General features: G+C 63.0%; 85 protein-coding genes and 1 pseudogene (1 of these 86 only partly in view). 64 read left to right on the top strand and 22 right to left on the bottom strand.

Annotated elements, in window-relative coordinates; translation table 11 throughout:
• The first annotated feature begins 255 nt into the window (after nt 1–255).
• The 6 genes from xerD to ACF8E5_RS16530 all read left to right on the top strand — a co-directional run bounded on the left by xerD (nt 256) and on the right by ACF8E5_RS16530 (nt 5,999).
• Nucleotides 256–1,152: a site-specific tyrosine recombinase XerD gene (xerD, locus tag ACF8E5_RS16555; protein ID WP_196121691.1), complete on the top strand. Its 897-nt coding sequence runs from the start codon at nt 256–258 to the stop codon at nt 1,150–1,152.
• A 154-nt stretch (nt 1,153–1,306) separates the two neighbouring features.
• Complete coding sequence (locus ACF8E5_RS16550) at nt 1,307–2,050, top strand: thioredoxin fold domain-containing protein (RefSeq protein WP_027913823.1); 744 nt, start codon at nt 1,307–1,309, stop codon at nt 2,048–2,050.
• Between the two features lie 83 nt (nt 2,051–2,133).
• Nucleotides 2,134–3,438, top strand: coding sequence for a homoserine dehydrogenase (locus ACF8E5_RS16545; RefSeq protein WP_392475548.1), 1,305 nt, complete (start codon nt 2,134–2,136; stop codon nt 3,436–3,438).
• Between the two features lie 245 nt (nt 3,439–3,683).
• The gene (gene thrC / locus ACF8E5_RS16540) at nt 3,684–5,093 is read left to right on the top strand and encodes a threonine synthase (protein WP_058603765.1); all 1,410 of its coding nucleotides are present in this window, start codon (nt 3,684–3,686) and stop codon (nt 5,091–5,093) included.
• Between the two features lie 126 nt (nt 5,094–5,219).
• Nucleotides 5,220–5,639, top strand: a complete 420-nt coding sequence (locus ACF8E5_RS16535) for a histidine kinase (protein ID WP_392475547.1) — start codon at nt 5,220–5,222, stop codon at nt 5,637–5,639.
• A 78-nt stretch (nt 5,640–5,717) separates the two neighbouring features.
• A complete protein-coding gene (locus ACF8E5_RS16530) occupies nt 5,718–5,999 on the top strand; it encodes a DUF3509 domain-containing protein (protein ID WP_023534040.1) in 282 nt (93 codons plus the stop codon).
• Nucleotides 6,000–6,125: 126 nt separating this feature from the next.
• Here ACF8E5_RS16530 and ACF8E5_RS16525 read toward each other — a convergent pair whose 3' ends face one another.
• Both ACF8E5_RS16525 and ACF8E5_RS16520 read right to left on the bottom strand, forming a co-directional pair.
• Nucleotides 6,126–7,082: a TIGR02285 family protein gene (locus ACF8E5_RS16525; RefSeq protein ID WP_392475546.1), complete on the bottom strand. Its 957-nt coding sequence runs from the start codon at nt 7,080–7,082 to the stop codon at nt 6,126–6,128.
• 8 nt (nt 7,083–7,090) lie between these two features.
• Nucleotides 7,091–8,290, bottom strand: coding sequence for a CaiB/BaiF CoA-transferase family protein (locus ACF8E5_RS16520; protein ID WP_197843869.1), 1,200 nt, complete (start codon nt 8,288–8,290; stop codon nt 7,091–7,093).
• Nucleotides 8,291–8,420: 130 nt separating this feature from the next.
• Between ACF8E5_RS16520 and ACF8E5_RS16515 the strand changes: the two genes are divergently transcribed.
• The 18 genes from ACF8E5_RS16515 to ACF8E5_RS16430 all read left to right on the top strand — a co-directional run bounded on the left by ACF8E5_RS16515 (nt 8,421) and on the right by ACF8E5_RS16430 (nt 28,341).
• Nucleotides 8,421–8,963 carry a YaeQ family protein gene (locus tag ACF8E5_RS16515; RefSeq protein WP_023534041.1) on the top strand — a complete coding sequence of 181 codons (543 nt, stop codon included), beginning with the start codon at nt 8,421–8,423 and terminating at the stop codon, nt 8,961–8,963.
• Nucleotides 8,964–8,971: 8 nt separating this feature from the next.
• Nucleotides 8,972–10,681 (top strand): single-stranded-DNA-specific exonuclease RecJ, encoded by a 1,710-nt coding sequence (recJ, locus tag ACF8E5_RS16510; protein ID WP_058639559.1) that lies wholly within the window; start codon nt 8,972–8,974, stop codon nt 10,679–10,681.
• Between the two features lie 226 nt (nt 10,682–10,907).
• Nucleotides 10,908–12,014: an NADH:flavin oxidoreductase/NADH oxidase gene (locus tag ACF8E5_RS16505; RefSeq protein WP_392475545.1), complete on the top strand. Its 1,107-nt coding sequence runs from the start codon at nt 10,908–10,910 to the stop codon at nt 12,012–12,014.
• Nucleotides 12,015–12,164: 150 nt separating this feature from the next.
• Nucleotides 12,165–12,848 (top strand): tellurite resistance TerB family protein, encoded by a 684-nt coding sequence (locus ACF8E5_RS16500; RefSeq protein WP_182139128.1) that lies wholly within the window; start codon nt 12,165–12,167, stop codon nt 12,846–12,848.
• 142 nt (nt 12,849–12,990) lie between these two features.
• The gene (locus ACF8E5_RS16495) at nt 12,991–14,613 is read left to right on the top strand and encodes a methyl-accepting chemotaxis protein (protein ID WP_058639557.1); all 1,623 of its coding nucleotides are present in this window, start codon (nt 12,991–12,993) and stop codon (nt 14,611–14,613) included.
• A gap of 5 nt (nt 14,614–14,618) precedes the next feature.
• Nucleotides 14,619–15,125: a chemotaxis protein CheW gene (locus ACF8E5_RS16490; protein WP_058603759.1), complete on the top strand. Its 507-nt coding sequence runs from the start codon at nt 14,619–14,621 to the stop codon at nt 15,123–15,125.
• The gene (locus ACF8E5_RS16485) at nt 15,122–16,387 is read left to right on the top strand and encodes a protein-glutamate O-methyltransferase CheR (protein ID WP_058639556.1); all 1,266 of its coding nucleotides are present in this window, start codon (nt 15,122–15,124) and stop codon (nt 16,385–16,387) included. Before ACF8E5_RS16490 ends, ACF8E5_RS16485 begins: the two co-directional genes overlap by 4 nt.
• Nucleotides 16,384–17,052: a chemotaxis protein CheW gene (locus tag ACF8E5_RS16480; RefSeq protein ID WP_392475544.1), complete on the top strand. Its 669-nt coding sequence runs from the start codon at nt 16,384–16,386 to the stop codon at nt 17,050–17,052. Before ACF8E5_RS16485 ends, ACF8E5_RS16480 begins: the two co-directional genes overlap by 4 nt.
• Nucleotides 17,049–19,352 (top strand): hybrid sensor histidine kinase/response regulator, encoded by a 2,304-nt coding sequence (locus ACF8E5_RS16475; RefSeq protein WP_196185604.1) that lies wholly within the window; start codon nt 17,049–17,051, stop codon nt 19,350–19,352. The genes ACF8E5_RS16480 and ACF8E5_RS16475 overlap by 4 nt, the downstream gene beginning before the upstream one ends.
• A complete protein-coding gene (locus ACF8E5_RS16470) occupies nt 19,349–20,362 on the top strand; it encodes a chemotaxis response regulator protein-glutamate methylesterase (RefSeq protein WP_078479002.1) in 1,014 nt (337 codons plus the stop codon). The genes ACF8E5_RS16475 and ACF8E5_RS16470 overlap by 4 nt, the downstream gene beginning before the upstream one ends.
• Nucleotides 20,363–20,413: 51 nt before the next feature.
• The gene (locus ACF8E5_RS16465; protein ID WP_058639552.1) at nt 20,414–21,418 is read left to right on the top strand and encodes a PleD family two-component system response regulator; all 1,005 of its coding nucleotides are present in this window, start codon (nt 20,414–20,416) and stop codon (nt 21,416–21,418) included.
• A gap of 142 nt (nt 21,419–21,560) precedes the next feature.
• Nucleotides 21,561–22,656, top strand: a protein-coding gene (gene prfB / locus ACF8E5_RS16460) for a peptide chain release factor 2 (RefSeq protein WP_100852119.1) whose coding sequence is annotated in 2 segments (ribosomal slippage) — nt 21,561–21,632 and nt 21,634–22,656 — 1,095 coding nt in all. Because the reading frame shifts where the segments join, the coding sequence is not laid out codon by codon here.
• 92 nt (nt 22,657–22,748) lie between these two features.
• Complete coding sequence (gene lysS / locus ACF8E5_RS16455) at nt 22,749–24,251, top strand: lysine--tRNA ligase (RefSeq protein ID WP_058639551.1); 1,503 nt, start codon at nt 22,749–22,751, stop codon at nt 24,249–24,251.
• A gap of 189 nt (nt 24,252–24,440) precedes the next feature.
• A complete protein-coding gene (locus ACF8E5_RS16450) occupies nt 24,441–25,145 on the top strand; it encodes a TetR/AcrR family transcriptional regulator (RefSeq protein WP_058639564.1) in 705 nt (234 codons plus the stop codon).
• A 28-nt stretch (nt 25,146–25,173) separates the two neighbouring features.
• Nucleotides 25,174–25,722: a hypothetical protein gene (locus tag ACF8E5_RS16445; protein WP_058639550.1), complete on the top strand. Its 549-nt coding sequence runs from the start codon at nt 25,174–25,176 to the stop codon at nt 25,720–25,722.
• Between the two features lie 123 nt (nt 25,723–25,845).
• On the top strand, nt 25,846–27,123 hold the full coding sequence (locus tag ACF8E5_RS16440) for a flavohemoglobin expression-modulating QEGLA motif protein (RefSeq protein WP_196185605.1): 1,278 nt from the start codon (nt 25,846–25,848) through the stop codon (nt 27,121–27,123).
• Complete coding sequence (locus ACF8E5_RS16435; RefSeq protein WP_058639548.1) at nt 27,095–28,018, top strand: alpha/beta hydrolase; 924 nt, start codon at nt 27,095–27,097, stop codon at nt 28,016–28,018. The genes ACF8E5_RS16440 and ACF8E5_RS16435 overlap by 29 nt, the downstream gene beginning before the upstream one ends.
• Entirely contained in the window at nt 28,015–28,341 is a 327-nt protein-coding gene (locus ACF8E5_RS16430; protein ID WP_058639547.1) for a hypothetical protein, read from the top strand. Before ACF8E5_RS16435 ends, ACF8E5_RS16430 begins: the two co-directional genes overlap by 4 nt.
• A gap of 87 nt (nt 28,342–28,428) precedes the next feature.
• Here the strand turns inward: ACF8E5_RS16430 and ACF8E5_RS16425 are convergent, their stop codons facing one another.
• The 3 genes from ACF8E5_RS16425 to ACF8E5_RS16415 form a co-directional block, all read right to left on the bottom strand.
• A complete protein-coding gene (locus ACF8E5_RS16425) occupies nt 28,429–29,211 on the bottom strand; it encodes an OmpA family protein (RefSeq protein ID WP_058639546.1) in 783 nt (260 codons plus the stop codon).
• A 50-nt stretch (nt 29,212–29,261) separates the two neighbouring features.
• Complete coding sequence (locus ACF8E5_RS16420; RefSeq protein ID WP_023534068.1) at nt 29,262–29,675, bottom strand: DUF4398 domain-containing protein; 414 nt, start codon at nt 29,673–29,675, stop codon at nt 29,262–29,264.
• A 279-nt stretch (nt 29,676–29,954) separates the two neighbouring features.
• A complete protein-coding gene (locus ACF8E5_RS16415) occupies nt 29,955–30,296 on the bottom strand; it encodes a pilin assembly protein (protein WP_392475543.1) in 342 nt (113 codons plus the stop codon).
• A gap of 197 nt (nt 30,297–30,493) precedes the next feature.
• Between ACF8E5_RS16415 and ppc the strand changes: the two genes are divergently transcribed.
• From ppc to ACF8E5_RS16380, 7 genes and pseudogenes are all read left to right on the top strand, one after another.
• Nucleotides 30,494–33,121 (top strand): phosphoenolpyruvate carboxylase, encoded by a 2,628-nt coding sequence (ppc, locus tag ACF8E5_RS16410; protein WP_392475542.1) that lies wholly within the window; start codon nt 30,494–30,496, stop codon nt 33,119–33,121.
• Nucleotides 33,122–33,377: 256 nt separating this feature from the next.
• Nucleotides 33,378–34,028, top strand: a complete 651-nt coding sequence (adk, locus tag ACF8E5_RS16405; protein ID WP_078478997.1) for an adenylate kinase — start codon at nt 33,378–33,380, stop codon at nt 34,026–34,028.
• 166 nt (nt 34,029–34,194) lie between these two features.
• A complete protein-coding gene (gene tsaB / locus ACF8E5_RS16400) occupies nt 34,195–34,869 on the top strand; it encodes a tRNA (adenosine(37)-N6)-threonylcarbamoyltransferase complex dimerization subunit type 1 TsaB (protein WP_058639543.1) in 675 nt (224 codons plus the stop codon).
• Nucleotides 34,870–34,999: 130 nt separating this feature from the next.
• On the top strand, nt 35,000–35,290 hold the full coding sequence (locus ACF8E5_RS16395) for a hypothetical protein (protein WP_058639542.1): 291 nt from the start codon (nt 35,000–35,002) through the stop codon (nt 35,288–35,290).
• Nucleotides 35,291–35,293: 3 nt separating this feature from the next.
• A complete protein-coding gene (locus ACF8E5_RS16390) occupies nt 35,294–36,163 on the top strand; it encodes a DUF72 domain-containing protein (protein WP_392475541.1) in 870 nt (289 codons plus the stop codon).
• Between the two features lie 29 nt (nt 36,164–36,192).
• A pseudogene (locus ACF8E5_RS16385) lies at nt 36,193–37,025 on the top strand (oxaloacetate decarboxylase).
• Complete coding sequence (locus tag ACF8E5_RS16380) at nt 37,022–37,711, top strand: extensin family protein (RefSeq protein ID WP_058639539.1); 690 nt, start codon at nt 37,022–37,024, stop codon at nt 37,709–37,711. The pseudogene ACF8E5_RS16385 and the gene ACF8E5_RS16380 overlap by 4 nt, the downstream one beginning before the upstream one ends.
• Nucleotides 37,712–37,713: 2 nt before the next feature.
• Here the strand turns inward: ACF8E5_RS16380 and ACF8E5_RS16375 are convergent, their stop codons facing one another.
• Nucleotides 37,714–38,334 carry a hypothetical protein gene (locus ACF8E5_RS16375; protein WP_058603739.1) on the bottom strand — a complete coding sequence of 207 codons (621 nt, stop codon included), beginning with the start codon at nt 38,332–38,334 and terminating at the stop codon, nt 37,714–37,716.
• A gap of 102 nt (nt 38,335–38,436) precedes the next feature.
• On the opposite strand from ACF8E5_RS16375, the gene ACF8E5_RS16370 reads away from it, so the two are divergent.
• Nucleotides 38,437–39,213, top strand: coding sequence for a class I SAM-dependent methyltransferase (locus ACF8E5_RS16370; protein WP_058639538.1), 777 nt, complete (start codon nt 38,437–38,439; stop codon nt 39,211–39,213).
• A 24-nt stretch (nt 39,214–39,237) separates the two neighbouring features.
• Here ACF8E5_RS16370 and ACF8E5_RS16365 read toward each other — a convergent pair whose 3' ends face one another.
• Nucleotides 39,238–40,152: an RHS repeat-associated core domain-containing protein gene (locus ACF8E5_RS16365; RefSeq protein WP_078478996.1), complete on the bottom strand. Its 915-nt coding sequence runs from the start codon at nt 40,150–40,152 to the stop codon at nt 39,238–39,240.
• Nucleotides 40,153–40,408: 256 nt separating this feature from the next.
• On the bottom strand, nt 40,409–41,050 hold the full coding sequence (locus ACF8E5_RS16360) for a TetR/AcrR family transcriptional regulator C-terminal domain-containing protein (protein WP_392475540.1): 642 nt from the start codon (nt 41,048–41,050) through the stop codon (nt 40,409–40,411).
• Nucleotides 41,051–41,222: 172 nt separating this feature from the next.
• On the opposite strand from ACF8E5_RS16360, the gene ACF8E5_RS16355 reads away from it, so the two are divergent.
• Together ACF8E5_RS16355 and ACF8E5_RS16350 are read left to right on the top strand one after the other, a co-directional pair.
• Entirely contained in the window at nt 41,223–42,320 is a 1,098-nt protein-coding gene (locus tag ACF8E5_RS16355) for an efflux RND transporter periplasmic adaptor subunit (RefSeq protein ID WP_392475539.1), read from the top strand.
• Nucleotides 42,321–42,326: 6 nt separating this feature from the next.
• Nucleotides 42,327–45,395: an efflux RND transporter permease subunit gene (locus ACF8E5_RS16350; RefSeq protein ID WP_392475538.1), complete on the top strand. Its 3,069-nt coding sequence runs from the start codon at nt 42,327–42,329 to the stop codon at nt 45,393–45,395.
• Between the two features lie 62 nt (nt 45,396–45,457).
• Here ACF8E5_RS16350 and ACF8E5_RS16345 read toward each other — a convergent pair whose 3' ends face one another.
• Nucleotides 45,458–46,144 carry a DUF4197 domain-containing protein gene (locus ACF8E5_RS16345; RefSeq protein ID WP_058639534.1) on the bottom strand — a complete coding sequence of 229 codons (687 nt, stop codon included), beginning with the start codon at nt 46,142–46,144 and terminating at the stop codon, nt 45,458–45,460.
• A gap of 28 nt (nt 46,145–46,172) precedes the next feature.
• Entirely contained in the window at nt 46,173–48,659 is a 2,487-nt protein-coding gene (plsB, locus tag ACF8E5_RS16340) for a glycerol-3-phosphate 1-O-acyltransferase PlsB (protein ID WP_078478993.1), read from the bottom strand.
• Nucleotides 48,660–48,904: 245 nt separating this feature from the next.
• Here plsB and ACF8E5_RS16335 point away from each other — a divergent pair, with 245 nt between their 5' ends.
• Entirely contained in the window at nt 48,905–49,114 is a 210-nt protein-coding gene (locus tag ACF8E5_RS16335; RefSeq protein WP_023534051.1) for a cold-shock protein, read from the top strand.
• Between the two features lie 60 nt (nt 49,115–49,174).
• On the opposite strand, the gene ACF8E5_RS16330 is transcribed toward ACF8E5_RS16335, so the two are convergent.
• From ACF8E5_RS16330 to ACF8E5_RS16315, 4 genes are all read right to left on the bottom strand, one after another.
• Nucleotides 49,175–49,555 (bottom strand): hypothetical protein, encoded by a 381-nt coding sequence (locus ACF8E5_RS16330; protein ID WP_196185615.1) that lies wholly within the window; start codon nt 49,553–49,555, stop codon nt 49,175–49,177.
• 17 nt (nt 49,556–49,572) lie between these two features.
• Nucleotides 49,573–50,385 (bottom strand): putative RNA methyltransferase, encoded by an 813-nt coding sequence (locus ACF8E5_RS16325; RefSeq protein ID WP_145256205.1) that lies wholly within the window; start codon nt 50,383–50,385, stop codon nt 49,573–49,575.
• On the bottom strand, nt 50,385–51,536 hold the full coding sequence (dapE, locus tag ACF8E5_RS16320; protein ID WP_058603731.1) for a succinyl-diaminopimelate desuccinylase: 1,152 nt from the start codon (nt 51,534–51,536) through the stop codon (nt 50,385–50,387). The genes ACF8E5_RS16325 and dapE overlap by 1 nt, the downstream gene beginning before the upstream one ends.
• A 189-nt stretch (nt 51,537–51,725) precedes the next feature.
• On the bottom strand, nt 51,726–54,323 hold the full coding sequence (locus ACF8E5_RS16315; RefSeq protein ID WP_058639530.1) for a glycosyltransferase: 2,598 nt from the start codon (nt 54,321–54,323) through the stop codon (nt 51,726–51,728).
• Nucleotides 54,324–54,441: 118 nt separating this feature from the next.
• On the opposite strand from ACF8E5_RS16315, the gene tcdA reads away from it, so the two are divergent.
• Nucleotides 54,442–55,251, top strand: a complete 810-nt coding sequence (gene tcdA, locus ACF8E5_RS16310) for a tRNA cyclic N6-threonylcarbamoyladenosine(37) synthase TcdA (protein ID WP_058639529.1) — start codon at nt 54,442–54,444, stop codon at nt 55,249–55,251.
• Between the two features lie 13 nt (nt 55,252–55,264).
• On the opposite strand, the gene ACF8E5_RS16305 is transcribed toward tcdA, so the two are convergent.
• The 4 genes from ACF8E5_RS16305 to ACF8E5_RS16290 all read right to left on the bottom strand — a co-directional run bounded on the left by ACF8E5_RS16305 (nt 55,265) and on the right by ACF8E5_RS16290 (nt 58,372).
• Nucleotides 55,265–55,675, bottom strand: coding sequence for a SufE family protein (locus tag ACF8E5_RS16305; protein WP_058639528.1), 411 nt, complete (start codon nt 55,673–55,675; stop codon nt 55,265–55,267).
• A complete protein-coding gene (locus ACF8E5_RS16300; RefSeq protein ID WP_196185616.1) occupies nt 55,672–56,877 on the bottom strand; it encodes an aminotransferase class V-fold PLP-dependent enzyme in 1,206 nt (401 codons plus the stop codon). The genes ACF8E5_RS16305 and ACF8E5_RS16300 overlap by 4 nt, the downstream gene beginning before the upstream one ends.
• Before the next feature lie 81 nt (nt 56,878–56,958).
• On the bottom strand, nt 56,959–57,993 hold the full coding sequence (gene dapD, locus ACF8E5_RS16295) for a 2,3,4,5-tetrahydropyridine-2,6-dicarboxylate N-succinyltransferase (RefSeq protein ID WP_078478990.1): 1,035 nt from the start codon (nt 57,991–57,993) through the stop codon (nt 56,959–56,961).
• A gap of 31 nt (nt 57,994–58,024) precedes the next feature.
• Nucleotides 58,025–58,372: an ArsC family reductase gene (locus ACF8E5_RS16290; RefSeq protein ID WP_167339266.1), complete on the bottom strand. Its 348-nt coding sequence runs from the start codon at nt 58,370–58,372 to the stop codon at nt 58,025–58,027.
• Nucleotides 58,373–58,734: 362 nt separating this feature from the next.
• Between ACF8E5_RS16290 and ACF8E5_RS16285 the strand changes: the two genes are divergently transcribed.
• Nucleotides 58,735–60,381 carry a Na+/H+ antiporter gene (locus ACF8E5_RS16285; protein WP_078478989.1) on the top strand — a complete coding sequence of 549 codons (1,647 nt, stop codon included), beginning with the start codon at nt 58,735–58,737 and terminating at the stop codon, nt 60,379–60,381.
• A gap of 25 nt (nt 60,382–60,406) precedes the next feature.
• Here ACF8E5_RS16285 and dapC read toward each other — a convergent pair whose 3' ends face one another.
• Genes dapC through map form a run of 3 tightly spaced genes read right to left on the bottom strand, consistent with a single transcriptional unit; the run spans nt 60,407 to nt 65,151 of the window.
• On the bottom strand, nt 60,407–61,603 hold the full coding sequence (dapC, locus tag ACF8E5_RS16280; protein ID WP_392475537.1) for a succinyldiaminopimelate transaminase: 1,197 nt from the start codon (nt 61,601–61,603) through the stop codon (nt 60,407–60,409).
• Nucleotides 61,604–61,630: 27 nt separating this feature from the next.
• Entirely contained in the window at nt 61,631–64,330 is a 2,700-nt protein-coding gene (locus ACF8E5_RS16275; RefSeq protein WP_392475536.1) for a [protein-PII] uridylyltransferase, read from the bottom strand.
• A 38-nt stretch (nt 64,331–64,368) separates the two neighbouring features.
• Nucleotides 64,369–65,151, bottom strand: coding sequence for a type I methionyl aminopeptidase (gene map / locus ACF8E5_RS16270; RefSeq protein WP_182138999.1), 783 nt, complete (start codon nt 65,149–65,151; stop codon nt 64,369–64,371).
• Nucleotides 65,152–65,499: 348 nt separating this feature from the next.
• On the opposite strand from map, the gene rpsB reads away from it, so the two are divergent.
• The 23 genes from rpsB to ispD all read left to right on the top strand — a co-directional run bounded on the left by rpsB (nt 65,500) and on the right by ispD (nt 91,537).
• Nucleotides 65,500–66,237 (top strand): 30S ribosomal protein S2, encoded by a 738-nt coding sequence (gene rpsB, locus ACF8E5_RS16265; protein ID WP_003252287.1) that lies wholly within the window; start codon nt 65,500–65,502, stop codon nt 66,235–66,237.
• Nucleotides 66,238–66,419: 182 nt separating this feature from the next.
• Nucleotides 66,420–67,283 carry a translation elongation factor Ts gene (tsf, locus tag ACF8E5_RS16260; RefSeq protein ID WP_058603722.1) on the top strand — a complete coding sequence of 288 codons (864 nt, stop codon included), beginning with the start codon at nt 66,420–66,422 and terminating at the stop codon, nt 67,281–67,283.
• Nucleotides 67,284–67,463: 180 nt separating this feature from the next.
• A complete protein-coding gene (pyrH, locus tag ACF8E5_RS16255) occupies nt 67,464–68,207 on the top strand; it encodes a UMP kinase (protein WP_023534028.1) in 744 nt (247 codons plus the stop codon).
• Nucleotides 68,204–68,761, top strand: a complete 558-nt coding sequence (frr, locus tag ACF8E5_RS16250; RefSeq protein WP_058639521.1) for a ribosome recycling factor — start codon at nt 68,204–68,206, stop codon at nt 68,759–68,761. The genes pyrH and frr overlap by 4 nt, the downstream gene beginning before the upstream one ends.
• A 16-nt stretch (nt 68,762–68,777) precedes the next feature.
• Complete coding sequence (gene uppS, locus ACF8E5_RS16245; RefSeq protein WP_027913873.1) at nt 68,778–69,533, top strand: polyprenyl diphosphate synthase; 756 nt, start codon at nt 68,778–68,780, stop codon at nt 69,531–69,533.
• The gene (locus tag ACF8E5_RS16240) at nt 69,533–70,348 is read left to right on the top strand and encodes a phosphatidate cytidylyltransferase (RefSeq protein ID WP_058603721.1); all 816 of its coding nucleotides are present in this window, start codon (nt 69,533–69,535) and stop codon (nt 70,346–70,348) included. Before uppS ends, ACF8E5_RS16240 begins: the two co-directional genes overlap by 1 nt.
• Entirely contained in the window at nt 70,345–71,535 is a 1,191-nt protein-coding gene (gene ispC, locus ACF8E5_RS16235; RefSeq protein WP_392475535.1) for a 1-deoxy-D-xylulose-5-phosphate reductoisomerase, read from the top strand. Before ACF8E5_RS16240 ends, ispC begins: the two co-directional genes overlap by 4 nt.
• A 67-nt stretch (nt 71,536–71,602) precedes the next feature.
• A complete protein-coding gene (rseP, locus tag ACF8E5_RS16230; RefSeq protein WP_392475534.1) occupies nt 71,603–72,955 on the top strand; it encodes an RIP metalloprotease RseP in 1,353 nt (450 codons plus the stop codon).
• A gap of 74 nt (nt 72,956–73,029) precedes the next feature.
• Nucleotides 73,030–75,393, top strand: a complete 2,364-nt coding sequence (gene bamA / locus ACF8E5_RS16225; protein ID WP_196185621.1) for an outer membrane protein assembly factor BamA — start codon at nt 73,030–73,032, stop codon at nt 75,391–75,393.
• 44 nt (nt 75,394–75,437) lie between these two features.
• Complete coding sequence (locus ACF8E5_RS16220) at nt 75,438–75,941, top strand: OmpH family outer membrane protein (RefSeq protein ID WP_023534153.1); 504 nt, start codon at nt 75,438–75,440, stop codon at nt 75,939–75,941.
• Nucleotide 75,942: 1 nt separating this feature from the next.
• Entirely contained in the window at nt 75,943–76,998 is a 1,056-nt protein-coding gene (gene lpxD / locus ACF8E5_RS16215; protein WP_058639517.1) for a UDP-3-O-(3-hydroxymyristoyl)glucosamine N-acyltransferase, read from the top strand.
• 113 nt (nt 76,999–77,111) lie between these two features.
• On the top strand, nt 77,112–77,552 hold the full coding sequence (gene fabZ, locus ACF8E5_RS16210; protein WP_023534097.1) for a 3-hydroxyacyl-ACP dehydratase FabZ: 441 nt from the start codon (nt 77,112–77,114) through the stop codon (nt 77,550–77,552).
• Complete coding sequence (gene lpxA, locus ACF8E5_RS16205) at nt 77,549–78,325, top strand: acyl-ACP--UDP-N-acetylglucosamine O-acyltransferase (RefSeq protein ID WP_027913879.1); 777 nt, start codon at nt 77,549–77,551, stop codon at nt 78,323–78,325. The genes fabZ and lpxA overlap by 4 nt, the downstream gene beginning before the upstream one ends.
• Nucleotide 78,326: 1 nt before the next feature.
• Nucleotides 78,327–79,454: a lipid-A-disaccharide synthase gene (lpxB, locus tag ACF8E5_RS16200; RefSeq protein WP_392475533.1), complete on the top strand. Its 1,128-nt coding sequence runs from the start codon at nt 78,327–78,329 to the stop codon at nt 79,452–79,454.
• Between the two features lies 1 nt (nt 79,455).
• Complete coding sequence (rnhB, locus tag ACF8E5_RS16195; protein WP_058639515.1) at nt 79,456–80,079, top strand: ribonuclease HII; 624 nt, start codon at nt 79,456–79,458, stop codon at nt 80,077–80,079.
• 174 nt (nt 80,080–80,253) lie between these two features.
• Complete coding sequence (gene dnaE / locus ACF8E5_RS16190) at nt 80,254–83,778, top strand: DNA polymerase III subunit alpha (RefSeq protein ID WP_392475532.1); 3,525 nt, start codon at nt 80,254–80,256, stop codon at nt 83,776–83,778.
• 106 nt (nt 83,779–83,884) lie between these two features.
• A complete protein-coding gene (locus tag ACF8E5_RS16185) occupies nt 83,885–84,832 on the top strand; it encodes an acetyl-CoA carboxylase carboxyltransferase subunit alpha (RefSeq protein WP_058605311.1) in 948 nt (315 codons plus the stop codon).
• Nucleotides 84,833–84,919: 87 nt separating this feature from the next.
• Complete coding sequence (gene tilS, locus ACF8E5_RS16180; RefSeq protein ID WP_197843882.1) at nt 84,920–86,203, top strand: tRNA lysidine(34) synthetase TilS; 1,284 nt, start codon at nt 84,920–84,922, stop codon at nt 86,201–86,203.
• Between the two features lie 270 nt (nt 86,204–86,473).
• Nucleotides 86,474–88,102 (top strand): CTP synthase, encoded by a 1,629-nt coding sequence (locus tag ACF8E5_RS16175; RefSeq protein ID WP_058605313.1) that lies wholly within the window; start codon nt 86,474–86,476, stop codon nt 88,100–88,102.
• 3 nt (nt 88,103–88,105) lie between these two features.
• Entirely contained in the window at nt 88,106–88,951 is an 846-nt protein-coding gene (gene kdsA, locus ACF8E5_RS16170; RefSeq protein ID WP_058639512.1) for a 3-deoxy-8-phosphooctulonate synthase, read from the top strand.
• Between the two features lie 152 nt (nt 88,952–89,103).
• On the top strand, nt 89,104–90,393 hold the full coding sequence (gene eno, locus ACF8E5_RS16165; protein ID WP_058605315.1) for a phosphopyruvate hydratase: 1,290 nt from the start codon (nt 89,104–89,106) through the stop codon (nt 90,391–90,393).
• A 158-nt stretch (nt 90,394–90,551) separates the two neighbouring features.
• Nucleotides 90,552–90,833, top strand: coding sequence for a cell division protein FtsB (ftsB, locus tag ACF8E5_RS16160; protein WP_023534037.1), 282 nt, complete (start codon nt 90,552–90,554; stop codon nt 90,831–90,833).
• Complete coding sequence (ispD, locus tag ACF8E5_RS16155) at nt 90,830–91,537, top strand: 2-C-methyl-D-erythritol 4-phosphate cytidylyltransferase (protein WP_196125257.1); 708 nt, start codon at nt 90,830–90,832, stop codon at nt 91,535–91,537. Before ftsB ends, ispD begins: the two co-directional genes overlap by 4 nt.
• 68 nt (nt 91,538–91,605) lie before the next feature.
• Here the strand turns inward: ispD and ACF8E5_RS16150 are convergent, their stop codons facing one another.
• Nucleotides 91,606–92,499: a LysR substrate-binding domain-containing protein gene (locus ACF8E5_RS16150; protein ID WP_078478980.1), complete on the bottom strand. Its 894-nt coding sequence runs from the start codon at nt 92,497–92,499 to the stop codon at nt 91,606–91,608.
• A gap of 107 nt (nt 92,500–92,606) precedes the next feature.
• On the opposite strand from ACF8E5_RS16150, the gene ACF8E5_RS16145 reads away from it, so the two are divergent.
• From ACF8E5_RS16145 to truD, 4 genes are all read left to right on the top strand, one after another.
• Nucleotides 92,607–93,719, top strand: a complete 1,113-nt coding sequence (locus ACF8E5_RS16145; RefSeq protein WP_023534027.1) for an S-(hydroxymethyl)glutathione dehydrogenase/class III alcohol dehydrogenase — start codon at nt 92,607–92,609, stop codon at nt 93,717–93,719.
• A gap of 8 nt (nt 93,720–93,727) precedes the next feature.
• Nucleotides 93,728–94,582: an S-formylglutathione hydrolase gene (fghA, locus tag ACF8E5_RS16140; RefSeq protein WP_058639509.1), complete on the top strand. Its 855-nt coding sequence runs from the start codon at nt 93,728–93,730 to the stop codon at nt 94,580–94,582.
• 96 nt (nt 94,583–94,678) lie between these two features.
• Nucleotides 94,679–95,152, top strand: coding sequence for a 2-C-methyl-D-erythritol 2,4-cyclodiphosphate synthase (gene ispF, locus ACF8E5_RS16135; protein WP_058605320.1), 474 nt, complete (start codon nt 94,679–94,681; stop codon nt 95,150–95,152).
• A protein-coding gene (gene truD, locus ACF8E5_RS16130) for a tRNA pseudouridine(13) synthase TruD (RefSeq protein ID WP_058639508.1) crosses the window boundary here: on the top strand, nt 95,149–95,240 show its 5' portion. It continues 967 nt past the right edge of the window; the window shows 92 of its 1,059 coding nt (coding positions 1–92); the start codon lies at nt 95,149–95,151; the stop codon falls past the right edge of the window. Before ispF ends, truD begins: the two co-directional genes overlap by 4 nt.

The raw sequence follows: 95,240 nt of genomic DNA, 5'->3' as shown, positions 1-95,240 counted from the left end.
GGCGGAAAGGTGACTGTGCGCCACCCTCGCCAATGAATACCAACTAGCCATCTGCGCCCCCGCCCAGGCGTTCAAACGATCAGGTGCTCAGCCGATCACAGCGAATACCTGAACTCACCACCCAGCCCTTCACCGCCGCGGCCCATAAAAACTCACGAGCCTCGATAAGCAATCCAGGGTAGCCCACCCAGCTACAGACAACCCGCCAACCGCTATGAAACACTACGCCCCCCAAAGCCGCCAACAGCTCCCAGCATGCCCGCCCTGGACCACCCGCTCATCGACCAATTCCTGGACGCCCTGTGGCTCGAAAAGGGATTGTCCGACAATACCCGCACCTCATATCGCAGCGACCTGGCCCTGTTCAACGGCTGGCTCCAAGCCCGCTCGGTCAACCTCCCAGACGCCGGCCGCGAACTGATTCTCGACCACCTGGCCTGGCGCCTGGACCAGGGCTACAAGCCGCGCTCGACCGCGCGATTCCTGTCCGGGCTACGCGGTTTCTTCCGCTACCTGCTGCGCGAAAAGCTCATTGCCATCGACCCGACACTCCAGGTGGACATGCCCCAACTGGGCAAGCCGCTACCCAAATCGCTGTCCGAGGCCGACGTGGAAGCCTTGTTGCAAGCCCCGGAGCTTGGCGAGGCTATCGGCCAGCGTGACCGCGCCATGCTCGAAGTACTGTATGCCTGCGGCCTGCGCGTGACCGAGCTGGTCAGCCTCACGCTCGATCAGGTCAATCTGCGCCAAGGCGTACTCAGGGTGATGGGCAAAGGGAGCAAGGAGCGGCTGGTGCCCATGGGCGAGGAGGCGGTGGTGTGGCTGGAGCGCTACCTGCGTAACGGCCGTGCCGAGTTGCTCAACGGCCGCCCCAGTGACGTGCTGTTCCCCAGCCTGCGCGGCGAGCAGATGACGCGGCAGACCTTCTGGCACCGCATCAAGCACCATGCCCAGGTGGCGGGCATCGACAAAGCCTTGTCGCCGCATACCCTGCGACACGCGTTCGCCACGCACCTGCTCAACCACGGTGCGGACCTTCGCGTGGTGCAGCTGTTGCTGGGCCACAGCGACTTGTCGACCACGCAGATCTACACCCACGTGGCAAAAGCACGGTTGCAGCAACTGCACGCCGAGCACCATCCGCGCGGATGAATGTTTTTCATGTTCGGCCAACCGACAGTCTGCGGCGGCTTCAAGCCAGGCGTGATGTGGTAGGCTTGGGCGGTTAGCACCAAGGGCCGCCCAGTCACCTCGTCGTTTTGCTCAGGTGACGCTCTGCGGCCCCTGTCCGCCCTCAGGAGTATCCATGCGCGTGACCCCGTTTTTCGCCGCCGCCGCCTTGGCGCTGGCCAGCACCTTTGCCGTGGCTGCGGCGCCCGATACACCCGTCGGCGCAGAGCAGGCCATTCGCAAGTCATTGCAGAACCTGTCCCTGGAAGTGCCCGTTGAAAGCGTGGCCAGCAGCCCGGTCAGCGGCCTGTACGAAGTCAAGCTGCAAGGCGGGCGCGTGCTGTACGCCAGCGCCGATGGCCAGTTCGTGATGCAGGGTTATCTGTTCCAGATCCAGGACGGCAAGCCCGTCAACCTGACCGAGAAAGCCGAGCGCCTGGGCATTGCCAAGCTCATCAACGGCATTCCGGCAGGTGAGATGGTGGTGTATCCGGCCAAGGGCGAAACCAAGTCCCACATCACCGTCTTTACCGACACCACGTGCCCGTACTGCCACAAGCTGCATGCCGAAGTACCCGAACTCAACCGCCGCGGTATCGAAGTGCGTTACGTCGCCTTCCCACGCCAAGGCCTGGGCTCGGCCGGCGACCAGCAATTGCAGGCGGTGTGGTGCTCCAGCGACCGCCGCAAGGCCATGGACAAAATGGTCGAGGGTGATGAAATCAAGGCAGCCAAGTGCACCAACCCGGTCAGCAAGCAGTTCCAGTTGGGGCAGTCGATCGGCGTCAACGGTACGCCGGCCATCGTGCTCGAAAACGGCCAGGTGATTCCGGGTTACCAGCCTGCACCGCAGGTCGCCAAGCTGGCGCTTGCCAAGTAATACAGTTCAATACGCCGTCGTCATGGGGTGACGGCATGTTTCACGGTCGGCAAAGGTGTCGGCCGTTCAATGGGGAGTTCACAGTGAAACCGGTCAAAGTAGGCATCTGTGGGTTGGGGACCGTCGGTGGCGGAACCTTCAATGTACTTCAGCGCAACGCCGAGGAGATTGCCCGCCGTGCCGGGCGCGGTATTGAAGTGGCCCAGATCGCCATGCGCTCGCAGAACCCGAACTGCCAGATTACCGGTACCCCCATTACCGCTGATGTGTTCGAAGTCGCGAGCAACCCCGAGATCGATATCGTCATCGAGCTCATTGGCGGCTACACCGTAGCCCGCGACCTGGTGCTCAAGGCCATCGAAAACGGCAAGCACGTGGTCACCGCCAACAAGGCGTTGATCGCCGTGCATGGCAACGAAATCTTCGCCAGAGCCCGTGAAAAGGGCGTGATCGTCGCCTTCGAAGCGGCGGTGGCCGGTGGCATTCCGGTGATCAAGGCCATTCGCGAGGGCCTGTCGGCTAACCGTATCAACTGGCTGGCCGGGATCATCAACGGTACTGGCAACTTCATCCTCACCGAAATGCGCGAGAAAGGTCGCGCCTTCCCGGATGTGCTGGCCGAAGCCCAGGCGCTTGGCTACGCCGAGGCCGATCCGACGTTCGACGTCGAGGGCATCGACGCGGCGCACAAGCTGACCATCCTGGCGTCGATCGCGTTCGGCATTCCGCTGCAATTCGACAAGGCCTATACCGAAGGCATCACGCAGCTGACCACGGCCGACGTGAACTACGCCGAAGCCTTGGGCTACCGCATCAAGCACCTGGGCATGGCACGCCGTACCGCCGAAGGTATCGAATTGCGCGTGCACCCGACGCTGATTCCGGCTGACCGCCTGATTGCCAACGTCAATGGGGTGATGAATGCCGTGATGGTCAACGGCGACGCCGCCGGCTCGACGTTGTACTACGGCGCAGGCGCAGGAATGGAACCGACCGCTTCCTCGGTGGTAGGCGACCTGGTGGATGTGGTCCGTGCCATGACCTCTGACCCGGAAAACCGTGTGCCCCATTTGGCGTTCCAGCCCGATTCGCTGTCGGCGCACCCGATCCTGCCAATCGAAGCCTGCGAGAGCGCTTATTACCTGCGTATCCAGGCCAAGGACCACCCAGGTGTGCTGGCCCAGGTGGCGAGTATTCTGTCCGAGCGCGGCATCAACATCGAATCGATCATGCAAAAGGAAGCCGAAGAGCAAGACGGCCTGGTGCCGATGATCCTGTTGACCCACCGCGTGGTGGAGCAGGGCATCAACGACGCCATCGTCGCCCTCGAGGCCCTGAAGGATGTGGTGGGCCAGGTCGTGCGCATTCGCGTCGAGCAGCTCAACTAGGGTTGGCCTGAACAGCCTTGTGACGAGCGTCCGGCAAGGCTGTTTGCGTACCTGCGTGACCAAGTACCAGGGCTTGTTGCACAGAGGCCCAGCGACACCCTCGACGCTGCAGCTAGATGCAGCGTAGGGGCTTTAGAACACCCTACAGTCACGGCAAGCCAAGGCGTGCCGCCCAGGTTCGAGGCCACCGGCCCTTTCCTGCTGCGGGCAAACGAGGCTTGCCGCTCAAACCAAAGGTTTGTCCCATGCGCTATATCAGTACCCGCGGCCAGGCACCGGCCCTGAACTTCGAAGACGTATTGCTCGCCGGCCTGGCTACCGACGGTGGCCTGTACGTCCCGGAAAACCTGCCACGTTTCACCCAGGAAGAAATCGCATCCTGGGCGGGCCTGCCGTACCACGAGCTGGCATTCCGAGTCATGCGCCCGTTCGTCGAGGGCAGTATCGCCGATGCCGACTTCAAGAAGATCCTCGAAGAAACCTACGGCGAATTCGCCCACGCTGCCGTTGCCCCGCTGCGTCAGCTCGACAGTAACGAGTGGGTGCTTGAGCTGTTCCACGGGCCGACCCTGGCATTCAAGGATTTCGCCCTGCAACTGCTTGGTCGCTTGCTCGACCATGTGCTGGTCAAGCGCAACGAGCGCGTGGTGATCATCGGTGCCACCAGCGGCGACACCGGCTCCGCCGCCATCGAGGGCTGCCGTCGGTGCGACAACGTCGACATCTTTATCCTGCACCCGCACCAGCGGGTCTCGGAAGTGCAGCGTCGGCAGATGACGACGATCTTCGGCGAGAACATCCACAACATCGCCATCGAAGGCAACTTCGATGACTGCCAGGAAATGGTCAAGGCGAGCTTCGCCGACCAGTCGTTCCTCAAGGGCACCCGCCTGGTGGCCGTCAACTCGATCAACTGGGCGCGGATCATGGCCCAGATCGTCTACTACTTCCATGCCGCCCTGCAGTTGGGCGGCCCGGCCCGTTCGGTGGCCTTCTCGGTGCCAACCGGCAACTTCGGCGATATCTTCGCAGGCTACCTGGCACGCAACATGGGCCTGCCGATCAGCCAACTGGTGGTGGCCACCAACCGCAACGACATCCTGCACCGCTTCATGAGCGGCAACCAGTACGTCAAGGAGCAGTTGCACGCCACCCTGTCGCCGTCGATGGACATCATGGTCTCGTCCAACTTCGAGCGTCTGCTGTTCGATCTGCACGGTCGCAACGGTGCATCGATCGCCGAGTTGATGGCCAACTTCCGCCAGGGCGGCGGCTTTAGCGTCGAACAGGACCGCTGGACCGAGGCACGCAAGCTCTTCGATTCGTTGGCCGTCACCGATGAACAGACCTGCCAGACCATCGCCGAGGTGTTTGAGGCGACCGGCGAGGTGCTGGACCCGCACACGGCCATCGGCGTCAAAGCCGGTCGCGAGTGCCGCCGTAGCCTGGATACGCCCATGGTCGTGCTGGGTACCGCACACCCGGTCAAGTTCCCTGAAGCGGTCGAGCAGGCGGGCGTTGGCAAGGCGCTTGAATTGCCCGTGCACATGAGCGACCTGTTCAGCCGCGAAGAGCGTTGCACCGTATTGCCCAATGACCTCAAGGCAGTACAAAGCTTCGTCAGCCAGCACGGCAATCGCGGCAAGCCGCTCTGACCTTGCAGGCTCCGGGTCGGACCGATCCGGAGCCTCAGCGGTTTCAATGGTTTAATTCAGACAAATCCTATTCTGGCCGATCGTCTTCGCGCCTAGATTAGCCGGTCCTCCCAGCAGGAGCGGCTCATGCAACAGCCTCATGTACTGATTCATCACGTGCGCCCGTCCCACCAGATCCTTCTGCACCAGGCCCTCAATGCCCAGGGCGTGTTCCAGGTGCGGATCTGTCAGGACAAGGCCGAGCTCGATGCATGCCTTTCGAGCGCATTCTCCCCGGATTTATTGATCTTCGACCATGCTATGCCCACCCGCACGGGGACTGCGATGCTCAAGCGGTTACCGCCCACCTGCCCGGTGCTGTTCGTAGGCCAGGCAGGCGCCCGGCGGCGCAACCTGGCTGAACAGGCCCGCAGTTTCGGCTTGCACGTCATCGCGGAGTTGCCATGGCCACTGTCTTCCCCAGCCCTGCAAAGGGCGTTGCAAACACTGCCCAGCCCGTCCGAACGTGAAAGGTCGCAGCCCATGGAAGCGCTGACGGCGCATTGAACAGCATGGAGGGTTAGAACTTTCCGCTTCGCTTGCAGGTCTGCTCCTTACAACTCATCAAGCAAGCGAGTAATCCGGATGGAACGAATCTGCAGACTGCTCAACCAAGCCCTCACCCCTTACCAGGCGCACTTGGGCCTGGCCGATAGCCACGGTAACCGGCAGTTGACCGTCCACGACCACCTGGCCAGGGTGGTATTGCAACGCACGGTCAGCGAGCGTCAATTGCAGGAGCAACGCCTGCTGGTGGATATGGTCGATGGTCTGCACCGTGATCTGCAGATCGCTGAAGGGCGGCTGCAGCCTTGCGTGATTGCTGCGTTGCAGCAGCGTCAGCAACCTCAGGGAACCTTTGCCTGAGCGAGTCATCAGATTGATCAGTACAGCCGGCCACTGCTTTGCTCCCGCATGGCCACTGCTGTCGCTGGAAGCCCAAGGGCTTTCGCTTGACCCCGGACGTTCTTCCCCAGCGTCCGGGGTTTCTTTTTATCTGGGTTGGGGGTTTGGAAGGTCGATCGACCCAGCGGCGTGGCGCTCGTCCTGTTCAGGGCGTTCGGGGTGTGCCGCCGCGTGGTCGTTGAAGAAGGCTCGGCTGTGTTCGAGGTAGTCCGCCCGCTGGGCGGGGTCGAGCCAATGCGCATAGAGTTTTGGTAGCACCGTCTGGCGCAGCTGGGTCAAGACCTGATCGATGTGGGCCATGGCGGCTTGTCCCTGCGGGCTGGCCGAGCAGCCCACATGCAGGAATTGGTAGGGTTTCACACCCTGAACCGGGTGAAATTGGTAGTCATCCGGCGATCCGCCTTGTTGCTGGATCAGATAGCGAACTTCCGGCCAGTAGCCGAGCACCAGGCGCAGTCGGCCCAAGCGTTGCATCTGCAGCAGGTTGGCGGTGGCCTGGGTGCCGTAGTGTCGGCTGACGGCGGCATCTGGCAAGTTGCTCAGCGTATCGTCGATCACAGCCCCATAGCTGCGCTCTGCCACTACACCGAGGCGTAGCGATGGGTCGCTCAGCAGGCCTTGAAGATCGACCTCATCACCGTCGAGGTGGGGCGCCACCAAGGCGTGGTTCTGCTTGCGCACGACCAGTCCGCTGGTTTGCACGCCCAGCAACGGGATGGAAAAGCGTATATAGCGGGCGCGCTCGGCGGTCCATAGCAGCATCGGGTCACAGGTAAGGCTGCTGCTGCCCTGCAGCATCTGCAAGCCACGCGCACGATTGACCCGCACGATGCTGTGCGCATATTCGGGCATCTGCTGGATCAACTGCGGTAACAGCTGGTCGATCACCCCATGACCTTTTTCCGGGCCGTCGGATACGCTGAACGGTGGCAGATCACGCACCAGCCACAGCAGTCGCTCCTGAGCGCTTGAGGGCACGCTGAGCAGTGCAGCCAGTACGGCGCCTGTCCATGCCAACCTGGCGGGGCGCAGGCAATGGCACATCGACAGGCTCAGACAGCGCCCGCCTGGCGCAGGGCAGCGATGGCGGCCGCATCATAGCCCAGCTGGCCCAGCAGCTCGTCGGTGTGTTCGCCCAGTGCCGGCCCGACCCAGTCGGCAGAGCCCGGGGTGCCGGACAGCTTGGGGACGATGCCCGGCATGCGGAACGCCTTGCCATCGGGCAGGCGCGCCTGCAGGAACATCTCGCGCGCCAGGTACTGAGGGTCGCTGAACATGTCTTCAGCCGAGTAGATGCGGCTGGCCGGCACCTGGGCTGCGGTCAGGGCCTGCATCAGCTGTTCCAGCGGCAATCCGTTGGCCCAGCGATCGATGACCCCGTACAGCTCATCGCGGCGCAGGTCTCGCCCGTCATTGGTGGCCAGGCTCGAATCCTCGGCCAGGTCGCTACGGCCGAGAGCCACCATCAGACGCTTGAAGATCGCATCGCCATTGGCGCCGATCTGCACATGCTTGCCGTCCGCGCTGGTATGGATGGAGGAGGGCGTGATGCCCGGCATGATATTGCCCGTGCGCTCGCGGATGAAACCGAAGACGTCGAACTCCGGCACCATGCTCTCCATCATGGCGAAGATGGCCTCGTACAGCGCCACGTCGACCACCTGGCCAAGCCCCCCGTTGACCTCGCGATGACGCAGGGCCATCAGTGCGCCGATCACCGCCCACAACGCTGCAATGGAGTCGCCGATGGAAATACCGGTGCGCACGGGCGGGCGATCCTCGAACCCCGTGATGTAGCGCAAACCACCCATGGACTCGCCCACTGCGCCGAAGCCCGGCTGCTCCTTCATCGGCCCGGTCTGACCGAAGCCTGATAGACGCACCATGACCAGCCGCGGGTTGAGCGCATGCAGCACGTCCCAGCCAAAGCCAAGCTTTTCAAGCACGCCCGGACGGAAGTTTTCGATCAGGATATCCGCCTCGGCAAGCAGCTTGCGCAGGACCTCGCGCCCGTCGGGGTGCTTGAGATTGAGGGTAAGCGAGCGCTTGTTGCGCGCCTGCACGAACCACCACAGCGAGGTGCCCTCGTAAAGTTTGCGCCACTTGCGCAACGGGTCGCCGCCGTCGGGCGATTCCACCTTGACCACCTCGGCGCCGAATTCGGCGCAGATGCGCGCCGCGAATGGCCCGGCGATCAAGGTGCCGAGCTCGACCACTTTAAGGCCGGCGAGGGGTTTGCTTGACGTCGACATGGGGCATCCGTGGCAGCTGAAGAGCGGTGTTTTTATCACAGCTGCGATGCGGCAGATACTGCCGCGGCGCAACCGGGGACTGGATCGGTTAGACTGTGCGACTTTTCTTCAGGCAAGAAGCACCCCGACCATGGCCCAGCCGTCCACCACCTACAAATTCGAACTGAACCTGACCGACCTCGACCGCAATGTGTACGAGAACGTCAAGCAGACCATCGCGCGGCACCCTTCGGAAACCGAGGAGCGTATGGCGGTTCGTCTGTTGGCCTATGCGCTGTGGTACAACGAAAACCTGACATTCGGTCGGGGCCTGTCGGACGTCGATGAGCCGGCGCTGTGGGAAAAAAGCCTGGACGACCGTGTGCTGCATTGGATCGAAGTAGGCCAGCCAGATGCCGATCGCCTGACCTGGTGCTCGCGCCGTACCGAACGCACCAGCCTGCTGGCCTACGGTAGCCTGCGGGTGTGGGAAGGCAAGGTGGTGAGCGCGGTGAAGAACCTCAAGAACCTCAGCATCGCGGCCGTGCCCCAGGAGGTGCTCGAAACCCTGGCCACCGACATGCCCCGCAGCATCAAATGGGATGTGATGATCAGCGAAGGCACGGTGTTCGTGACCGATGACCGTGGCCAGCACGAAGTGCAATTGCAGTGGCTGCTGGGGGAGCGCGGCTGAACCTTCCCATGCGTATCGAACCCCGCCCGCTGCCCCCGACCCTGCCGTTTCTTGGCAACCTGCCACCCTTGCTGACTCGCCTGTACGCCGCCCGTGGCGTGCAAAGCGAGGCCGAACTGGACAAAAGCCTGGCGCGCCTGCTGCCCTACCAGCAGCTCAAAGGCATCGACGCGGGCGTCGACCTGCTGCTGCAGGCCATCGACCAAGGCCAGCGCATTCTGATCGTCGGTGACTTCGATGCCGATGGCGCCACGGCCAGTACCGTCGGCGTGCTGGGTTTGCGCCTGCTCGGTGCGGCCCACGTGGACTACCTGGTGCCCAACCGCTTCGAGTACGGATACGGCCTCACGCCGGAAATCGTCGAAGTGGCATTGCAGCGCCAACCACAGCTGCTGGTCACGGTAGACAACGGGATCTCCAGCGTCGACGGCGTCGCGGCGGCGAAGGCGGCTGGCCTCAAGGTGCTGGTGACCGACCACCACCTGCCCGGCGAGGCGCTGCCGGACGCCGATGCCATCATCAACCCCAACCAGCCAGGCTGCCCGTTTCCGAGCAAGTCGCTGGCAGGGGTCGGGGTGATTTTCTACGTCCTCATGGCCCTGCGCGCGCGCTTGCGCAGCCTGGGCCGCTACGACACCCAGCCGCAGCCGAACATTGGTGAACTGCTGGACCTGGTTGCCCTGGGCAGTGTTGCCGACGTGGTGCCGCTGGACGCCAACAATCGCATCCTGGTGCATCAGGGTCTGGAGCGCATTCGTGCCGGACGCGCCCGGCCTGGCCTCAAGGCGATTCTGGAGGTGGCCAAGCGCGACCACCGGCGCATCACCTCCACCGACCTGGGTTTCATTCTGGGCCCGCGGTTGAACGCCGCAGGGCGCCTGGACGACATGAGCCTGGGTATCGAGTGCCTGCTCTGCGAGGATCCTGCCCTGGCGTTGGACATGGCCCAGCAATTGGACGGCCTGAACCAGGACCGCAAGTCTATCGAGCAGGGCATGCAGCGCGAGGCGCTGGCCCAGTTGCGGGACTTGCCGGTCGAGTCGATGCCCTATGGGCTGTGCCTGTTCGATGCAGAGTGGCACCAGGGCGTCATTGGCATCCTCGCCTCTCGCCTCAAGGAACGCTATCACCGCCCGACCATCGCCTTCGCCGATGCCGGCGACGGCATGCTCAAGGGCTCTGCGCGCTCAGTGCCGGGGTTTCACATCCGCGATGCGCTCGATGCGGTGGCCGCGCGCCATCCACAGCTAATCAGCAAGTTCGGTGGCCATGCCATGGCGGCAGGGCTGTCCTTGCCCGAAGCCAACTACCCCGCGTTCGCCGAGGCTTTCGACCAGGAGGTGCGCCGCCAGCTGTGCGAGGACGACCTCACCGGGCGGCTGCTGTCCGATGGTAGCCTGGCGGTGGAAGAATTCCACCTGGACCTGGCCAAGGCGCTGCGCCAAGCCGGGCCTTGGGGGCAGCATTTTCCGGAGCCGCTGTTCCACGGCGTGTTCCAGCTGGTCGAACAACGCGTGGTGGGTGAGCGTCATTTGAAAGTCGTGCTCAAGAGTGAGTGCGGCACGGTGCGCCTGGACGGCATCGCCTTCGGTATCGACCGCGAGGTTTGGCCCAACCCGACCGTGCGCTGGGTGGAGCTGGCCTACAAGCTGGATGTGAACGAGTTTCGCGGCAATGAAAGCGTGCAACTGATGATCGCCCACATGGAGCCGCGCTGAGCCAGGAGCTGTGTGAAAAAAATTCGAAAAGAGGTCAGGCTGTATTCAACGCAGCCTCACCGCGTATCAAGGCTTTTTACGCAACGCCCAGGGCATCGCGGCCAAACCCCATGGAACCTTCCCCCTACCTAATCTGGTCTAGTCTGAACACAGACCGGTACCGGGCCAGGGATGCGTGGTTGACTGCCCGGGCCGGATCACTTTGCAGCCATTGGGAGGTGCCCTCATGAGCATGCTGCTCGAGCCTTACACCCTGCGTCAGCTGACCCTGCCGAACCGCATCGCCGTATCACCGATGTGCCAGTATTCCTCGGTCGATGGCCTGGCCAACGACTGGCACCTCGTGCATCTGGGCAGCCGTGCCGTCGGCGGGGCGGGCCTGGTCGTCACCGAGGCCGTGGCAGTCACGACCGACGGTCGTATCACCGCTGAAGACCTTGGTCTGTGGGACGACGCGCAGATCGCCCCCTTGCAGCGCATCACCCGTTTCATCACCGCCCAAGGGTCAATCCCGGGTATCCAGCTCGCCCATGCCGGGCGCAAGGCCAGTACCTACCGCCCGTGGCTAGGCAAGCATGGCAGCGTCACGTTGGAGGAGGGCGGCTGGCAGCCGGTGGGGCCGTCGAAGATCGCGTTCGATCCTGAACACACCGTGCCCAGTGAGCTGACCCATGCGCAGATCCAGGAAGTAGTGCAGGCCTTTGTCGCCTCGGCCAAGCGCGCGCTGGAGGCGGGTTTCAAAGTGGTCGAAGTGCACGCGGCCCACGGTTACCTGCTGCACCAGTTCCTGTCGCCGCTTAGCAATCAGCGTCAGGATGAATACGGCAGCTGTTTCGACAACCGCATCCGCCTGACCTTGCAGGTGGTCGAAGCGGTTCGTGCGGTCTGGCCGGCCGAGTTGCCATTGTTCGTGCGGGTGTCGGCCACCGACTGGGTCGAAGATGGTTGGAACCCGGACGAAACCGTCGAGCTGGCCCGACGCCTGCGTATGCTTGGGGTGGACCTGATCGATGTGTCTTCGGGCGGCACGTCCAGCAATGCCGAGATCCCGACCGGCCCTGGCTACCAGACCCGCTTTGCCGAGCGCGTGCGCAAGGAGTCGGAAATGGCCACGGGCACCGTGGGCATGATCACCGAGCCGGCCCAGGCCGAGCATATTCTGCGCACAGGCCAGGCCGACCTGATTTTCCTGGCCCGGGAGCTGCTGCGCGACCCGTACTGGCCGCTGCATGCAGACGACGACCTGGGCGGCCACCAGGCCACCTGGCCGGCGCAATATCAGCGGGCCACCAGCCGGTCGAGCCCCATTCACGAATCGGACCTGCGCGACTAAGCGGCCCCTGATGCCGGCGGCGGGCTTCTAGGCACCGGCAAGCCGCCGCCGGCCTGCGACGATGCAACATCTGGAAGCAAATCCTCTGTGGCGTGATGTGGGGCAAGTCTTACTCTGGCTGCTGACTTCCCTGATGTGGAGATGCGCATGATGAATACCCGGGGTTTGCTTGATCAATTGCTCAAATCCGGCCAGCAGCTGCTAGAGAAGCAGGCGGGCGGGGCCAAGACGGGTACAGGCGCCGGCGGGCTCGGCGGGTTGCTGTCAGGCGCAGGTGGCGGCCTGCTTGGCGGCGGTGCGCTGGGTGTATTGCTCGGCAGCAAGAAAGCCCGCAAGTTTGGCGGCAAGGCGCTCACCTACGGGGGCCTTGCCGCGCTTGGCGTGCTTGCCTACAAGGCCTATGGCAACTGGCAGGCGCAGCAGGCCAACCAACAGGCCCCTACACCAGAGCCGCAGACGGTGGACCGCGTACCTGCGGCCCAGGTGGAGCAGCACAGCCAGGCGGTGCTGCGCGCACTGGTCGCTGCGGCCAAGGCGGACGGTCATGTGGATGAGCGCGAGCGTGCGCTGATCGAGGGTGAGTTCACCCGCCTGGACGGTGACCGTGAAGTGCAGCAGTGGCTGCATGCGGAGCTCGACAAGCCGCTGGACCCGGCCGAGGTGGCCCGGGCCGCCCAGACGCCGGAAATCGCTGCCGAGATGTACCTGGCCAGCGTGATGATGGTCGACCAGGAAAACTACATGGAGCGTGCTTACCTGGACGAACTGGCGCGCCAGCTGGGGTTGGCCCAAGGGTTGCGCGAGGAGCTGGAAAAGCAGGCGCGGCAGGGATAAGCCGCGCGTGCAGCTTGGCCCAATCGGGAGGATCACTGCGGTGGCGGGGCGTTCTGTCAGAATTTGACGCGCAATTCTGTAGGACGCCTGGGCTATACTTCGGCGATTTTTCCTGCTCGTAGTGAATCCCTGAGGGCTGAATGTGAAGAACTGGACGTTGCGCCAACGGATCCTGGCAAGTTTCGCCGTGATCATCGCCATCATGCTGCTGATGATCGTGGCGGCCTATTCACGCCTGGTGACCATCGAATCTGCCGAGCAGGAAGTTGGGGCCGACAGCATTCCGGGGGTCTACTACAGCTCGATGATCCGCAGCGCATGGGTGGACAGTTACGTCACCAGCCAGCAGTTGGTCGGGCTTTCTGACCGGCGCGAGATCAGCTCAGCCGACATCGAACTCTTCAAGAGTTTCGAAGACCGGCTCAAGCAACACATGGCCAGTTACCAGACCACCATTCGCGATGGCGAGGACCAGGCCCGCTTCGACGCCTTCGTGAAGCTCGAACAAGCCTACATGCAGAACGTCAATCAGGTGCTCGATGCGTATCGAGAACGCAATTATGCCGAAGCCCAGCGCTTGATCGCCCAAGTGCTGACCCCCACCTGGGTCGAAGGGCGCAAGCACCTGAACGAGGTGATCGAACAGAATCGCTTGGCCGCCGACGCCGCCACCCGGGAAATCGTCAGCGCGGTGAACACGGCCAAGGGCAGCATGGTCGTGTCGCTGTTGCTGGCCATCGTGGCTGCCGGTATCTGTGGCCTGCTACTGCTGCGCGCCATTACCTCGCCCATGAGCCTCATCGTGACTGCGCTGGACAGGCTTCGCTCGGGTGACCTGAGCATGCGCCTGAACCTGGACCGCCAGGACGAGTTCGGTGCGGTTCAGGGCGGTTTCAATGAAATGGCCGAGGCCCTGGCCAATCTTGTGGCACAGGCGCAGCGCTCGTCGGTGCAGGTCACCACCTCGGTGACAGAAATCGCGGCCACCTCCAAGCAGCAGCAGGCTACCGCCACCGAGACGGCTGCGACCACGACCGAAATCGGTGCCACGTCGCGTGAAATCGCCGCCACGTCCCGCGACCTGGTGCGCACCATGACCGAAGTCACCTCGGCCGCCGATCAGGCGTCGAGCCTGGCCGGCTCCGGCCAGCAGGGGCTGGCGCGCATGGAAGAAACCATGCACCAGGTCATGGGTGCGGCCGACCTGGTCAACGCCAAGCTGGGCATTCTCAACGAGAAGGCCAGCAACATTACCCAGATGGTCGTCACCATCGTCAAGGTGGCCGACCAGACCAACCTGCTGTCGCTCAACGCGGCGATCGAAGCCGAGAAGGCCGGGGAATATGGCCGCGGTTTCGCCGTAGTGGCCACCGAAGTGCGCCGCCTGGCCGACCAGACGGCGGTGGCGACCTATGACATCGAGCAGATGGTGCGTGAGATCCAGTCGGCCGTGTCGGCCGGGGTCATGGGCATGGACAAGTTTTCCGAAGAGGTGCGCCGCGGCATGTTCGAGGTTCAGCAGGTCGGTGAGCAACTGAGCCAGATCATCCATCAGGTCCAGGCACTGGCGCCGCGGGTACTGATGGTCAACGAGGGCATGCAGGCCCAGGCCACCGGGGCCGAGCAGATCAACCAGGCGCTGGCGCAACTGAGCGACGCCAGTACCCAGACTGTAGAGTCGCTGCGCCAGGCCAGTTTTGCCATCGACGAGCTGAGCCAGGTCGCCGCCGGCCTGCGCGGCGGCGTGTCGCGCTTCAAAGTCTGAAGACGATGATCGACATGCAACCGCGCGCCGTGCCGGCAGGCCACGACAACGGCGCGCTGTACCTGCAGTTTCACCTGGGTGACCAGCGTTTTGCCCTGTCCGTGCAGGAGGTAATCAAGGTGCTGCCCCGTCAGCCTCTCAAGCCAGTGCTGCAAGCGCCGCATTGGGTGGCGGGCATTCTTGCCCACCGTGGCCAGTTGGTGCCGGTGGTGGACTTGGCTGCCTTGTGCATAGGGCGGCCGGCGCTGCAACGTACCAGTACCCGCCTGGTGCTGGTGCGCTATCGCAGCGCACTGCAACTGGGCCTGATTCTGGAGCACGCCACCGAAACCCTGCGCTGCCGTGCTGATGAATTCAAACCCTATGGCGTGGACAATGACCCCGCACCTTACCTGGGGCCGGTCCGCCAGGATGCCCAGGGGCTGGTGCAGCGCATCGAGGTCGACCAGGTGCTGCCCGAGGCCGTGCACCGTGTGCTGTACCCTGACGCACAGGGCGGGACCTGCGCATGAACGAGCGGCATTTCTTTCATTTTCTGCGTGAGCGCATAGGTTTGGACGTCGAGTCGGTGGGCGCATCGATGGTCGAGCGTGCCCTGCGTCAGCGCAGCGCGGCGCTGGGTGCCAGCGGTCTGGACGACTACTGGCTGCGCCTGCAGCAATCGCCGGCCGAGCAACAGGCGCTGATCGAAGCGGTCATCGTGCCGGAGACATGGTTCTTCCGCTACCGCGAGTCCTTCACTGCCCTGGCAAGCCTTGCGCACAAACGCCTGGCCGAATTGGCCGCCGCTCGCCCTCTGCGCTTGCTCAGCCTGCCTTGTTCGACAGGGGAAGAGCCCTATTCGCTGGCGATGGCGCTGCTCGATGCCGGCATCGCCCCGGCATCCTTCCTGATCGACGGTATGGACATCAGCCCTGCCTCTGTGGCCAAGGCCAGCCAGGGTCTTTACGGGCGCAACGCGTTTCGTGGCGACGACCTGGGTTTTCGCGAACGGTACTTCGATGCCATCGACGAGGGCCATCGTGTGCATGACCGTGTGCGCCAGCAAGTGACCCTGCACGTCGGCAATGTCCTTGATCCGGCATTGGCCAGCCGGGAGGGCCTCTACGACTTCGTGTTCTGCCGCAACCTGCTGATTTATTTCGATGTACCCACCCAGCAACGGGTGTTCGAAACCCTCAAGCGCCTGCTTCACCCCCAAGGCGTGCTGTTCATCGGGCCCGCCGAAGGCAGCCTGCTGGCTCGCCTTGGTATGCGTCCGGTGGGCATTGCCCAGTCTTTTGCCTATGTGCGCCAAGACGATATGGCTCAGCAACGACCGGCGCCGGCCGTGCCGATTCAACGCGAACCCATCAAGCCGTTGACCGGCTACCGGCCGACCAATGTCCCCCTGCCACGCATGCGCGGGTCTCTTGGGCCTGTGCCTGACCGGCAGGCCGTCGAAGCTACCGGGCTCGGTGCCCGCGAATTGCTGGCAAGCATTGCCGAGCATGCCAATGCCGGCAACAGCCAGCAGGCGCGTGATGCCTGCCAGCGTTACCTGCGCCAGTACCCCCCGTCGGCCCAGGTGTACTATTGGTTGGGTCTGCTCAGCGACACCGAAGGTGATTTGCAACAAGCGCAGGTTCACTACCGCAAGGCGCTGTACCTTGAGCCGCAGCACCCCGAAGCGCTCGTTCACCTGGCCGCGCTCTTGCAGGCCCAGGGTGACCAGGCCGGGGCCCAGCGTCTGCAAAGCCGTGCCATGCGTGCGGGTCGGGAGGCCGACCGATGAACGATGAGGCTGTGACCGACCTGCTCGCCGAAACCGATGTGCGCATCGATGACTGCTGGAATCGCATCGGCGTGCATGGCAACAAGCAATGCCCGCTGCTTGAGCGTCATGTCCATTGTCGCAACTGCGAGGTGTACGCCGCCGCGGCCACGCGTCTGCTGGACCGCTACGCACTGGTGCAGGACACCGACGCACAGCCGGACCTGGAAGCGGTCGAGCAGGCCTGTACAGGGCGCTCGATGCTGTTGTTCCGCCTGGGGGAGGAGTGGCTGGCGTTGCCTACGGCATGCCTGGCCGAAATCGCGCCCTTGCAGGCCGTGCATTCGCTACCCCATCAGCGCTCGCGCGTGCTGTTGGGCGTTGCCAATGTGCGGGGTGCCCTGGTGCCGTGCCTGTCGTTGCAGGAGCTGCTGGGTACCCCTGGCGGTGCGACTGAACAGCGCAACAATCGGGGCTTGCCACGCATGCTGATCCTGGCAGCCGAGGGTGGCCCGGTGGTCATGGCCGTCGAGGAAATCGATGGTATCCACCGGCTTGATCGGCCCACGGACCTTGCTCACGACGCCATGCGCTTCACGGCAGCGGTGCTGCAATGGCGCGGGCGCAGCGTGCGTGTGCTGGATGAGCAACAGCTGTTGTCTGCCGTACAGCGGAGCCTGCCATGACCCCTGAGCAAATGCGCGACGCCTCGTTGCTCGAACTGTTCAGCCTTGAAGCCGAGGCCCAGACGCAGGTACTCAGCGCCGGGCTTCTGGCCCTGGAGCGCAACCCTACCCAGGCCGACCAGCTGGAAGCCTGCATGCGCGCAGCCCATTCCCTTAAAGGGGCTGCACGCATCGTTGGCGTGGATGCCGGTGTCAGCGTTGCGCACGTGATGGAGGACTGCCTGGTGGCGGCCCAGGAAGGCCGCCTGCGCCTGAGCGCTGAGCACATCGACGCGCTGCTGCAGGGCACCGACCTGTTGATGCGCATTGCAACGCCCAGCGACACAGCCGCCCAGGACGATGTGCCTGGCTTCCTGGTGCTGATGGCCGCCGTATTGGAGCCCGGGAGGCAGGGCGCTGCACCTGCCGCCCCCGCGCAGGCCCGTCCACCGATGGCGCCACCGCCGGTTGCGAGCCAGACACCGACCGCGCCGCCTGCACCGGCGTCTGAGCCGCCCGCCGATGCCGAGCCTGCGCCACGTCGCAAGGCCGGCAAGCGCACGGTCGAAGGGGGCGAGCGGGTACTGCGAGTGACCGCCGACAGGCTCAACAGCCTGCTCGACCTGTCCAGCAAGTCCCTGGTTGAAACCCAGCGTCTCAAGCCCTACCTGGCCACCTTGCAGCGCCTCAAGCGCATGCATGGCCAGGGCATGCAGGCGCTCGATGGCTTGCGCCTGCAACTCGAAGACAGCGGCCAGGGGAACGAGGTACTCGAAGCCTTGGCCCAGACTCAACGCTTGTTGGCCGAGACCCAGCAGATCCTGCGTCAGCAAGCGGCCGATCTGGACGAATTCGGCTGGCAGGCCAGCCAGCGCGCGCAACTGCTCTACGACACCGCCCTGGCCTGCCGCATGCGCCCGTTTGCCGATGTGCTGGCCGGGCAGAGCCGCATGGTGCGCGACCTGGGGCGCGCCCTGGGCAAACCGGTGCGCCTGGTCATCGAAGGCGAGAAAACCCAGGTCGATCGTGACGTGCTGGAAAAGCTCGAGGCTCCGCTGACCCACTTGCTGCGTAACGCGGTCGATCATGGCATCGAACTGCCAGACAGGCGGCTGTTGGCGGGCAAGCCCGAAGAGGGGCTGATCCGCCTGCGCGTCTCGCACCATGCCGGGATGCTGAGCCTTGAGCTGATGGACGACGGTGCCGGTGTGGACCTGGATCGCCTGCGTGCCAGCATTGTCGAGCGTGCCCTGTCTCCAGCCGAAACCGTCGCGCGCATGAGTGACGATGAATTGCTCACGTTCCTCTTCCTGCCAGGCTTCAGCCTGCGGGACACGGTGACCGAAGTGTCCGGGCGGGGTGTAGGGCTTGACGCCGTGCAGCACATGATTCGCGAATTGCGCGGGGCGATCGAACTGACCCAGACGCCCGGGCTGGGGTGCCGCTTCCACCTGCAGGTACCGCAGACCTTGTCGGTCGTGCGCAGCCTGGTCGTGGAAGTCGGCGGGGAAGCCTATGCCTTCCCCCTGGCGCATATCGAACACACCCTGGCGGTGGATGCCAACGACATCGTGCAGATTGAAGGGCGGCAGCATTTCTGGCATGACGGCCAGCACATCGGTCTCGTAGCGGCCAGCCAGTTGCTGCACCGGCCGGCCGGGCAAACCGACCAGGACAGCCTGCGGGTCGTGGTCATCCGCGAGCGCGAGCGCTTGTACGGCGTGGCCGTCGAGCGCCTGATCGGTGAGCGGGTGCTGGTGGTGATGCCGCTCGATCCGCGTCTGGGCAAAGTGCAGGACATTTCTTCAGGGGCGCTGCTGGACGACGGTTCGGTGGTGCTGATCGTCGATGTGGAGGACATTCTGCGCTCGGTCGACAAACTGCTCAGCACCGGCACGCTCGAGCGCGTCGAGCGCGGCGGTGCCGGCGTCTCTGGTCTGGCGCGCAAACGCGTACTGGTCGTCGACGACTCGCTGACGGTGCGCGAGCTGCAGCGCAAGCTGCTGGGCAATCGCGGCTACGACGTCGCAGTGGCGGTCGATGGCATGGATGGCTGGAATGCCCTGCGCGGCGACGATTTCGACTTGCTGATCACCGACATCGACATGCCGCGCATGGACGGCATTGAATTGGTCACCCTGGTGCGCCGTGACCAGCGCCTGCAATCGCTGCCTGTCATGGTGGTTTCCTACAAGGATCGGGAGGAAGACCGACGGCGTGGCCTGGATGCCGGGGCCGACTACTATTTGGCTAAAGCCAGTTTCCACGACGATGCGTTGCTCGATGCTGTAGTCGAACTGATCGGAGGTGCTCACGGATGAAGATCGCCATCGTCAATGACATGCCCTTGGCAGTGGAGGCCTTGCGACGCGCCGTCGCGCTGGAACCTGCCCATGAAGTGGTGTGGGTAGCCAGCAACGGTGCCGAAGCCGTGCAACGCTGCCAGGAACAGCAGCCGGACCTGATCCTGATGGACTTGATCATGCCGGTGATGGATGGCGTGGAAGCGACTCGCCGGATCATGGCCGATACCCCGTGCGCCATCGTCATCGTCACGGTCGATCGCAAGCAGAATGTGCACCGGGTATTCGAAGCCATGGGGCATGGCGCACTGGATGTGGTCGATACACCGACGCTGGGCGCTGGCGACGCCCGTGAAGCCGCCGCGCCATTGCTGCGCAAGATTCTCAACATCAGCTGGCTGATTGGCCAGCAGCGCCCGCCGACGCCTAGGCCGGTTGCCGCACCGCTGCGTGAAGCAAGCCAGCGACGAGGGTTGGTGGCTATCGGTTCATCAGCAGGTGGCCCGGCGGCCCTGGAGGTACTGCTCAAAGGGGTGCCAGCAGGGTTTCCGGCCGCGATCGTGCTGGTTCAGCATGTGGATCAGGTCTTTGCCGCCGGCATGGCCGAATGGCTCAGCAGTGCAGCCGGGCTGCCAGTGCGCCTGGCACGCGAAGGGGAGCCACCGCAACCTGGCCAGGTGCTGTTGGCCGGAACCAACCACCATCTGCGTCTGCTACAGAACGGGCAACTGGCCTACACTGCCGAACCGGTCAATGAAATCTACCGCCCTTCGATCGACGTCTTCTTCGAAAGCGTGGTGCGCTACTGGTCAGGCGAGGCAGTGGGGGTGCTGCTCACCGGCATGGGGCGCGACGGAGCACAGGGGCTCAAGATGATGCGCCAACGGGGTTTTCTGACCATTGCCCAGGACCAGGCCAGCAGTGCTGTCTATGGCATGCCCAAGGCTGCTGCGGCGATCGATGCCGCAGTGGAAATCCGCCCGCTTGAAGGCATAGCCGGGCGTCTGACGGAAGTTTTTGCACAATGACGAAGTGTAACGAATCATGCCGCCTGGCCGGCCGTGTTCAGGTGACCAGCCATGAATGAGCTCCCCATCGAAGGGTTCGCCGCCGCCGATGAAAACTCGGCGATGGTGCTGCTGGTAGACGATCAGGCCATGATCGGCGAAGCCGTGCGGCGGGGCCTGGCCGATGAAGACAACATCGATTTTCATTTTTGCGCCGACCCGCACCAAGCGGTGCAGCAGGCCATGCGCATCAAGCCCACGGTAATTCTGCAGGACCTGATCATGCCTGGGCTCGATGGCCTGACGCTGGTGCGTGAGTACCGCAGCAACCCGGCCACCCAGGACATCCCGATCATCGTGCTGTCGACCAAGGAAGACCCGCTGGTCAAGCGCGCCGCGTTCGCGGCCGGGGCCAACGATTACCTGGTCAAACTGCCCGATACCATCGAGCTGGTGGCGCGCATTCGCTATCACTCGCGCTCCTACCTCACCTTGCTGCAGCGCGACGAGGCTTACCGCGCCCTGCGTGTCAGCCAGCAGCAGTTGCTCGATTCGAACCTGATGCTGCAACGGCTGATGAACTCCGATGGCTTGACGGGGCTGTCCAATCGACGCCATTTCGATGAGTACCTGGAGCTTGAGTGGCGACGGGCGATGCGCGAGCAGCAACAGTTGTCGTTGTTGATGATCGACGTCGATTATTTCAAGGCCTACAACGATACCTTTGGCCACCTGGCCGGAGACGAAGCGCTGCGGCGCGTGGCAGAGGCCATCCGTGGGTCGTGCTCGCGGCCCAGCGACCTTCCGGCCCGCTATGGCGGCGAGGAGTTTGCCCTGGTGTTGCCCAACACCTCCCCAGGTGGCGCCAGGCTGGTCGCCGAGAAACTGCGCCAGAGCGTGCTGGGCCTGGCGATCGAGCACATGGCACCGTCTGCCGGGTCGCACCTGACCGTCAGCGTGGGCTTGGCCACGCAGGTTCCGCCCATCGGCAGCCACTGCCGGCAATTGATCTCGGCGGCGGACAAGGGGCTGTACCAGGCCAAGAACGGTGGCCGCAACCAAGTGGGTGTCGCCTAGCAAGCCGGGGCAGGGGTGCACCTTTCTCGGCTGGCTGCACCCGGCGTCTGGTCGTCGACGACTGTCAGGCGGGTCTGCCGCCACGCGGCCGACTCGGTTATACTCGCAGGCTTTTCACCGAATTCGCACGAGTAGCCTGCCCATGGAAATCCAACCGATCCTGAACACCATCAAGGACCTCTCCGACCGCTCCCAGTCCATTCGGGGGTATCTTTGACTACGATCTCAAGCATGACCGCCTGATCGAAGTCAATCGCGAGCTGGAAGACCCCAACGTCTGGAACAAGCCTGAGTACGCCCAGGCCCTGGGCCGTGAGCGGTCCATGCTGGCGCAGGTCGTCGAGACCCTGGACAAACTGTCCAACGGGTTGGCTGACTGCAAGGACCTGCTGGACATGGCCGTCGAAGAGGGCGACGAAGGCGCTGTCGGCGACGTCGTGACCGAACTGCAAGGCCTGGAAGAACACCTGGCCCAGCTCGAGTTCCGTCGCATGTTCAGCGGCGAGATGGACATGAACAACGCCTACCTCGACATCCAGGCCGGCTCCGGCGGGACCGAGGCGCAGGACTGGGCCAACATCCTGTTGCGCATGTACCTGCGCTGGGCCGACAAGCGTGGCTTCGACGCTACCATCATCGAACTCTCCGAGGGCGAGGTGGCTGGCATCAAGGGCGCCACCGTGCACATCAAGGGCGAGTACGCCTTCGGCTGGCTGCGCACCGAGATCGGCGTGCACCGCCTGGTGCGCAAGAGCCCGTTCGACTCTGGTGCCCGCCGCCACACCTCGTTCTCGGCCGTGTTCGTCTCGCCCGAAATCGACGACAAGGTCGAAATCGAGATCAACCCATCGGACTTGCGCATCGATACCTACCGCTCCTCGGGCGCCGGTGGCCAGCACGTCAACACCACCGACTCGGCAGTGCGTATCACCCACGTGCCGACCAACACCGTGGTGGCGTGCCAGAACGAACGCTCCCAGCATGCCAACAAGGACACCGCCATGAAAATGCTGCGGGCCAAGTTGTACGAGCTGGAGATGCAGAAACGCAATGCGGCCTCGCAGGCGCTGGAAGACAGCAAATCGGACATTGGCTGGGGCCACCAGATCCGCTCCTACGTGCTGGACGACTCGCGCATCAAGGACCTGCGTACCGGCGTGGAACGCAGCGATTGCCAGAAAGTGCTGGACGGTGACCTTGACCAGTACCTGGAAGCGAGCCTCAAGCAGGGGCTGTAAGCCACACCCTATCGCCGCGCCACCGGCCCCTTGCCGGTAGCGCGCGCCCTGCCCGCCAAGGGCAACGAATACCTGATGGAAACAAAGACGACATGAGCGACCTGAAGACCGAATCGCAAGACCTGCAACAGGAAGAGAACGCCCTGATCGCCCTGCGCAAGGAAAAGCTTGCCGCAGAACGCGCCAAGGGCAATGCCTTCCCCAACGACTTCCGTCGCGACAGCTACTGCAACGACCTGCAGAAACAGTACGCGGACAAGACCAAGGAAGAGCTGGAAGCAGCCGCGATCCCGGTCAAGGTAGCGGGCCGTATCATGCTCAACCGTGGCTCGTTCATGGTCATCCAGGACATGACCGGCCGTATCCAGGTCTATGTCAACCGCAAGACCCTGCCCGAAGAAACCCTGGCTGCGGTCAAGACCTGGGACCTGGGCGACATCATCAGCGCCGAGGGCACCCTGGCCCGCTCGGGCAAGGGTGACCTGTACGTCGAGATGACCCAGGTGCGCCTGCTGACCAAGTCGCTGCGCCCGCTGCCCGACAAGCACCACGGCCTGACCGACACCGAGCAGCGCTACCGCCAGCGCTACGTCGACCTGATGGTCAACGAAGAAACACGCCACACCTTCCGCGTGCGCTCGCAGGTCATCTCGCACATTCGCAAGTTCCTCATCGAACGCGACTTCCTCGAAGTCGAGACGCCGATGTTGCAGACCATCCCGGGCGGCGCAGCGGCCAAGCCGTTCGAAACCCACCACAACGCCCTGGACATGGCCATGTTCCTGCGTATCGCGCCTGAGCTGTACCTCAAGCGTCTGGTCGTCGGTGGCTTCGAGAAGGTCTTCGAAATCAACCGCAACTTCCGCAACGAAGGGGTTTCGACGCGCCACAACCCTGAGTTCACCATGCTTGAGTTCTACCAGGCCTACGCCGACTACCGCGACAACATGGACCTCACCGAGGAACTGTTCCGCGAGCTGGCGCAGCTGGTGCTGGGCTCTACCGATGTGCCGTACGGCGACAAGGTCTTCCACTTCGGCGAGCCGTTCGTGCGCCTGTCGGTGTTCGACTCGATCCTCAAGTACAACCCCGAGCTGACCGCTGCCGACCTGCAGGATGTCGACCGCGCCCGCGACATCGCCCGCAAGGCAGGGGCCAAGGTGCTGGGCCATGAAGGCCTGGGCAAGCTGCAGGTGATGATTTTCGAAGAGCTGGTCGAGCACAAGCTGGAGCAGCCGCACTTCATTACCGAGTACCCGTTCGAGGTTTCGCCGCTGGCCCGTCGCAACGATGAGAACCCTGCGGTGACCGACCGTTTCGAACTGTTCATCGGCGGGCGCGAAATTGCCAACGCCTACTCCGAGCTCAACGATGCCGAAGACCAGGCCGAGCGCTTCCTGGCCCAGGTGGCCGAGAAGGATGCCGGTGACGACGAGGCCATGCACTACGACGCCGATTTCGTGCGCGCGCTGGAATATGGCATGCCGCCAACGGCGGGCGAGGGCATCGGCATCGACCGCCTGGTGATGCTGCTGACCAACTCGCCATCGATTCGCGATGTGATCCTGTTCCCGCATATGCGTCCGCAGGCCTGAGTGAAGTCGAAAAAGCCGCCTTTTCAGGCGGCTTTTTCTTGCCCGAAGCTTTATGTTGTCATCACCGGCCCGCTCGCGATTCAATCCCTGGCCAAGTGAATCTACGATTCCAATGCCTGGGGCCAGATCTGACGCGAACGGGCATGCTCCGACCAGACACCGTACATGAGGTACTCCATGACAACCGCCATGGCTCAACAAGGGGCTGCCGGCATCGCCACCGCCGTTGCCGAAAGCGTGCGTTACCAGGGTCGCAAGACGGCCCGGCAAGGCAGCGAACAGCGCCGCCAACTGATTCTGGACGCCGCCATGCGCATCGTGGTGCGCGATGGCGTTCGGGGCGTGCGACACCGTGCCGTCGCCGCAGAGGCAGGGGTACCGCTGTCGGCCACCACCTACTACTTCAAGGATATCGAGGACCTGCTCACCGACACGTTCGCCCAGTACGTCGAGCGCAGCGCCGCCTACATGGCCAAGCTCTGGCTCAACACCGAAGCGGTGCTGCGCCAACTGCTGGCCCAGGGCGACGGCAGCCCCCAGGCACGGGCAAAACTGGCCGATGAAGTGGCGCGCATGATGGCCGATTATGTGCAGCGCCAACTGCTCACCCGCCGCGATTTCATGATGGCCGAGCAGGCGTTTCGCCAGGAAGCGCTGTTGTGCCCGCGCCTGGCCGAGCTGGTGTGTGCCCACGAGCAGATTCTGCTGCACGGTACGCGCCAGCTGCTGCAAGTCGTTGGCTCGCGGCAGCCGGAACAGGATGCACAGATGTTGACGGCGATTATCGAGCAGATGGAATATCAGGGCCTGCTCAAGCACGCCGAGGCGCAGGCCGATGGGCCGATGCTGGCAATGCTTACCCGATACCTGCAGTTGGTGCTGGCGTCGGATTGAGCCCGACCTTTTCGAGGAAGAAAACCTGATGAAAGCCTGGCGTGTGGTGCTGTTGACGCTGTCATTCCTGATGCTGGGCGGTTGTCTGGTGACGTTTTCCGAACCGCTGCCAGGCAAGTCCTCGGCACCCAGGGGGCTTGTGGGCAGCTGGATCACCAAGGACGCCTGGGGCGAGCCGCTGAAGCTGGTCATCACGCGTGCCGACGCAGGGGCCTACAAGGCGGTAGCTACACCCAAGGGCAAATCTGCTCAAACCTATGTGTTCAACGTGGCCCAGCAGGGTAATCGCTGGTACCTGTCGGCGCGGGTGCCGGGCGAATTTGGGGGCAACTACGTGATCGGTGGTTTCGATATCGTCGATGGCAAGGAGCTGGTGGTCTATAACCTCGATGTGCAGCAAGTGCAGCAGGCCTTGGGCAGCAAGGAATTGAGCGGGCACAGCACCGAAGTGGCGCAGGACAACGGCGAGGGTGTGCTGGTGGACAGCCCGCCAGAGCGAGTCCTGGCCTACCTCAACGACCCCGCGAATTCGGACCTGTTCGTGGAGGCGGTGCGTTTCAAACGCGCTGGCAAGTGACAGGGCAGGTCTCGGGTGATTCGCGGGTGCGTCAACGGCGCGCGCCCACCCAGGCTGCTCGACACCTGAGTGGCCCGACACGAGCGGACATGGCTTGGCCTGACGGCCGATAAGGATTTCTTTGTGGACGAGTACCAGCAAACCATTCGCGCCCTGTCCGACCGTATCGTGGCCGCGCAAACGCCGATTCGCGTGCTCGATGCAGTCAAGTGGGACGATGGCATCCGCCGCGGCTTCTTCGAGGCCAAGGGCAAGGTGCCGCCTGCCGTGGACCGCGCCTATTATCAGGCGCGCTCACTGGGGTTCGACTCCAGCGCAGTGAAAGCGGAGTTCCAGGCCATCGAGCGTGACATCATCCGCCAGCTTGGCCAGTTCAGCCCCGTGGGGCAGATCATGAAACGCATGTGCCGCGAGTACCGCATGGTAGTGCGCATGCTCGAGGCCAGGGGCACGGAAGATTTCGGTCTGATTTCCCAGGAGCTGTACGGCGCTGCCTCCGACGTTTTCCATGCCGGTGACCCGACCCTGGCCGACCTTGGCCTGATGCTGTCGGACTACCTGAACAACATCGATGGGCGCGGCGACCTCAAGGACGAGCCGAAGAACCTGACGGCCAAGCAAGCGGTGGATATTCTCCAGTGCCGGTTGAACAAGGTGTTCGGCGAAGCCGAAGGGACCATCCGCGTGTTCGAGTCCGACGGCATCGTGGCCGATGCCGCCGCCGGTGCCGACTACATCAAGGTGCGTGCCGATGCCATGTTCAACGCGCGTGATGTACGGGCCTTGGAAGTCCACGAGGGGCTGGTGCATGTGGGCACCACACTCAACGGCCTGAACCAGCCCATCTGTACGTTCCTGGCCAAGGGCCCGCCTTCCTCGACGGTGACCCAGGAAGGCCTGGCCATCCTGATGGAAGTCATCGCTTTCGCCTCCTACCCCAGCCGCCTGCGCAAACTGACCAACCGGACCCGCGCCATACACATGGTCGAGGACGGTGCAGACTTCATGCAGGTGTACCAGTTCTTCCGAGAGCAGGGCTTCGACATGGGGCAGAGCTACAGCAACGCCAGCCGGGTATTCCGTGGGTCGGTGCCCAATGGCTTGCCATTTACCAAGGACTTGTCCTACCTCAAGGGCTTCATCATGGTTTACAACTACATTCAGTTGGCCGTGAAGAAGGGCAAGCTGGAGCAAATACCGCTGCTGTTCTGCGGCAAGACCACCCTCGAAGACATGCGCACCCTGCGCCAGCTCGTCGAGGAGGGCCTGGTGGAGCCGCCCAAGTACCTGCCTGAGCAATTCCGCGACCTGAACGCCTTGTCGGCCTGGATGTGCTTTTCCAACTTCCTCAACCACCTGAGCCTGGACCGTATTGAAACCGACTACGCGAACATCCTTTAACGGGCTGCGCCTGCTGACGGCAGGCATGCTGCTGGTGCTGCTGGGCGGGTGCAGCGGCTTGCTGTTCTACCCTGAGCGAGGCCAGGCGTTCACGCCTGAGCGGGCCAGGCTCGCCTACAGCGATGTCACCCTGGTTGCCGCCGACGGTGTGCGCCTGCACGCTTGGTGGCTGCCGGCCAAGCAAGGTGTGGCGGTCAAGGGCACGGTGCTGCACCTGCACGGCAATGGGGGCAATCTGCCCGGTCACCTGGGCGGCAGCTACTGGTTGCCGGAGCAAGGTTACCAGGTGCTGATGATCGACTACCGAGGCTACGGACTGTCCGAGGGCAAGCCGCGGCTACCTGAGGTCTATCAGGATATCGCTGCCGCCATGGCCTGGCTCGATCAGTCCCCGCAGGTCAAGGGCAAGCCTCTGGTGTTGCTGGGGCAGAGTCTGGGCGGTGCCATGGCCATCCACTACCTGGCGGCCCATCCCGAGCAGCGCGAACGCTTCAGCGCTCTGGTGTTCGACGGCGTTCCTGCCAGCTACCGAGCGGTGGGCCAGTACGCCTTGAGTACATCGTGGATGACCTGGCCACTTCAGGTGCCCTTGTCCTGGCTGGTGCCCGATGCCGATAGCGCCGTCGAGTCCGTCGGGCAGCTGACCAGCCCGCCAAAGCTCTTTTTCCACAGCATCGATGACGACCTGGTGCCGATGAACAATGTCATCCGCCTGTATCAGCAGGCGCCGCCGCCTCGAGTGCTGCAGTTGACCCGAGGTGGGCACGTGCAGACGTTCGCCGACCCCACCTGGCGCGAAGTGATGCTGCGTTTTCTGGATGATCCCAGCCATTTCACCGGCCTGCGGCGGCTTGCCGAAGTGCCCAATGCCTATGACGAGAAGAGCCCGCAATGAGCGAAGAACGCAACGCCATACCGCTGATCCTGACGGGAGTCGGCAGCATCATCGTGACGGTGGGAGCCCTGTGGTACTACGGTTACCTGCACTTCGCCAAGCCTGAGGATGCCTTGTTGCTGCAAGACTTCACCATGCTCAAGACGGTACCGGGCGAAGACTACAAAGTGTCATTGGAGCCGGCAGCGCAGGTGGCCCAGTGCGCCGAGGGTGTGCTGGTCCTGTTCGACACCCAGCAAAAAGGCCTCAGTGGCGTGCTGGTCGACAGCCGTAAGCGCGCCGTGCGCTGTGTGGGCGCAGATACGCCGCAGCAGGTGCGATAGGTCTTCGTGGCTAACCGGTAGCAGCAAAAAAGAACCCCGCGCTGGAGGGACGCTCCAACGCGGGGTTCTTCGTCCTGCCGTGCGGCGTTACTTCATCGAAGAACGCGGTGCAACAGGCTGGTTGTCGTTGGAGATGGTGACTTCCACGCGACGGTTTTGGGCGCGGCCCGAGTTGCTGGAGTTATCCGCTACCGGATACTCCTTGCCGTAGCCTTGGGCAACGATGCGAGCTGGGTCTACACCGGCGCGGACCAGTGCCATGCGCACGCTGCCGGCGCGACGCTCGGACAGGGACTGGTTGTAGCTGGCCGAGCCGACGCTGTCGGTGTAACCCTCGACGATCACCTTGCGCTCAGGGTTTTCCTGGAGGAACTGAGCCAGCTTGGTGATGTTCGGGTAGGCATTGCTCTTGAGCTCAGCCTTGTTGAAGTCGAACAGCACGTCGCCGAAGGTCACCAGGGTGCCGCGGTCGGTCTGCTTGGCGTTCAGGCTCTGCTGCAGCTTGGCGATCTGGGCGTCACGGGCGTCCAGCTTGGCCTGCGCGCGCAGCGCGGCGGCGTTTTTCAGGTCGCCTTCGGCGGTGCGCAGGGCAATGGTCTGCTTGGCCACTTCAACGCGCTGGTTGGTCAGGTAGGCCAGTTGGTCGACCTTCTGCTCGTCTTCACGGTCCATGTAGGCCTTGTCGGCCTTGTTCAGCCAGTCCTGGGCGTCCTTGGTTTCAAGGGCAGCCACTTTGCTGGCCTGCGGATCGCTCTGCAGGGAGGAGAAGTTGGTACGAGCCGCTTCCAGGTTGGCGTTCGGGTCGTGCGAGCAGGCAGCGAGACCGACGCTCAGGGCCAGGAGGGCGGGAATCATGACGTGTTTGCGCATAGTGTTCATCCTTTGATCGAGTGCGAAGGCTAAGGGAGACAGGGCAGGGCTCACTGAGCGCTGCGCAGGCCTTCCTCACGTACGTCCTGGGCGCCTTGACGGGCGTCCTGCACGGCCTTCTGGGCCTTGGCCGCCTGGGCCTTACGTTCGGCGAGACGCGCGTCCCATTCGGCCTGTTCGGCCAGACGCTTGGCTTCGTCGTACTTCTTGTCATGCATGGCGATTTCGGCCTGCTTGAACTTGTCCTGAGCGGCTTTCATTTCGACAGCAGCGTACTCGGTGCCGCCTGCGCTGACGGCAGAGTTCACGGCGGACTGGGTCACGGCGTACTGTTCGGTGGGCGGGTTGCCTGCACAGCCAGCCAGGACCAGGCTACTGCCCAGGGCCAGCGCGGCCAGCTTGAACCCGCGCACGTAAGTGGATGAAGGTTTGACAGTGCGGGTTTTCATGGTGGTCAGCTCCATTGGATCACTCCTGATAATGACGATGTCCGTAGCAGTCCATCGCTCATTCCCCGGACCGTTTTCATGCGCTTGAGCTCGATGGCGCACAAGTACCGGTGTGCAGGGTTTTAGCGTGATGGCTATTGGCTCCGACTGGAAGAATTTTCGAATAGTTCAGTAAAAAGTCCAGATTACGAGTAACTCTTTCTGACTAATCGGTCAGCTGCAATCCAGCGGAACTTTTGCCCGCCCAAGCGGTTTTGGTCCTGATCGGCACCCGAAATCGTGGCCATGCGAAGATCATTTCTCATCGTTCTCAGCTTCAATCAGGGCATGCAGATGCTGACGTGAAAGGGCGAGAAAACGAGGTGTGGGCCCTACGTCCTCGTACAGGGGATCGCCTTCCTCATCGGTGGCGATGACCTGATGCCCCTGCACGTAGGGGAAGCTTGCCTCCAGCTCCTCCAGCGCCGCACCGACCAATTCGCCAAGCAGCGCTTCGGCGGTACGCTTGGGGTACATGTCGATGAGCGCCGCCAGGCGCGCTTCGGACTCCAGATCAAGGTGCAACACATGTTCGGTACGGCTGAGGGTGCCGGCCGCGTTCTGTTCCCAGTGCTGGGCGAGTTCACGAATTTTCATGATGACCTCTGTTAGCGCCTGCTAGGGCATGCAAGGCATGAGAGTGGTGACCATCAACATTAGTTTGCTTTGGCTGCGCATGGCTTGCCATCGCCGCCTTGCTCTTGGCACTCTGGCAAGAGGTCGCGGCCTCATAGGCGGCGCGATGAGCCTAACAAGGCATGCCAGGCGCTCGAGCTGCGCCACGGAGAGGGCCAATGACCGATATCGATGTGCGTCTGCGTGAAGATGTCCATGTGCTGGGAGAGTTGCTCGGCGAGACTGTTCGTCATCAATATGGCGATGAGTTTTTGCAGAAGATCGAGGACATTCGCCACAGTGCGAAAGCTGATCGACGCAGTTCAGGCGAAGAACTCAGCTCGACCCTGGGTGACCTGGATGATGATGAGCTGTTGCCGGTGGCCAGGGCGTTCAACCAGTTCCTCAACCTGGCCAACATGGCCGAGCAATACCAGCTGATACGGCGTCGCGATGCCGATCAGCCCGAGCCTTTCGAGGCGCGCGTGCTGCCTGAGCTGCTGGCCCGCCTCAAGCAGGCCGGCCATGACGATCAGGCCCTGGCGCAGCAGCTGGCTGACCTGGATATCCAGCTGGTGCTCACCGCGCACCCTACCGAAGTCTCGCGACGTACCCTGATCCAGAAGTACGACGCCATCGCCGCCCAGCTGGCCGCCCAGGATCATCGCGACCTGACGCCTGCTGAAACCGCGCAAATCCGCGAGCGCTTGCGCCGTCTCATTGCCGAGGCCTGGCATACCGAAGAGATACGCCGTACGCGCCCAACGCCCGTGGATGAGGCCAAGTGGGGCTTCGCCGTGATCGAGCACTCGTTGTGGCAGGCCATCCCCAACCACCTGCGCAAAGTCGATCATGCCTTGCACGAGGCGACCGGCCAGCGTCTGCCACTGACGGCAGCCCCCATCCGCTTCGCTTCGTGGATGGGCGGTGACCGGGACGGCAACCCCAATGTCACCGCCAAGGTCACCCGAGAAGTCCTGCTGCTGGCGCGCTGGATGGCAGCGGACCTGTTCCTGCGCGACATCGATGCACTGGCGGCAGAACTTTCCATGCAACAGGCCAGTGCTGCCTTGCGCGAGCACGTGGGCGACAGTCCGGAGCCTTACCGTGCGCTGCTCAAGCAACTGCGCGACCGCTTGCGGGCAACACGCAGTTGGGCGCATTCGGCTCTGTCTGCCAGCGTACCGCCTGGGCCTGACGTGCTGGTGGACAACCGCGAGCTGGTTGCACCGTTGCAGTTGTGTCACCAGTCGCTGCATGACTGCGGCATGGGCATCATTGCCGATGGCCCGCTGCTGGACTGCCTGCGCCGGGCCGTGACCTTCGGCCTGTTCCTGGTCAGGCTGGACGTGCGCCAGGATGCCGCGCGCCACCGTGATGCGTTGAGCGAAATCACCGAGTACCTGGGCATGGGCCGGTATGCCGACTGGGATGAGGAACAGCGTATCGGCTTCCTGCAACAGGAGCTGGCCAACCGCAGGCCACTGCTGCCAGCCCACTTCGAGCCTCAGGACGAGACGGCCGAGGTTCTGGCCACCTGCCGGGAAATCGCCGCTGCGCCAGGCGCCTCGCTGGGCTCGTATGTGATTTCAATGGCAGGTGCCGCGTCGGACGTGCTGGCGGTGCAATTGCTGCTCAAGGAGACCGGCCTGGCCCGCCCGATGCGGGTGGTGCCGCTGTTCGAAACCCTGGCCGACCTGGATAACGCGGGCTCTGTGATGCAGCGGCTGTTGGCGCTGCCCAGTTATCGCGCCGGGCTGCACGGCCCTCAGGAGGTCATGATCGGCTACTCCGACTCGGCCAAGGATGCGGGCACCACGGCCGCTGCCTGGGCCCAATACCGCGCGCAGGAAAGCCTGGTGCGCATTTGCGCCGAGCACCAGGTCGAGTTGCTATTGTTCCATGGCCGGGGCGGTACGGTGGGGCGCGGCGGCGGCCCGGCTCACGCCGCCATTTTGTCGCAACCTCCGGGTTCGGTGGCGGGGCGATTCCGCACCACCGAACAAGGGGAGATGATCCGCTTCAAATTCGGCTTGCCCGGCATAGCCGAGCAGAACCTCAACCTCTACCTGGCCGCCGTGCTCGAAGCCACGCTGCTGCCACCGCCGCCCCCGCAGCCGGCGTGGCGCGACCTCATGGACCAGATGGCTGCCGATGGGGTCAAGGCTTACCGCGACGTGGTGCGTGAGCACCCGGATTTCGTCGAGTACTTCCGCCAGTCGACCCCCGAGCAGGAGTTGGGGCGCCTGCCGTTGGGCAGTCGCCCGGCCAAGCGACGTGCCGGCGGTATCGAAAGCCTGCGCGCCATACCCTGGATCTTCGGCTGGACCCAGACCCGACTGATGCTGCCAGCCTGGCTGGGTTGGGAAACGGCACTGAGCAATGCGCTGGCCGCCGGGCAGGGCCCGTTGCTTGCGCAGATGCGCGAGCAGTGGCCGTTTTTCCGCACGCGCATCGACATGCTGGAGATGGTCCTGGCCAAAGCCGATGCACAAATTGCAGAGGCCTACGACCAACGTCTGGTGCAACCGCACCTGCTGCCTTTAGGTGCGCAACTGCGCGACCTATTGTCGCAGTCGTGCCAGGTGGTGCTGAACCTGACTGGGCAGCAGGTGCTACTGGCGCATAGCCCTGAAACGCTGGAATTCATCCGCCTGCGCAACACGTACCTGGACCCGCTGCATCGGCTACAGGCAGAACTGCTGGCCCGTTCGCGTAACCGCCAGGCCGCTCTGGACAGCCCGCTGGAGCAGGCATTGCTGGTGACCATCGCCGGTATTGCCGCAGGGCTGCGCAACACCGGTTGAGGGGAGGGGGCAGGTCTGCTCCAGAACGGCGCAGGGGGGCACCGAACAGCTACGGTACGGGGGTTGCGCTGGGCGCAACCACTTGCCCGCTCGACCTGAAGTGGTGCATTCATGCAACTTTGGGACGCTTGTCGGGCTGGCAGGCGCTGTGTATCTTGAGCAGCCTTCTGACCGATTCATGGTCATACCGAATTTCCGGACTTGGCCCTGGTTGCCGAATCCATTGAATTGCATACAAAAATTTGAGGAGCACAAGATGCGCGTAATTCTGCTGGGAGCTCCCGGGGCCGGTAAAGGTACTCAGGCAAAGTTCATCACCGAAAAGTTCGGTATTCCACAGATCTCCACTGGTGACATGCTGCGTGCTGCGGTCAAGGCCGGCACGCCCCTGGGCCTTGAGCTGAAAAAAGTCATGGATGCCGGCCAGCTGGTCTCCGACGAGTTGATCATCAGCTTGGTCAAAGAGCGCATCGCCCAGCCTGATTGCGCCAACGGTTGCCTGTTCGACGGGTTCCCGCGCACCATCCCGCAGGCAGAGGCCATGGTCGCTGCAGGCGTGGATATCGATGCCGTGGTCGAGATCGCCGTGGACGACGAAGAAATCGTTGGCCGCATGGCAGGCCGCCGTGTGCACCTGGCCTCGGGCCGTACCTACCATATCCAGTACAACCCGCCGAAGGTCGATGGCAAGGACGATGCCACCGGCGAAGACCTGATCCAGCGCGATGACGACAAGGAAGAAACCGTTCGCCATCGCCTGTCGGTCTACCACAGCCAGACCAAGCCACTGGTGGACTTCTACCAGAAGCTGTCGGCTGCCAACGGTGGCAAGCCCAAGTACAGCCACATCGAAGGTGTGGGCTCGGTGGAGGCGATTACTGCCAAGGTGCTGGCCGCGCTGAGCTGATCGGCACGTTGTCATTGAACGACGGCCCGCTTGCGGGCCGTCGTCGTTTTTGGCCTCGTGCGATGCTGTGGTATCCCTGGCGGCCCACACGGAGGGGGTTTGGGACACGAAGGCGCCGCTGCTCTATACTCCCGCTTTTTTCCACTCACACCTGGATACCTGTTCGATGACCACCTTGTTGGCCCTGGATACCGCTACCGAAGCCTGTTCCGTTGCACTGCTGCATAACGGCGAGGTAACCAGCCACTACGAGGTGATCCCGCGCATGCATGCCCAGAAGTTGCTGCCGATGATCAAGCAGCTGCTGGCCGAATCCGGCGTCGCCCTGGGCACGGTCGATGCCATTGCGTTCGGCCGTGGCCCGGGTGCGTTCACTGGCGTGCGCATTGCCATCGGCGTGGTACAAGGGCTGGCTTTCGCCCTGGAGCGGCCCGTATTGCCGGTGTCCAACCTCGCCGCGCTGGCCCAGGGCGCATTGCGTCAACAGGGTGCCCAGCAAGTGGCCGCCGCCATCGACGCGCGTATGGACGAGGTGTACTGGGGCTGCTATCAGGCCGTAGCGGGGGAAATGCGCCTGCAAGGCGATGAAGCGGTACTGCCACCTGAACGCGTGGCGTTGCCAGCCGGGGCACAAGGACTTTGGTTTGGGGCAGGCACGGGCTGGGGCTATGCCGAGCGCCTGGCGGTCACTGTTGGCGCAAGCGACCCTTCTGCCTTGCCCAGCGCCCTTGATGTACTGAGCCTGGCCCGCTTTGCCTGGGACCGGGGTGAAGCCATCGCAGCCGAGCAGGCCCAGCCGATCTACCTGCGTGACAACGTGGCCACGCCCAAAAAACAGTGAGGCTGTTCGTCGGGCGCTCTCGATAGTGCTACAACCTTTTGCACAAAGTGTGGTCAAGTTCTCAATCGAGCGTTAGCGGCGGGCCATCAATGCTGCTAAATTGCCATCATTGGTCCCGGGTGCTCATGCCATGCGTGTCGACGGTTTCTCATCACAGTCCTTTCCGATCAAGCGTACGCCGCGCAAGGCGGCCGTGCATGATGACGTGGCCGATGATGTCGAACTGGTAGAAGAGGCTGCCATGGCACCTCAGGAGCCTGCTGCTCGTCGCCGTGCCAGCACGCTGCCAGCCCGTCAGCAAGACATGGTGTTCCCCCGCGCCCGTGACCGGCGCACCGCCTCGGCCCTTGCCAGTTACCTGAGCACAGCAGGCTTTACTGACTGGGACATGGAAGTACTGGGGCTCGACCTGTACATTTGACGGATGAGCCTGCCGTCCATCCCCTATTTCATTGGTTGCCCGTCGTGGAGCGAAAACGCCTGGCGTGAGTACCTGTACCCTGCTGACGCCAGCGCCGCGCAGATGCTTGGGCTGTACAGCCAGGTATTCAATGCCGTCGAAGGCAACACCACGTTCTATGCCAGGCCATCACCTGCCACGGTGGCCCGGTGGGCGGCAACGATGCCGGCGCATTTTCGCTTCACGGCCAAGTTCCCCCGCGACATCAGCCACGGTGGCGACCTGCGCGACCATCTCGAACCTGCCTTTGACTTCATTCGCCTGATGGCGCCGCTCGGGGCACGCGTGTCTCCTTACTGGCTGCAGTTGCCCGCTTTGTATGGGCCGGGGCGACTGGAAGAGCTGAGCCAGTTTCTGGAGCAGGTGGGCGTGAGCGTGGCGGTGGAAGTGCGTCACCCGGCGTTCTTCGCCAAAGGTGAGGAAGAACGCGCGCTCAACCGGCTGCTGGCCCAGTTGGGCGTCGAGCGGGTATGTCTCGACCCGAGAGCGTTGTTCAGCTGCACTTCCACGGACCCTGCCATCGTGCACGCCCAGTCCAAGAAACCCAATGTTCCACCACGACCAGCTGCTTTCACTCAGCATCCGCAGGTGCGCTTCATCGGCCATCCGGCGCTTGAATACAACGAACCCTTCCTGACCCCTTGGGTGGACAAGCTGGCCGCATGGATCGAGGAGGGGCGCAGCCCGTACATCTTCTTGCATACGGCTGACAACCGCCTGGCGGCCGCGTTGGCTCAGCGTTTCCACCAGCGGCTCATGCAGCGCCTGCCTGGGCTGGCCGCACTGCCGGAATTGCCGCGAGCGCCGGAGGTCGAACAGCTGGGTCTACTTTGATTTCTTCCCGACTGCCGGAGTGCTTGATCATGGATGTGCAAACCCTGCGAGCCGAAGCCTTCAAGGCCTTGCATCAACGCGATGGCGTCTTCGTCATGCCCAACCCCTGGGACGCAGGTTCAGCCAAGCTGCTGGCCAGCCTGGGTTTCGAGGCCTTGGCCAGCACCAGCGCCGGGCTTGCCTTCAGCCTGGGGCGGCCGGATGCCGAAGGGCGCTGAGCCTCGATGACGTGCTGGACAACGCAGGCGAAATCGTCGACGCCACCGCGTTGCCGGTCGCTGCGGACCTTGAGAACGGCTTCGGGAATTCGCCCGAGGATTGCGCCCAGGCCATCCTGCGCGCTGCAGAGGCGGGGCTGGTCGGTGGCTCCATCGAGGACGCCAGTGGCCGCGCCGCGACGCCCATCTATGAACGGGGCCTTGCGGTGGAGCGTGTCCGTGCTGCCGTGCAGGCGGCGCGCAGCCTGCCGTTTCCCTTCACTTTGTGCGCGCGCGCGGAAAACCTGCTGCACGGTCGCCAGGACCTGGACGACACCATCGAGCGCCTGCAAGCGTTCGCCGAGGCGGGCGCCGACGTGCTCTACGCCCCTGGCCTGCGTACGGCCGAGGAAGTGCGGGCAGTGGTGCAGGCGCTGGCCCCGCGCCCGGTGAACGTGCTGATGGGCATGGCGGGGGTGCCGTTGTGCGTCAACCAGCTTCAGGACCTGGGTGTACGGCGCATCAGCGTGGGTTCGTCGATGGCGCGTGTGGCCTTTGGCGCCTTGCAGCGTGCAGCGCAGGAAATCCGTGAGCAGGGTACTTTCGGCTACGCCGAAGAGGCCTTGCCGTTCGACCAGCTCAATGACCTGTTCCGTCGCGGATGAAGGTCGTTCTGGCGCTTCTGGGCGTACTGGTGCTGGCGGCCGGCCAGGCGTGGCATCTGGGCTGGCGCCCGCCTGCGCAGTGGAACCCGCTGGCCCCCTTGGACGTTAGCCAGCCACCCAACTGGCTGACTGGCTTCAAGCTCAAGCGCCTGCGCGACGACCCGGCGCTTTGCCAGCAGGCGCTTCAGAGCAGTCAACTGCGCTACCGGGCGCAGGCTGACAGCCCTGCTTCGGCCAAATGCCCGCTGAGCAATGTCTGGCGTATCGAGGGTGGCCAGGCCCGCCTGAGCAGCAGTTTCCTGGCCAGTTGCCCGCTGGCGGTCGCCTACGCCTTGTTCGAGCGCCATGGCCTGCAGCCGGTGGCTCAGCGCGTGCTGGGCCAGCCGGTGGTGCAGGTCGATCACCTGGGCAGCTTTGCCTGCCGCAACGTCTACAACCGCAAGGCAGGGCGCTTGAGCCAGCATGCCAGCGCCAACGCTCTGGACATTGCCGGGTTTCGTCTGCGCGACGGCCAACGTATCGTTCTGGCGCGCGACTGGCAGGGGAGCGGGGACAAGGCGGTGTTCCTGCGTGAGGTACGTCAGGCAGCGTGCGAGCACTTCAGCACGGTTCTGGGGCCGGAGTACAACGCCGCGCACCGCGATCACTTTCACGTGGACATGGGCCGTTGGCAGGTGTGCCGTTAGCCTCAGGCGTAGGCGCGCACATTGTTCAACACCACTGGGCGCGCCCAGTGCATGTCGAAGGCCAGGTCGTGCTGCTGGCGTGCCAGGGTCGGCTCATCGAACGGTTCGGGGGCCGGGTCCAGCAGGGTGCTGTCGAATTCGGCGATCGGCAGGAACAGCGGCCGTGGCGCAGGGCCGGGCCCCGGCTCGGCGACCGGTTGGCCCTGGCGGGCGACCACGGGCCGAACCCAACTGTTGTCGATATCGAGCTGGCGCTGCTGCTCGATCATTTCCAGCGCACCGAACGGCTCAGGGGCAGGCGGCAGCAGGTTGGCCTCCAGTTCGGCCTTGGGCAGGAACAACGGCTCGGGCGGCGCGACCACCGTGTCTTGCACCGGGCAGGCGCGTTGTGCGTCGATCAGCGCCAAGGCACGCGCACCGCCAACAGGTTCTCCGCTGTCCTGGTCGTACTGCACGAATGACTGGCTGACGCTGTCGACGGGCGTTTCAGGCTGCTCGGCCATTGCCCGGGCGAAGAAATCCTGCCACAGGTGGCTGACGCCCCCCAGTGCCTGGGTATTGTGCTGACTGTAGTTGTCGACAGGCGACAGGTAGGTCAAGCCGATAGGAAGAATTTCTGACATGGCAGTCGCGCGCGTTGTGCTCTGGCAGAATAGCGGGATATTGCCTGTATCGGCCGTGGCTGCTGATTCATTAAGGCTTGGTTTGATTTTTAGGTGTAGACGATGGAAGAGCAAGGTGCGGGTATCAGGGTCGAGGCGATGTCGGCTGAGTACGCGGAGCAGGCCAAGGGTTGGGCTGAACGCCTAGGCCTGCCGCTACAGGACGAGAGCGCCGGCTTCGCCGTGCAGATCGGCGCTGACGGCTTGCAGATCCAGCAGCTGGGGCCGCAGGCCCCGGGGCCGGTGCGGGTCGACTTCGTCGAAGGCCAGGCCGCGCACCGGCGCCAGTTTGGCGGTGGCAACGGGCAGATGATCGCCAAGGCGGTGGGCATCGCCCAAGGCATACGGCCGCAGGTGCTGGATGCCACGGCGGGGCTGGGCAAGGATGCGTTCGTGCTGGCCAGCCTGGGCTGCCAGATAACCCTGATCGAGCGCCAGCCGCTGATCGCCGCGTTGCTGGAAGATGGCCTGGCGCGCGCCCGTGCGGATGAAGAGGTGGGCCCGATTGTCGGGCGCATGCGCCTGCTGGCCGGCAACGCCATCGAGCGTATGCGCGCCTGGGAAGGCGAGGCACCACAGGTCATCTACCTCGACCCGATGTTCCCGCACCGCGACAAGAGCGCTCTGGTGAAAAAGGAAATGCGCGTGTTCCGGCCCTTGGTGGGTGATGACCTGGATGCCCCGGCCCTGCTTGAAGCTGCCCTGGCGCTGGCCAGCCATCGGGTGGTGGTGAAGCGCCCGCGCAAGGCACCGATCATCGACGGGCCGAAGCCGAGCCATAGCCTGGAGGGCAAGTCGAGCCGGTATGACATTTACCCCAAGAAGGCGTTGAAAGCTTAAAAGGAAATGTATCGGCCAGTGTGATCATTCCCGAAGTCTGCGGAGATCTTCCCGTAGTGCATCCATGATTGCATCCTCGTTTTCCTCATAGAATGCGAGACTAACTTGGGAGTCGACGGAAGGTCGGCGACTTGGACTTGGACTTGAACTTGGACCTGGAGGCGGGGTTTGGGAGTCTGGTACCAGAGCCAGGCTGACGGCCACCTCGTTCCGCGTATATCGCCATTTTGACGAGCGTGTAGCCGAATACATGTCGTATAGCATTTTTTCCTTATCAAGCCTCTCGATAATATGATTTGCGTGCTGGATCTTCTCTGTGCGCCCCCGATCGGTCGCATCACTCAGCATAGTCCTTGCACCTGATAGGCGTTTCTTTAGCGATTTGCCGAGCGCCATGTGTTCGTTAGCGGACAAGCTGGAGTTGGGGGTGTATAGCTTGGGTGAAAGCTTTTGATACGAGTATCCGCCTTTTCGCCACTTGAAGAACGAAGTATATCGGCCACTTGGGTCCGATCGGTTAATCGGGTCATTGCTGCAGTAGGCGTAAGCATTGATTCCCCCTTTTCCAAATGGTGACAAGCTGTCCACACTGTAAAAGCGCATCAGCTCTGGATTGAACAGGCGGTGACCATTACCCAGCAAGTAGCCTATGGCGGCGGGTAACCAACTCTGGCCTGTGAATCGAGATAACAAGGGATTGTCAGGCGGGCTACTGTCATTGCCGTAGGGGCCGTAGTTAATGGTCGTCTGGCTTTCTGAGACAATGTTGACGGTCGACGATTGTGCGTCTGTAGCCAGGAGGCTCGCTTGCGAAGGTAGGCTTGTCGTTTCGCATAGGTTCTGGCTATTGGCGCTGAGCACTGTCTGGTGAGTACTGCCTGTATACAAAGTCGAAAGCTTATTGCCTTTGTAAAAGATCTTCAGTGTTCGCGCTTTCATGGGGGTGTGCTCATAGTCGTAGAGGATACGAGCTTGTTGAAGAGTTTCAGGGTTGACTACTGGCAATAATGCCAGTAGTCATGGGCGTGTTGGTTAAATAGGCTCTGGCCAATTGGCGAGCGTGGTCCGCGCAGGATCGGCCTTGTATCGCGAAAGGGCTGCAAGGCAGCCCGTGATTCCAGCGTTGTCGCGAATATTGCTGGGGCTCTACGGCCTTTTCGCGACACAAGGCCGCACACAAAGGCCCGTTTACGCCTCAGGGTTTGAATGCCCGCAAGAATACCCCCACCACCTCGCGTACATGCACCTCGGCCTCATCCTCCTCCAGCCGCGCTGCGCACCCCAGCAATAACCGGTAATCCGGTGCCCCCTTGACCAGGCAGAAGAAGTGCTCTGCCGCACGCAGCGGGTTGTCTATGCGCAGTAGCCCGCGCTCATGGGCCGCACGCAGCAGCGCTTCCATTCCGGCCAGCACGCGCTTGGGCCCGGCTTCGTAAAAGTATTCGCCAAAGCTCGGGTCCAGGCTGCCCTGGGCCATGATCAGGCGGCTGAGCTTGACCGCTTCGTCACTGCTGATCAGTGCCTGGAAACCACGGGCAATTGTCAGCAGTACCTCTTCTACTGGTACACCTTCGGGGTACTCGAACAACAGGTCAGGCAGCTGGATCTGGCAGGTGGCCATGACCGCCGAGCAGAAAAGCGTCTGCTTGTCGGTGAAGTGGCTGTACACCGTAAGCTTCGATACACCTGCTGCTGCCGCGACCGCATCCATGCTGGTGCTTGCGTAACCCAGGCTCAGAAACAACGACTTGGCCGCTTCGAGAATGGCCTGGCGCTTGGCAAGGTCCTTTGGGCGGCCTGGGCCGCTGGAGACGTCATTGGACATTGGGATCTGCATCTACCTAGAAGGTTGCCTATCTTATACGGCTTGAGCTGGGCTCGCTGTCCTTGACCGCAATACCGTGAAAACGCTCCAAAAAAACTCGGGACGCTCTTCCCGCGCTCTGACGGCTGACTTACTATACCGGCCGGTTCAAATATTCGATCAGCATTTTGCGAAGGGATTCCCGATGTTGCACCGTGCCCTCAGCCTTGCCCTGCCCGTGGTCTTGTTGATGCTCACGGCGTGTAATCAGGAACCCGCCTCACCTGCGGTGGTCCGCCCCGCATTGGTGGTTCAGCCGCAGCCAGCCGAGGCGGTGGCGGATACTTATCCAGGCGAAGTCAGGGCGCGACTGGAACCGGAACTGGCTTTTCGCATCGGTGGCAAGGTCAGCAAGCGGCTTGTGGAAGAAGGGCGACGGGTCAAGCTCAACCAGCCGCTGGCCGAACTGGACCCGCAGGATGTGCGCCTTCAGTTGGAGGCTAACCGCGCGCAATTAGCCGGTGCCGAGGCCAACCTGGCGCTGGTGCGCACCGAGCGTGACCGTTACCAGAAACTGCTCGACAAGCAGATGATCAGCCACTCTCAGTACGACAACGCCGAAAACCTCTACCGCGCTGGAATCGCTCGGCTCAAGCAGGCCAAGGCTGAGTTCGACGTGGCCGGCAACCAGGCAGACTACGCGGTGTTGCGTGCGCCCCAGGCAGGGGTGATAGCCAGGCGCCAGGTCGAGGTCGGTCAAGTCGTCGCTGCGGGGCAGACGGTATTCACCTTGGCAGCTGACGGCGAGCGCGAAGTGGCCATCGCCGTTCCCGAGCAGCAATACGCCCGCTTCGCCGTGGGCCAGCCTGTCACCGTGGAGCTGTGGTCGCACCCGGGGCAGCGCTTCGAAGGGCGGATCCGCGAGCTGTCGCCGGCCGCTGATCCTCGCTCCAGAACCTACGCGGCTCGGGTTGCCTTTACCTCCGCCGACGTGCCGGCAACCCTGGGTCAGAGCGCCAGGGTGTTCATCGCCCATCCAGGTCAGGCGGCGCTGTCGGTTCCCCTGTCGGCCGTCACGGCTGAAGCCGGCCAGGCGTACGTCTGGCGGGTCACTGGCGAGCACCGTGTGCAGCGGGTCACGGTGCAGCTTGGCGCCTACGGTACTGACAGCGTGCCTGTGCTGGCGGGGCTTACGGCTGACGACTGGGTGGTGGCAGCCGGCGGCCATGTACTGCGCGAAGGCCAGCAGGTGCGACCCGTGGACCGCGCTAACCGTGCCGTCGCCCTGACGGGCAAGGAGTAACTCACGATGGGTTTCAACCTCTCTGCCTGGGCGCTGCGCAACCGCCAGATCGTGCTGTTCCTGATGATAGTGCTCGCAGGCGTTGGTGCGCTGTCCTACACCAAGCTGGGTCAGAGCGAAGACCCGCCCTTCACCTTCAAGGCCATGGTCATCCGCACCTTATGGCCCGGGGCCACCGCTGAGGAAGTGGCGCGCCAGGTCACAGAGCGCATCGAGAAAAAGCTCATGGAAACCGGCGAGTACGAAAAGATCGTCTCGTTCTCGCGCCCCGGTGAATCGCAGGTGACCTTCATGGCCCGCGATTCCTTGCACTCAGCCGATATCCCGACATTGTGGTACCAGATACGCAAGAAGGTCGCCGACATCCGCCACACCCTCCCGCTCGAGGTGCAGGGCCCGTTCTTCAACGATGAATTCGGCACCACGTTCGGCAACATCTATGCGCTGACAGGGCCGGGTTTCGACTACGCGGTGCTCAAGGACTATGCAGACCGTATTCAGATCCAGCTGCAGCGGGTCAGGGATGTGGGCAAGGTCGAGCTGATCGGTTTGCAGGACGAAAAGATCTGGATCGAGCTGTCCAACGTCAAGCTGGCCACCCTAGGCATCCCCTTGCAGGCGGTGCAGCAGGCGTTGCAGGAGCAGAATGCGGTAAGCACGGCCGGGTTCTTCGAAACGCCCAGCGAGCGTGTGCAACTGCGGGTGAGTGGGCGGTTCGACAGTGTCGAGCAGATTCGCCAGTTGCCGCTGCGCGTGGGGGAGCGCACGTTTCGCCTGGGCGACGTGGCGCACGTGTACCGGGGCTACAACGATCCGCCTGCGCCACGGATGCGCTTCATGGGCGAAGACGCCATCGGCCTGGCGGTGTCGATGAGGGACGGGGGTGACATCCTGACCCTGGGCAAGGCCCTGGAAACGGAATTCGAGCGCCTGGCCCGCGGCTTGCCGGCCGGCATGTCGCTGCACAAGGTGTCTGACCAGCCCGCTGCGGTGAAGGCAGGGGTTGGTGAATTCGTCCAGGTGCTGTGCGAGGCACTGGTGATCGTCCTGTTGGTCAGTTTCTTTTCGCTAGGCCTGCGCACGGGGTTGGTGGTAGCCCTGGCCATCCCCCTGGTGCTGGCCATGACCTTCGCCGCCATGTACTACTTTGGCATCGGTCTGCACAAGATCTCGCTGGGTGCGCTGGTGCTCGCCCTGGGGTTGCTGGTCGATGACGCCATCATTGCCGTGGAGATAATGGCGATCAAGATGGAACAGGGCTTGGACCGCCTCAAAGCGGCAAGCTATGCCTGGACCAGCACGGCCTTCCCCATGCTGACCGGCACCCTGATCACTGCAGCTGGGTTTCTGCCCATTGCCACGGCTGCCTCCAGCACCGGCGAGTACACACGTTCGATCTTCCAGGTGGTGACCATTGCGTTGCTCACCTCCTGGGTGGCCGCCGTGCTCTTCGTACCCTACCTGGGCGAGCGGTTGCTGCCGGACCTGGCCAAGCGACACGCCGCTCGCCACGGTAACGGCGGCGCTGCACCGGACCCGTATGCCACGCCCTTCTACCAGCGCGTGCGCCGCGTGGTGACATGGTGCGTACGGCGCCGCAAGACCGTCATCGTGCTGACCATCGCCGTGTTCGTGGGCAGCGTGTTCCTGTTTCGCTTCTTGCCGCAGCAGTTCTTCCCGGCCTCTGGGCGTCCTGAGCTGATGGTCGACCTTAAACTTGCCGAAGGCGCATCGCTGGTCAACACGGGCGAGAAAGTCCGGCAACTGGAGCAGTTGCTCAAGCAGCAACAGGGCATCGTCAACTATGTCGCCTATGTCGGCTCAGGGTCGCCGCGCTTTTATCTGCCCCTGGATCAGCAACTGCCTGCCGCCAGCTTCGCCCAATTCGTGGTGCTGGCCGACTCCATGCAGGCACGCGAAAACTTGCGCAGTTGGTTGATCAACACGGTCGAGCAGCAGTTCCCTGATCTGCGCGCGCGCATCACTCGGCTGGAGAACGGTCCACCGGTGGGCTACCCCGTGCAGTTTCGGGTGACAGGCGAGCATATCGAACAGGCCCGCGCCCTGGCCCGGGAGGTGGCAGAAAAGGTGCGGGAGAACCCCCATGTGGTCAACGTGCACCTGGACTGGGAAGAACCCAGCAAGGCCGTGTTCGTGGAAATCGATCAGGACCGCGCCCGCGCCCTGGGCGTCAGCACCCGCCAGTTGTCCAGTTTCCTGCAAAGCTCGCTGACGGGCACCGCGGTCAGCCAGTACCGAGAAGACGATGAACTGATCGAAATCCTGCTGCGAGGCACCTCACAGGAACGCAACGACCTGAGTCAGCTTGCAAGCTTGTCGCTGCCCACGGACAACGGGCGTAGCGTGGCTCTGTCACAGGTGGCCACGCTGGCCTACGGCTTCGAGGAAGGCATCATCTGGCACCGCGACCGTTTGCCGACGGTGACCGTGCGCGCCGATATCTATGACAAGGTGCAGCCGGCCACGGTGGTCGGGCAGGTACAGCCTACCTTGCAGGGCATCCGGGCCAAGTTGCCCGATGGTTACCTGCTGGAGGTGGGCGGCACGGTGGAAGATGCCGAGCGGGGGCAGAAATCGGTGAATGCCGGCATGCCGTTGTTCATCGTGGTCGTGTTGAGCCTGCTGATGATTCAGCTGCGCAGTTTCTCGCGCACGATCATGGTCTTTATGACAGCGCCGCTGGGCCTGATTGGCGTGACCCTGTTCCTGCTGGTGTTCAACCAGCCGTTCGGGTTCGTCGCCATGCTGGGGACCATCGCCCTGGCAGGCATGATCATGCGCAATTCGGTCATTCTGGTGGACCAGATCGAGCAGGATATCGCCTCTGGGCTGGTGCGCTGGCAAGCCATTGTCGAAGCCACCGTGCGCCGTTTCCGGCCCATCGTGCTGACCGCCTTGGCGGCTGTGCTGGCCATGATCCCGTTGTCGCGCAGCGTGTTCTACGGGCCAATGGCCGTGGCGATCATGGGCGGGCTGATCGTCGCTACCGCCCTGACCCTGTTGTTTCTCCCGGCGTTGTATGCCGCTTGGTTCAAGGTCAGGGAGAGCGACTAGCGGCTTTGTTGCTTCGATGTAAAAGGGGCGCACTTAACGAAGGAGCCCCTCGCAGGGTGCGATCAGAGTGCGCCAAACACTTTCTTGGCCAGGCTCGTGGCGGCCTGGGCAGGGTTCTGCCGAATGCTCTGCTCCTGTTTGGCGATCATCTCGAACAAACCGTCCATGGCCTTTTCCGTCACGTAGCTTTCGATGTTGGCGTCATTCTTGATCAGCCCCAGGCCTTTGGCCTGTGCGGCAAAGGCGTTGTACTGCTGGGCCACGCCGACCTGGTCGGTCGCGTGCTTGACGATCGGCAGGAATTTGGCACGGATCTGCTCACGGCTGCTTTTGTTCAGGTACTGGGTCGCCGAATCCTGACCGCCGCCAAGGATGCCCTTGGCATCGGTCACGGTCATGTTTCTCACGGCGTTGACGAGAATGGCCTGGGCCTGCGGCACAGCCGCTTCGGCGGCCTTGTTCATGCCGGCTTCGAGCGCGTCCACCTGCTCGCCTTTGCCGAACATTTTCATGGCCTTGGCCGCCTTGCCCAGGTTGCCGGGCAGCTCGATACGCACGTCCGGGTTGTTGCTGAAGCCGCCCGGCGTGCTTAGCTGCTTGACGGCCAGTTGCGCGCCTTGGGTCAGTGCGTCTTTCAGGCCACCGGTGGCGTCCTTCTGGCTGAGGTCGCCAAGCGACAGGGCAAAGGCGCTTGCCGACAGCAGCAGGCCGGCGCACAGGGTGGTCAGACGCAGGGAGGAGCGGGTCATGGCAGTGTCCTTGTAATCAGAAAAAGGGTCATAGGGTCGCTGTTGCCAGGCCGTCATCCCGGTGCAGGGCAACCTGGCGGATCGACAAGCGCAGCTCGGCCGACAGCACGCGCTTGGCCACGCCTTCGGCCAAACCGCCTAGCTTGTTGCTGTAGCTCAGTTTGCCGTGTGCATTGACGCGCAGCACACCTTGGTCGATCAGCGTCTGGATAAAGTGGCGGAACAGGCTTTTGTCGAAAAATTCCGGTGCGTTCAGACCATGCAAAATAGAAAGGCGCTGGGCCATCGTCACGCACAGCGCTTCGAGCGCTTCGGCGCTCAGGGTACCTTGGCCGCTGTTGAGCAGCAGCGAAGTCGCCATGTAGAAGCGCTGCAGGGTCTGGGTGATGCTGCGCGCCAGTAGGGTCAGCAGCACGAACTGACGAGAACTGGGCGCGGCACGGACAAAGATGTCATTGTCCTGGCGAAGCAAGCCTTGCTCCACCAAGGCGCCCAGCCATTGGTCGATCACCTCGTCGAGCTGCTCAGGTTCCCAGCACAGGAACAGTTCTGCCTGCAAGTAGGGGTACAAGGCATGGACATATTGGCCTAGCAACGCGCGGCTCATGCGTGAGCTGCTGAGGAAGAAGCTTGCCAGCAGGGCCGGCAGGGCAAAGATGTGCAGGACATTGTTGCGGTAATAGGTCATCAGTACCGCGTTGTTTTCATCCAGGTACAGAATGCGCCCGAGCGCGTCTTTCTGCTCTGCCACCAGATCCATCCCGCGCACATGCTCGATCAGGGCCTGACCGTCGCCTTCGGGCAATGTGGTATGGGCGGAGTAGGGCACCTGGCGCATCAACGCCAGGTACAGGTCGAGCACGCGCACCAGCGCACGTTCGTCCAGGGCCAGCTTGCTGGTGGAGAGCAGGGCCAGCGCCACCAGGTTGACCGGGTTGATGGCCGCTGCGCCGTTCAAGTGCCTGGCCACGGTATCGCCCAGGCGCGTCGTGGTTTCGCTGAGCCAAGCCGGGCGGTACTGCGGCCCGTGGTCCTGGTCTCGCCAGCCGGGTTGCTGCTGGTCGAGAAAGTCGGCCAGGCGGATAGGTTCGCCGAAGTTGACGTAGACCTGGCCAAAGCGTTGCTTGAGCGCACCCAGCACTTTGAAAATATCGAAAATGGATTCTTTCTTCTTGCTCGCCCCGCGCAACTCACCCAGGTAGGTGCGCCCTTCGAGGACGCGCTCGTACCCGATGTAGACAGGCACGAACACGATTGGCGTGCGCGAGGAACGCAGGAAGCTGCGCAGGGTGATGGCCAGCATTCCCGTGCGTGGCTGCAGCATGCGCCCGGTACGCGAACGGCCACCCTCGACGAAGTACTCCACCGGGAAGCCTTTGGTGTACAGCGTGTGCAGGTATTCGTTGAACACGGCGGTGTAGAGCGGGTTGCCCTTGAACGAGCGGCGCATGAAGAAGGCGCCACCGCGGCGCAGCAGGTTGCCCACCACGGGCATGTTCAGGTTGATGCCGGCCGCCACATGCGGGGGTGTCAGGCCATTCTTGAACAGCAGGTACGACAGCAGCAGGTAGTCGATGTGGCTGCGGTGGCAAGGGACGTAGATCACCTCGTGGCCCGGGGCGATGCCCTGCACCTGCTCGATGTGGTTGACCTTGATGCCGTCGTAGATCTTGTGCCAGAACCAGCTGAGCACCACTTCGAGGAAGCGAATGGCCGTGTAGGTGTAGTCCGAGGCGATTTCATTGCCGTAATGGCGGGCCTGTGCCTCGGCCTTGGCTTGGGGCACGTGCTCGCGCTCGGCGTGCTCGGCGATGGCCTGGCGCACTAACGGCGCATGGATCAAGCCTTTGACCAGGTTGCGTCGGTGGGAGATGTCCGGCCCGATGACCGCTGTCTTGAGGTTGCGCAAATGCACGCGCATCAGGCGCTGGGCCATGCGCACGGTGCGGGCGTGGCCCTTGTTGTGCTGCACCAGTTCGCGCAGGTGGATCGGGGTGGAGAACTGCACCCGGGTCTTGCGCCCCAGGATCAGTACGCTCAGCAAGCGGCGCAAGCGCCCGGTCACCGCCCAGCTGTCGGCGAACAGCAGCTTCCACGGGCTCGACTCGCTGTCGGGCGACTGTCCCCAGAACACGCTGACTGGAATGATCTGCGCATCTTCCTCGGCGTGCTGGCCGAGCACTTCTACCAGACGCTCCAGGGTAGGCGGGGCGCCGCTTTTGTCATGGCGCCCCAGCCAGTCCGGATCAGGGGTGAGATAGAAGAACGCAGCCGCCTCGTGCAGGGGGCCGACGACCACTGGCAGTACCGGGCGTGGCAGCCCTGCCTTGGTGCATTCGTGGTCGAGCACCGCCAGGTCCGTGAGCGCAGGCGAAGGCAAGGCATAGAAAACAGGGCGACTGCGGTCGAGCTTGAGGGTCAGGGCCGACTGATTGATGGTTTCGGAGCGCACCCACAGGTACAACAATCGGCGCAGAACACCGAATACCAAGCGGTGCAGGGGGGAACGGGTCATGAAGAGGGGCCCTGGTTGACGGTGAGGAATGCTGGGCGCAGCGATCGCTGCGCGGTTGGCCCATACTGGCCAGTCGTTCGCGTTGCGCCTAGCTTGCCGTGCACCTCGCCGGTCTTCAAATTTTTTATGCGCCAGCACCGTTCAGGCCTGCCGCTTGCAGGAGATTTACGCACGCGGCGCTGATTCGGGGCGATTGTCTCGTGTCGGCAAGGCGATTTTCACAATAAAAATCCGGAGTAGTGCAGATGTCGTCTCGTGAGACTGGGAACGTGAAGTGGTTCAACGATGCCAAGGGCTATGGCTTCATTCAACGGGAAGGGGGCGCGGATGTCTTCGTCCACTACCGGGCCATCCGGGGTGAGGGGCATCGCAGCCTGGTCGAGGGCCAACAGGTCGAGTATGCCTGCGTACAGGGCCAGAAAGGCCTGCAGGCCGAGGATGTCGTGGGTCTCTGAGCGGCCAGGCTCAAGCCTGAAGCTGCAAGCCGGCTGTGCTTGCAGCTTCAGGGACGCCCGTCAGGACGATGTACGCCAGGTGATTTCCTCTTCGCCGTCGGCACTGATACGCACCCAGCGGTCAGCATCCTCCTCGCCGTCTTCCTCTACCCAGCCGCCGGGTGCACAGCGTACTTCCACACCCAGGGCCGCGTGGGCATCACGCCCACAGGCGATATCATCGGCCCAGGGCGTCTGGTCGCTTTCCAGGTACAGGCTGTTCCATTTCCCTACAGCCTTGGGTAACCAAGTGACCGGAATGTTACCGGCCTGGCACTTGTAGGTCTGGCCTTTCTGCTTCCATTCGGTGCACGGGCCGATGGCCTGGGTCAGCCAGGCTGCAATCTGCTTGTGGTCGACTTCGGCGTCCTTGAGGTAAATCTCGATATCAGGTTGGCGCATAACACCTCCGGGTGTGCTCATGCTTGGCGCACGAAATAGTCAAAACGCATGGAGACGGTGACCTCGAACGGTTCCGGCTGCTCGACCACTTGCGCCCGACGCTCTGCACTGGCACGCCAGCCGTGCGGGGTCATGGCGAGCAACGCAGCACGGGCTTGAGGTTCGGCCAGGCTCAGGCGAAATTCCAAGACCTCGCCATGGGCGTGGTACATGCCTTGGGGCACCAGGGCCAGATGCTTGTCGTCAGCATAGGGGCGTACCTGGTCGTAGAGTACTTCGCGCAGCTCCATCAGGTGGCCGCTGGTAGGGCCTACGCGCATCAGGCCGCCGCCTGGGCTCAACACCCGACTGGCTTCGGCCCAATCCAGCGGGCTGAAGACGCTGGCGACGAACTGGCAGCTGGCATCGGCCAACGGCACGCGCGCCATGCTGGCTACCATCCAGGTGACGTCCGGTGCGCGGCGGCAGGCACGCTTGACCGCCTCACGGGAGATGTCCAGGGCGTAGCCATTGGCATCAGGCAGTGCCTGGGCCACTTGCGCGGTGTAGTAGCCTTCGCCGCAACCGATGTCCAGCCACGCGCCGGGCTGGCGCTCGGCCGCCAACTGCGCCAGCCGTCCGGCCACAGGTGCGTAATGGCCGGCGTCCAGAAAATGACGGCGTGCTTCGACCATGGCCTGGTTGTCACCTGGGTCGCGACTGTTCTTGTGCTGCACCGGCAGCAGGTTCAGGTAGCCCTGGCGCGCGCGATCAAAGCGGTGGCCGGCTGGGCACACCACGCCGTTGTCGAGCGGGCTCAGGGCAGCCTGGCAGAGTGGGCAGGTCAGCATCAGGCGAGCAACCGTACCAGGGTCTGGTAATAGATTTCGGTCAGCAGGTCCAGGTCGCTGGCCAGGATGCGCTCGTCGACCTGGTGGATGGTGGCATTGACCGGGCCAAGTTCGACCACTTGGGTGCCCATGGTGGCAATGAAGCGGCCATCGGAGGTGCCGCCGCTGGTGGAGGGTTGGGTCTCGCGGCCGGTGACGCCCTTGATGCTGGCCGAAACCGCATCGAGCAGCTCGCCTGGCTCGGTCAGGAACGGCAGGCCGGACAACGCCCACTCCACCGACCAATCCAGTTCATGCTTGTCCAGGATGGCCGAGACCCGAGCCTTCAGGCCCTCTACGGTGGACTCGGTGGAGAAGCGGAAGTTGAACAGCGCTGTCAGTTCGCCGGGCACCACGTTGGTTGCGCCGGTCCCGGCATTGAGATTGGAAATCTGGAAGCTGGTCGGGGGAAAAAAGGCGTTCCCCTGGTCCCAATGTTCGGCAGCCAGTTCCGCCAGCGCTGGCGCGGCCAGGTGGATCGGGTTGCGCGCCAGGTGCGGGTAGGCAACGTGGCCCTGCTTGCCGCGCACAGTCAGCGTGGCGCCGAGCGAGCCACGACGGCCATTCTTGACCACATCGCCCAGCACGGTGGTGCTGGAGGGCTCGCCGACGATGCACCAGTCAAGGCGCTGGTTGCGCGCCTTGAGGCGTTCGACCACGGCCTTGGTGCCGTGATGGGCCGGGCCTTCCTCGTCACTGGTGATCAGGAAGGCGACCTGGCCCCGGTGCTCGGGGTAGTCACGCACGAAGCGCTCGCTGGCCACCACCATGCACGCCAGGCTGCCCTTCATGTCGGCCGCGCCACGGCCACAGAGCATGCCGTCGGCATCGATCAACGCCTGGAACGGCTCGTGTTGCCACTGCTGGACGGGGCCGGTGGGCACTACATCGGTGTGACCGGCAAAGCACAGCACCGGGCCTGGCTGGGTGCCGTGAGTGGCCCAGAAATTGTCGACGTCCTCGATGCGCATCGGTTCCAGCTCGAAGCCCACGGCGCCCAGGCGCTGCATCATCTGCGCCTGGCAATCGGCGTCGACGGGGGTGACCGAGGGACGACGGATCAGGTCGCAGGCCAGTTGAAGGGTAGGCGAGAGCTCGGCAGGGGCCGTCATGGGGAACTCCGGGGCAAGGCAAGGCGGGAAAACTGAGGGGCGTTATCTTATATCAAATGATGCTGGGCTTCACGGCCCAATCGCCGGCAAGCCGGCCCTCACCGGTCCTGCACGCATCCGAACAAAACACGTTGTGTGCAAGCCGGCTTGCCGGTGATGGCCGGCAGGTCGGCCTGCACGCCCTGAAGCCTAGTGTGTCTCGGCAGCCTTATCTGCGGCCTTCTCTTCAGGCTTGGGCAGTGATGATAGAAGCGCCATCACCAACGCGGCCAGGTAGGGCAGCGACTGCACCAACAGCATGGCGACCCAGAAGCGCATGTCCGAGCTCGGCAAGCCCTGCACCAGATAGATCCCGGCTGCAGCGCCCCACAACAGCAGCATGATGAACAGTTCCTCCCGCGCTTCGGAAATCGCCACCAGCAAGCCATGGCTGTCGGCATGCTTCGGTGTGCGGATGAACGGCATGCTGCTGGTGAAGAACCCGTACAGCACGGCCTTGGCGATGGTGTGCGACAACGCCAGCCCGGCCAGCGCAGCCGCCAAGGCATCCTTGAGGTTGACCCCCACGGCGCGGCGATACAGGAACACGATCTTGCCGACCTTGAAGAAGAACAGCGCCAGTGGCGGGATGGCGAAGATCATCAGCGGCGGGTCCACCCGGTGCGGCACGATGATCATGGCGGCAGACCACAACAAGGCCCCCACCGTGAAGAAGATGTTCATGCCGTCGGCAATCCACGGCAGCCAGCCGGCCAGGAAGTGGTAACGCTGGCCCCGGGTCAATTCGCTGCCTTTGCCGCGCAGCAGGGCCGCGGCGTGGTGCTTGATGATCTGGATGGCGCCATAGGCCCAGCGGAAGCGCTGTTTCTTGAAGTCGATGAAGGTGTCAGGCATCAGGCCCTTGCCATAGCTGTTGTGGGCGTAGGCCGCCGACAGGCCCTTCTCGAACACCCGCAGGCCCAGTTCGGCATCCTCGCAAATGCACCACTCGGCCCAGCCCAGTTCGTCCAGCACGCTGCGCCGGGTCATGGTCATGGTGCCGTGCTGGATGATCGCATCGCGGTCATTGCGGGTGACCATGCCGATGTGGAAGAAGCCCTTGTACTCGCTGTAGCACAGCTTCTTGAAGGCGCTCTCGTGCTGGTCGCGGTAGTCCTGCGGCGACTGCACCACGGCGATCTTCGGATCGGCGAAATGCGGCACCATGTGCTTGAGCCAGTTGCGGTCTACACAGTAGTCCGAGTCGATCACCGCGATCACTTCAGCATCCTTGGCCGTGAGCGGGAGCAGGTAGTTGAGCGCGCCGCCCTTGAAACCAGCCAGGGGGGCGACGTGGAAGAAACGGAAGCGCTCGCCGAGCTGTTCACAATGGGCCTTGAGAGGCTCCCACACCGCCGGGTCCTTGGTGTTGTTGTCGATGACCAGCACTTCGTAATCTGGATAATCCAGCGCAGCCAGGGCATCGAGGGTCTGTTTGACCATTTCCGGCGGTTCGTTGTAGCACGGCACATGCACTGACACTTTCGGTCGGTAGGCACTGTCGCCTTGCACCGGCAGGAATTCGCGCCGCCGCTTGTGAGTCCATACCGCTTCGGCCAGCTCGTGGGCTTCGGTCAGCAGCACGATGAACACGCCCAGTGCGCCGAGGGCCAGAAGCACGCCGACCGTAAGGCTGAACCAGGTGCTGTACTGCTGGCTGTAGTCGTAGGCGATCCACACCAGCACCGACCCGCACAGGAAGGTGATGAAGGTCAGGAAGGTGCGTCCACGCTGACGCAGGGCCGAGCCATCGATGAACAGCACCATCAATGCGATCATCGCCAGCACCACCGAGGCCACTGCCAGGGCTCGCCATTGGGGAATGGCGACCACGGGGCCTTCGAAGTTGAATTTCTGCTGGCGTTCGGCGTTGAACACACCCCAGTAGGCCCCGACCGAGCCTTCATCACTGGCTTTCCAGGGTTGGTCGTAAGCTTCGATCACAAAATAGTTGAAGCCACGTCGATTGAGCGTATTGACCAAGGTGCGCAGGTAAATCGCCTGGTCGGCCTGGGTGGCATCGGCACCGCCGCGCATCCGGCCATTGCTTGGCCAGCCCACTTCCGAGAGCAGCAGCGGCTTGCGGGGGAACTGGTGTTTCAACTCGCGGGCACGGTCGAGGACGAACTCGACCGAGTCTTTCATGGGCACGAATTCCCAATAGGGCAGGATGTGGGCGGCGATCAGGTCCACGTGCTTGGCCAGCTGCGGGTTCTGTTTCCAGATGTGCCACTGCTCGCTGGTGGTCACCGGCACTTTCACGGCCGCGCGCACACGGTCCAGGTACCGGATGAGGTTTTCCGTCGTCACTTCCTCGCGGAACAACGCCTCGTTGCCGACCACCACCCGTACCACGCTGCGCGAGGTGTTAGCCAGTTCGATGGCTGTGGCGATCTCGCGCTCGTTGCGCTCCAGGTCCGGGCTGATCCAGATGCCCACCGTGACCCGCAAGCCGAATTCCTCGGCCAGCTTGGGTATGTGCGCCTGAGTGCCTTCGACGGTGTAGATACGGATGCTGTCGGTGAGCTTGCTCATCTGCTCCAGGTCCTGACGCATCTCGTTGTCGTCCGGGTACTGACCCTTCTGCGGGCTTTCACCCAGGCGAAACGGCGAATAGGAAAAGCCGGAGATCTGTTCGGGCCAGGCCGGTGCCGATACCGGGCGATTGATCAGCGCCCAGAAACCGGTGAACAGCGCCGCGATGGCCAGGACCACTACCAGGTTCAGGCCGAATTTACGTGAAGACATTGTCGTCCATAAGTGTCGAAGTGTTACGACATTAAAGCAGGGTTAAGGTGTCTTTCCTAACCGTGCAGGCCATGGCCTGGCTGGCCTATAATGCGCGCCGGTTTTTTGAGGTACTGACATGAGCACAGAAGATCCACGGTTTGCAGGGGTGGCCCGCCTGTATGGCGACCAGGGCTTGCAGCGCCTGCAACAGGCCCATGTTGGCATCGTCGGGATTGGCGGGGTGGGCTCATGGGTGGCCGAAGCCCTGGCCCGCTCGGGGGTGGGTGAGGTCACCTTGTTCGACCTGGACGATGTGTGCGTGAGCAATACCAACCGTCAGGCCCACGCGCTGGAAGGGCAGGTGGGCCGGCCCAAGGTCGAGGTGATGGCCGAGCGCCTGCGGGCCATCAACCCGGCGTGCAAGGTGCATGCAGTGGCCGATTTCGTCACCCGCGAGACCATGGCCGAGTACATCACTGAACAGTTCGACTACGTGGTGGACTGCATCGACAGCGTGATGGCCAAGGCAGCCCTGATCGCCTGGTGCCGGCGGCGCAAGATCGGCATCGTCACCACCGGTGGTGCAGGTGGCCAGATCGATCCGACCCAGATCCAGATCGCGGACTTGAACAAGACCTTCAACGACCCGCTGGCCTCACGGGTGCGCTCGACCCTGCGCCGCGACTACAACTTCTCGCGCAATGTCAGCCGTAACTATGGCGTGCCCTGTGTGTTTTCCAGTGAGCAGCTGCGTTATCCCAAGGGGGATGGCAGCGTGTGCCTGCAGAAGAGTTTTGTGGGTGAGGGCGTGCGGCTGGACTGCTCCGGCGGCTTTGGCGCGGTGATGATGGTGACGGCCACCTTCGGCATGGTGGCCGCCAGTAAAGCTGTGGAGAAGCTGGTAGCAGGTGCCAGGCGGCCTTCGGAGCGTGTCCGGCCAGCGTGAGTGCGTGCTGGCATCACCGCCCCGATGCCAGCACCGCCATGCGCTGCACCACGGCATGCAAGCCGTTGCTGCGTGAGGGCGACAACTGGCGCTCAAGGCCCAGTTGCCCGAACCAGTCCTGTACGTCCAGCGCTAGCAGCGCCTCACTGTTCAAGCCCTGCACCCTCACCAGCAGCAGCGCCAGCAGACCGCGCAGCAGGCGTGCATCGCTGCTGGCCTTGAATTGCCAGTGGCCGTCCACGGCATCGGCCACCAGCCAGACCAGGCTTTCGCACCCGTGCACGCGATTGGCCTCGGTTTTCTCGGCTTCGGCCAGCGGTTCCAGCCGTTCCCCCCACTGCATCAACAGCCGCGCACGCTGCTCCCAGCCCTTGCTCTGCGCAAAGGCCTCCAGTGCCTGATGGGCTTGGGCCGGCAAGGTCATCGCAGCAGCTCCAGCGCCTGATCCAGCGCCTCGAAGAAACGTTGCAGGTCGGCCTGATCATTGTAGAGGCCCAGCGACACGCGGATCGCCCCGTCCAGGCCCAACCCCTGGAGCAGTGGCATCGCACAGTGATGGCCTGCCCGCACGGCGATGCCCTGCTCGGTGAGCAGGTGCGCGATGTCGGCGTTGTGCACGCCTTTCACGACAAAGCTGGCCAACGCGCACTGCGGCAGGCCTAGCAGGCGAATGCCTTCGCGTTGCGTGAGGCCCTCGATCAGCCGGGCATGCAAGCCGGCCTCGTGAGCCAGCACCGCCGCCGTGTCCAGGCCCGCGAGGTAATCGAGCGTAGCGCCAAGGCCGATCACCCCGGCGATGGGCGGGGTGCCAGCTTCCAGGCCCAGTGGCGCCGGCCTGAAGCTCGCGCGCTGGTACTCGGCCAGTTGCACCATCTCCCCGCCAAACTGCCAATGGCGCAGCAGGCCCAGCGCCTGATTGCGCCCGTACAGCACGCCCACCCCGTCCGGCCCGTACAGCTTGTGGCTGGAGAACACGTAGAAGTCGCACCCCAGTTGCTGCATGTCCTGGCGCCCATGCACCACACCCTGGGCGCCGTCCACCACCGTCAGAGCACCCTGTGCGCGGGCATGGGCGAGCAGGGCCGGCAGCGGCTGCCAGGTGCCCAGCACGTTGGACAGCTGGCTGACGGCGAGCACACGAGTGCGTGGCCCGATCATCTGCAGCGCTCGCTCCAGGTCGATGAAGCCGCGCGTATCGACCGGCAATATCACCAGGCGCAGGTTGCGCCGGTGTGCCAGCTGCTGCCAGGGCAGCAAGTTGGCATGGTGTTCAAGGGCGCTGATGGCGATCTCGTCGCCGGCCTCGAAGCGAGACTCCAGGCCATAGGCCAGCAGGTTCAGCGCAGCCGTGGCGCCGTGGGTGAACACGATCTGCCCGGTCTGGCCGACATTCAACCAGCGGGCAACCTTGTCGCGGCTGGCTTCGAAGGCCTCGGTCGCCCTTGCGCCAGGCAGGTGCTGGGCACGGTGGACATTGGCCGCGCCGTTGCCATAGTAATGGCCCAGGGCCTCGAGCAGCGCCTGGGGTTTCTGGGCGGTCGCGGCGCTGTCCAGATAGGTCTGGTGCTGGCTTTGCAGGGCGTCGATGGCAGGAAAATCGGCACGCCAGGGGGAGGGCTGGAACATATTCGCGGGGCCTGGAATGAAAATCGGGTCTGGCGTGGAGGCGCCAGACCCGATCTTAACACTTCATACCCGGCGGGGGTTTCAGTTGTGTGCGTGCAAGGCTTCGTTCAGCTCGATGGCTGACTTGTGGGTCTTGCACTCGACGGCGCCATTGAGCGAATTGCGGCGGAACAACAGGTCGGCCTGGCCAGCCAGGTCGCGTGCCTTGACGACCTTGACCAGTTCGTTGTGCTCATCCAGCAGGTTCACCTTGGTCCCGGCGGTGATGTACAGACCCGCTTCAACAGTATTGCGATCACCCAGCGGGATGCCGATACCGGCGTTGGCACCGATCAGGCAGCCTTCGCCCACCTTGATAACGATGTTGCCGCCACCGGACAGGGTTCCCATGGTCGAGCAGCCGCCACCGAGGTCCGAGCCCTTGCCGACGAAGACGCCGGCCGAAACACGCCCTTCGATCATGCCTGGGCCTTCGGTGCCGGCGTTAAAGTTGACGAAGCCTTCGTGCATGATGGTGGTGCCTTCGCCGATGTGGGCGCCCAGGCGTACCCGTGCAGTGTCGGCGATGCGCACGCCGGCCGGGACCACGTAGTCGGTCATCTTCGGGAACTTGTCCACCGAGAACACTTCCAGCAGCTCACCACGCAGGCGCGCTTCGAGTTGCAGCTCGGCGAGCTCGGCCAGGTCCACGGCACCGATGTTGGTCCAGGCCACGTTTGGCAGCAGGGGGAAGATACCGGCCAGGCTCACGCCGTGCGGCTTGACCAGGCGATGGGACAGCAGGTGCAGTTTGAGGTACGCCTCGGGCGTGGAGGCCAGGGTGGCGTCTTCGGCCAGCAGGGTGGCTACCAACGGTTTTTGGCTTTCTGCCAGGCGCGTGAGCAGGGCGGCTTGAGCGGCATCGACGCTTCTGACGGCGTCGGCCAGTTGCGCGGCCTGGGCGTTGCTGAAGGTGATGGCCTGGTTGCCACCTTCATAGCCAAGGATCGGTGCGATGGCAGCGACCAACTCGGGGCTCGGGTCGATCAGGGGCTGTGCGTAGAACACTTCCAGCCAGGCGCCCTGGCGGTTCTGGGAGCCGACACCGAAGGCCAGGCTGAACAGGGAATTGGACATGTAGTTACCTCGTACTAAATGGGGTAGGGACTCAGGCCAGGGCTGCGGCGTACAGGTCGGGCTTGAAACCCACCAGCGTGCGCGTACCCAGGTCGAGTACCGGGCGCTTGATCATCGAAGGCTGGGCCAGCATGAGCTCGACGGCCTTGGCCTGGTCGAGATCGGCTTTGCTGGCGTCGTCCAGCTTGCGGAACGTGGTGCCGGCGCGGTTGAGGATGGTTTCCCAGCCGTGCTCGTCGCACCAGCGGTTCAGGCTGTCACGGTCGATGCCTTGAGTCTTGTAGTCATGGAATTCGTAGGCGATGGCCTGGTCGTCGAGCCAGGTACGAGCCTTTTTCATGGTGTCGCAGGCTTTGATGCCGTAGAGCGTGTAGGTCATTGTGTGCATCGGGGATACGTGTCGCCCCAATCTCTCCATTTCCGAATGTCAGTCGCGCGATTATGCGATAACCCTTCGCACGGCGCCACGGGCGGTTGACCCGAACGGGCGGGGTTGCTGCTGCATACTCCTGCTGCCGCTCTGCCTAGGCAGGAACGTGCGCCCAATTGCACCCAACCACCAGTCATTGCCCAATCCCGGCTGAACCCTTGGGTGTCAGGTGTATCTTCATGTTACACATTAGTTCGCCACCTGCGACCTTGGTGCAGCGGCCAGGCAAGCTTGTCACCCGTTACCATGCTGATCCAGGTTTACGTTTTGTCCTCGTGCACGGGGCCGTTTGAAGAAGGAAGACCCACTGGATGCAGTCCGCCTATACCGTCCTTATCCTGCTGATGCTGGTCAGCGTGTCGAAATTGGTCGGCCGCCTCATTCCCCTGCCTCTGCCGCTGGTACAGATCGCCGCTGGCGCTTTGCTGGCCTGGCCGACCCTCGGGCTGCATGTCGCCCTGAACCCCGAGCTGTTTTTGTTCCTGTTTTTGCCGCCGCTGTTGTTCGCCGATGGCTGGCGCATTCCCAAGCGCGAGTTGTGGCGCATTCGGGGCCCGGTGGTGGCCCTGGCGGTGGGGTTGGTGCTGTTTACCGTGGTCGGTGCGGGCTATTTCATCCACTGGCTGCTGCCGAGCATCCCGTTGCCGGTAGCATTCGCGCTGGCAGCCGTATTGTCGCCGACCGACGCGGTGGCCGTTTCGGCCATTACCCAGGACCGCCTGCCTACGCCATTGATGCACATGCTCCAGGGTGAGGCGTTGATGAACGATGCTTCGGGCCTGGTCACATTCAAGTTCGCCCTGGCTGCCGCCATTACCGGTGTGTTTTCACTGACCGACGCCAGCTTCAGCTTCGCACTGGTAGCGCTCGGCGGCCTGGCTGTGGGGGTGGCGCTGAGTTGGCTGGTCGGCCGCCTGCGTGCCTGGATGATCGGCCGCGGCTGGGACGACCCGGCTACCCATGTGGTGTTCATGCTGCTGCTGCCGTTCGCGGCCTATGTGGTGGCCGAGCGCCTCGGGGTATCGGGCATCCTCTCGGCAGTGGCGGCTGGCATGATGCAGAGCTGGCTCGACCTGCTGCCACGCCAGACCAGTACCCGCCTGCTCAATCGCAGCGTGTGGTCGCTGCTGGAGTTCGCGTTCAACGGCTTGATTTTCCTGCTGCTGGGCTTGCAACTGCCCGACATCGTCAAGGCGGTGGTCAGCCATGAAACCACGCTGTGGCCGACCCTGGCCTGGCGCTGCCTGGACGTGGTCGCCATCTTCGCGACGCTGATCTTGCTGCGGTTCATCTGGGTGCAGAGCATCTGGCGCCTGGTGGGGGTTCTACGCCGCTGGCGGGGCAGGCCTGCGCTGGTGATGTTGCCCACCGCGCGCTCGTGCTGGCTGCTCACGCTGGGCGGTGTGAGAGGGGCTGTCACCCTGGCAGGTGTGATGTCGATCCCGTTGCTGATTGGGGCGGGCAAGGCGTTTCCAGAACGCGACCTGCTGATCTTCATTGCCGCCGGTGTCATCCTGCTGTCGTTGATCAGCGCCTGTGTCGCGTTGCCGCTTTTGCTGCGCGGGGTGAGCAAAAGCCCTGACGAGCGCATGCAGCAAGAGGTACATGAGGCCTGGCGACGCACCGCTGAGGCTGCGATTCACGCCTTGGAGGCCGAGGAGGTGGTCGATGCCAACGCCCCGCAGGATGCCGCCCAGGCCACACTGGCCACGGAGTTGAAAGCTCGGCTGATGGCCGAGTATCGCGATCAGCTGGACCGGCACAACGACAGCGAAGAGGCCAGGGCCCTGGCCGAGCAAATGGACCTGCTCGAGCGCCGCCTGCGCTTGCGTGCGCTGCGGGCCCAGCGCCTGGAACTGTACAACCTGCACCGCCAGCACCTGCTCGGTGACGAGGTGGTGCGGCATGTGCTGGGCGAGTTGGACATGAGCGAGGCTAACCTGGGCCAGGTCAAGTGAGCTGGCCCCGTCTCGCGTAAAGGCTTCAGCGCGCGTGCATGAACGCGCGAATTCGCTCGGCTGCCTCGATGCATTCGGACAGTGGGGCGACCAGTGCCATGCGCACGCGTCCGGCGCCGGGATTTACCTCATCCACTTCACGGGACAGGTACGAGCCTGGTACCACGGTCACGTGCTCGGCCTCGAACAGATCGCGCGTGAAGTCGACATCGCTACCCGGTACCTTGGCCCACAGGTAGAAACTGCCGTCCGGGCGTTGCACGTCCAGTACCGGTTCAAGGACAGCCAGCACGGCGTCGTACTTGGCGCGGTACTGGTCGCGGTTGGCGCGCACATGCGCCTCGTCCTCCCAGGCGGCGATGCTGGCCAGCTGTGTCTGCACCGGCATGGCGCAGCCATGGTAGGTGCGGTACAGCAGGAACGGCTTGATGATGTCGGCATCGCCGGCGACGAAGCCCGAGCGCAGACCCGGCAGGTTCGAACGCTTGGACAGGCTGTGGAATACCACGCAGCGCTTGAAATCGCGACGTCCCAGCTCCGCGCAGGCCGTCAGCAGCCCCGGGGGCGGTGCATCTTCATCGAAATACAACTCGCTGTAGCATTCGTCGGCGGCGATCACAAAGTCGTGCGCATCGGCCAGCGCGATCAACTTCTTCAAGGTGTCCATCGGCACCAGGGCGCCGGTGGGGTTGCCGGGTGAACACAGGAACAGGACCTGGCAACGGGCCCAGACGTGGTCGGGCACCGCGTCGAAGTCGGGGTTGAAGCCATTGCTTTCCAGGCATGGCAGGTAATGCGGGGTGGCGCCGGCCAGCAGCGCAGCCCCTTCATAGATCTGGTAGAACGGGTTGGGGCTCAACACCAGGCCATCGGCATCACGGTCGACCACCGCCTGGGTAAAGGCGAACAGCGCTTCGCGGGTGCCGTTCACGGGCAGGATATGACGTTCGGCATCCAGCCAACCAGCCGGCACGCCAAAGCGTCGCTCGCACCACTGCCCGATGGCCTGGCGCAAGGCAGGCAGGCCCAGGGTGCTGGGGTATACCGCCAGCTTGTCGAGATTGTCGGCCATCGCTTGGGCCACGAAGGGTGGCGAGGCGTGCTTGGGCTCGCCGATCGACAGGGCAATGGCGCGCTTGTCAGCAGCGGGTGTAACGCTACCCAGCAGGGCACGCAGCTTTTCGAAAGGGTAGGGCTGAAGCTGGCTCAAGGCAGGATTCATTGGCGCAAGGTCTCGTCAATCATGTCGTCAAAAGGTCACGCGGGCAGGGCTGGCGCTGGCCTGCCCTGCTTGCAGTTGTTGCACGATGGCTTCCTGCAGGCGGCTGCACAGTTGCGGGTCGGACAGTGGCTGGTTGTCGGCATCGGTGATGAAGAACACGTCCTCCACCCGCTCGCCCAAGGTGGCAATCTTGGCGTTCTGCAACGACAGGTCGAACTCCAGGAAGATGCGCCCCAGCCGCGCCAGCAGGCCCGGCCGGTCGGGCGCGGTGATTTCGAGAATGGTCACCGGGCGCTGGGCGTCGTTGAGGATGGTCACCTGCGGCGGGAAGTCGAAGTGCTTGAGTTGGCGCGGCACCCGACGCTGGATGATCGTGGGGTAGTCCTCGGGGTTGCGCAGGGCCTCGGTCAGGCCGTCGCGAATCTGCCTGACCCGTTGCGGGTTGTCGCCGATCGCACCACCGTCGTTATCCAGCACGATGTAGGTGTCCAGGGTGAACTGGCTGCTGGAGGTGATGATGCGGGCGTCGTGGATGTTCAGGTTCAACTGCGACATGGCCGCCACCGTCACGGCGAAGAAATCGTGCTGGTCAGGGGCATAGATGAAGATCTGGGTCCCGCCTTCGAATTCGCGCTGGGTGGTTTCCTTGATCAACACCAGCGGGCCGCCGTCAGCCGGCTGTTGCAGGATGGCGTCGGTGTGCCAGGCTACGTCGGAGGCGGTGTGTTTGAGGAAGTAATCATCCCCCAGCTGAGACCACAACTGCTCCACGTCATCCGGGTCGGTGCCTTCGCGCACCAGCGTGTCCAGTGCCGAGGACTGGGTCTGGCGAATCTGCTCCTCACGATCGAGCGGGTTTTCAAGCCCACGGCGCAGGGCACGCTTGGTCTCGGTGTACAACTGGCGCAACAGGCTGGCTCGCCACGAATTCCACAAGGTGGGGTTGGTGGCGTTGATATCCGCCACTGTCAGCACATAGAGGTAGTCCAGCCGCGTTTCGTCCCCTACGTGCAGGGCGAAGTCGTTGATCACTTGCGGGTCGGACAAGTCCTTGCGCTGGGCAGTGGTGGACATGACCAGGTGGTTCTGCACCAGCCAGGCGATCAACCGGCTGTCCCAGGCAGGGAGCTGGTGGCGCTCGCAGAACTTGAGGGCATCGACCGCGCCGAGTTCGGAGTGATCGCCCTGACGGCCCTTGCCAATGTCGTGGTAGAGCCCGGCCAGGTAGATCAGCTCAGGCTTGGGCAAGCGGCCCATGAGCTTGCTGGCCAGCGGGAATTTCTCCGACACCGGCGTGTACTGCAACTTGCGCAGGTGCTTGATCAGGTTGAGGGTGTGGGCATCGACGGTATAGATGTGGAACAGGTCATGCTGCATCTGCCCGACGATCAGCCCGAACTCCGGCAGGTAGCGCCCGAGGATGCCGTACCGGTTCATGCGCCGCAGGTTGCGATGAATACCGATTTCACACTTGAACAGCTCGATGAACAAACTGGTGTTGCGGATATCGTTGCGGAAGGTGTCGTCGATCAGGTGCCGATGCTCGCGCAGCAGGCGTACCGTATCGGCACGCACGCCCTTGATTTCCGGGTGCTGGGCCATCAGCACGAACATCTCCAGCATGGCGAACGGCGTGCGCTTGAACACGTTCGGGCGCACGGCCTCGATGTAGCCGTCATGCAGGCGGAAGCGTGCATTGAGCGGTTGGGTGGTGCCGCTGTCGTCGTCGGCGAGAATGACTTCCTCAAAATGCTGGATGATCAGGTCGCACAATTGACTGATGCTCATCACCACCCGGTAGTACTGCTGCATGAACTGCTCAATGGCACGCTTGGGGTTTTCGTCGCTGTAGCCCAGCAGGGCGGCGATGCTGCGCTGGTGGTCGAACAGCAGGCGGTCCTCGGCACGGCCGGCGAGCATGTGCAGGGCGTAACGCACCCGCCACAGGAAGTCCTGGGAGGAGGCCAGGAGCGCGTTCTCGCTTTCCAGCAGGAAGCCTTCGCCGGCCAGGGCATGCAGGTTCAGGGTGCCGTACTGGCGGCGCGCCACCCACAGCACGGTCTGGATGTCCCGCAGCCCGCCAGGCGAACCCTTGACGTTGGGCTCGAGGTTGTACTCGGTGTCGTTGTACTTGTGGTGACGCGCCTGCAGCTCGGCGCGCTTGGCCAGGAAGAACTCGCGGCTCGGCCACATGTGCGCCGTGCTGGTGACCTCGAGCATGCGCTGGCGCAGGGCTTCCGGGCCGGCGATGGTGCGGCTCTCCATCATGTTGGTGATGATGGTGAGGTCGGCGCGGGCCTGTTCGGCACACTCGTCGACGGTGCGCACGCTCTGGCCGACCTCCAGGCCGATGTCCCACAGCAGGGTCAGAAAGCGCTCGATGGCGTCGCGATACCGCTCATGCTCGGCATCACCCAGCAGGATGAGCAGGTCGATGTCCGAGTGCGGGTGAAGCTCACCACGCCCGTAGCCGCCGACCGCCACCAGGGAAATGCCGTCCTGCGCGCCCCAGTCGAACTGGTTCCAGGCCTGCTGCAGGACGTTGTCCACCAGCCAGGCCCGGGCCTGGATCAGTGGGCGGATGGCGTGGCCTGCGCGAAAGCGTCTGTCCAGCACCTCGCCCGCCTGGCGAATGGCCTTCTTGAAGGCGGGTATGGGGCTGGCCTTGAGGGCCAGTTCCGCCTGGAACTGACCACGGTCGAACAGTTCGGGGTCGAGCTGGGGCATGGGGTCAGGTTCCTGTCATCGAAGGCTGCTAGGGTGGCTCAGGCCGAAGTGCGGGCGATGGTGTCGTCCTTGCGCAGGGTGAAGATCTCGTACCCGGTCGCCGTGACCACCAGGGTATGCTCCCACTGCGCCGAGAGCTTGCGGTCCTTGGTGATCGCGGTCCAGCCATCGCCCAGCACCTTGGTGTCGGCCTTGCCCTGGTTGATCATCGGCTCGATGGTGAAGGTCATGCCTTCCTTGAGTTCCATGCCAGTGCCGGCGCGGCCGTAATGGAGGATCTGCGGCTCTTCGTGGAACACCTTGCCGATGCCATGACCGCAGAACTCGCGCACCACCGAGAAGCCGTTCTTCTCGGCGTGCTTCTGGATGACTTCGCCGATGTCGCCCAGGCGGCAGCCCGGCTTGACCAGCTCGATGGCCTTGTACAGGCATTCCTGGGTGACCTGGGACAGGCGCTCGGCCCATACCGGCACGGTGCCGACGTGGAACATGCGGCTGGTGTCGCCGTGGTAGCCGTCCTTGATCACCGTGATGTCGATGTTCAGGGTATCGCCATTTTTCAGGGGCTTGTCATTGGGGATACCGTGACAGACCACGTGGTTGATGGACGTGCAGATCGACTTTGGGTAGCCCTTGTAGTTGAGCGGCGCCGGGATGGCCTGCTGGACGTTGACGATGTAGTCGTGGCACAGGCGATCGAGCTCTTCGGTGGTGACACCGGGCTTGACATGCTCCTCGATCATTTCCAGCACTTCGGCCGCCAGGCGGCCGGCGATGCGCATCTTCTCGATGTCTTCTGCAGTCTTGATGGTGACGGTCATTACAGGCTCTCTACTCGGCGCCGCAGGCGGCGCGTTCAAATCGGGAAAGGCGTCATTCTATCAGAGGTGCGGGCTCGTAGCGGCACGCTGCCCTTGCAAAGGCATCCCTCCAACCGCCCTGGCCGTGCGCTGGCGCCCATGCCCTGCCGTCCGGCGATTGGGGGGTGAGTTTCGTGTTTTGTTTACGCGCAGCCTGTGGTATAACATGCGCCGCTTTCGGAGCCAGCTCCGTCTGCATCCAAACCCACACACGTGTCGACACGATGGCCTGGGTGCCCCGAGCTTCAGGGTTCGCGGGTTGGTCATTGGGATACGTGGAGGCCCAACCCGACTTATCAAGGAACTATCATGTCCCAAGTCAACATGCGCGATATGCTGAAGGCCGGTGTGCACTTCGGCCACCAGACCCGTTACTGGAACCCGAAAATGGGCAAGTACATTTTCGGTGCGCGCAACAAGATCCACATCGTCAACCTGGAAAAAACCCTGCCGATGTTCAACGACGCTCTGTCGTTCGTAGAGCGCCTGGCCCAGGGCAAGAACAAGATCCTGTTCGTCGGCACCAAGCGTTCCGCCGGCAAGATCGTCGCCGAGCAAGCTGCTCGCTGCGGTTCGCCGTACGTTGACCACCGTTGGTTGGGCGGCATGCTGACCAACTACAAGACCATCCGTGCTTCGATCAAGCGTCTGCGCGACCTGGAAACTCAGGCCGAAGATGGCACCTTTGCCAAGCTGACCAAGAAAGAAGCCCTGATGCGCTCCCGCGATCTGGAAAAACTGGACCGCAGCCTGGGCGGCATCAAGGACATGGGCGGTCTGCCTGACGCTCTGTTCGTCATCGACGTTGATCACGAGCGCATCGCGATCACCGAAGCCAACAAACTGGGTATCCCGGTCATTGGTGTTGTCGATACCAACAGCAGCCCGGAAGGTGTTGACTACATCATCCCAGGTAACGATGACGCCATTCGCGCTATCGAGCTGTACATGACTTCCATGGCTGACGCTGTCATCCGTGGCCGCAACAATGTTGCTGGCGGCACCGAAGTCTACGCTGAAGAAGCGGCTGCACCTGCTGCCGAGTAATAGACGCTAGCGTCGACTTGGCACGCGAAAAGGGGGCTATGCCCCCTTTTTGCCACCTTGAAATCCTGCTGTCGACAGCCGTCCCTTCCATGGGCATGCAGGCACAGACAGCGGATTAGCAGAATTGAACGCCCGTCACAAACGGGTGGAATGGTTGAAAAACTTTCCAAGAGGATTTTGAAATGGCAGCAATTACTGCAGCGCTGGTCAAAGAACTGCGCGAGCGTACCGGCGAAGGCATGATGGATTGCAAGAAAGCCCTGGAAAAGGCTGGCGGCGACATCGAAAAAGCCATTGACGACATGCGTGCCTCGGGCGCCATCAAGGCCGCCAAGAAGGCTGGCAACGTGGCTGCCGAAGGCGCGATCGCCGTCAAGACCGACGGCAAGGCCGCCGTACTGCTGGAAGTGAACTCGCAGACCGACTTCCTGGCCCTGCAAGACGACTTCAAGAACTTCGTCGCCGAAAGCCTGGAAGAAGCCTTCGCCCAGAAGCTGACCGACGCCGCTCCGCTGATCGCCTCGCGTGAAGCTGCCCGTGAAGCCCTGGTCGCCAAGTGCGGCGAAAACGTCAACATCCGTCGCCTGGTGCGCGTGGAAGGCGACGTAGTCGGCGCCTACCTGCACGGCAACAAGATCGGTGCTGTCGTTGTCCTGAAAGGCGGTGACGTCGAGCTGGCCAAGAACATCGCCATGCACGTTGCAGCGTCCAACCCCGAGTTCCTGGACTCGTCGGAAATCTCCGCCGAAGCCATCGAGCGCGAGAAGGGTGTCTTCCTGCAGCTGAACGCCGACAAGATCGCCGGCAAGCCGGAAAACATCGTTGAAAACATGATCAACGGCCGCATCACCAAGTTCAAGGCTGAAGCCTCGCTCAAAGAGCAGGCGTTCGTCATGAACCCGGAAGTCAAGGTCGGCGAACTGGCTAAGAAAGCCGGTGCTGAAATCGTTTCCTTCACCTACTTCAAGGTTGGCGAAGGCATCGAGAAGCCAGTCGACGACTTCGCTGCTGAAGTTGCCGCACAGGTTGCTGCTGCCAAGCAGTAAGACAGCCCCGTCTGTCGCCCCAAAGAGGCTGCCCGCTCACGCGCGCAGCCTCTTTGTCAAAGCGGCGAGGCGTTTACACAACGCTGCCGCCGCTGGCGCCGAAACGGTGCCACGCTACAGTTAGCAGGCTGCAAACAGCCCGCACGAATTTTCTACAGTACGCCGCAGGAGAGACTCGCAATGGCTCAGCAGGTGAGTGGTCGCCAACCTCGCTATAAACGCATTTTGCTCAAACTTAGCGGCGAGGCCCTGATGGGCTCCGAAGACTTCGGGATCGACCCGAAGGTGCTCGATCGCATGGCCCTGGAAGTCGGGCAGCTGGTCGGTATCGGTGTGCAGGTCGGCCTGGTCATCGGTGGTGGCAACCTGTTCCGAGGGGCCGCACTGAGCGCCGCCGGCATGGATCGCGTCACCGGCGACCACATGGGGATGCTGGCCACCGTGATGAACGCCCTGGCCATGCGCGATGCGCTGGAGCGCTCGAACATCCCGGCACTGGTCATGTCGGCCATCTCCATGGTAGGCGTCACCGATCACTATGACCGTCGCAAAGCGATTCGCCACCTCAACTCCGGGGATGTGGTAATTTTCTCCGCCGGTACCGGCAACCCGTTCTTTACCACCGACTCGGCAGCCTGCCTGCGGGCCATCGAAATCGATGCCGACGTGGTGCTCAAGGCGACCAAGGTCGATGGTGTGTACACTGCCGATCCATTCAAGGACCCGCATGCCGAGAAGTTCGATCGCCTGACCTATGACGAGGTCCTGGATCGTAAGCTCGGCGTGATGGACTTGACCGCAATCTGCCTGTGCCGTGACCACGGCATGCCATTGCGGGTATTCAACATGAACAAGCCAGGCGCTCTGCTGAACATCGTGGTGGGCGGCGCTGAAGGCACTCTGATCGAGGAAGGCCAAGCATGATCAACGACATCAAGAAAGACGCGCAGGAGCGCATGACCAAGTCCATCGAGGCCCTGGGCCGCAACCTGGCGGCCATCCGCACCGGTCGCGCGCACCCAAGCATTCTGGACAGCGTCAAGGTCACTGCCTGGGGTAGCGAGATGCCGCTGAACCAGGTCGCTGCGATCAGCGTCGAGGACGCGCGCACCCTGAAGATCGTCGCTCACGACAAGAACCTGAGCGCTGCTATCGAGAAGGCCATCCTGACCTCCGACCTCGGCCTCAACCCATCGAGCGCCGGCACCACCATCCGTGTGCCGATGCCTGCCCTGACCGAAGAAACCCGCAAGGGCTACACCAAGCAGGCCAGCGGCGTTGCCGAAGACGCCAAGGTCGCCGTGCGCAACGTGCGTCGTGACGCCCTGGCGGACTTGAAGAAGCTGACCAAGGACAAGGCCATCAGCGAAGACGAAGAGCGCCGCGCCGCCGATGACATCCAGAAGCTGACGGACAAGTTCGTCGCCGAGGTGGATGCAGCCTTCAAAGCCAAGGAAAAGGACCTGATGGCCGTCTAAGGCCAGGTTTTTTTTAATGGAAAAGACCAAGCCAGCGGTGCCTCCCTCGGTGCCGCGTCACGTCGCGATCATCATGGACGGCAACAACCGCTGGGCGAAACGACGCTTGTTGCCTGGCGTTGCCGGGCACAAGGCGGGTGTCGATGCCGTGCGTGCAGTCATCGAAGTCTGCGCCGAGGCCGGCGTCGAAGTGCTGACCCTCTTTGCCTTCTCCAGTGAGAACTGGCAGCGCCCTGCCGATGAGGTCGGTGCGTTGATGGAGTTGTTCTTCTCGGCGCTGCGCCGCGAGGCGCGTCGCTTGAACGACAACAACATCAGCCTGCGCATCATCGGTGACCGCTCCCGCTTTCACCCGGAACTGCAGGCTGCCATGCGCGAAGCCGAGGCGCTGACCGCAGGCAATAGCCGTTTCATCCTGCAGATCGCCGCCAACTACGGTGGGCAGTGGGACATCGCCCAGGCCGCGCAGCGGCTGGCGCGTGAAGTCCAGGCTGGCCATCTGCGCCCCGATGACATCACCCCAGGGTTGTTGCAGACGTGCCTTGCGACCGGCGAGCAGCCTTTGCCGGACTTGTGCATCCGTACCGGTGGCGAGCATCGCATCAGCAATTTCCTGTTGTGGCAACTGGCCTACGCCGAGTTGTATTTCTCCGACCTTTACTGGCCGGACTTCAAACACGAAGCCATGCGCAGTGCATTGGCTGATTTCGCTTCGCGCCAGCGCCGCTTTGGTAAGACCAGCGAGCAGGTCGAGGCTGGAGCGCGTGCTTAATGCTTAAACAACGCATCATTACCGCGCTGATCCTGTTGCCGATAGCGCTGGGCGGGTTCTTCCTGCTCGAGGGGGGCAACTTCGCCCTGTTCATCGGCCTGGTGGTAACGCTCGGCGCCTGGGAGTGGGCGCGTTTGGCGGGGTTGATGGCTCAGCCGCTGCGTGTCGCCTATGCCCTGGTCGTCGCTGGGGCATTGATGCTGCTGTACATCCTCCCGGAACTGGCCCCCTGGGTGCTTGGGGCGGCCGTCATCTGGTGGGGGCTGGCCACCTGGCTGGTGCTGACCTACCCGCGCACCAGCGAACTGTGGGCCAGTGCCGCCTGCCGGCTGTTGATCGGCCTGCTGGTGTTGCTGCCGGCCTGGCAAGGCCTGGTGCTGCTCAAGCACTGGCCGCTGGGTAACTGGCTGATCCTGTCGGTCATGGCTTTGGTCTGGGCGGCCGACATCGGTGCGTACTTTTCCGGCAGGGCCTTCGGCAAGCGCAAGCTGGCGCCGCAGGTCAGCCCTGGCAAGAGCTGGGAAGGCGTCTACGGCGGGTTGGCGGTCAGCCTGGTGATCACCCTGGTGGTGGGTATCAGTCGTGACTGGAGCTTCGGTCAGCTACTGCTCGGCCTGGCAGGCGCTGCACTGGTGGTGATGGCCTCGGTGATCGGAGACCTGACCGAAAGCATGTTCAAGCGCCGCTCGGGCATCAAGGACAGCAGCAACCTACTACCCGGCCACGGTGGCGTGCTCGACCGCATCGACAGCCTGACGGCGGCCATTCCATTGTTCGCCGTGCTGTTGTGGGCGGCCGAATGGGGTGTGATGTGAGCCAGGTGCAACGCATTACCGTACTTGGGGCGACCGGCTCCATCGGCCTGAGCACCCTGGACGTGATCGCCCGCCATCCTGAGCGCTATCAGGCCTTCGCCTTGACCGGCTACACGCGCATCGAGGAGCTGTTGGCCCTGTGCGTGCGGCATCGCCCGGCCTATGCCGTGGTGCCGAGCGCTGAGGCGGCGGGGCGCCTGCGTGCGGGCCTGAAGGCGGCAGGGTGCGCTACCGAAGTGCTGGAAGGCGAGGCCGGGTTGTGCCAGGTAGCCTGTGCTAGTGAAGTGGATGCGGTCATGGCCGCCATCGTCGGCGCGGCAGGCCTGCGGCCGACCTTGGCGGCCGTACAGGCCGGCAAGAAAGTGCTGCTGGCCAACAAGGAAGCGCTGGTCATGTCCGGCGCCCTGTTCATGGACGCCGTGCGCCAGTCGGGTGCGGTGTTGCTGCCCATCGACAGCGAGCACAACGCCATCTTCCAGTGCATGCCCAGCGACTACGGGCGCGGGTTGAGCGCTGTGGGGGTGCGCCGCATTCTGCTGACGGCCTCGGGTGGGCCGTTCCGTCAGACATCGACCGAGGCCTTGCTGGACGTCACACCTGAACAGGCGTGCGCCCACCCGAACTGGTCGATGGGGCGCAAGATTTCCGTCGACTCGGCGAGCATGATGAACAAGGGCCTGGAGTTGATCGAGGCCTGCTGGCTGTTCGATGCGCCGCCAAGCCTGGTCGAGGTGGTGGTGCACCCGCAAAGCGTGATCCACTCGCTGGTCGATTACGTCGACGGTTCGGTGCTGGCGCAGTTGGGTAATCCGGACATGCGTACCCCCATCGCCAATGCGCTGGCCTGGCCGGAGCGAATCGATTCCGGGGTGGCCCCGCTGGACCTGTTCAGCATTGCTCGCCTGGATTTCGAGGCGCCCGATGAGCAGCGTTTCCCCTGTCTGCGCCTGGCGCGACAGGCGGCGCAGGTGGGCAACAGCGCCCCTGCCGTGCTCAATGCGGCCAACGAAATGGCGGTGCAGACGTTCCTCCAGGGCCGTATCCGCTTCCCGGAGATCGCGAGTATGATCGAACAGGTACTGGACCAGGAGCCCGTGGTGCCGCTGACTTCGCTGGAGGCAGTGTTTGCCGCCGACCAGCGAGCGCGCGAGCTGGCCTGGGCCTGGCTGCACCGCAACGGCCGCTGAGGCTGGCTGGCCCGGTTATCGACAACAGCACCCCCACTGACCCATTGCTCATCATTCGGAGATGGACATGACAGCGCTCTACATGATTATTGGTACGCTCGTCGCCTTGGGTGTGCTGGTCACCTTCCACGAGTTCGGCCACTTCTGGGTGGCGCGTCGCTGTGGCGTGAAAGTGCTGCGTTTCTCGGTGGGCTTCGGTACGCCGCTGGTGCGCTGGCATGATCGTCAGGGTACCGAGTTCGTCATCGCAGCCATTCCGCTGGGCGGCTACGTGAAGATGCTCGACGAGCGCGAAGGCGATGTGCCCCCTGCGCTGGTGGGCCAATCGTTCAATCGCAAGCCGGTCGGCCAGCGCATCGCGATCGTTGCCGCCGGGCCGGTCGCCAACTTCCTGCTGGCCATCTTCTTCTTCTGGGTATTGGCAATGCTTGGCAGCCAGCAGATCCGGCCGGTCATCGGCACCGTCGAGACGGGTAGCCTGGCGGCGGCTGCAGGGCTGACGGCCGGCCAGGAGATCGTCTCGGTGGACGGCAAGCCGACCAACGGCTGGTCGGCAGTCAATCTGCAGTTGGTGCGCCGCCTGGGTGAGAGTGGCACGCTGAACATCGGTGTGCGCGATGAGGGCAGCAGTGCCGAGCAACAGCGCCAGGTGAAACTCGACCAGTGGTTGAAAGGTGCCGATGAGCCTGATCCGATTCGCTCGCTGGGCCTTGAACCCTGGCGCCCGGCCATCGTGCCGGTGCTGGCCGAGATCGATCCCAAGGGGCCGGCCGCGGCTGCAGGCTTGAAAACCGGTGACCGGTTGCTGGGCGTCGGCGGCCAGTCGGTGAGCGAATGGCAGCAGGTGGTCGATAGCGTGCGCGCGCGGCCCGGCGCCCAGGTGGTAGTGCGTCTGGAGCGTGACGGTGCGCCGCTGGACATACCGGTGACGCTGGGCGCGAAGGGCGAAGGTGAGGCCGCTGCAGGCTACCTGGGAGCGGGCGTCAAGGGCGGTCAATGGCCGGCCTCGATGCTGCGCGAAGTCAGCTATGGGCCGGTGGAGGCGGTGGGTGAAGGCCTGTCGCGCACCTGGAACATGAGCGTGCTCACGCTCCAGTCACTGAAGAAAATGCTGTTCGGTGAGCTCTCGGTAAAAAACTTGAGTGGACCGATAACCATTGCTAAAGTGGCGGGCGCTTCAGCCCAGTCCGGCGTGGGGGAGTTCCTGAATTTCCTGGCCTACCTGAGCATAAGCCTGGGGGTTCTTAACCTGCTGCCCATCCCGGTACTGGATGGGGGGCACTTGCTGTTCTACCTGGTTGAATGGGCGCGCGGTCGTCCGTTGTCTGATCGGGTACAAGGTTGGGGGGTCCAGATCGGTATCAGTTTGGTCTTGGGGGTGATGCTGCTCGCCCTGATCAACGATCTGGGTCGACTATAAAAGCTTCGCTCAATTGCGAAACCTGTCGTTCATGACGGCAGGTTGTTTATTGCCAGTTGGAATAAAAGGACTTCATGAAACGTCTGTTGCTAACTGCGGTGCTCTCCGCACTGATGATCGCTGAAGTTCACGCCGAGTCCTTCACCATCTCCGATATCCGCGTCAACGGCCTGCAGCGGGTTTCCGCGGGCAGTGTCTTCGGTGCCTTGCCCCTCAATGTGGGCGACCAGGCCGATGACCGGCGCCTGGTGGAGTCGACCCGCTCGCTGTTCAAGACCGGGTTTTTCCAGGACATCGAGCTGAACCGTGATGGCAACGTGCTGATCATCAATGTGGTCGAGCGCCCGTCGGTGTCGAGCATCGAGATCGAAGGCAACAAGGCGATCAGTACCGAAGACCTGATGAAGGGCCTGAAGCAATCGGGCTTGGCCGAAGGCGAGATCTTCCAGCGTGCCACCCTCGAAGGCGTGCGTAACGAGCTGCAGCGCCAGTACGTGGCCCAGGGCCGTTACTCGGCCGAGGTCGACGCCGAGGTGGTGCCGCAGCCGCGCAACCGTGTGGCCCTGAAGATCAAGATCAACGAAGGCACCGTCGCTGCCATCCAGCACATCAACATCGTTGGCAACAACGTGTTCGATGACGACACCCTGGGGCAGCTGTTCGAGCTCAAGACGACTAACTGGTTGTCCTTCTTCAAGAACGACGACAAGTATGCCCGTGAAAAACTGTCCGGTGACCTGGAACGTCTGCGTTCCTACTACCTGGACCGCGGCTACATCAACATGGACATCGCGTCCACCCAGGTGTCCATCACGCCTGACAAGAAGCACGTCTACATCACCGTCAACATCAACGAAGGCGAGAAATACACCGTCCGTGACGTGAAGCTCTCCGGTGACCTCAAGGTGCCGGAAGACCAGATCAAGTCGCTGCTGCTGGTGCAGCCGGGCCAGGTGTTCTCGCGCAAGGTGATGACCAGCACGTCCGAGCTGATCACCCGTCGCCTGGGTAACGAAGGCTATACCTTCGCCAACGTCAACGGCGTGCCTCAGCCAAACGACCAGGATCACACCGTGGACATCATGTTCGTGGTCGATCCGGGCAAGCGTGCCTACGTCAACCGCATCAACTACCGCGGCAACACCAAGACCGAAGACGAAGTGCTGCGCCGCGAAATGCGTCAGATGGAAGGCGGCTGGGCATCGACCTACCTGATCGACCAATCCAAGACCCGCCTTGAGCGCCTGGGCTTTTTCAAGGACGTGAACGTCGAGACCCCGCCGGTACCGGGTACCGACGACCAGGTCGACGTGAACTACAGCGTCGAGGAGCAGGCCTCCGGTTCGATCACCGCCAGCGTCGGCTTTGCCCAGAGCGCAGGCCTGATCCTGGGTGGCTCGATCAGCCAGAGCAACTTCCTGGGTACCGGTAACAAGGTGTCCGTTGGCCTGACCCGGTCCGAGTACCAGTCGCGATACAACTTCGGTTTCGTTGATCCCTACTTCACTGCCGATGGCGTGAGCCTGGGTTACAACGCCTTCTACCGCAGCACCGACTATGACGACCTCGACGTCGACGTGGCGAGCTATGCGGTGGACAGCCTGGGTGCCGGTGTGAGCCTGGGTTACCCGATCAGCGAGACGTCGCGCCTGACCTATGGGTTGAGCGTGCAGCAGGACAAGCTGAAGACGGGTAAGTACACCGTCGGTGAGATCTTTGATTTCATTGACAAGGAAGGCAGTAACTTCACCAACTTCAAAGCATCGATTGGTTGGTCCGAGTCGACCTTGAACAAGGGTGTACTGGCGACGCGGGGCCATTCTCAAAGCTTGAGCCTTGAGACCACGATCCCTGGTAGTGACTTGTCGTTCTACAAGCTCGATTACCGCGGCCAGTTGTTCAAGCCACTCAGCCAGAACTACACCTTGCGTCTGCACACAGAACTCGGCTATGGCGATGGCTTTGGGGGTACCTCTGGCTTGCCGTTCTATGAAAACTATTACGCGGGTGGTTTCAACTCTGTTCGCGGTTTCAAGGACAGTAGCCTCGGTCCCCGCAGTACTCCAAGTAAAGGGGTTGGCGAAGTTGGTCACAGACCAGGCACCATCCGCGACCCCGACCAAGACCCGCTTCCATTCGGTGGCAACGTCCTGGTTCAAGGCGGCGTCGAGTTGCTGTTCCCGCTGCCGTTCGTCAAGGACCAGCGGTCCCTGCGTACCTCGGTCTTCTGGGACGTGGGTAACGTATTCGACACCAACTGCGGTAAAAAACCGGACTGCGCTAAGGTCGGTTTCTCCGACATGGCCAGTTCGGTCGGTCTTGGCGTGACGTGGATCACGGCCTTGGGCCCGTTGAGCTTCAGCCTGGCGATGCCGATCAAGAAGCCGGACGAGGCAGACACCCAGGTGTTCCAATTCTCTCTGGGCCAGACCTTCTAAGGTCGGCCCTTGCTTAACGACAACGGTTTATCCAGGAGTTCATCGTGCGCAAGTTGACCCAAATGGCCGTAGTGGCCGCGGCGCTGGTCGCCACCCCGGCTTTCGCCGAAATGAAGGTTGCCGTTCTGAACTATCAGATGGCCCTGCTCGAGTCCGATGCCGCCAAGAAGTACGCCGTGGATGCCGAAAAGAAGTTCGGCCCTCAGCTGACCAAGCTCAAGGGCCTGGAGAGCAGCGCCAAGGGCATCCAGGATCGCCTGATCAAAGGCGGCGACAAGATGCAGCAGCAGGAGCGTGAGCGCCTGGAGCTCGAGTTCAAGCAAAAGGCCCGCGACTTCCAGTTCCAGTCCAAGGAGCTGAACGAAGCCAAGGCCGTTGCCGACCGCGACATGCTCAAGCAGCTCAAGCCCAAGCTGGACGGCGCTGTCGAGGAAGTGATCAAGAAGGGCGGTTACGACCTGGTGCTCGAGCGCGGTGCGGTCATTGATGTCAAGCCTCAGTACGACATCACCCGCCAGGTTATCGAGCGTATGAACCAAGCCCGTTGATATGACCGTGACCATGACGCTTGGCCAACTGGCCGAGACCCTCGGGGCCACCCTCAAGGGTCCCGAGACGCTGCAGATCACAGGCCTTGCCACCTTGCAGGAGGCCGGGCCGGGTCAGTTGAGCTTTCTTGCCAACCCGCAGTACCGCAAGTACCTGGACCAGAGCCAGGCGGCTGCCGTGCTGCTCAAGGCGGCCGATGCCGAGGCGTTCGCCGGTCATGCCCTGATCGTTGCCGACCCCTACCTGGCGTATGCCCGCATTTCCCACCTGTTCGACCCCAAACCCAAGGCTGTGGCGGGGATTCACCCCAGCGCCGTGGTGGCCGGCGATGCCCAGGTGGATGCGACGGCCAGTGTCGGGCCTTTCGCGGTCGTTGAAAGCGGTGCGCGTATCGGCGCCCATGTCACCATCGGCGCCCATTGCTTCATCGGTGCCCGCTGCGTGATCGGCGAAGGGGGCTGGCTGGCGCCGCGGGTCACGCTGTATCACGATGTCACCATCGGCAAGCGAGTGGTTATCCAGTCCGGCGCAGTGATCGGTGGTGAAGGCTTTGGCTTTGCCAACGAAAAAGGCGTGTGGCGCAAGATTGCCCAGATTGGCGGTGTGAGCATCGGTGACGATGTGGAGATCGGTGTGAACACGGCCGTGGACCGTGGCGCGCTGTCCGACACCTGTATCGCCGACGGCGTCAAGCTCGACAACCAGATCCAGATTGCCCACAACGTGCAGATCGGGGAGCATACGGCCATGGCTGCGTGCGTGGGCATCTCCGGCAGCACACGTATCGGCAAGCATTGCACCATCGCCGGTGGCGTAGGCATGGTCGGTCATATCGATGTTTGCGACAACGTTTTCGTGTCCGGGATGACCATGGTGACCCGCTCGATCACCGAGCCGGGTGGCTATTCTTCCGGTACTGCCATGCAGCCTCTGGCTGACTGGCGCAAGAGCGCCGCGCGCATCCGCCACCTGGACGACATGGCCAAGCGTCTCCAGCAGCTGGAAAAACGCGTCGATACCGTGACCTCAGGTGGGCAGCCGACATCAGAAGGCTGATACCATTTCCTGAGCAAGAGTGAACAGTCGCTAGCTGGCTCCTCTTTGGATTGCAAAAGGAGCGTGTGGTCAGCACCTGCGCTCCCTATTCTTATACAGGCTTCCCCCCCGAAATGATGGACATCAACGAGATTCGCGAATACCTGCCTCACCGTTACCCGTTCCTGCTGGTGGACCGCGTGACGGATCTGGATTACGAGGCCCAGAGCATTCGTGCCTACAAGAATGTCAGCATCAACGAGCCATTCTTCAACGGCCACTTCCCGGCGCACCCCATCATGCCCGGCGTCCTGATCATCGAAGCCATGGCCCAGGCGGCCGGCATTCTCGGTTTCAAGATGCTCGATGCCAAACCTGCCGACGGCACCTTGTACTACTTCGTCGGCTCCGACAAGCTGCGTTTCCGTCAGCCGGTGCTGCCGGGTGACCAGCTGGTGCTGGAAGCGAAGTTCCTGAGCCGCAAGAGCATGATCTGGAAGTTCGAATGCCGTGCCCTGGTCGACGGCAAGGCAGTATGCTCGGCCGAAATCACCTGTGCGGAACGCTCCCTATGAATTCGATTGATCCTCGGGCCATCATCGACCCTTCGGCCAAGCTGGCCGAAGGCGTCGAGGTGGGCCCTTGGTCGATCGTTGGCCCCGATGTCGAAATCGGGGAGGGCACCGTCATCGGCCCACACGTTGTGCTCAAGGGGCCGACCCGGATCGGCAAGCACAACCGTATCTTCCAGTTTTCCTCGATTGGCGAAGACACCCCGGACCTCAAGTACAAGGGTGAGCCGACTCGCCTTGTGATCGGCGATCACAACGTCATCCGTGAAGGCGTCACGATCCATCGTGGTACCGTGCAGGATCGCGCCGAAACCACCGTTGGCGACCATAACCTGATCATGGCCTATGCCCACATTGGCCATGACAGTGTGATCGGCAGCCACTGCATCCTGGTCAACAACACCGCGCTGGCGGGCCATGTGCATGTGGGCGACTGGGCGATCCTATCCGGGTTCACCCTGGTTCACCAGTATTGCCACATCGGTGCCCATGCGTTTTCCGGCATGGGCACGGCCATCGGCAAGGACGTACCCGCGTTCGTCACCGTTTTCGGCAGCCCCGCCGAAGCGCGCAGCATGAACTTTGAAGGCATGCGCCGCCGTGGTTTCAGCGACGAAGTAATCCATGTGCTGCGTCGCTGCTACAAAATCGTCTACCGCCAGGGCCTGACGGTGGAGGATGCATTGCGCGAACTCGAAGCGCCGGCGGCGCAGCATCCGGAGGTCGAGCTGTTCCGCCAGTCGATCGTGAGTTCGGCCCGCGGCATCACTCGCTGACATGGTCCAGCTTTGCGTAGCCCTGGTCGCGGGTGAAGCCAGCGGCGACATTCTCGGTTCCGGCTTGATGCGCGCCTTGAGGGTGCGCCATCCCGATGTGCGCTTCATCGGGGTCGGTGGCCCGCTCATGGAAGCCGAAGGCCTGCAATCCTACTTCCCCATGGAGCGTTTGGCCGTCATGGGGCTGGTCGAGGTGCTTGGTCGCCTGCGTGAATTGCTCAAGCGTCGCAAGCTGCTGGTCCAGACCCTGATCGAGCAGAAGCCGGACGTGTTCATCGGTATCGATGCGCCCGACTTTACCCTGGAGATCGAACTCAAGCTGCGCCAAGCGGGTATCAAGACCGTTCATTACGTCAGCCCATCAGTGTGGGCATGGCGGCAGAAGCGTGTGTTGAAAATCCGTCAGGGCTGTGACCTGATGCTGACACTGTTGCCGTTCGAGGCCCGCTTCTATGAAGAACAGGGCGTGCCGGTGCGATTCGTCGGCCACCCCCTGGCCGATACCATTGCCCTGCAGGCGGATCGACCCGCAGCGCGCGCCGCCCTGGGGCTGGGCGAGGGTCCGGTGGTCGCCCTGATGCCCGGCAGCCGCGGGGGTGAAGTCGGGCGCCTGGGTGCGTTGTTCCTGGATGCAGCGCAACGTTTGCAGCAGCGGGTGCCGGGGGTGCGCTTCGTGCTGCCCTGTGCCAACGCCGCCCGCCGCGCCCAACTGGAGCAGATGCTCGAGGGTCGCGACTTGCCGCTGGCCCTGCTCGATGGCCGTTCGCACGAGGCGCTGGCCGCCTGTGACGCCGTCCTGATTGCATCGGGTACAGCCACCCTGGAAGCGCTGCTGTTCAAGCGGCCCATGGTGGTTGCCTACCGCCTGGCGCCGCTGACCTACTGGATACTCAAGCGGCTGGTCAAAAGCCCCTACGTGTCCTTGCCCAACCTGCTGGCGCGCCGTGCGCTGGTGCCTGAGTTGCTGCAAGACGCCGCGACTAGCGAAGCGCTGGTCGATGCGCTGCTGCCTTTGCTGCGCGACGGCACCGGACAAACCGACTCGTTCGACGAGATTCACCGCACCTTGCGCCGGGATGCCTCCAACCAAGCCGCCGACGCTGTGCTGGCCCTGCTGGAGAAACGCTGACATGCAGTTCGGTCTGGATTTCAATCTGGTCGAAGACCTGGTCGCCGGCGTCGACGAAGTGGGCCGCGGCCCCCTGTGTGGTGACGTGGTGACGGCTGCCGTGATCCTCGACCCGGCACGCCCAATCCTTGGGCTCAACGACTCGAAGAAGCTAACCCAGGCGCGCCGCGAAGCCTTGTTCGACGAAATTTGCGACAAGGCCCTGAGCTTTTTCATTGCCCGCGCCGCGGTCGAGGAAATCGATCGCCTCAACATTCTGCATGCCACCATGTTGGCCATGCAGCGCGCGGTGGAAGGTTTGCACATCACCCCGAACATGGCCTTGATCGACGGCAATCGCTGCCCGCAGCTGTCGGTGCCATCGGCGTCGGTGGTGCAGGGGGACGCCAAAGTGCCTGCGATCGCGGCGGCTTCGATCCTGGCCAAGGTGACGCGTGATCGCGAGATGGGCGCCTTCGAGCTGATCTACCCCGGCTACGGCATAGGTGCGCACAAAGGCTACCCGACGCCGGTGCACCTGGAGGCGCTGGCACGGCTCGGGCCCACACCCATTCATCGTCGATCGTTTGCGCCCGTGCGTGCCGCCTGGGGTGTGCGTGAGGCTGTGACCGCCTCGCTGATCTGATACCCGCCATTGCGCACCTAAGGGGCTTAGGCCCTGCGGGGCCGGGCTGGGCGGCTTACCCTGGCACGTGCTCAGGTAGCCCTACCGTCGCACGGCGGCAACCGACGCCCAAAACCCCTGCCCAATTGAGCTACAATCGCGCCCTTGTCGTTTAGCACTGCTACAGGATCATTCATGTCGGTTTCCTTCGTTCACCTGCGCGTCCACTCCGAATTCTCGCTGGTCGACGGTCTGGTCCGGATCAAACCGCTGGCCAAGGCGCTGGCCGGGATGAACATGCCTGCGGTGGCGATCACTGACCAGAGCAACATGTGCTCACTGGTCAAGTTCTACAAGGCGGCCATGGGGGCGGGCATCAAGCCGATCTGTGGTGCCGACCTGTGGCTGGCCGGCGAAGATGCACAGGCGCCGCTGTCGCGCATCTGCTTCCTGGCCATGAACCCCCAGGGCTATCGTAACCTGACCGAGCTGCTCTCCCGGGGCTGGACCGAGGGCCAGCGCAATGGCCTGGTCATCATCCAGCGCGACTGGATTGCAGCGGCCAGTGAAGGTCTGATCGCGCTGTCGGCGGGCAAGGAAGGCGACATCGGCATGGCGTTGCTGGGGGGGCGCAGCGAGGAGGCGCAAGCGCTGCTGGAGGACTGGATGACCATGTTCCCCGAGCGCTTTTATGTCGAAGTCCAGCGCACCAGTCGCCCCAGGGATGAAGAGTATGTGCATGCCGCCGTGGCCCTGGCCGATCGGCTGGGTGCGCCGCTGGTGGCCACCAACGATGTGCGTTTCATCAAGCAGACCGATTTCGACGCCCACGAGACCCGGGTGTGCATCGGTGAAGGCTGGACACTGGACGATCCGCGTCGCCCGCGCCTGTACAGCGACCAGCAATACCTGAAGTCGGCCGAAGAAATGGCCGAGCTGTTCAGCGACCTGCCGGACGCCCTGGCCAACACCGTCGAAATCGCCAAGCGCTGCAATATCCAGGTGCAACTGGGCAAGTACTTCCTGCCCGACTTCCCGACGCCCAATGGCATGGGGATCGATGATTACCTGCGGCACGTGTCCCACGAAGGGCTGGAAGAACGCCTGGCGGTGCTGTGGCCGAAAGAGACCACGCCCGACTACGAGCAAAAGCGCCAGGTGTACCTGGACCGCCTCAAGTTCGAGCTGGATATCATCATCCAGATGGGTTTCCCCGGCTACTTCCTGATCGTGATGGACTTCATCAAGTGGGCCAAGAACAATGGCGTACCGGTGGGGCCTGGCCGGGGGTCGGGTGCAGGTTCGCTGGTGGCCTATGTGCTCAAGATCACCGACCTCGACCCACTGGCCTACGACCTGCTGTTCGAGCGCTTCCTGAACCCTGAACGGGTGTCCATGCCCGACTTCGACGTCGACTTCTGCATGGACGGTCGGGACCGGGTGATCGACTACGTGGCAGAGGCCTATGGGCGTAATGCCGTGAGCCAGATCATCACCTTCGGCACCATGGCGGCCAAGGCCGTGGTGCGCGACGTGGCGCGCGTGCAAGGCAAGTCCTACGGCCTGGCCGATCGTCTGTCGAAGATGATTCCGTTCGAAGTGGGCATGACCCTGGAGAAGGCCTACGAGCAGGAAGAAGTTCTGCGCGATTTTCTCAAGGGTGACGAAGACGCTCGTGAAATCTGGGACATGGCCCTGAAGCTCGAAGGCGTCACGCGCGGTACCGGCAAACACGCCGGTGGCGTGGTCATCGCGCCGACCAAGCTCACCGATTTCTCGCCCATCGCCTGCGACGAAGAGGGCGGCGGCCTGATCACCCAGTTCGACAAGGACGACGTGGAGGCGGCGGGCCTTGTGAAGTTCGACTTCCTTGGCCTGCGCACCCTGACCATCATCAAGTGGGCGATGGAGATCATCAACCGTGAGCAGGCCAAGAAAGACCTGCCCGACCTGAACATCGACTTCATCCCGCTCGATGACCGCAAGACCTACGAACTGTTGCAGAAGGCCGAAACCACGGCGGTGTTCCAGCTCGAGTCGCGCGGCATGAAAGAGCTGATCAAGAAGCTCAAGCCCGACTGCCTCGAAGACCTCATCGCCTTGGTGGCATTGTTCCGTCCCGGCCCGCTGCAGTCGGGGATGGTGGACGACTTCATCAACCGTAAGCACGGCCGTGCCGAGCTGGCCTACCCGCATCCGGACTATCAGTACGAAGGCTTGCAGCCGGTGCTGGCGCCGACCTACGGCATCATCCTGTATCAGGAACAGGTGATGCAGATTGCCCAGGTCATGGCCGGTTACACCCTGGGCGGCGCCGACATGCTGCGCCGGGCGATGGGCAAGAAAAAGCCCGAGGAAATGGCCAAGCAGCGTGGCGGTTTCATCGAAGGCTGTGCCAACAATGGAATCGATGGGGATCTTGCAGGCAACATCTTCGACCTGGTAGAGAAGTTCGCAGGCTACGGCTTCAACAAATCTCACTCGGCGGCCTATGGCCTGGTGTCCTATCAGACGGCCTGGCTCAAGACCCACCACCCGGCACCGTTCATGGCGGCGGTGCTGTCGGCGGACATGCACAACACCGACAAGGTGGTGGTGCTGGTCGAGGAAGTGCGCACCATGAAGTTGCGTCTGGATGCGCCAGATGTGAACTTCTCGGACTTCAAGTTCACCGTCAACGACGATGGCCGCATCGTCTATGGCCTAGGCGCGATCAAGGGCGTGGGTGAGGGGCCTGTGGAGGCGATCGTCGAGGCCCGTGCCGAGGGCGGCCCGTTCAAGGACCTGTATGACTTCTGCGAGCGCATCGACCTCAAGCGCGTCAACAAGCGCACCCTCGATGCGCTGGTGCGCAGTGGCGCGCTGGACCGGCTCGGCCCGCACTTTCACGACGAGATCAAGGCCTACCACGCCCACATCGACATCAACCGGGCCATCCTGCTGGCCGCACTGGGCGATGCCATCAAGGCGGCCGAGCAGACGGCCCGCACGGCCGATAGCGGCCACATCGACCTGTTCGGGGGCATGTTCGACGAACCGGACGCCGACGTGTATGCCAGTTACCGCAAGGCGCGGCCACTGACACTCAAGGAGCGGCTCAAGGGCGAGAAGGACACGTTGGGCCTTTACCTCACCGGCCACCCGATCGATGAATACGAGGCTGAAATCCGCCGCTTCGCGCGCCAGCGCATCATCGACCTCAAGCCGTCGCGCGAAACCCAGACCATTGCCGGCATGATCATCGCCCTGCGGGTCATGAAGAACAAAAAGGGCGACAAGATGGGGTTCGTCACCCTGGACGACAGGTCTGGGCGTATCGAGGCCTCGCTGTTTGCCGATGCCTACATCACGGCCCAATCACTGTTGCAGAACGATGCGATGGTGGTGGTCGAAGGTGAGGTCAGCAACGACGATTTCTCGGGTGGCCTGCGGCTGCGGGTCAAGCAGGTGATGACCTTGGAGGATGCCCGCACAAAGCTGGCCGAGAGCCTGCGCCTGAAGGTCGCCCACGAGGCGCTCAAGGGCGATCGCCTCAAGTGGCTGGGTGAGCTGATCACCCGTCACCGCGGCGCCTGCCCGATCACGCTGGAATACACCGGCAGCGATGCCAAGGCCATGCTGCAATTTGGCGACCAGTGGGCCATCGATCCCGCAGACGGGCTGATTCAGACCCTGCGTGACCAGTTCGGACGTGAGAACGTCTTTTTGCAATACCGTTGAGCCGCTCAACATTTAATCTCGACCTGAAGGCGCCTGATCCCTTAAGGTATGGCGCCAAACGGATCAACCGGCCGGCCGCCTGGCCGTAGACCCAAGACGGATGACTATGAACCCGAACTTTCTCGACTTCGAACAGCCGATTGCCGACCTGCAAGCCAAGATCGAAGGCCTGCGCCTGGTAGGCAACGACAATTCGCTGAACATCAGCGATGAAATTGCCCGTCTGCAAGACAAGAGCAATACCCTGACCGAAAGCATTTTCGGCAACCTGACCAGCTGGCAGATCGCTCGCCTGGCACGTCACCCGCGTCGTCCCTACACCCTGGACTACCTGCAGCACATCTTCACCGAATTCGAAGAACTGCACGGCGACCGCCACTTCTCCGACGATGCCGCCATCGTTGGCGGTACCGCACGCCTGGACGGCAAGCCAGTCATGGTCATCGGGCACCAGAAGGGCCGCGAAGTGCGGGAAAAGGTTCGCCGCAACTTCGGCATGCCGCGCCCCGAGGGCTACCGCAAGGCGTGCCGCCTGATGGAAATGGCCGAGCGTTTCCGCATGCCGATCCTGACCTTCATCGACACGCCGGGTGCCTATCCAGGCATCGATGCCGAGGAACGTAACCAGAGCGAGGCCATCGCCTGGAACCTGCGCGTGATGGCGCGCCTGAAGACGCCCATCATCGCCACGGTGATCGGTGAAGGCGGGTCGGGCGGCGCACTGGCCATCGGCGTGTGCGACCAGCTGAACATGCTGCAGTACTCCACCTACTCGGTCATTTCGCCCGAAGGCTGCGCTTCGATCCTGTGGAAGACGGCCGACAAGGCTGCCGATGCCGCCGAGGCCATGGGCATCACGGCTGAGCGCCTCAAGAGCCTGGACATCGTTGACAAGGTCATCCCGGAGCCACTGGGTGGCGCTCACCGTGATCCTGCCGCCATGTCCGAAAGCATCCGCGCCGAGCTGGTGGAGCAGCTGGACATGCTCAGCGGCTTGGACCACGACGCACTGTTGGCTCGCCGTTACGATCGCCTGATGAGCTACGGCGTCTGATCGCCCTCGGGGCCGCCTGTCGGCCCCTCGGGTGAGCCTGTATCCCAGGCTCACCCACATTCGTCACCCAGGTTGATCGAGGCCTCGATGATTGATCTCGCCCCCTGGCTATGCGCCCGTACGTGGTACGTCGCCCTCTCAGGCGGCCTCGATTCCACCGTCCTGCTGCACTGGCTCGCCGCCTACGCCCGTAGCCATCCTGCACCGCCGCTGCGCGCGATTCACATCCATCATGGCCTGCAACCCGCCGCGCAGGCGTGGCCTGCCCATTGCCAGCGTGTGTGCGATGACCTGGGCGTCGAGCTGCAGGTCATCGAGGTCGACGTCGCCCCAGGCCCGAGCCTGGAGCAGGCTGCCCGTCAGGCCCGTTACGCTGCGTTCGAGCGGGTATTGGCGGCAGGTGACATGCTGTTCACCGGCCAGCACCGCGACGATCAGGCTGAAACGCTGCTGTTTCGCCTGCTGCGGGGCGCGGGGTTGCGTGGCCTGGCGGCGATGCCGAGGGAGCGGGCGCTAGGGCAGGGCAGGCTGGTCAGGCCGTTGCTTGGTTGTTCCCGGCAACAGTTGCAAGGCTATGCCCAGGCGCATGCGTTGGGCTGGGTCGAGGACCCTTCGAATGCCGATACACGGTTTGCCCGCAACTATCTGCGCAGGGAGGTCTTGCCATCCCTTGTGCAGCGCTGGCCGCAAGCCGGGCAGAACCTGGCCCGCGCCGCCGAACACCTGGGCGAAGCCCTGAGCCTGCTGGACGAGCTGGCCGAAAACGACCTGGCGCCCGTACGCCAGGGGGCTCCTGCTGCTTGGCCTGGACTCGATTCGCTGGATCTGGCCGGCCTGCTCGCGCTTTCACCTGCCCGCCAGCGCAATGCGTTGCAGTATTGGCTCAGCCACCGAACCCGGTTGCCCGACGCGCGCCACTGGGCCGGCTGGGCGGACCTGCGCAATGCCGCGGTCGATGCCTGCCCCGTGTGGCAACTGGCCGATGGCCAACTGGTCCGCAGCCAGGGGCGCATCTGGTGGCTGAGCGGCGACTGGTTGCAAACGCCCTGTAAGGCCATGGAGTGGGAAAACGCCGATCAGCCGTTGGCCTTACCTGGCAACGGCAGCGTGCGACTTGTTGGCGCAGGCGCGCTGACGGGCCTGCGTATCGGCTACCGTCACGGCGGGGAGTGGCTGGACATCCCAGGGCGCGGGCGACGTGATCTCAAGCGCTTGCTCAATGAACTGCACGTGCCGCATTTTCTGCGCCTGCGCCTGCCGCTGCTCTACCAAGGCGAGCGGCTGCTGGCGGTAGCCAACCTACCCAGTCTGGCCCAAGGCGATTACTGCCTGCACTGGCAGTTGCCGACCAGCGCGCAAGGTTTGAGCTAGTGGGTACATTCGGGTAGACTACCCTCCCTTCTTGATACAGCTTCTGTGGGTTCCGCGAAAACACAGGAGTTGCCGATTACCAAGCAGTTTTTTGCTGGGCTGATTCTTAGAAATGACGAGCGAGCGCCCTTCCAGGGTTACCCCTGGTCTGTACACACGCGGCAGTTTTTCGAGATGCACTGTGATTGACGCAGGTGATCGGGGGCGTTTGCCCTCCTTCGCTATCTCCGGCGGCGCTGGCCGCTTTAACGCAGACTTCTAGGGTTTTTCATGACGCGCTACATATTCGTCACGGGCGGTGTTGTTTCTTCATTGGGGAAAGGCATTGCCTCGGCTTCCCTGGCGGCCATCCTGGAGGCGCGGGGCCTGAAGGTCACCATGCTCAAGCTGGATCCGTACATCAACGTCGACCCAGGCACCATGAGCCCGTTCCAGCACGGTGAAGTATTCGTCACCCAGGACGGCGCCGAGACCGACCTGGACCTGGGTCACTATGAGCGGTTCATCCGCACCACCATGACCCAGAACAATAACTTCACCACCGGCCGCGTCTACGAGCACGTGCTGCGCAAGGAACGCCGTGGTGACTACCTGGGCGCGACCATCCAGGTCATCCCGCACATCACCGATGAAATCAAGCGCCGCATCATCAAGGGTGCTGGCGATGCCGACGTGGCCCTGGTCGAGATCGGCGGCACCGTGGGCGACATCGAGTCCCAGCCATTCCTCGAAGCCATTCGCCAGCTGCGCGTGGAAGTAGGCTCCAAGCGCGCGATGCTGATGCACCTGACGCTGGTGCCTTACATCGCCACCGCCGGTGAAACCAAGACCAAGCCGACCCAGCACTCGGTCAAGGAGCTGCGCTCCATCGGCCTGCAGCCTGACGTGCTGATCTGCCGCTCCGATCATCCTGTCGATGCATCCTCGCGCCGCAAGATCGCCTTGTTCACCAACGTTGAAGAGCGCGCGGTGATTTCGCTGGAAGACGTCGACACCATCTACAAGATTCCAGGTGTCTTGCATGCCCAGGGCCTGGACGACTTCGTCGTCGAGCGTTTCGGCCTGCAGTGCACGGGTGCCGACCTGTCCGAGTGGGACAAGGTGGTCGACGCCAAGCTCAACCCGGAGCATGAAGTCACCATCGCCATGGTCGGCAAGTACATGGAGCTGCTCGATGCGTACAAGTCGCTGATCGAAGCGATGAGCCACGCGGGCATCACCAACCGCACCAAGGTCAACCTGCGCTACATCGATTCCGAAGACATCGAGAACCAGGGCACCAGCCTGCTCGAAGGCGCCGATGCCATCCTGGTCCCCGGTGGTTTCGGTCTGCGCGGTGTCGAAGGCAAGATCACGGCGGTGCAATACGCCCGTGAGAACAAGGTGCCGTACCTGGGTATCTGCCTGGGCATGCAAGTGGCCGTTATCGAGTTCGCCCGTAACGTGATGGGCTGGAGCGACGCCAACTCTACCGAGTTCGATCGCGACAGCGGTCATCCGGTCGTCGGCCTGATCACCGAGTGGGCAGATGCCACCGGCGCAGTCGAAACCCGCAGCGAGGCGTCCGACCTGGGCGGCACCATGCGCCTGGGTGCTCAGGACTGCCAGCTGGCTGCAGGTTCCAACGTGCATGCGTGCTATGGCAAGGACATCATCACCGAGCGCCACCGTCACCGCTACGAAGTGAACAACAACCTGCTGCCGCAACTGGTGGACGCGGGCCTGGTGGTTTCCGGTCGTTCCGAAGACGGCGCCCTGGTCGAGGTGGTGGAGTCCAAGGACCACCCCTGGTTTGTCGCCTGCCAGTTCCACCCGGAGTTCACCTCCACCCCACGCGATGGCCACCCGCTGTTCAGTGGCTTCGTCAAGGCGGCGCTCGCCCAGAAGAACAAGGCCTGATCCATGCCCCAGAAGATCATCCGCGTCGGTCACATCGATATCGCCAACGACAAGCCATTCGTCCTGTTCGGTGGCATGAACGTTCTGGAGTCCCGCGACCTGGCCATGAAGGTGTGCGAAGAGTACGTGCGGGTTACCGAAAAGCTCGGTATCCCGTATGTGTTCAAGGCCAGCTTCGACAAGGCCAACCGGTCCTCGGTCACCTCCTACCGCGGCCCTGGTATGGAAGAAGGCCTGAAGATCTTCGAGGAGATCAAGCGTACCTTCAACGTGCCGGTGATCACCGATGTGCACGAGCCTTACCAGGCCGAGCCGGTAGCCAAGGTCTGCGACATCATCCAGTTGCCGGCTTTCCTGTCGCGCCAGACCGACCTGGTGGTGGCGATGGCCAGGACCGGTGCGGTGATCAATATCAAGAAGGCCCAGTTCCTCGCACCCCAGGAGATGAAACACATCCTGACCAAGTGCGAAGAAGCCGGTAATGACCAATTGATCCTGTGCGAGCGTGGTTCGAGCTTCGGTTACAACAACCTGGTCGTGGACATGCTCGGCTTCGGTGTCATGAAGCAGTTCGAATACCCGGTGTTCTTCGACGTGACCCATGCCCTGCAGATGCCGGGTGGACGTGCCGACTCCGCTGGCGGGCGCCGCGCTCAGGTGACCGACCTGGCCAAGGCTGGCATGAGCCAGGGGCTGGCAGGGCTGTTCCTCGAAGCTCACCCCGATCCGGACAACGCCAAGTGCGACGGCCCGTGTGCCCTGCGCCTGGACAAGCTGGAGCCATTCCTGGCTCAGCTCAAGCAACTGGATGACCTGGTGAAAAGTTTTCCGACGGTAGAAACCGCGTAAAGCACTTTTCTCGGGTAAAGTACCGTCCGATTCACCCCTGACCACTCGGTCAGGGGCTCCCTTCGCCGGGCCTGCCACAGCATCCTCGTCCGGTGAACGGCAAGAATTTTCTAAGCTGCGTTGTTTTCGTCAATTCTGGAGTGCTTACAACAATGGCAAAAATCGTCGACATCAAAGGTCGTGAAGTTCTCGATTCGCGTGGCAACCCCACCGTGGAAGCCGATGTACTGCTCGACAACGGCATCATCGGCAGCGCGTGCGCGCCGTCCGGTGCTTCCACCGGCTCGCGCGAAGCGCTGGAGCTGCGTGATGGCGACAAGAGCCGTTACCTGGGCAAGGGTGTGCTGAAGGCTGTCGCCAACATCAATGGCCCGATCCGCGACCTGCTGCTGGGCAAGGACCCTTCCGACCAGAAGGCCCTGGACCACGCCATGATCGAGCTGGACGGTACCGAGAACAAGGCCAAGCTGGGCGCCAACGCGATCCTGGCCGTGTCCCTGGCGGCTGCCAAAGCGGCTGCCCAGGATCAGGACCTGCCCCTGTACGCCCACATTGCCAACCTCAACGGCACTCCAGGCCAGTACTCGATGCCGGTACCGATGATGAATATCATCAACGGTGGCGAGCATGCCGACAACAACGTCGATATTCAGGAGTTCATGGTCCAGCCGGTGGGTGCCAAGACCTTCTCCGACGGCCTACGCATGGGGACCGAGATCTTCCATCACCTCAAGGCCGTGCTCAAGGCCCGTGGCCTGAACACTGCTGTCGGTGACGAAGGCGGCTTCGCCCCTAACCTGGCCTCCAACGAAGACGCTCTGGGCGCCATCGCCGAGGCCGTCGAGAAAGCCGGCTACAAACTGGGCACCGACGTGACCCTGGCCCTGGACTGCGCCGCCTCCGAGTTCTATGAAGACGGCAAGTACAACCTGTCCGGCGAAGGCAAATCGTTCGACGCCGAAGGCTTTGCCGACTACCTCAAGGGCCTGACCGAGCGCTTCCCGATCATTTCGATCGAAGATGGCCTGGACGAGTCCGACTGGGCTGGCTGGAAAATCCTCACCGACAAGATCGGCGAGAAGGTGCAACTGGTCGGTGACGACCTGTTCGTGACCAACACCAAGATCCTCAAGGAAGGCATCGAGAAGGGCATCGGTAACTCGATCCTGATCAAGTTCAATCAGATCGGCTCGCTGACCGAGACCCTGGAAGCCATCCAGATGGCCAAGGCCGCCGGTTACACGGCCGTGATCTCCCACCGCTCGGGTGAAACCGAAGATTCCACCATCGCCGACCTGGCCGTGGGTACTGCGGCCGGACAGATCAAGACGGGCTCGCTGTGCCGCTCCGACCGCGTGTCCAAGTACAACCAATTGCTGCGCATCGAAGAGCAACTGGGTGCCAAGGCGGTTTACCGTGGCCGTACCGAGTTTCGCGGCTAAGCAAGAGATGGTAAAAAGACAGCAGCCGGAGCTGTAGGAACGTTCGTACCGTAACTTCCTACGTTCCATCGGGTTTCTGTCTGAGAAGCCTGGCCTAGGCCAGGCTTCGTGCTATCTGAGACCCTGAACCAACAGGGTTTTTCAACCTGGATATCTTGATGCGCAGTCCTTATTGGTTGTTCCTGGTTCTGCTTCTGCTGCTGGGCGGCCTGCAATACCGTTTGTGGGTAGGCAATGGCAGCCTGGCGCAGGTGGCCGAGCTCAAGCAGCAGATTGACGAGCAGCATGCCGAGAACGAGCGGCTGCTGGAGCGTAACCGTGTGCTCGACGCCGAAGTGCTGGAGTTGAAAAAAGGCATGGAAACCGTCGAAGAGCGTGCCCGCCACGAGCTGGGCATGGTCAAGGAAGGCGAAACCCTCTTTCAGTTGCCCCAGAAATGAGTGAACGCTTGCCGGCCTTCTGGGCCGTGATTCCTGCAGCGGGTGTGGGCGCTCGCATGGCTGCCGATCGTCCCAAGCAATACCTGGAGCTGGCAGGGCAGACCATCATCGAGCACAGCCTGGCGTGTTTTCTCGACCACCCCTCCCTCAAGGGGGTCGTGGTCAGCATCGCTGAACACGACCCGTACTGGCCCGGCCTTCGGTGCGCCAGCGACCCGCGCATCCGCCGGGCTGCCGGAGGGCGCGAGCGTGCTGATTCGGTGCTCAATGCCTTGCTGCTGTTGCATGCCCAGGGCGCGGAAGATGATGACTGGGTGTTGGTGCACGACGCGGCGCGGCCCAACCTGGCACGCAGTGACTTGGACAAGCTGCTGGCTGAATTGGCAGATGATCCGGTGGGCGGCCTGTTGGCCGTACCTGCCCGTGACACGCTCAAAAGGGCCGACGGCCACGGGCGCGTCAGCGCCACGGTTGACCGCAGCACCATTTGGCAGGCCTATACACCGCAGATGTTCCGTTTGGGGGCGCTGCATCGGGCACTGGCCGAGTGCCTGGTGTCGGATGTGGTGGTGACCGATGAGGCTTCGGCCATGGAATGGTCCGGTCAATCGCCACGGCTGATCGAGGGCCGCAGTGACAACCTCAAGGTTACGCGCCCTGAAGACCTGGAGTGGCTGCGCCAGCGCTGGAGTGGGAGACGTTGACCTGGGCCATTCACCTCGCCCGTGATTGAATCAGGCTGCCAGCGCCCGCCATTGTGGCTGAGCGCCGGTCATGCCCGATATTCCGGCAGACCTGCCAGGCCCTCTTTCAGATAGTCCACCAGGCGCCGCACTTTGGGCGACAGGTGCCGCTGCTGCGGGTACAAGGCCCACACCGCCGTATTGGGAGGTTGGTGGGCTTGCAGCAGCGGGACCAAAGCACCGCTGTGCAGGTGTTCGAGCACGTAGTAATCCGGCAGTTGGCACAAGCCGATGCCTTGAAGCGCCGCGTCCAGCACCGCCTGGCCGCTGTTGCACCGCCAGTTGCCCTGAACGCGCTGGCTGATTTCACGCCCCTCCATTTGCAACGCCCACACATCCGAACTGCCTATCAGGCAGTTGTGCCTGGCCAGTTCCGACAGGCTGTGCGGCCTGCCGTAGCGCGCCAGGTAGCCTGGCGAGGCGCACACGTACATGCGCCGGGGTGCCAGGCGCGTCGCGATCAGGCGCGAGTCGGCCAGGCGACCGAGGCGGATGGCCAGGTCCATGCCTTCGTGCAGCAGGTCCAGGGTCTGGTTGCTCAGTTCGACGTCCACCCTCAACTGCGGGTACAACGCCATGAAACGGGTGACCAAGGGCACGATGAAGCGCTCGCCATAGGCCACGGCGCACGTCATGCGCAGCAGCCCCTTGGGCTCGCTGGCCAGATCGCCCATCGCCCGCAGCGCTTCCTCGCGCCCGTCCTGCAAGCGCTGGCAGTGCTGCAGAAACGTCTGGCCGGCCTCGCTGAGCGTGACTTTTCGTGTGCTGCGATACAGTAAGCGCGTCTGTACGCGTTCTTCCAAGCGCGCTATCTGCCGGCTTACATGGGAAGAGGACACGCCCAGCCGTTGCGCTGCCGCCGTGAACTGCCCCAATTCGGCCACGGCAACGAATTCATCGATGCCCTCCCAGCGGTTATTCATGATTATCCCTGCACGGCAATAATGTTTTGTCTTTCACCGGATTATTCAACAATTGCGGGTGAAATACACTGTCTGCCGATTTCATTCACGTATCTGGAGACCCTGCGATGATCAAATCCCGCGCTGCCGTAGCTTTCGAAGCCAAGAAACCCTTGGAAATTGTCGAAGTCGATGTGGCCATGCCCAAGGCGGGCGAGGTGTTGCTGCGCGTGGTCGCCAGCGGCGTGTGCCACACCGATGCCTATACCTTGTCCGGTGCTGACCCGGAAGGCATCTTCCCGTCGATCCTCGGCCACGAAGGCGGCGCCATCGTCGAAGCCGTGGGCGAGGGCGTGACCTCGGTGGCGGTGGGTGACCATGTGATTCCGCTGTATACCCCTGAGTGTGGCAAGTGCAAATTCTGCCTGTCCGGCAAGACCAACCTGTGCCAGGCCATCCGCGCCACCCAGGGCAAGGGCCTGATGCCCGACGGCACCACGCGTTTCTCCTACAAGGGTCAGCAGTTGTTCCACTACATGGGCACCTCGACCTTCTCCGAATACACCGTGTTGCCGGAAATTTCGGTGGCCAAGATCCAGAAAGAGGCGCCTTTGGAGAAGGTCTGCCTGCTGGGCTGCGGCGTGACCACGGGTATTGGCGCAGTGCTGAACACCGCCAAGGTACAACCGGGTGATACTGTCGCCGTCTTCGGGCTGGGCGGCATTGGCCTCTCGGCCATCATCGGTGCGGTCAAGGCCAAGGCCTCGCGCATCATCGCCATCGACATCAACCCGGCCAAGTTCGAAATCGCTCGCCAACTGGGCGCTACCGATTGCATCAACCCCAAGGAGTACGATCGCCCGATCCAGGAAGTGATCGTCGACCTGACCGACGGCGGCGTGGACTTCTCCTTCGAGTGCATCGGCAACGTGCAACTGATGCGTGCCGCCTTGGAGTGCTGCCACAAGGGCTGGGGCGAGTCGGTGATCATCGGTGTCGCCGGCGCCGGTCAGGAAATCGCCACCCGGCCGTTCCAATTGGTCACCGGGCGCGTCTGGCGCGGTTCGGCCTTCGGCGGCGTGCGTGGCCGCAGCGAATTGCCGAGCTACGTGGAAATGTCCGAGAAGGGCGAGATTCCGCTGGATACGTTCATCACCCACACCATGGGCCTGGAGGACATCAACAAGGCCTTCGACCTGATGCACGAAGGCAAGAGCATTCGCAGCGTCATCCACTTCTGAGGCTTGCCATGACCCTGGACAACATCTCCTGCCAGAAGAGCTTCGGCGGCTGGCACAAGCGTTACCGCCACACCTCCAAGGTGCTGGGTTGCGACATGGTCTTCGCCGTCTACCTGCCACCTCAGGCCGAGCAGGGCGAGAAGCTGCCGGTGCTGTACTGGCTTAGCGGCTTGACCTGCAACGACGAAAACTTCATGCAGAAGGCCGGCGCCCAGCGCCTGGCCGCCGAGCTGGGGCTGATCATCGTGGCGCCCGACACCAGCCCTCGCGGCGAGCAGGTACCCGGGGATCCTGACGGTGCCTGGGACTTTGGTCTGGGTGCTGGCTTCTACCTCAACGCCACGCAGCAACCCTGGGCCCAGCACTACCGTATGCATGATTATGTGGTGCAGGAACTGCCAGCCCTGATCGAGGCGCATTTCCCCGCCTCGGGCGAGCGCAGCATCAGTGGGCACTCCATGGGCGGGCACGGCGCCCTGGTCTGCGCATTGCGCAACCCCGGCCGCTATCGCTCGGTGTCGGCGTTTTCGCCGATCTGCAACCCGATGGATTGCCCTTGGGGCGAAAAAGCCTTCAGCCGCTACCTGGGTGAAGAGCGCGCCCGTTGGCGTGAGTGGGATGCCAGCGTGTTGCTGGCCGAAACCCCGTCGGGGCAGTGCCCCCCGTTGCTGGTGGACCAAGGCGATCGCGACGACTTCCTCGAAAAGCAGCTCAAGCCTGAGGCCCTGGAGCAAGCGGCGCGCAAAGGCGGTCATGAGCTGACCCTGCGCCTGCAGCCTGGCTACGATCACAGCTACTACTTCATCGCCAGCTTCATTGAGGAGCACCTGCGCCACCACGCGGTAGCCCTGGGACGGGTGTAGCCGTAGGGCAGCCAGCCGGCGACGTTCGCCGGCTCTGCACCTTGGCGTGGCAAATGCAGGTAGAATCACGCCCTGACTCATTCAGGGCGTTTTCTTATGCGTATTGGCCACGGCTACGATGTGCACCGGTTCTGCGACGGTGATTTCATTACCCTGGGCGGGGTGCGTATCCCCCACAAGTTCGGCCTGCTGGCCCATTCCGATGGTGACGTGCTGCTGCATGCCCTGAGCGATGCATTGCTCGGCGCCGCCGCACTCGGTGATATCGGCAAGCACTTCCCCGACACCGATCCGCAATTCAAGGGCGCCGACAGCCGCGTGCTGCTGCGTCATGTGCTGGATGTCGTTCGGGCCAAGGGCTGGCAAGTGGGCAACGTCGACGCCACCATCATTGCCCAGGCGCCGAAGATGGCACCCCACATCGAGGTCATGCGCCAGCGCATCGCCGACGACCTCGCGGTGGGCCTCGACCAAGTCAACGTCAAGGCCACGACGACCGAGAAGCTGGGCTTCGCCGGGCGTGAGGAGGGGATCGCCGTGCACGCGGTTGCCCTGTTGCTGCCGGCATGACCGAACTGGATCTGTTGGGCCCAAGGGCATCGGGGCAAGCCCTGGGCACGGCTGTGCTCAAGGCCGTTGCCGAAGATTTTCAGGTCGA

Source organism: Pseudomonas sp. WSY_20 (genome assembly GCF_043104335.1).
Classification (GTDB): domain Bacteria; phylum Pseudomonadota; class Gammaproteobacteria; order Pseudomonadales; family Pseudomonadaceae; genus Aquipseudomonas; species Aquipseudomonas parafulva_B.
The sequence above is the reverse complement of the archived record's forward strand: the minus strand, read 5'-3'. Positions and strand labels throughout refer to the sequence as shown.

Bases quoted from the DNA above. Each gene is read 5' to 3' on its own strand.
- ACF8E5_RS16290 (WP_167339266.1), bottom strand. From the start codon at position 58,372: ATGACCTACACGCTCTACGGCATCAAAGCCTGCGACACCATGAAAAAG.
- frr (WP_058639521.1), top strand. From the start codon at position 68,204: ATGATCAACGACATCAAGAAAGACGCGCAGGAGCGCATGACCAAGTCC.
- ACF8E5_RS16390 (WP_392475541.1), top strand. From the start codon at position 35,294: ATGAGCCTGCCGTCCATCCCCTATTTCATTGGTTGCCCGTCGTGGAGC.
- dapE (WP_058603731.1), bottom strand. From the start codon at position 51,536: ATGACGGCCCCTGCCGAGCTCTCGCCTACCCTTCAACTGGCCTGCGAC.
- lpxB (WP_392475533.1), top strand. From the start codon at position 78,327: ATGGTCCAGCTTTGCGTAGCCCTGGTCGCGGGTGAAGCCAGCGGCGAC.
- xerD (WP_196121691.1), top strand. From the start codon at position 256: ATGCCCGCCCTGGACCACCCGCTCATCGACCAATTCCTGGACGCCCTG.
- ACF8E5_RS16525 (WP_392475546.1), bottom strand. From the start codon at position 7,082: ATGTGCCATTGCCTGCGCCCCGCCAGGTTGGCATGGACAGGCGCCGTA.
- ACF8E5_RS16450 (WP_058639564.1), top strand. From the start codon at position 24,441: ATGGCTCAACAAGGGGCTGCCGGCATCGCCACCGCCGTTGCCGAAAGC.
- ftsB (WP_023534037.1), top strand. From the start codon at position 90,552: ATGCGCAGTCCTTATTGGTTGTTCCTGGTTCTGCTTCTGCTGCTGGGC.
- ACF8E5_RS16420 (WP_023534068.1), bottom strand. From the start codon at position 29,675: ATGGAGCTGACCACCATGAAAACCCGCACTGTCAAACCTTCATCCACT.
- ACF8E5_RS16150 (WP_078478980.1), bottom strand. From the start codon at position 92,499: ATGAATAACCGCTGGGAGGGCATCGATGAATTCGTTGCCGTGGCCGAA.
- ACF8E5_RS16465 (WP_058639552.1), top strand. From the start codon at position 20,414: ATGAATGAGCTCCCCATCGAAGGGTTCGCCGCCGCCGATGAAAACTCG.
- ACF8E5_RS16335 (WP_023534051.1), top strand. From the start codon at position 48,905: ATGTCGTCTCGTGAGACTGGGAACGTGAAGTGGTTCAACGATGCCAAG.
- ACF8E5_RS16305 (WP_058639528.1), bottom strand. From the start codon at position 55,675: ATGACCTTGCCGGCCCAAGCCCATCAGGCACTGGAGGCCTTTGCGCAG.
- lpxA (WP_027913879.1), top strand. From the start codon at position 77,549: ATGAATTCGATTGATCCTCGGGCCATCATCGACCCTTCGGCCAAGCTG.
- ppc (WP_392475542.1), top strand. From the start codon at position 30,494: ATGACCGATATCGATGTGCGTCTGCGTGAAGATGTCCATGTGCTGGGA.
- ACF8E5_RS16430 (WP_058639547.1), top strand. From the start codon at position 28,015: ATGAGCGAAGAACGCAACGCCATACCGCTGATCCTGACGGGAGTCGGC.
- thrC (WP_058603765.1), top strand. From the start codon at position 3,684: ATGCGCTATATCAGTACCCGCGGCCAGGCACCGGCCCTGAACTTCGAA.
- ACF8E5_RS16550 (WP_027913823.1), top strand. From the start codon at position 1,307: ATGCGCGTGACCCCGTTTTTCGCCGCCGCCGCCTTGGCGCTGGCCAGC.
- fghA (WP_058639509.1), top strand. From the start codon at position 93,728: ATGACCCTGGACAACATCTCCTGCCAGAAGAGCTTCGGCGGCTGGCAC.
- tsf (WP_058603722.1), top strand. From the start codon at position 66,420: ATGGCAGCAATTACTGCAGCGCTGGTCAAAGAACTGCGCGAGCGTACC.
- dapD (WP_078478990.1), bottom strand. From the start codon at position 57,993: ATGTCCAATTCCCTGTTCAGCCTGGCCTTCGGTGTCGGCTCCCAGAAC.
- fabZ (WP_023534097.1), top strand. From the start codon at position 77,112: ATGATGGACATCAACGAGATTCGCGAATACCTGCCTCACCGTTACCCG.
- eno (WP_058605315.1), top strand. From the start codon at position 89,104: ATGGCAAAAATCGTCGACATCAAAGGTCGTGAAGTTCTCGATTCGCGT.
- rseP (WP_392475534.1), top strand. From the start codon at position 71,603: ATGACAGCGCTCTACATGATTATTGGTACGCTCGTCGCCTTGGGTGTG.
- map (WP_182138999.1), bottom strand. From the start codon at position 65,151: ATGACCGTCACCATCAAGACTGCAGAAGACATCGAGAAGATGCGCATC.
- ACF8E5_RS16360 (WP_392475540.1), bottom strand. From the start codon at position 41,050: ATGCAGATCCCAATGTCCAATGACGTCTCCAGCGGCCCAGGCCGCCCA.
- kdsA (WP_058639512.1), top strand. From the start codon at position 88,106: ATGCCCCAGAAGATCATCCGCGTCGGTCACATCGATATCGCCAACGAC.
- ACF8E5_RS16325 (WP_145256205.1), bottom strand. From the start codon at position 50,385: ATGCTGACCTGCCCACTCTGCCAGGCTGCCCTGAGCCCGCTCGACAAC.
- ACF8E5_RS16425 (WP_058639546.1), bottom strand. From the start codon at position 29,211: ATGCGCAAACACGTCATGATTCCCGCCCTCCTGGCCCTGAGCGTCGGT.
- ACF8E5_RS16500 (WP_182139128.1), top strand. From the start codon at position 12,165: ATGAATACCCGGGGTTTGCTTGATCAATTGCTCAAATCCGGCCAGCAG.
- ACF8E5_RS16185 (WP_058605311.1), top strand. From the start codon at position 83,885: ATGAACCCGAACTTTCTCGACTTCGAACAGCCGATTGCCGACCTGCAA.
- ACF8E5_RS16395 (WP_058639542.1), top strand. From the start codon at position 35,000: ATGCGTGTCGACGGTTTCTCATCACAGTCCTTTCCGATCAAGCGTACG.
- lpxD (WP_058639517.1), top strand. From the start codon at position 75,943: ATGACCGTGACCATGACGCTTGGCCAACTGGCCGAGACCCTCGGGGCC.
- bamA (WP_196185621.1), top strand. From the start codon at position 73,030: ATGAAACGTCTGTTGCTAACTGCGGTGCTCTCCGCACTGATGATCGCT.
- ACF8E5_RS16315 (WP_058639530.1), bottom strand. From the start codon at position 54,323: ATGTCTTCACGTAAATTCGGCCTGAACCTGGTAGTGGTCCTGGCCATC.
- ACF8E5_RS16240 (WP_058603721.1), top strand. From the start codon at position 69,533: ATGCTTAAACAACGCATCATTACCGCGCTGATCCTGTTGCCGATAGCG.
- pyrH (WP_023534028.1), top strand. From the start codon at position 67,464: ATGGCTCAGCAGGTGAGTGGTCGCCAACCTCGCTATAAACGCATTTTG.
- ACF8E5_RS16350 (WP_392475538.1), top strand. From the start codon at position 42,327: ATGGGTTTCAACCTCTCTGCCTGGGCGCTGCGCAACCGCCAGATCGTG.
- ACF8E5_RS16285 (WP_078478989.1), top strand. From the start codon at position 58,735: ATGCAGTCCGCCTATACCGTCCTTATCCTGCTGATGCTGGTCAGCGTG.
- ACF8E5_RS16515 (WP_023534041.1), top strand. From the start codon at position 8,421: ATGGCCCAGCCGTCCACCACCTACAAATTCGAACTGAACCTGACCGAC.
- recJ (WP_058639559.1), top strand. From the start codon at position 8,972: ATGCGTATCGAACCCCGCCCGCTGCCCCCGACCCTGCCGTTTCTTGGC.
- plsB (WP_078478993.1), bottom strand. From the start codon at position 48,659: ATGACCCGTTCCCCCCTGCACCGCTTGGTATTCGGTGTTCTGCGCCGA.
- ispF (WP_058605320.1), top strand. From the start codon at position 94,679: ATGCGTATTGGCCACGGCTACGATGTGCACCGGTTCTGCGACGGTGAT.
- ACF8E5_RS16275 (WP_392475536.1), bottom strand. From the start codon at position 64,330: ATGCCCCAGCTCGACCCCGAACTGTTCGACCGTGGTCAGTTCCAGGCG.
- ACF8E5_RS16330 (WP_196185615.1), bottom strand. From the start codon at position 49,555: ATGCGCCAACCTGATATCGAGATTTACCTCAAGGACGCCGAAGTCGAC.
- ACF8E5_RS16355 (WP_392475539.1), top strand. From the start codon at position 41,223: ATGTTGCACCGTGCCCTCAGCCTTGCCCTGCCCGTGGTCTTGTTGATG.
- ACF8E5_RS16365 (WP_078478996.1), bottom strand. From the start codon at position 40,152: ATGAAAGCGCGAACACTGAAGATCTTTTACAAAGGCAATAAGCTTTCG.
- ACF8E5_RS16375 (WP_058603739.1), bottom strand. From the start codon at position 38,334: ATGTCAGAAATTCTTCCTATCGGCTTGACCTACCTGTCGCCTGTCGAC.
- ACF8E5_RS16475 (WP_196185604.1), top strand. From the start codon at position 17,049: ATGACCCCTGAGCAAATGCGCGACGCCTCGTTGCTCGAACTGTTCAGC.
- ACF8E5_RS16480 (WP_392475544.1), top strand. From the start codon at position 16,384: ATGAACGATGAGGCTGTGACCGACCTGCTCGCCGAAACCGATGTGCGC.
- ACF8E5_RS16530 (WP_023534040.1), top strand. From the start codon at position 5,718: ATGGAACGAATCTGCAGACTGCTCAACCAAGCCCTCACCCCTTACCAG.
- ACF8E5_RS16370 (WP_058639538.1), top strand. From the start codon at position 38,437: ATGGAAGAGCAAGGTGCGGGTATCAGGGTCGAGGCGATGTCGGCTGAG.
- ACF8E5_RS16445 (WP_058639550.1), top strand. From the start codon at position 25,174: ATGAAAGCCTGGCGTGTGGTGCTGTTGACGCTGTCATTCCTGATGCTG.
- tsaB (WP_058639543.1), top strand. From the start codon at position 34,195: ATGACCACCTTGTTGGCCCTGGATACCGCTACCGAAGCCTGTTCCGTT.
- ACF8E5_RS16380 (WP_058639539.1), top strand. From the start codon at position 37,022: ATGAAGGTCGTTCTGGCGCTTCTGGGCGTACTGGTGCTGGCGGCCGGC.
- ACF8E5_RS16415 (WP_392475543.1), bottom strand. From the start codon at position 30,296: ATGAAAATTCGTGAACTCGCCCAGCACTGGGAACAGAACGCGGCCGGC.
- ACF8E5_RS16300 (WP_196185616.1), bottom strand. From the start codon at position 56,877: ATGTTCCAGCCCTCCCCCTGGCGTGCCGATTTTCCTGCCATCGACGCC.
- ACF8E5_RS16505 (WP_392475545.1), top strand. From the start codon at position 10,908: ATGAGCATGCTGCTCGAGCCTTACACCCTGCGTCAGCTGACCCTGCCG.
- adk (WP_078478997.1), top strand. From the start codon at position 33,378: ATGCGCGTAATTCTGCTGGGAGCTCCCGGGGCCGGTAAAGGTACTCAG.
- ACF8E5_RS16470 (WP_078479002.1), top strand. From the start codon at position 19,349: ATGAAGATCGCCATCGTCAATGACATGCCCTTGGCAGTGGAGGCCTTG.
- dnaE (WP_392475532.1), top strand. From the start codon at position 80,254: ATGTCGGTTTCCTTCGTTCACCTGCGCGTCCACTCCGAATTCTCGCTG.
- ACF8E5_RS16485 (WP_058639556.1), top strand. From the start codon at position 15,122: ATGAACGAGCGGCATTTCTTTCATTTTCTGCGTGAGCGCATAGGTTTG.
- ispD (WP_196125257.1), top strand. From the start codon at position 90,830: ATGAGTGAACGCTTGCCGGCCTTCTGGGCCGTGATTCCTGCAGCGGGT.
- ACF8E5_RS16520 (WP_197843869.1), bottom strand. From the start codon at position 8,290: ATGTCGACGTCAAGCAAACCCCTCGCCGGCCTTAAAGTGGTCGAGCTC.
- ACF8E5_RS16535 (WP_392475547.1), top strand. From the start codon at position 5,220: ATGCAACAGCCTCATGTACTGATTCATCACGTGCGCCCGTCCCACCAG.
- lysS (WP_058639551.1), top strand. From the start codon at position 22,749: ATGAGCGACCTGAAGACCGAATCGCAAGACCTGCAACAGGAAGAGAAC.
- rnhB (WP_058639515.1), top strand. From the start codon at position 79,456: ATGCAGTTCGGTCTGGATTTCAATCTGGTCGAAGACCTGGTCGCCGGC.
- tcdA (WP_058639529.1), top strand. From the start codon at position 54,442: ATGAGCACAGAAGATCCACGGTTTGCAGGGGTGGCCCGCCTGTATGGC.
- ACF8E5_RS16175 (WP_058605313.1), top strand. From the start codon at position 86,474: ATGACGCGCTACATATTCGTCACGGGCGGTGTTGTTTCTTCATTGGGG.
- tilS (WP_197843882.1), top strand. From the start codon at position 84,920: ATGATTGATCTCGCCCCCTGGCTATGCGCCCGTACGTGGTACGTCGCC.
- ACF8E5_RS16345 (WP_058639534.1), bottom strand. From the start codon at position 46,144: ATGACCCGCTCCTCCCTGCGTCTGACCACCCTGTGCGCCGGCCTGCTG.
- uppS (WP_027913873.1), top strand. From the start codon at position 68,778: ATGGAAAAGACCAAGCCAGCGGTGCCTCCCTCGGTGCCGCGTCACGTC.
- ACF8E5_RS16145 (WP_023534027.1), top strand. From the start codon at position 92,607: ATGATCAAATCCCGCGCTGCCGTAGCTTTCGAAGCCAAGAAACCCTTG.
- rpsB (WP_003252287.1), top strand. From the start codon at position 65,500: ATGTCCCAAGTCAACATGCGCGATATGCTGAAGGCCGGTGTGCACTTC.
- ACF8E5_RS16490 (WP_058603759.1), top strand. From the start codon at position 14,619: ATGATCGACATGCAACCGCGCGCCGTGCCGGCAGGCCACGACAACGGC.
- dapC (WP_392475537.1), bottom strand. From the start codon at position 61,603: ATGAATCCTGCCTTGAGCCAGCTTCAGCCCTACCCTTTCGAAAAGCTG.